The sequence below is a fragment of the Streptomyces sp. NBC_00258 genome, from assembly GCF_036182465.1.
In the GTDB taxonomy this organism is placed as follows: Bacteria; Actinomycetota; Actinomycetes; order Streptomycetales; family Streptomycetaceae; genus Streptomyces.
In genome coordinates this window covers 2,235,165-2,350,507 of sequence record NZ_CP108081.1, presented here as the reverse complement: position 1 = coordinate 2,350,507, position 115,343 = coordinate 2,235,165, and the positions used below count along the sequence as shown (strand labels likewise).

The window sequence follows — 115,343 nt, the reverse complement described above, 5'->3', positions numbered from 1 at the left end:
CGCGTTGCCGCTCGATCGCCCCGTCGTCCGTACGGGTGTCGCCGGCGTCGACGCTGCCGAGCCGGTCGATGGCGCCGGAGTCGAAGAGCAGCCGCTCGGTGAGGCTGGTCTTACCGGCGTCGACGTGCGCCAGGATGCCGATGTTCAGGGTGCGCGGGGTCTGCATGGGTGGTCGATTCCTCGAGAACTGTCGTCCGGTGGGGGCGCAGGGCTTCGAGGAATCGGCGCATTCGGTGCTCCTGGAGTCGGCGGTCGGTGCGCGGCCATCATGGCGCGTCGGCCGGATACGACCGCAACCGATTTTCCCGCCCGTGGACACGGCGGGCGATCGGCAGTACCGAATAGCAGTCATGCCGGGCGACAACACGAGCATGCACGTCCAGCTGATCCAGCCGGTCGCGATGGAGGAAGGGCTGAAATTCGCGATCAGGGAAGGCGGCAGGACGGTCGGCGCCGGTCAGGTCACCAAGATCCTCAGGTAGCGGCGCGCCGTCATAAGGACTCCGAGGCGGCCTCGGGCTGGCCGAGGGCCTCGTCCATGCTGGACAGCGGAGGCAGGACGTCGTCGAGCCCGGTCACACGCAGGATGCGCAGGGTCAGCGGGTGGGTGCAGACCAGCTGCAGCCGCCCGCCCCGGGCGAGGACCCGGCGTCGGGCGCGGTACAGCAGGCGCAGGCCCGAGCAGTCGAAGAACTCGATGTGCCGCAGGTCGAGCACGACCCGCGCGGCCGGGTGTCCCGTGGCCGCGTCCAGGGCCGGGACGATGTCCAGCGCCGCGATGATGTCGATCTCGCCGTGGAACTCCAGCACGGTGTGCCCGCGGTCCTGGTGGACACGCAGATGAGGAGTGAACGGCGCGGACTCGTTGCGCACGACGACATCACCTCCAACAGGGTCACCGGGGGGCCAGGGTGACGTCGTTCTGCGAGCGTAGACGCGACCGTGTGCGGCTGGAGGCCGCCCAACCGTCCCCCACTCAGCAAGTTACCCTCGTTGGGGTGAATTTCAGCATGTTCGATTGACATATGTCTTCGATTTAAAGGTCGTGTCGCCCGTCAGTTTCAGGACAGCGACTGCCACGCCTTCGACAGCGCCTGCCGGAACTGCTCCGTCTGGTGCGCCGTGAGATCCCGGACCATGCGCTCCTCCAGTTCCCGCACGGGCTCGGCGTGCCGGGCGAGCAGATCGCGGCCAGACTCGGTGAGGAGGATCAGCAGCTCGCGGCGGTTGCGGGGATTGCGCTCGCGTCGTACGAGGCCGCGGGTCTCCAGGCTCCGGATCACGTCGGCCACGGACTGCGCGGTCACGAACGAGTCGCGTGCCAGCTGCGCCGCGGACAGGCCGTCGTGCCGCTCCAGGACGGTGAGCGAGGTGTACTGCAGTGCGGTGATCCCCGTGGGCTTCAGCAACTCGTCGAGGCGGGACCGTACGACGAGCTCCACCTGCTTGACCATGTACAGGAGCGACGGGGGTGCCTTGGTGACGACCATGCGTTCAGCCTAGGGCATTGACAGGAAACCTGTCTGTAAAGAGACTGCGAACCAACAGGAATCCTGTTGGTTGAAATCTTGGCGATCGAGGCTGAGGAGTGGGCAATGACGACCACCTTCGAGAGCGGGCCCGGGCAGCTGTTCATCGGTGGACAGTGGCGCGAGGCGGCCGACGGAGCGCGTACGGACGTGTTCGATCCGTCCACCGGCCAGGTGGTCACGACGGTCGCGGAAGCCTCCGCCACCGACGTCGACACGGCGGTACGCGCCGCGCGGAAGGCGTTCGACAACGGACCGTGGGCCACGATGAGCGGTCGCGAGCGCGGCCGGGTGCTGCACCGCGTCGCCGAACTGATCCGCGAGAACGCGGACGAGATCGCGGCCCTGGAGAGCCAGGACGTCGGCAAGCCGATCACGCTGTGCCACGCCGTCGACGTGACGAACGCGGCCAACGACTACGAGTACTACGCCTCCCTCGCCTGGACCCTGGACGGCGCGACCCGGGACACCCCGCTCAACGGCCTCGCCTACACCAAGCCCGGCCCGATCGGTGTCGTCGCCGCGATCACGCCCTTCAACTTCCCGCTGATCCTCGCCGGCTCGAAGATCGCCCCGGCGCTCGCGGCCGGCAACACCGTCGTGCACAAGCCGGCCGAGGAGACCCCGCTCAGCGCCCTCTACATGGCCGGTCTGCTCCAGAGGGCGGGCGTCCCGGACGGCGTCTACAACGTCGTCACCGGCACGGGACCGGTCGCGGGCGAGGCGCTCCTGCGCAACCCCGGCGTCGACAAGATCGCCTTCACCGGGTCCACCGCGGTCGGCCGGCACGCGGCGAGCGTCGCAGGTGAGGGCCTGAAGTCGGTCACCATGGAGCTCGGCGGCAACGCGGCGCACATCGTCTTCGAGGACGCCGACGTCGAGAAGGCCATCGGCGCGGTCATCAAGGGCTTCGTCTTCAACACCGGCCAGTTCTGCATGGGCGGCCCGCGCCTCCTCGTTGCGCGCCCGCTCTACAACACCGTGGTCGGCATCCTCGCCGACGCCGTCCCCGGCGTACCGGTCGGCGACCCCCGGCAGCCCGAGACCGTCGTCGGGCCGATGGCGGGGGAGAGGCACCTGAAGAAGGTCGAGGAGTACGTAGAACTGGCGCGCAAGGAGGGCGGCCGCATCGTGTGCGGCGGTGAGCGCCTCGACCTGAACGGCGGCTTCTACTACAAGCCCACGGTCATCGCGGGCCTGTCGAACGACTCCCGGGTGGTCCAGGAGGAGATCTTCGGCCCGGTCCTGACCGTGCAGCCCTTCGACTCCGAGGACGAGGCCGTCGAGCTGGCCAACTCCACGCCGTACGGCCTGGCTTCGGGCCTGCAGACCACCGACCTCGCCCGCGCGCACCGCGTCGCCGACCGGCTCCAGGCGGGCATCGTGTGGGTCAACGACTGGGCGATGCTCGACCCCGCCGTGCCCTTCGGAGGCGTCAAGGCCTCCGGCTTCGGCCGCGAGTACGGGCCCGAGGCGCTCGCCTCCTACACCAAGGTCAAGTCCGTCGTCATCTCGTTCGACTGAACGCCCCCCGCAGCCAGGCTCACCCCTTCAACTCACCCTCACCCAAGGGAGTTCGCAGTATGTCCACCACCACTCGCGCAGCCGTGGTCGAGTCCGGGGGAGCGCCCTTCACCCTCGCCGACGTGGAACTCGACGAGCCCCGCGCCCATGAGGTCCTGGTCAAGATCGTGGCCGCGGGCCTGTGTCACACGGATCTCGGGGTCGCGAGCGGCGGCCTGCCGTTCCCGCTGCCCGGCGTACTGGGCCACGAGGGCGCAGGGATCGTCGAGGCCGTCGGCCCTGACGTCACGGGCGTCGAGCCCGGCGACCACGTCGTGCTGTCCTTCACCTCCTGCGGCTCCTGTCGCAACTGCCGCGACGGCCACCCGGCGTACTGCGCCGCCTGGCTGCCGCTGAACCTCCTCGGCGGCCGCCGCGCCGACGGCTCGGCCACCATCAGCCGCGACGGGGCCCCGCTCGGCGGCCACTTCTTCGGCCAGTCCTCCTTCGCCGAGCGGGCGTTGGTGGACGAGCGCAGCCTCGTCAAGGTCGACCGGGACATCCCGCTGGAGTCCCTCGCGCCACTGGGCTGCGGCGTACAGACAGGCGTGGGCGCGGTCTGGAACGTCCTTCAGCCCCGTACGGGCGACACGGTCGTGATCCTGGGCGCCGGTGCGGTCGGTCTGTCGGCGGTGATGGCCGCGGCACTGACGCCCGCCACCACGGTGATCGCCATCGACAAGGTCGTCGAACGGCTGGAACTGGCAAGGGAGTTGGGCGCCACCCACACCGTGAACGCCAACGAGGCGGACATCGTCGAGGCGGTCCAGCTGATCACGGGCGGGGCGGGAGCCGACGGGGTCGTCGAGACCACCGGCAACGTCATCGTCCTGCGCAAGGGCGTGGACGCGCTCGCCGCTCGCGGTACGGCGGTGATCGTCGGCGCCCCGCCCTTCGGTTCGGAGGTCGCCCTGGACGTCAACGGAATGCTCGGCGGCAAGCGACTGGTGGGCCTCACCCTCGGCGACCAGGAGACCCAGACCGCGATCCCCGCCCTGGTCAAGCTGGTCCGCAAGGGCCGGCTGCCGCTGGAGCGGCTGATCAGCACCTACGCGTTCGAGGACATCGGCCAGGCCGTCCAGGACATGAGCGCGGGCAAGACGATCAAGCCGGTACTCACGTTCGCCTAGGGCGCCCCGCACTCTTCCAGCGGACGCCCACCGCAGCGCCCCTTCAGGGGCGCGGGGAACTGCGCGACCAGCCACAACCGGCCCGCAGCTCAACACCACCTGTGGTACCCGCGCCCCACAAGGTGCTACCGAACCTGAAGAACAAGCTTCCCCACGGTCCGCCCGGTGTCCCCCAGCGCATGCGCCTTCGAGGCCTCGGCCAACGGAAACACCTCGGCAACCGTGGCGCGCAGCCGCCCCGCGGCGACAAGCTCGGCAATCGCCCGCATCCCGGCCTGATCGGCCTCCACGAGCAGTTCCACCGCCCGTACACCGAGCCCCTGCGCCTCCTCGGCGAGCGCCGGCGACCCGGACGGCAGGATCGACACCAGCAGCCCGCCCGGCCGCAGCGTCCTGAGCGACCGCGACCGGTAGTCACCGCCGATCGTGTCCAGCACGACATCGACATCCCGCACGACCTCGGCGAAGTCGGTCTCCCGATAGTCGACCGCCTCATCCACGCCCAGGCTCCGCAGGAACTCGTGCTTGCCCGCGCTGGCCGTACCGATCACATACGCCCCCCGCTCCTTGGCGATCTGCACGGCCAGATGCCCCACGCCGCCGGCCGCCGCATGGACCAGCACCCGCTGCCCCGGCCGGACGTCCGCCGTGTCGACCAGCGCCTGCCAGGCGGTCAGCGCGGCCAGCGGAATCGCGCCCGCCTGCGTGTGGTCGACCTCGGCCGGCTTGTGCGCGAAGGCGCGCGCGGGACCGGTGACGTACTCGGCGTGCGCCCCGACGCCGTACGGGTACGGCAGCATGCCGAAGACCTCGTCGCCCGGCTTGTGGAGGGTGACGCCGAGGCCGATCGCCTCGACGACCCCGGACACGTCCCAGCCGAGGACGAACGGCGGCTTCCCGAGGAAGTTGCCGTTCGCCCGGTGCTTCCAGTCGGTGGGGTTGAGACCCGCCGCGTGCACCCGGATCAGCACCTCGCTCGGCCCGGGCCTCGGGATCTCCAGCTCCACTTCCTTGAGGACCTCGGGACCGCCGAGGACGTCCTGACTGATCGCGCGCATTGTGTTCTCAGTGCTCATGCGCTCCAGCCTGCCGGGCCGCGAGAGCCGAGGAAATGGCAAGATTGCCATTGTTCGATAGGATCGTGCCATGTTGCTTCAGACGTCCTGCGGGGAGCGCCCCGACCCGACCGAGACCTCCCGGCACGGGGAGTACGACGGATCCGTGGAGCGGGTCGTCGTCCTGGCCCTGGACGGGGTCTACCCCTTCGAACTCGGCATCCCGAACCGGGTCTTCGGCTCGGCCGAGGGCCGGTACGAGATCCTGACCTGCACGGTCGACGGCCGGCCGGTGCGCAGCAGCTCGGACTTCTCGATCACCGTCGAACACGGCCCGGAAGTGCTGAGCACGGCCGACACGGTCGTCATCCCGCCGTTCGCGCTGTCGCAGATCAGCGCCGATCTCCCCGAGGCGGTGACCGCCGCGCTGAGGGCCATCCGGCCGGACGCCCGGATCGTGTCCATCTGCACGGGCGCCTTCGTCCTGGCGGCGGCGGGGATGCTCGCCGGACGCCGGGCGACGACGCACTGGCAGCTGGCCCCGCTGTTCCGGAAGATGTTCCCGGACGTGGACCTGGACGCCGACGTGCTGTTCGTCGACGAGGACTCACTCCTCACCTCGGCGGGAGCCGCGTCCGGCGTGGACGTCTGCCTGCACCTCGTGCGCAAGGACCACGGCAGCGAGCTGGCCAACCGCGTGGCCCGGTCCTGTGTGGTGCCGCCGTGGCGGGACGGCGGTCAGGCCCAGTACATCGAGCAGCCCGTGCCCGAACCCTCGACCGCGGGCACCGCGGCCACCCGGCAGTGGGCTCTGGACCGCCTCGGCGAACCGCTGACCCTGGCCGATCTGGCCGCCCACGCCCGGATGAGCCTGCGGACGTTCGCCCGCCGGTTCAACGACGAGGTCGGGATGAGCCCCGGCCGCTGGCTCATTCAGCAACGCGTCGTCCGCGCACGGCAGTTGCTCGAAGCCAGCGATCTGCCGGTGGACCAGGTCGCCGGCGAGGTCGGCTTCGCCACGGGCACATCGCTCCGGCAGCATCTGCACGCGGCGATCGGCGTCTCTCCGCAGGCCTACCGGCGTACGTTCCAGGCGGCCCGACAGGGCTGAAGGGCGACGAACCCCGACTGAACGTCCTGAGGGGCTCGTGCGTCGGAGGAGGGATACGGCGGCACTGCAGGCAGGGGGCGCTATGCGAGGGATCAAGGCGGGCGGACTGGCGGTGGCGGGAATCGCGACGGTCGCGACACTCGTGACAGTGCTGGTGGAGAGCGAGAAGGGGCACACCGACGGAGGGCTCCTCGACGGCGGACCCGCGTCGACCACGCCCTACGGCGGACCGCTGCGCGTGCCGCACAAGGAGTACGACGAGGACAGCCAGAGGGCGACCGAGGCCGAGTCGGGCGCGGCGGGGCTGGCCCTGGAGTGCGAGGGGGACATCCACTCCGGCGGGTTCGGGGGCAACTGGAGCAAGGGCGACGGCGGTTCGACCCCGGCGGAAGGGCTCAAGGCGTACTTCGACATCGAGCAGCCGAACGTCCCGAGGTCCGGCTATCGCGTCGAGCGCGACGACGGGGACCGCGTGCTGTTCTCGTACGACGTCGGTGGCGAGACCAAGGTCGCCGTCATCGTCGCCAAGGACCAGCCGAACCGGCCCGGTTGGGGCCCGGAGACGACCGCCTCGTGCGACCCGGCCGAGTTCCCCGAGAGCTTCACCGACGACCAGGGGTACGAGGTCTGGACCGACGCACGCGGCCGCCGGCTTCCGGTCACCACGATCAGCAGTTCCCAGGGCTCGGAGCACTGTGACTGGCAGTCGGCCCATTTCCTCGAACTCGGGCACGGCGCGAAGCGCGTGCTGTACGCCCGTGATCCCGAGGGCGTGCTGTCCGGGCTGCTCACAGCCCCGTACGACGGCGATGCCGCCCTGCCCGACGGCGCCCGCGACACCGGCTACCGACACGGTGAGCGGGAGCTGTGGCTGACGGCCGGCAAGAAGAAGGCGTACGTCCGCACGCCGGACGGGGTGGAGGCGTGGCCGGCGGTGAAGAAGGGGATGGGCTGCGACTGACGTCCTGTCCGGCGGCGGTTTACCGGCTTGCGTGCAGCGCCACGAGCAGGCGCCACACCTTGTGGGCGATCTCCTCAGGGGTGGCCTCGACGAGTCCGTGCAGCCAGTCGGCCAGGACGCCCGCGAAGGTCGCGGCGACGGCGGAGGCGATGAGGGGTGCCTCCGGCGCGCCGACGAGTTCTCGTTCGGCGAGGCTGCGGGCCCGCAGGTCCTGGTGGAGCACGCGCCCCAGCGGTCCGCCGCCGCCCGGGCTCAACAGGGCGCGGTAGAGCGGGGCATGAGGGGGCAGGCCCGCGAAGAACGTGAGCAGGGCGTCCGGCGCAGACCTGGGATCGGGCCTTCCCCGCCAGGCGTGCAGGGCGTCCACGGCGTCCCGTACGACATCGGCGCAGGCGTCGACGGCCAGCGCCTCCAGGTCGGCGTAGTGCAGATAGAACGTGGCCCGGCCGACCCCGGCCGCGCGCACCAGTGCGGCGACACCGACCTCCGCGAGCGGCCGCCGGGCGCACTCGTCGAGGAGGGCCCGGCGCAGTTTGGCCCGGGTGCGCTCGGCCCTGGGGTCGGAGGTCACCGGGCGAGGAGGACGGCGGCCAGGGCGAGCGCGCCGGGCAGGGCCTGCGCGAAGAGGATGCGACGGTTCGCGGTGACCGTGCCGTACACACCCGCGACGACTACGCACGCCAGGAAGAAGACCTGTACGCGGAAGCCCGTGGGGTCGTCGGCGATCAGTCCCCAGACGAGGCCGGCCGCGAGAAAGCCGTTGTAGAGCCCCTGGTTGGCGGCGAGCGCGGCGGTGGCCCGTGCCATCTCGGGATCGAACCCGTGCAGCCCGCGCCCCGGCTTCTTCTCCCACAGGAACATCTCCAGAACCAGGATGTACGCGTGGAGGGCGGCGACGAGGCCGACCAGCACGTTGGCGAGTGTCTGCATGGGGAGGTGGGCTCCTTCAAGGGGGAATTTCCTGGGATTTCCTGGACAGGTGTCCACTATACATGGACACCTGTCCAGAAAATCTCCTTGCGTTGGCGATCACTGCCCGGCACTGTCAGACCCGGCCGCTAACGTCCTGTCCCATGAGCGACCACCACGACCAGGCAGTCGTACGCCGGGCCCGCCCCGAGGACATCCCGGCGCTCGTCGCCTCCAGCGCGGCCCTGTTCGCCGAGGACGCGGGCACCCGGGACGCGACCGTCGACATCAACTGGCCCCTCGCGCAGGGCGCGGAGAGATTCGCCTCGGGCATCGACGATCCGGCCCGGCTGTCGCTCGTGGCCGAGCGCGACGAGGAGGTCATAGGTCACCTCGTGGGCACGGTCGCGGACGGCTCGGCCATGCGCCCGGTGAAGCTCGCCACCCTGCACAGCCTGTACGTGCGCCCGGCCCACCGCGGCACCCTGACCGGAGCACGGCTCGTGGCCGCCTTCCTCGACTGGGCGCGGGAACAGGGCGCCCAGCTGGCGGAGGTGACGGCGTACGCGGCCAACGCGGACGCGATCCGGTTCTACGAGCGCAACGGCTTCGGACCGCACACGCTCACCCTCGGCCGGTCGCTGTGACGCTCACCGTGCCCGCGCCGCCCTCCGGAGTTTGAGCGCCCGCAGCGCCAGCTGCATCTCGAACTGGGTGGTGGGGTCGTGGAGCCGGTCGCCGAACAACTCGTCGAGCTGACGCATGCGGTAGCGGACCGTCTGCGGATGGACTGCCAGACGGGCGGCCACCTCGCTCGCGTTGTGGCCGCACTCCAACCAGCTGAGAAGTGTCTCCGCGAGGCGCTCGCGCTGGGGCAGCCGGATGGTGTCCAGTGGACGCAGATGCCGGTCGGCCATCGCCTCCACCAGAGCCTCGTCGCGGAACAGCATCAGCGTGGCCAGATGGTCCCGGCAGCGCACCATCTGCGTGTCCGGCAGCACGCCCCGCCGGGCCAGATCGAGCGCCTCGGCCGCCCACCGCAGCGACCTCGCACCCTCCTGGAGCGCGACACTCGGCCCCATGACGGCCCGTAGGCCCTGCAACGCACCGACGACGGCACGCGCCCTTCCCGGGCCCTCCGGATCCGGCACCACCAGCACGGCCGGGCGCACGTCGAACCGCGCCAGGAACTCCGGCGGCACGATGGGCGGTTGGGCCGCCCCGGCCTGCGCCCCGTGATCGATGACGACCACGGCCAATGAGCGGGGCACGGGCCACTGCGCGGTGTGCGCGAGATCCGTGATGGCCTCGACCGACGCGGGCGGGTCCACGATCAGCAGATCGATCAGCCGCGTACGCCGCTGCTGCAGCTCACCGGCCGCGTGCAGCCGCGCCTCCGTGTACCCGGCCGTCGTCGCGGCCGCCATCTCGTCGAGGTGCAGGAACAGCGCCTCGCCGAACGCGGCCAGCACATGACGCGGCAGCAGGTCGGCGTCGACCAGCGCGTTGATCCGGCGCCACGTCACCCGCGCGCCGAGCCGCAGCGCCGACTGGAACGCGTCGAGACTGCGTCCCTCGTCCGCCTCGCCCCGGCCGATGCGCTGATACGTCGCCGTCACCGGCTCCCAGTCGGTGTCCGGCTTCGCCATCCGCTCCAGGAACCCCTGCAGCGCATGCTCCACGCCCTGGTGCACGACCTGCATGTACGTGTCGTCCGTCGGCCGCGCGTACTCCGGGATCTCGGTTCTGATCGCCCGTACGACCTCTTCCGTGATGTCGTCGAAGAAGGGTCTGAGATGGTCGTGCAGACCCGACGGGAACGCCTTGAACGGGCCATGGGCTTCCTCGGCCCTCGCTGTGGCGTTCGTGGCCTCGATCTTCTCCAGAATGCGGAATCCGGTCACGCAGCGGCTCCTTCTGCGCACGGGAAGTGGGGCACGGTGACGATACCCGCACGGATTCTGCCTAGCTTCATCGGCAACTGACAGACATGTACCAGGGGCTTGTCACTTCATGACAAGGGGAATCCTGCTCCTGCTCCTGCTCCGCGCCACCACCCGCCGATGACGCCCACGACGGCGCAGCGTCACCAGGGTCACGAACGCACCCGCGAGTACGCAGCACGCCGCCAGCCGGAGACCGAGGTCGTAGCCCTCCAGGAACGCGCCGCGCGGATCGGTGCCGGAACGCAGCTCGGAGCTTTCACGCCGGGTGAGGACCACGCCCACCAGGACCACCCCGAACACACCGGAGACCTCGCGTGCCGCGCTCACCAGACCGGTCGCCATCCCCATCCCGGTCTCCGGAACCCGGGCGAGACTGCGCACGGTCAGGGGAGTGGTGAAAGCTGAACCCCAGCCGATCAGCAGCAGCCCCGGCTGCAGATCCCAGAAGCCGGCCCGTGCACCGGCGCCCGAGACGTACAGCAGACCGACCGCCACCATGCAGAGGCCCGCCGCGATCGAGACATGCGCGCCCAGCGCACGGGCCGCCCGTTCGGCCACCGGCGTCCCCAGCAGCAGCGCGCCCGCCAGCGGCAGGAACGCCAGCCCCGCCCCCGTCGGCGAGAAGCCGAGCACCCGCTGGAGGTAGAGGGCGGTGAAGAAGAACACCCCGTTGACGCCGATGCCCCACAGCACCTGCGCGACGATCCCACCGGTGAGGAACCGGTCGCGCAGCAGCCCCAGTTCGACCAGCGGCCGCGCGGTCCGGGCCTCCACGACGACGAACACACAGGCGGCGACCGCCGAAACACACAGGCACAGCGGTACGGGCGCGGTGCCGAACCCGTGCTCCTGACCGCGCACGAGACCGTAGGTGAGCAGATAGAGCGCGAGCACGGACAGCAGCACACCGGGCAGATCCAGGCCACCGCGCCGAGGCGCGGACCGGCCGGGCACGGCCGGCATCAGCAGCAGCGCGATCAGCCCGAACGGGACGTTGAGCGCGAACACCCAGCCCCAGCCCCAGCGTTGGGTGACGAAGCCGCCCACCACGGGTCCCAGCGCCAGCGCCACGGCCAGTGCCGCCGTCCACAGGCCCACGGCCGTCGAGCGCAGCCGCGCGGGCAGGTCGACCGCGATGACGGCGAGCGACGCCGGAATGACCAGCGCGGCCCCGACCCCCTGCACCGTACGGGCCGCGATCAGCGTGCCCCCGCTGTCCGCGAGGGCGGCCGCCGCCGACGCCGCCGTGAAGACAAGGATCCCGGCGGCCAGCACGGATCTGCGCCCGAACAGATCGGTCAGCCGCCCGCCGGGCAGCAGCAGCGCGCCGAAACTGAGCACATAGCTGGCGGCCACCCATTCCAGGTCCGGCACCGTCAGGCCCAGTTCGCGCTGCACCGTCGGCAGGGCCACATTGATGACCGTGTTGTCGAGCGTCGTGATGAACCCGGTCAGTGTGAGCAGGGAGAACAGCGCGAACAGCCGTGCACGTCCCACGAGACGCTCCTTCCGCCGTCGCACGGAATTGTGGGCGGGAGAGCACCGACCGGGCTCTGGCCCACGGCATGGAATCGAAGGCACGCCTTTGTCAGCGAACTGACAGAAGGCGGAGGACGAACTGTCAGCACGTCGTCTAACCCGCCCCTCGCCCGGAGGCGGAACCTGGGGCACCGTCCCGAGCGGACGCACTCGTCCCTAGCTCTCACTCAACTCGCGCTGCCGCCGACCCAGTTGGAGCCCCCATGACCTCCCTCCGGCCCGCCGCCGAATCCGCCTCACTCACGGACCACCTGAGGCACTGGGCCAGACACCGGCCGCAGCAACGCGCCTTCAGCCATGTCGACTTCCCCGACAGCGCCCCCACCGGAGTGCACCGGGCCCTCGGGTGGCGTGCCCTCGATGCCCGGGCCAGAGCCGTCGCAGACCGACTCGTCCAGATCGCCTCCCCGGGCGAACGTGCCGCCCTCGTGATGCCCCAGGGGCTCGACTACGCGGCCGGCTTCCTCGGCTGTCTGTACGCGCGCGTCATCGCCGTCCCCCTCTTCGGCCCTCAAGTCCCCGGCCACGAAGGGAGGCTGGCAGCCGTCCTGGCCGACTGCGAACCGGCATGTCTGCTCAGCGACTCCTCAACGGCCCGCGCGATGGGCGAGTTCATCCGCGAACGGGGCCTGCCGGAGGTCCCCGTCGTACCCGTCGACCAACTCCCCGTCCAGCGCGGTGGGTTCATCGACTCGGGTGAACCGTCGGGCGCCTCCGAGCCGGACGACATCGCCTACCTCCAGTACACCTCCGGCTCCACCCGCAGTCCGGCCGGCGTGATGATCAGCCACGCCAACGTCGTCGCCAACGCCCGCCAGGCCATCGACGCGTTCATCGCCGACCCGGACGCCGCCACCACGGTCGGCTGGCTGCCCCTCTTCCACGACATGGGCCTCGTCCTCAGCATCGCCGCGCCCGTCGTGGGCGGCTTCCCGTCCGTCCTCATGGACCCCTCCGCGTTCCTCCAGGACCCCGCCCGCTGGCTGCGCCTCCTCGGCTCGTACGAGGGCACCGTCAGCGCCGCCCCGAACTTCGCCTACGACTACTGCGTGGCCCGCACCGACCCCGCGCTCGTCGACGAACTCCGTCTGGACCGCGTGCGGGTGCTCATCAACGGCAGTGAGCCGGTGCGCGCCGGGACGGTGGACCGCTTCCACGCGACATTCGCGCCCGCCGGGCTCGACCCGGCCGCGCACTGTCCGGCGTACGGCCTGGCGGAGGCCACCGTGTTCGTGACCGCGAGCTCCCGGGACGAACCGTCCTCGGCCGTCGCCTGCGACGCCGACGCGCTCACGGAGGGGCGGATCGAGGAGACGTCGGACGAGGCGGCGGACGAGGCGACGGCCGTGCTCGTCCCGTGCGGCGTGCCCGTCGGGCAGGAACTGCGGATCGTCGGCCGGAACGGCGCCGTGCTGCCGCAAGGGCGGGTCGGCGAGATCCAGTTGCGCGGACCCAACATCGGGCTCGGCTACTGGAAGCGCGCCGGGCTCACGGCCGAGACCTTCGGCTTCGGCGCGGCCGGGGACTGGCTGCGCACCGGTGACCTGGGCGCCCTGCACGAGGGGCGGCTTCTGGTCACCGGCCGTCTCAAGGACGTACTCATCGTGGACGGGCGCAACCACTACCCCCAGGACATCGAGGAGACCGTACAGACGGCCGTGCCCCTGATCCGCCGGGACCACCTCGCCGCGTTCGGAGTGACCCGGGCGGACGACGCGGGCGAGGACCTCATCGTGGTCGCGGAGCACCGGCGGGACACCCGTCCGACGCCGGAGGACACGCAGAACGCCGAACGCGTCGTGCGCGCCGCGATCTCCGCCCGTCACGGACTGCGCCTCGGCTCACTGCTGCTCGTACCGCCGGGCTCCGTCCCCCGCACGAGCAGCGGCAAGGTGTCCCGCGCGGCCGCCCGGGCGTGCTTCCTCGACGGCGGGTTCGGTACGCGATGAGCGTGTCGCGCAAGGAGATCCGAGCGCTGGTCGCGGGGCGCCTACAGGACTGGTACGGCGTCAGCTCGGGCCAACTCCCCGACGACAGGCCCCTGGCGGAGGCCGGACTCACCTCCCGGGACGCGGTGGCGCTGACGGCCGACCTGAGCGAACTGGCCGGAAGACGCCTGCCGGACACGCTGCTGTGGGAGGCACCGACAATCGACAGCCTGGTGAGACGACTTGGGGCAACCGCGCCCCCAAAGGGGCGCGGGGAACTGCGCGATCAGCCACGGCGGGCCGGCACCGACCAAACCGCACCGATCCCCGTCGCCGTCATCGGCGTCGGGGCTCGCTTCCCAGGGGGCGTCACGTCTCCCGCCACCTACTGGCAACTCCTCACCGAAGGCCGCGACGCGGTAGGCACACTTCCGCCCCGCCGCTGGGACCCCTTCGTACGGGACCCGGCACGCCTGCCGGACGACGTGACCCGGCACGGCGCCTTCCTCGGCGGTCTCGACGACATCGCCGGCTTCGACGCCGAGTTCTTCGGCATCCCCGCCCACGAGGCGACCGCCATGGACCCCCAGCACCGCATGCTCCTCGAAGTCACCCGGGAGGCCCTCGACCACGCGGCGCTCTGCGCGCCCGCGCTCGCGGGCACCCGCACCGGTGTCTTCGTGGGCATCAGCGGCAACGAGTACGCGCACCTCACGACCGCCGACCTGCACGCCGTGGACGCCTGGACGGCCACCGGCGCGTCCATGAGCATCGCCGCGGGCCGCCTGTCGTACGCCCTCGACCTGCGCGGCCCCAGCCTGTCCGTGGACACGGCCTGTTCGTCGTCGCTGGTCGCGGTGCACCACGCCGTACGCAGCCTGGTGACGGGCGAGAGCGACACGGCACTCGCCGCCGGCGTGAACCTGCTCCTGACCCCCGCCGTCACCCTCGGCTTCCAGCGCGCGGGCGCCCTCGCCCCGGACGGCCGCTGCAAGGCCTTCGACGCCTCGGCCGACGGGATCGTACGCGGCGAGGGCTGCGGAGTCGTCGTACTGAAACGGCTCGCGGACGCCGAACGCGACGGCGACCGCGTCCTGGCGGTGATCCACGCGACGGCCGTGAACTCCGACGGCCGCTCCAACGGGCTGACGGCCCCCAACACCGAGGCCCAGTGCGCCCTCCTCACCGAGGCGCACACCGCCCCGACGACCGTGGACTACGTGGAGGCGCACGGCACGGGAACCGCCCTCGGCGACCCCATCGAGGCGAGCGCCCTCGGCGCCGTACTCGGCCGCGACCGCCCCCTGGACCAGCCCCTCCTGATCGGCTCCGCCAAGACGAACCTCGGCCACCTGGAAGCGGCCGCCGGAATCGCGGGCCTGATCAAGACCGTGCTCGCCCTGCACCACGGCGAGATCCCCGCCCACCTGCACTTCACCCGCCCGGGCCCGCACGCCGACCTCGACGCGCTCGGCCTGCGCGTGGTCGGCTCGCCCGAACCCTGGCCCCGCTACTCGGGCACGGCGACCGCGGGTGTCTCGGCCTTCGGCTTCGGCGGTACGAACGCCCACGTCGTCCTCGCCGAACACCGCCCGGCCGCCCGGGCGAAGGGTCTCGCCGGGCGCCCCGCGCTGCTCCTGCTCGACGGGCCGACCAAGGAGCGTGTACGCGCCTACGCAGGTGAGCTGGCCGCCTGGCTGGACACCCCCGACAGCCGGCGCGTACGCGACGCCGACCTCGCCCGCACCCTCGCGGGGCGCACCGGCCGTGGCCGCCATCGCGCGGCTCTGGTGACCCGGGACCGCAGCGAGACCCTCACCGCACTCGGCCGCCTCGCGGTGGGCGACCCCTTCCCGCGGCTGGTCACGGGGGAAGGAAGGCCGGGCGGACCCGGACCGATGGTGTGGGTCTTCTCCGGCTACGGCTCGCAGTGGCCCGGCATGGGCAGCCGACTCCTCGCGACGGAACCGGTGTTCGCGGCCGCCGTCGACCGACTGGAAGCCATCGTGTGCTACCACGCGGGCCTCTCCCTGCGCGCCGGACTCCGACCCGACGCCGACCTCTCGACCCCCGCCACTGTCATGCCCGTGCTCTACGGCGTCCAGGTCGCCCTCGCCGAACTGTGGCGTTCGTACGGCCTCGAACCCGACGCCGTCATCGGCCACTCCCTGGGCGAGATCGCGGCGGCGGTCGTGTCGGGCGCGCTGGACGAGGCCACCGGCGCCCGGATCGTCGCCGTGCGCTCCCGGCTGCTGGACCGGATGACCGGCGGAGCCATGGCGGTCGTGGAACTACCGGCGGCCGAAATCCCCCTGCTGGCAAGGGAGTTCGGCACGCTGGAAGTGGCCGTGCACTCCTCGCCCACGCAGAGCGTGGTCACGGGCTCGGCCGAGGACGTGGCCGGGCTGGTCGCCCGGGTGACCGAGAACGGTGGCTTCGCCCGTTCTCTGGGCGTGTCGGGAGCGGGCCACTCGCCCGAAGTCGAGCCGCTGCTACCGGAGTTCGCGTGGGAGCTGGGCGAGGTCCGGCACTCCGCACCCCGTTGCCGCCGCTACTCCACCGCGCTCGGTGATCCCCGCGAGAGCGTGCCCTGTGACACGGAGTACTGGGCGGCCAACCTGCGCAACCCCGTCCGCTTCGCGGAGGCGGTGCGTGCCGCCGCCGAGGACGGACACCGAGTCTTCGTCGAAGTCGCACCGCACGCCACGCAGTTGCACCCACTGACAGACACCTTGCGCGACGCAGGCGCCGACGACGCGCTGATCGTGCCCACGCTGCGTCGCGACACCGATGACGCGCTCACCTTCCGAACCTCGCTGGCCACACTGCTCGTCCACGGCGTACGGGTGGCCCAGCCGCGGGAGGGCCTGCATCCCGAGGGCCGCATCGTGGACGTCCCACCGCCCCGCTGGCGGCACCGCCGCTTCTGGGCGGGGGAGGAGCCGGCCGGGGAACCGCCCCGGGCGGCGCCTCTCGACCCGGCCGCCGGTCCGCTCGAACGGCTTCGGCTGTGCGTGGCCGCAGTCATGGGCTACAGCCCCGAACGCCTCGACCCCGACACCCCGTTGACCGACCTCGGGCTGGACTCCCTCACGGCCGTGCGGATACGGGCCGCGGTGCAGCGGGAGTTCGACGTCGAGGTGGAGCCGGGGGTGCTGCTCAGGCGGGGGACGCTGAGGGGAGTGGCCGAGCTGCTGGAGATCCGGGGAGAAGCGGAGACGGCCGGCGACCCGGGACGGCAGGCGACGCCCCGCGATCCGAAAGAGCGGGGGGCGCCGGTGAGTTCGGCCGGCGACATGCTCGTACGAAGAGTGGCCGCGACTCGGCCGGACGCCCCGACCTCGCTCCGGGCGTTCCCAGGAACCGGCCCCGGCACCCCCCTCTTCCTGGCCCATGCCGCGGGCGGATCCGCCGATGTGTACGCCCGACTGGCCGAGCGCCTCGACGGCGACCGCCCGGTGCACGGCTTCGACCGGCAGACCGACCCCGACGACGTGCCGGGACGGGCCGAGGAGTTCGCCCGGAGAATACGGGAAGCGCAGCCCAAGGGGCCCTGGATGGTGGGCGGTTGGTCGTACGGCGGTCTGGTCGCCCAGGAGACGGTCCGGCTTCTCGCCCCGCACGGCAGAGTCCCCGCCCTGGTCCTGCTCGACTCGGTGCTTCCCCTGCCCACCCCCCTTGCCGCGACCGACCTGGCCCTGCGTCACTTCCGGGACTTCGCCGCGTACGTGGAGCGCACCTACGGAACCGCGCTCGACCTGCCGTACGACGAACTCGCCGGGCTCGACGACGCGGGACGGATCGACCTCGTCGTCAAGGTGCTGCAGGACACCGTCGACCTGCCGGATGCGGTCCTCGAACATCAGCGGACCTCCTACCTGGATCTGCGCAGCGGCGAGCGTCACCGGCCCGGCAGATACGCGGGCCGAACCCTGCTCTACCGGGCGAGCGAGACCGCCCCGCACACCGTCCACGACCCCCGTTACGAACGCGGCGACGCGACGCTCGGCTGGGACGCGCACTGCACCGACCTGACCGTCGTCCCGTTGCCCGGCCACCATCTGTCGCTCCTCGACCCCCCGGTCGTCGACACGCTGGCCGCACTGCTGACACGCGATCTGCGGGACTCCTGAAGGGACTTGCCCCATGACTCGTAAGCGGAGATGTGCCGCGCTCGCGGTGACGACGGCCCTGCTCGGCACGGGAGCAGTGCTCAACGCCCCACCCACGACGGCCGCTCCCGCCGCCGCGGTGGCTGCGGGCGCCACGGTCGTCGCCGAGAAGTGGCTCGACGCCCGGACCGTCGACCTCACGGTCGCCTCCCCGGCGGTGGGTGCGTCCCTGCCGGTACGGGTGGTCCTGCCGGCCAAGTACGCCGCACAGCCCGACCGCACCTGGCCCGTGCTCTACCTCCTCCAGGGCGCGCACGACGACTACACGTCCTGGACGAGGGAGACGGACGTCGTCGACTTCCTCGCCGGCCAGGACGTCATCACCGTGATGCCGTCGTCCGGCCCCACCGGCATCCCCACCGACTGGTGGAACTACGGAAGTGCCGGCGCGCCGGACTACGAGACGTTCCAGGTCGACGAGCTGATGGGGGTGCTGCAGCAGAAGTTCCGGGCGGGGACGAAACGTGCCGTCGCCGGTGTCTCCACCGGCGGTTACGGCGCCCTGGCCTTCGCCGCCCGGCACCCCGGGACCTTCACCGCTGCCGCCTCGTACAGCGGGATCCTCGACACCACGGCCTTCGGCATGCCCACCGTGCTCAACGCGATCGTCGCCCGGGAGCAGCTGCTGCCGCTGACCCTCTGGGGGAGCCCGCTGCTCAACCGGGACAACTGGAACCGGCACAACCCCTCCGCGCAGGCCGCCAAGCTCAAGGGCACCAAGCTGTACATCTCCCAGGGCAGCGGCCTGGCGGGCGGCGACTTCGACAACCTCGAAGGCGCGGTGCTCGAAGGCGCCCTCTGGTCCCAGGCGCACCGGTTCACCGAACGGCTGGACGCCCTGGGCATCCCGGCCCAGGTGCACTTCTACAACGGCGGAGCACACGCGTGGCCGTACTGGCGACAGGAGTTCAAGGCGTCGTGGCCCATGCTCGCGGCGGGCCTCGGCCTGAGCTGACCCCCTGTCCTGCCGTCACCCGAGCCGATCCCCCAAGGAGGAACCCCATGGATGCCCTGGCCGAGGCCGTCGTCGCGGGAGCCGCCCGCACCGAACTGGAGCACCTGCCCCCACCCGACCGCTTCACCGCCGCCCACCTGCGGGCGGAGGACGTCGACAGCTTCACCGGAGTCGCCGACAAGGACGTACGGAAATCCATCCACATCGGCGCCGTGCCGATGCCCGAACTCGCCCCGAACGAGGTGCTGGTGGCCGTCATGGCCAGCGGCATCAACTACAACACCGTCTGGTCGGCGATGTTCGAACCCATCCCGACCTTCAGCTTCCTGAAGCACTTCGGGCGGCAGGACCGCTGGGCGGCCCGGCACGACCAGCCCTTCCACGTCATCGGCTCGGACGCCTCGGGCGTCGTCGTGCGCGCGGGTTCGGGTGTGCGCAGATGGCGGGTCGGCGACCACGTCGTGGTGAGCCCCGTGTACGTCGACGAGGAGGATCCGGCGACCCACGCCGACGGCATGCTGGGCAACGGCATGCTGGCGTGGGGCTTCGAGACCAACTACGGAGGACTGGCCCACTACGCCGTGGCCCGTACCAGCCAACTCCTCCCGAAACCCGCCCACTTGACCTGGGAGGAGGCCGCCTCGAACCCGCTGTGCGCGGGCACGGCGTACCGCATGCTCGTCAGTGAGCGGGGTGCCCGGATGACCCAGGGCGACGTGGTGCTGATCTGGGGAGCGGCGGGCGGCCTCGGCGCGTACGCGGTCCAGCTCGTCCGCAACGGCGGGGGCATAGCCGTCGGCGTCGTCAGCAGCGAGCAGAAGGCGGAGTACGCGCGCCGGCTGGGCTGCCACCACGTGATCAACCGGGAGGAGATCGGGCTCAGCGGCAGCGAGCCGCCCGCCGATCCCGCCGTGGTCGGCAAACGGCTGGGCAAGCTGATCCGGGCCGCGACCGGGGAGGACCCGCACATCGTCTTCGAGCACGTCGGCCGGGCCACCTTCGGCGTCTCCGTCTTCGTCGTCCGCCGCGGCGGGGCGGTGGTGACGTGCGGCTCCAGCACCGGCTACCAGCACGAGTTCGACAACCGGTACCTCTGGATGCGTCTCAAGCGCGTCATCGGCAGCCACGGCTCCAACCTCCACGAACAGGCCGCCGTCGGCCGCCTCCTCGACCTCGGCCACCTCACCCCCGCCCTCACCGAGACCTACCCCCTCACCGACACGGCCGAGGCGGCCCGTCTGGTCCAGAACAACGCCCACCTGGGAAAGGTGGGGGTGCTCGCGCTGGCTCCCGGGCCCGGGCTGGGGGTCATGGACCCCGAGCGCCGGGAGCGGCTCACCGGGATGTGACCGTCATCAGGAGGGAGCGGGTTGCTCCTCGTGTTCCTGGGCCTTCGTCGGGACCCGCGGCTGCGGTGTCATCGAGAGCTTGTCGGGCTTGACCGTGACGATGGCCTGGGGGCGCGGGGGAGCGGACGTGAGGGTCAGCCGCCAGCGTTGGACGACGGTGGCCAGGACGATGAGGAGTTCGGTCCAGGCGAACTCCTCGCCGATGCACTTGCGCCGGCCGTCCCCGAAGGCGAGGAAGGAGGAGCGGTTGATGCTCTTGGCGCGCTCGGGTTCCCAGCGGCCCGGGTCGAAGGCCGCGGGGTCCGCATAGACCTCGGGGTCGTGCTGGTGGACGTACGGGCTGTATACGACGTCCGCGCCCTCGGGGATCGGGACTCCGTCGAGGACGACCGGGCGGGTGGTGGTCCGCGTGACGAGCCAGGCGGGCCCGTACATGCGCATGGCCTCCTTGAGGACACTGCGCATGTACGGCAGGGAGCCCAGGTCCTCCTGGCGCAGCGGACGATCGCCGCAGACGGCGTCGAGTTCGGCGTGCAGCTTCCGCTCGATCCCCGGGTTGCGGCTGATCTCGTACAGGGTCCACGCCAGGGTCGTCCCGGTGGTCTCGATCGCGCCCGTGAGGAGGGTGATCGCCTCGTCCTGGAGCTGTTGACGGGAGAGAGGGCCCGTCTCGGGGTCGTCGGCCGTGAGGAGAGTGGAGAAGAGGCCGGCCTGCGACGCGGCGCCCTCGGTCCGCGCGCCGTCCTGATGGGCGGGGCAGCCGGGCGGCGGCGCGGGCTGCTCCGCGGACGCCAGCTGGGCCCGGTGGTGGTCGATGGCCTGGTCGATGAGGGCCCGCAGCCGGGCCACCCGCCGCTCGTGCGCACGGTTCGCGGGCAGGGGCAGTTTCGTGACCCAACCGGGCAGGATGGTCTGCCGGATCGTGCCGCGCATGATCTCCGGCATGAGGCCCTGGAACTCCTGCTCGACATGTCCCGGCAGGCCGGAGCCGAAGAGCGCGACGAGGAACGTCGACAGGGTCAGGTCGTTCATGTCCTCGTACGTGTCACGCGCGACCCCCTCCGTCCAGGCCTCGGTCGCCGCCCGTACGTGGCTGATCATGACGTCGCCACGGGTGGCGATGTGTGACTTGTTGAACATCGGCTGCATCAGCCGCCGGTGCTTCATGTGCAGGTCGCCGTCGGCGATCGTGGCGAGGCCGTCGCCGAAGAACACCCGCAGCGCATCGATGATCTTGCCGCCCTTTGCGAAGGCGTCGACCTCCGTCACCAGCACCCGGCGGGTGACCGCCGGGTCGGTGACCACATAGGCGGCGGTGGGGCCTATCAGGATCTTCACGACGCTGCCCTGTTCGCGCAGCGCGTTCATGAACTCCAGGGGACGTCGGGCCAGTTGGTGTCCGTGTCCGATCAAGGGCAGGCGGCCGGGCGCGGTCGGGGCCGCGGCGGGAGAACCTGATACGCCGCTCATCGGTGAGTCTCCTCAAGATCAACTCGGTTGCTGTGATCATGACATGCATGCCCACGCGATCCGTGCCGTACCCGCCGTTTTCGTCACGGCGCCCTCCGGCCGCGCCGATGAGTAAAGGGATTTGTCGACTGATTCCGGCTGGTCGGAGGGTTCCCAAAGCTTCACAGAAGTGGGTCGGTGAGGTTGATCTGAGGTAGATCAAACCCGATAAGGTTCCCTGAGGCGCGGCGAGTTGACGCGACAGCAATCGGTTGTCGCTCGCTGTCCACGCATGCCCGCCGCGGGGTGGATCACCGCGCGGCGAGTGCTGCCCCGAGCTTCTCCCCCCTGTTCGATCGTGTTGCTTCGAAGGATGCAGATGGAACTTGCCACTCCGCCACCGGAGGCGCGGGCACCGGCCGCCTGGTACAGCTGGTGGCTGATGCCGCTGGCCTTAGGCGCTGGAACCGTCGCCGCCGCGGTCGCCGGACCCGACTCGACCCAGATACCCGCGATCGTCTCCGGGGTCGCGGCGACGGCTGCGAGCGCCATCTCCGTACGACTTCTCGTCCGCTCCCAGCTCCAGCTGCGCCGCAGCGCCGGCGAGTTCAGGAACGCGCAGGCCGAACACTCCCAGCAGTGGCAGCAGCACGTGGCCGGTCTGGAGCGCAAGTACGCCGCCGAACGCTCCACGTTCGACGCGCAGTTGGCCGAGCAGGCCAAGGCCTACGAGGCGCGGATCGCCGAGCAGACGCAGGCCTGGCAGGAGCAGCTCGACCGGCAGCTCGCGGCCGTCGCCCAGCTCGCCGACCAGCAACTGCCCCAGGCGCTGGAGCGGCTGCGGGCCGGTGACGCCATCGACGACGTCCTGCCCTCCGTCAACCAGTGCGCGGAGGTCGGCGCCGACCTGCAGGCCCAACTGCGCAAGGTGCTCAGGACGGCGCTCATCGGCGTGGAGCAGGAGTTCAACCGCTCCACCTCCGCCGAGCAGGCCGTCATCAGCATCGGCAGCCGTATCCACGTACTGACCAGCAAGCTGCGCGGCCGGCTCCACGAGATGCAGGGCGAACACGGCAGACTGCCCTCCGTCGCCCAGGGTCTTATGGAGCTCGACCAGCAGCTCGGCCCCGCCGACTCGCTGGCCGCGAGCATCGGCGTACTCGGCGGCTCGGACCGGCCCGGCCGCCAGTGGCAGGAGCCGCAGCGGCTGCTCAGTGTGGTGCGCGGCGGCATCGGCCGGATCAAGGACTTCGACCGCGTCCAGGTCCAGCACCTGCCCGAACTCGGCGTCGACGGCGGCATGGTGGATCACCTCACGCTGATCTTCGCCCACCTGCTGGACAACGCGGCGCGCTACTCGCCGCCCACCGAGCCGGTGATCGTCTCCGGCAAGGAGGTGCCCAACGGCGTCGGCATCGAGATCCAGGACTCCGGCAAGGGCCTGAACGAGGAGAAGAAGCAGGAGGCCCTCCAGTCGCTGGAGGGCGTCGCCCCCGGCCCAGGCCTCGGCGGGGTGTCCGAGGACGCCCACCTCGGTCTGCGCGTGGTGGGAGCCCTGGCTCGCCGGTACGGCATCAGGGTCACCTTCGCGGACTCGCCGTGGCTCGGCACCTCAGTGGTCATCGTGGTACCTCACAAGTACTTCAGCCAGTTGCCCGCCGCTGTCACGGCACCGGCTCCTGCCGCTGAGGTCTCCGCCGCGGCGGGCACCGGTTCGGCGCCGGCCGAGGAATCGGGTCAGGCCGAGGAGCCGGAGGAGACCGGGGACACCACGCCCGGCGGTCTGCCCAGGCGCCGCAGGCGAGCCGAGTCCGAGAGGCCCAAGTCGGTCGCACGGGAGGAAGAGTCCACCGCCACCGCCTCGCACGCGGTGCCCCCGGACGAGTCCTTCACCGGCCTTGCCGCCTTCGCCACGGCCGGACGTGAGCCGACCGCCGGGCGCGAGCCGGCTGCCGGACACGAGCCGACCGCCGGACGTGAGTCCACAGAGCACCGCACTGAAGAGAGCGACTAGTCCACATGACGCAACAGGGAACCGACGTGAGCTGGGCGCTCCGCGATCTGGTGGAGAGCATCCAGGAGATCCGCTTCGCCCTCGTGGCCTCCAGCGACGGCAAGGCCATCACCTCCTACGGCGCCGACGACCCCGACGACGTGGACCGTTTCGCCGCCGTGGTGGCGGGCCTGCAGGCACTGGCCCAGCCCGTGGCAGAGCAGTTCCCCAAGTACGCCGGGCAGCTTCGCCTCGCGATGATCGAGGTCGACGGCGGTCATCTCTTCGTGGTGCGCGCCGGCGTGGAGACGTACCTCGGAGTGCTCGCCAGGGAGGGGCTCGACCAGGGCCTGCTCGGCCACCAGATGAGGGACCTGGCCCGCAGGATGGGTGAGCTCCTCGGCACCACTCCGCGCCTGGAGGAGCACTCTGGATGAGTGGTCCCCGCCGACCTACGGACCCGTCCGGTCTCGAGCGCTACTACGTCCTCACGGGCGGTCGCAGCGGACCGGGCGGTTCGGCGTCGAGCCTTGACGTGGCGACCCTCATCACCTCCCGTGCCGCGGCCGTCCCCGGTCTGCAGCACGAGCACGAGGAGATCCTCCGGCGCTGCCGCGATCCGCTGTCGGTGGCCGAACTCGGCGCCCATCTCGGATTGCCCTTCAACATTCTCGCGGTGCTCTTGGCCGATCTGCTGGACGCAGGCCGCGTTGAAGCCCGTCACCCCATCCCGGCGTCAGGCGCCGGTCGCGGGCCCGACCTCGCGCTCCTTGAGGAGGTACTCAGTGGACTTGAAAGGCTTTGACCATCCCGACCGGTACTCGGCCGACGGCACCCTGCCGGCCGGCGCCCGCTCGGTGAAGGTGATGATCGCCGGCGGGTTCGGCACCGGTAAGACCACCATGGTCCGCTCGGTCAGCGACATCAAGCCGCTCACCACCGAGGAGACGCTGACCCAGGCCAGCGCCGACGTCGACAACCTGATCGGGGTGGCGGACAAGCAGGAGACCACCGTCAGCCTCGACTTCGGCAAGATCGGCATCAACGATCAGCTGGTGCTGTACCTGTTCGGCACTCCGGGCCAGGAGCGGTTCTGGTTCCTGTGGAACGGCCTGTTCAAGGGCGCGCTCGGGGCCGTGGTCCTGGTCGACACGCGTCGACTGGCCTCCAGCTTCCGGGCGATCGAGGAGATGGAGCGGCAGAACGTCCCGTTCGTGATCGCCCTGAACGTCTTCCCCGACTCCAAGGACCACCCGGTCGAGGAGATCCGCGACGCGCTGGACATCTCCCCGCACACCCCGATCGTGGCCTGCGACGCCCGCGACCGGGCCTCCAGCCGTGATGTGCTCATCGCGCTGATACGCCACCTCAAAGAACGCTCCGCAGTCGCTCTGGAGTCCCGATGACCGACCAGCCCTCAAACGGTCCCGACGCCCCGCGCGGCTGCCCGGTCGCGCACGGCGGGGGAGACGGGCTCACCCGTCTCTACGGGCCCGACGCGGCGACCGACCCGATCGGCATCTACTCGCGGCTGCGCAAGCAGCACGGGCCCGTCGCGCCGGTACTGCTGGAGGGCGACATCCCGGCGTGGCTGGTCCTCGGCTACCGGGAGAACCGGCGGGTGCTCGACAACCCCCGCCAGTTCAGCCGGGATTCGCGGATCTGGCGGGACTGGAAGGACGGGCGTGTCGAGAGCACCTCGCCGCTGATTCCGATGCTGGGGTGGCGGCCCGACTGTGTCTCCCAGGACGGCGAACCGCACCGCAGGCTGCGCGGCGCGGTGACGGACAACCTGCAGGCGGTCGCGAGCCGTGGTATCCGCCGCCATGTCACTCACTTCGCGAACAAACTGATCGACACGTTCGCCGGTGCGGGCAGTGCCGACCTGGTGGCCGAGTACGCCGAGTATCTGCCGATGCTCGTACTGACCAGGGTGTTCGGGCTCGCGGAGGGCGAGGGGCGGCAGCTCGCCGAGTCCTGCGCACAGGTGATGAAGGGCGGCCCGGACGCCCTCGTCCACAACGACCGCATCATGCAGATCCTCGGTGAACTCGCCGAGCGCAAGCGGGTGGAGCCGGGTTCCGACTTCACCACCGGGCTGCTGGAGCACCACGCCGACCTCGACGACGACGAGATACTCAACCATCTGCGTCTGGTGCTGATCACCGCCCACGCCACCACCAGCAATCTGCTGGCCCGGGTGCTTCAACTGGTGCTCACCGACGCCAACAGGCTCTCCGGTCTGGTCAGCGGGCAGCTGAACATCTCCGCCGTCGTGGAGGAGGTCATGTGGAACACCCCGCCGCTGGCCGTCCTGCCGGGGCGGTTCGCCGCGGCCGACCTCGAACTGGGCGGGCATCATATCCAGGAAGGTGACCTGCTCGTCCTCGGCCTGACCGCGGGCAACGTCGACCCGGAGATCCGGCCCGACGTGGGCATCTCCGTGCACGGCAACCAGTCGCACCTCGCGTTCAGCGGAGGGCCGCACGAGTGCCCCGGGCAGAACATCGGGCAGGCCATCATCGAGACGGCCGTCGATGTTCTGCTGCACCGGCTGCCGGGGCTGCGGCTCGCGGTGACGCCGGACGAGCTCACCTCCACGGCTTCCACCTGGGAGGCAAAGCTCAACGAGCTTCCGGTCGAGTTCGCGGCGTAGGCGCTCCGCCGGGTGGCAGTGGGGTGGTGGCTGTTGTTTGTCGGCTGCCGGTCGGTCGTGGCCTGTCGCGCAGTTCCCCGCGCCCCTTTCGGGGCGCGGGCTTCTGCTTTTCAGACTGCCAGTAGGTCGTCCAGTGAGCCCTTGCCCGCCAACTCGGCCTTGGCGGCCGGGGATTCCTTGTCCGCCGCGTAGCGGCCCGACGTGAGTGCCCACTCGTAGTTGCCGTTTATCCAGTGCTGGATGGCCTCGACGCCCATGCGGACCTTCGCGCGGTCGTCCTCGTCCAGGCCGAGTTCGTCGCACATCTGGGGTACCTGCGCCTCCAGTTCGAGGTACCCGGCAAGGCTGTCCGTGGTCATCCTGACCGCCTCGTCGGCGGCCTCCTGCCATCCGCAGTGGCGCTCGCGGTGCAGTACGGCTATCAGGTTGTGGCCGTCCCCTCGGCGTTTCTCGCGCTCGAAGGAGTGGATGTCGTTCATGAAGCCGATGGTGTCGGCGGCCAGGTCCCGCATTCTCTCCATCAGCGGATGCGCCTGCACCTCGGCGGGCACCTCGAAGCCGCGGCTGCGCTCACCGGCGTCGATGCTGTGGTGGATGCCGACCGTACGCCGGCGGAACTCTGCGTACTCCTGAAGGTCGAGCGTGCCGGCCAGGCCGCGGGCGGCCAGGTCGACCTCCTCGGTGTGCGCCACAAGAAAGCGGCCCCAGGAGGCCGCGAATCGCGTGCGCCATGTCAGAGACATGCCATCCGAAAGGTGGGCCCAGACCTCCGCCCACGCCATGGTGATCGGGCAGGCCACTCTGGGAGTGATGCCCGCCGGACGTAGAGGGGTGGCGATGAGTTCCCGCGCGACCTCCGCTATGCGATCGGCGCGATCCGGCCTACCTGAGTCGAACTGGTCGTCGAACAGGAAGGCCAGCGAGAACCAGTTCATCAGGACGACCATGTCGTTCGCGGAAGCGTGGGGATAGGTGCGGGCTGCCGCCTGGGGCAGATCCCAGGAGCGGTATTCCTCGAACCCGGCCTGGCTGCGCACCAGGCCCTTGTCCCATACCCAGCGCAGATGGCGGGCGCGGGCGTACTCGAGATGTTCGCTGACGGGGGTGGTGAAGGGGAGGTCGAACCTGACGTCCTGCGGCATTCGCGTCCTCTCTTGAGACGATGCACAGGGCCCCCCATCCCTGTGCGCGGAACGTCGAAATTGACGCCCGCTGGCTCGAACTGCGTTTCCCGAGACGAAAGTTGACTCGATTTACGCTACGAGGCTGCCCTGATCGTAAATGATCTATGCCGCGACCTCGGTGACTTGACCGTGACCTGCGTTACACCACTCCGTGACCTCGGCGATTCGTCGGTCTCCGTGGCCGAATGAGCGCGCTCGCCTCCGGCACCGAGGGGTGGTGGGCGCGTGGCCGACTGATTTCCGCAGGCGGGGTACCCGGTCGCCGTGGAGCCGTGGGCGGAGCGCCGCTCGTGGTCGGTCGGTGTTCGGAGGAGACATGGCACTGGTAGTGGCGGGCGTCGTGGTGTTGGACTGTGCCGAGCCCGAGAAGCTCGCCGCGTTCTACAAGGAGTTCCTCGACGCGGAGGAGACGGACGCCTCGGCGAACCGTGTGGAGATCAAGGGAGCCGACGGGTTCAGGATCGCGTTCAGGCGGGACGTGAACGCCACTCCGCCGAGCTGGCCGCGCCCCGAGAACTCGCTGCAGGCCCACATCGACTTCCACGTCGAGGACCTGGACGAGGCCGAACGCAAGGTCATCGGGCTCGGCGGCCGGCCGCTGGAGGCCAAGGACCCGTCCGGCCCGTTCGAGGAGCGGGGATACGCCGACCCGGCCGGCCACTCGTTCACCGTCCGCAGCAACCGGACCACCGCCCCCAAGCAGGGCTGAGAAGGCGGGCGGGGCCCGAAGGGCAGGGCTCGGCCGCGTTCGTTCAGCCGTCAGCCGTCAGCCGTCAGCCGTCAGCCGTCAGCCGTCAGCCGTTGTGCGTGCGCAGGGCCGCCAGGGCGCGGTCCGCGTGCGCGCTCATCTTGAACTCGCTGCGCACCACTTCCAGTATCTTCCGGTCCTCGGAGATCACGAAGGTGACCCGCTTCGTGGGCGCCATCGAGAAGCCCCGCTTCACACCGAACCGCTCGCGGATCAGGCCCTCCGGGTCGGACAGCAGCGGGAACCCGAGGGTGTGCTTCCCCGCGAACTCCTGCTGGCGCTCGACCGTGTCACCGCTGATCCCCACCGGGTGCGCCCCGGCGGCGGTGAACTCGGCGGCCAGATCGCGGAAGTGGCACGCCTCGGCGGTGCAGCCGGCGGTCATCGCCGCGGGATAGAAGAACAGCACGACCGGCCCCTCGCCCAGCAGCTCGGAGAGCTTGCGCGAGGTGCCGGTCTCGTCGAGAAGCTCGAAGTCCTCGACGGTGTCGCCGACCTCTGTCTGGTTCTTCACGATTGCTCCCCTGACTCCCCGGCCGGCTCCGGGCCGACTGCGTGGAGGCCAACCGTACTGGACGGTACGGGAGTCAGTCGCGGCCCCCCTTGTCGCCGGAGGGCCACACTCCGGTCGACCTCTCGATGGCCGTCGCCCCCGTACGGTCCACCGCGCTGCGGACGACCGCGAAGAGCGCGCCCTGGATGGCCGCGGCCAGCAGCACCTCGCCCCAGCCGCGGTCCTTGTCCAGCGCGTCGGGTGCGTCCTCCTCGTGGCGTATCGCCTTCCAGGTCGCCTGGAACGCCATACCGGCGAGGGCCCCGCTGGCCCAGCCGAGCACGAACCCGAGGGGTTTGTAGACGAGTGGCAGCTTCTTCTTCTGCACCTGGATCTCCTTCGGCTCGCATTCCGGCACTCACCATGGCGAGTGTCCAGTTCAGCGGCATATACGCAAAGACCCGGCGGATGCTCAGGGCCGGCCCGCCGCCGGTACCTCCTCGCCCTCGCGCACCGGCCCCGGCGGACTTCCGTCCCCGAAGGGGCGCCCGCCCAGCTCCTCGCGGCCGTGCGAGGCGAGCCAGCCGGACAGGTCCGGCCCGAGCGGCACGATGCCGGTCGGGTTGATGCCCGTGTGGACCTGGTAGTAGTGCCGCTTGATGTGGTCGAAGTCGACGGTGTCCCCGAATCCGGGCGTCTGGTAGAGGTCACGGGTGTACGCCCACAGAACCTGATCCTCCGTCAACTTCCAGCGGTTGCACTTGAAGTGGCCGTGATAGACGGCGTCGAAGCGGACCAGTGTGGTGAACAGCCGGATGTCCGCCTCGGTGATCGTGTCCCCGACGAGGTACCGCCTCCCCGCGAGCCGCTCCGACAGCAGCTCCAGCCGCCGGAACACGCCCTCGCAGGCCGCCGCGTACTCCTTCTGGCCGTTGGCGAACCCGGCCCGGTACACCCCGTTGTTGACGTCCTCGTACACCTCCGCCATGACCTCGTCGATCTCGTCGCGGAGGTCCGCCGGGTAGAGGTCGGGCGCGCCTTCGCGGTGCAGGGCCGTCCACTCGGTGGCGAGGTCCAGAGTGAGCCGCTGGTAGTCGTTGGTCACCAGACGGCCGGTCGGTACGTCCACGAGCGCGGGCACGCTGACACCGCCCGGAGCGCCCGGCTCCCGGGCCTCGTACGCCTCGCTGAGATACCGGATGCCGAGTACGGGGTCCCGGCCGTCGGGGTCCAGGGTGAACCGCCAGCTGCGGTCGTCCTGGATCGGGTCGGCGATCGCCATCGACAGGGCGTCCTCCAGCCCCAGCAGCCGTCGGGAGATCACGGCGCGGCTCGCCCAGGGGCACGCCCGGCTGACGACCAGGCGGTAGCGCCCCGCCTCGACGGGCCAGCCGTCCCGGCCGTCCGCCGTGACGCGGTCCGCGAAGTGGCTCTTGGACCGCTTGAAGGACTTCTTCCCGTACGCCCTGTTGCCCTCGGTGTCACTCATGCCTTGCTCCTCTCCGTGCGTGTGCCCTGGGGAGGGTTCCCCGAAATCCGGCCGTCGCCCCGTGTGAGGGCCGGTGGGAGGGGCATTCGGCGGAGATGAGTCACAAGCCCTCCACACCGTCCGATCGCAGGACCCGGGTCACCGTGCTGGTGGCGCTGGCCGCGAACCTCGTGATCGCCGTTGCCAAGGCCGTGGGCGGGCTGATCGCGGGATCCCCCGCGCTGCTCTCGGAGGCCGCGCACTCGGTGGCAGACAGCCTGAACGAGGTCTTCCTGCTCGCCGCCCTGCGCCGCAGCCGTCGCCCCGCCGACAGCCGGCACCCGTTCGGCTACGGAAAGGAACGCTTCTTCTGGTCGCTGCTCGCCGCCGTCGGGATCTTCGTGATGGGCGGCTGCTTCTCCTTCTACCAGGGCTTCGCTGCCCTCGGCAGTGGCAGCACGGAGAGCCACGACGGCTATGTGGTCGGACTGATCGTCCTCGTCGTCGCTCTGTTCGCCGAGGGCGCGTCCCTGCTACGGGCCCTCCACCAGGTGCGCAAACAGGGCGGCCTCGCCACCGGGGCCCGGGACCCGGCCCTGCGCACCGTCATCGCGGAGGACGGCACCGCCGTGCTCGGTGTGACTCTCGCGATCGCCGGGATGGCCCTTCACATGATCACCGGCCGGATCGTCTGGGAGGCGTCGGCGTCGCTCGCCATCGGGGCCCTGCTCGTGTACGTGGCGTACCGGCTGGGCCGTGACGCACGCGACCAGCTGATCGGCCAGGCCGCGGATCTGGAATCGAGCAGTCGTATCCGCGCGCTGCTGGACGCGCAGCCCGAGATCGACTCGGTGGAGTCCCTGCTGACCATGCAGCTCGGCCCCGACTCGACCCTCGTCGCCGCCCGGGTCGACCTGATCCCCGGCCTGGACAGTGAGGAGGTCGAGCTCGTCGCCGTGCGCATCAAGCGGTCCGTCGCCCACACGATCCCGGAGGCCGACCAGATCTTCCTCGACGTGACGGACGCCGCCACCGCGCGCCGCGCCGCACCGGCCGAGCACGCGGGTTCCAGCACCGGTGCACACGTCAGCGGCCCCGCCGCGACGGGGGAGCGCGGCGGGGCCTGAGCGTCGGGTGCCCGGCGGTCCGGGAATCATGCCAACCTTTTTCGAACGAATTCCGGGAGCCGCCGCGGAGCCCCTGTCGGGGGCGGAACGACGGGCCGTACCGGGTTGGTGCCCCGGTACGGCCCACGGTCATGTGCCCGCGCCGCTCACTCCCCGGCGGCCGGCTCCAGTACGAAGACCGGAATCTCACGGTCGGTCTTCTTCTGGTAGTCGGCGTACGCCGGATACGCCGCGACCGCCCGCTCCCACCACTGGGCCTTTTCCTCGCCGGTCACTTCCCTTGCCGTCATGTCCTGGCGCGTCCCGCCGTCCTGGAGTTCCACGTGGGGATCGGCGACGACGTTGTGGTACCAGACGGGGTGCTTGGGCGCGCCGCCCAGCGAGGCGACGGCCGCGTACGTGCCGTCGTGCTCCACGCGCATGAGCGGCGTCTTGCGGATCTTCCCGCTCTTGGCACCCAGGGTGGTCAGCACGATCACGGGCAACCCCGTGTCCATCAATGTCGTTCCCTCGGTTCCGTTCGAGCTCTCGTACAACTCGACCTGATCGCGTACCCACTTGGTGGGGCTGGGTTCGTACTCGCCCTTGAGAGGCATGACATCCATCCCATCGATCGTCGTTCGTGCGACTCGTGCCGACTCCCGATTCAACACGGCCGCCCAAGGGATTTCATCCCTCCCGCAGGTCCCTCCCGTACATCGCTCCCGCTCTTGCCGGAAGTCGGCCGGATCCTAGGCCCACGTGGCGCCCGCGGGCTCCTTGACGGTGGCGTTGAGGCGGTTGAAGAAGTTGGTCGTGGCGATCCACAGAACGAGTGAGGCGAGCTGCCGCTCGTCGTAGTGGTCGGCGACCTCGTCCCACAGTTCGTCCGGCACCGCGTCGCCGGAACGGTCGCCGAGCCGGGTCATCGCCTCGGCCAGCGCCAGGGCGGCGCGCTCGGCGTCCGAGTAGAAGGGCGCCTCGCGCCAGGCCGACACCGCCCAGAGACGCTCGTCGCTGAGCCCCGCCTTGTGGGCGCTGTGGCTGCCCCCGTAGACGCAGGCGCTGCACCCGTTGATCTGGCTGGCGCGCAGGTGCACGAGCTCCAGCGTCTCCTGGGGCACACCGCCCTTGCCGGCCGCCTTGATCAGCCCCTGGACGGCCTGCGCCGCGTCGGGAAGGACTGCCGCCGGGTTCTTCATCCGTGCCTGCATCAGGTGGCTCCTCATGAGTTCCGAAAGTGTCTGCCATCGCACTGACGGAGCGCGGCGCGGAAGTGTGACGGGCGGCCGGATATTTTCCGGGAGGCATGCGGTGCGGCCCGTCACGACGGCACCACGAGCATGCGTACGGCCAGGGCCAGGATCACGGCGCTGGACACCAGCGCCGTGAACAGCCGCCCCCGCCGGCCCGTCAGAGCCCGGCCCAGCAACGCGCCGCCGCCCGCGAGCAGCAGTTGCCAGACGGCCGAAGCGGCGAAGGCGGCGAGGACGAACACACCCTGTTCCAGGAGGCCGGCGGCCGTGCCGGCACTGCTCCCGAGGACCAGCGCCGCGAAGTACACGATGGTGGTGGGGTTCAGCATCGTGATGCCGAGCAGGGCCAGGTACGCGCGGCCGGGACTCACCGGCGTCCGGTCCGAGCGGGTGGCGAGCCGCTGCTCGCGGTACTGGCGGAGCGCGGTGACTCCGCCTCGTACGGCGAGGGCGACGAGCACGAGTCCCGAAGCCCAGCGCAGGGGGACCAGCACGGGCTGGAGGGCGGTGGCGAGTGCGGAGCCGCCGAGCGCGGCCACCAGGGCGTAGAGCCCGTCGGCCGTGGCCACGCCGAGCGCGGCGCACACGCCGATCCGCAGGGACGTACGGGCGGTGAGGGAGACGAGGTAGGTCGCGACCGCTCCGACGGGAATGGCGATGCCAAAGCCCGCGAGAAGCCCCGCGACGAGCGCGGCGGTCACGACCGCGGAGGTGAGAGCCTCCGCGGTCGGCCGGACTGCTGCTGGACCCGCACCGGACGAGCGGCGGCGAGGGTCGGCGGCAGAAGGGCTTCGGTCGTGGTCATGGGCAGATGGTGGCGTCGGGGCAGCCGCCGGGGCAACTGAATTGTCGCGCCCGGGAACGCGTCCCATACCGGGGTCGGGAAGGGCTGCGGCACACGCAAGGTGTGCCGCAGCCTGTGCGCCGCCGGATCCGGCGGACCGGCTAGAACGGGAAGTGCGCCTGCTGCGTCGCGAGCGTCACCCAGCGCGTGTTGCTGAACGCCTCGATGCCCCAGCGCCCGCCGAAGCGACCGTATCCGCTGGCCTTGAACCCGCCGAAGGGGGCGTTCGGCTCGTCGGCGACGGACTGGTCGTTGATGTGCACGATGCCGGTACGGATCCGGCGGGCGACCCTGAGCCCATGCGTACCGTTCTCGGTGATGATCCCGCAGGTCAGCCCGTGTTCCGTGGCATTGGCGAAAGCGATCGCCTCGTCGTCCGTGCCGAAGGTGCTGATCACGGCGAGCGGGCCGAACGCCTCCCCGTGGTAGAGGTCGGCGTCCTCGGGCAGGTCGGTCAGCACGGTCGCCGGATGTACGGCGCCCTCGAGGGTGGCGCCGCCGGTCAGCACGGTGGCGCCCTTGGCGACGGCGTCCTCGACGAGCGCGGCGACCCGGCGGGCGGCATCCGTCGTGACGAGCGGGCCGACGACGGTGTGCGGGTCGGCCGGATCACCGGACGCGAGAGACTCGGTCTTCGCGGTGAACTTGGCCTTGAACTCCTCGGCGAGGCTCTCGTGGACGAGGATCCGGTCGGCGGACATGCAGATCTGCCCGGAGTTCATGAAGACGGAGAAGACGGCGGCGTCGACCGCGTAGTCGACATCGGCGTCGTCGAGCACGATCACGGAGTTCTTGCCGCCGAGTTCCAGGACCGCGGGCTTCAGGTGCCGGGCCGCGTGCACACCGATGATCCGGCCGACGCCCGTGGACCCGGTGAAGTTGACGGCCCGTACGCGCTCGTCGGCGATCAGGGCCTCGGCGACGGCGGCCGCGTCCTCGGGAGCGTTCGTGATCACGTTCAGGACGCCGTCGGGCAGGCCCGCGTCGCGCAGGACGTCCGCGACGAAGAGCCCACAGGCGATGGGGGCGTCCTCGCTCGGCTTCATCACCACGGTGTTGCCCGCGGCGAGTGGCGCGGCGACCGCCCGGACACCCAGGATGACCGGGGCGTTCCACGGCGAGAAGGCGGCCACGACACCCACCGGCTCGCGGACCGCGAGCCCCAGCGCGCCCTCCTCCTGCGCGCTCAGCACCTCACCGCGCGGCGCGGTCACCGCGGCGGCGGCCTCGCGGAGGATGTTCGCGGCGAGACCGACGTTGAACATGGCCCAGGGCCGGGTCCCGCCGACCTCGCCCGCCATGATCCGTACGGCCTCGTCGGTGCGGGCCTCCAGCAGGTCGGCCGCGGCGAGGAAGATCTTCCGCCGCTGGGCGGGCCCGAGCGCGGCCCAGTCGGCGAACGCCGCGTCGGCGGCGTCCACGGCCCGGGTGACGTCCTCGACGCCGGCCGCGGCGACCGTGGCGTACACCTGTGAGCTGTAGGGATTCACGTCCTCGGCGGTGCGGCCGGAGGTCGCGGGCAGGTCCTTGCCGCCGATCAGCAGGTCACGATGGAGGGTCATGCGCGGCTCTTTCCGTCGTGCGAGGCAGTGCGCGGTGCTCCGAAACCGGAGCGCGTTCGCCTGGTGAACAATTCTCCGTTGAATCTTCAAATGGAGTCTGCAACTCGACGGGACGTCAGTCAATGGCCGACGGTCCCGTCGTATCCCTCCACCAGCATCCGGGCTGCCCGCCCGGCCTGCTCGGCGGGCTTCGAGCCGCTCTGTTCGATACCGGCGGTGACCATGGCGCCCTCCGCCAGCAGGTACACCTGTTCGGCCAGATCCGGGGGCAGTCCGGCGTCGCTCACGAGGGTGGCCAGGTAGTCCTTGAAGGCCCGCTTGTGGGTGCGGACCTGGTCGGTGACCCGCTCCGACGTCGCGCCGAGCTCCCCGTACGAGTTGATCCAGGCGCAGCCCCGGAAGGCGGGCTCGCGGAACCACTCGCCGAGCCAGTCGAAGACCGCGAGGACGCGCCGCCCCGGATCCTCGTGTCGTGCCACGTGGTCGGCCAGCCGCTGCCGCCAGCGGATGTCGCGCCGCTCCAGATAGGCCACGATCAGGTGCTCCTTGGCGGGAAACAGCTGGTAGAGCCGCTTGAGCGAGACCCCCGACGTGCCGCGGATGTCGTCCATGCCGACGGTCTGTATGCCCCGCCCGTAGAACAGGGTTTCCGCCGCGTCCAGGGCCTGTTCCCTGGCGATCGCGCTGTCCATGTACCGGCCCACTCCTTGACGTCTTGACGAGAGAACCATCGTTCTCTACGTTAGCAGGCACGCCGGAGAACGCACGTTCTCCAGCTCGTCGCACTGCCGTTGAGCTGCGTCGCCATCGAGTTGCGTCTGCATCGAGAGGAAGCCGTCATGACCGACCGCCCGCCCCTGCCGCCCTTCACCCGTGAGACCGCGGCCCGGAAGGTCCAGGCCGCCGAGGACGCCTGGAACACCCGCGATCCCCACAAGGTCTCGCTCGCCTACTCGCAGGACTCGGTCTGGCGCAACCGCGACACCTTCGTCACCGGCCGCGCCCAGATCGTGGAAATGCTCACCGACAAGTGGGGGCGCGAGCAGGAGTACGCCCTGCGCAAGGACCTCTGGGCCTTCGACGGGAACCGCATCGCCGTCCGCTTCCAGTACGAGTGCCGTGACGCCGACGGCCAGTGGTGGCGCTCCTACGGCAACGAGCTGTGGGAGTTCGACGAGCACGGCCTGATGACCCGGCGCGAGGCCAGCATCAACGACGTACCGATCGAGGAGAAGGAACGCCGGATCCACGGCCCGCGTCCGGACGCGGAGCGAGGGGAGTCCTTTCCCGTTCAGTAGGGTTCCCGGGTGACTGAACAGGCCGGGAAGCCCTTCCTCTACGTCGTCGTCTGCGCCGCCGGAGTCGCCGAGGGGGTCGAGGAGTTGATCACCCTGGCGCAGGATCGGAACTGGGAGGTCGGGGTCTTCGCGACCCCGATCGCGACCGGCTTCTTCGACACAGCGTCGGTCGAGTCGCGGACCGGCAGGCCGATCCGGTCCGCGTGGCGTTCCCCCGGCGACCCGCGCCCGTTCCCCGACCCGGACGCGGTCACCGTGGCGCCCGCGACCTTCAACACCATCAACAAATGGGCGGCCGGAATCTCCGACACCCTAGCCCTCGGCACGCTCTGCGAGGCATATGGGATGGGGGTGCCGATCTCCGTACTCCCCTGTGTGAGCGAGGCGTTGACGGCCCACCCCGCGTATCGGGACAGCCTGAAAAGGCTGCGCGGGATGGGAGTCCGGTTCGGCGAACACGCCTTCGGTGACCCGGCGGACCGGGGGTTCCGCTGGGAACAGGCCCTGGACCTCCTGGAGCGGTGACCCGGTCCCGGGCCGGGTGTCAGTGCCCCAGCTCCTCCCGCAACTCCGGCTGCAGCAGCTCCCGATGAGCCCGTACGAGTTCGTCGCACAGGTCCCAGATCCGCTCCACCGGAAGGGCCGCAGCCGTCGCGGGGTCGGCCATCGCGGCATGGCGGATGTGTCGCGGGTCTCCGTCCGTGGCCGCGCGGACGACCAGGTCGGTGACGGAGACGTACGCGCTGTTGAGCGCCGCGCACTGCGGGGGAAGTGACCCGACACGGGTCGGCTGGACGCCCAACGCGTCGGCCAGGCAGGGCACTTCGACCACGGAGTCGGCCGGCAGGTTGTCGATGAGCCCGCGGTTCGGGACGTTTCCGTAGATCGTGCGAGGGGTCCCCGTGACGACACTGTGGATGACCTGGGGCGCGTACTCCATCGTGCCCTCGACGGGCAGCGGAGCGTCCGCGAGCAGGGCCCGGCGGGTGCGCTCGTAGTCGGCCGTGTTCTCCTCGATGATCCCCAGGTACGCGCCCACCGGCAGCCGGAGACGTTCGATCTCGGTGTCGTGGTGCAGATACCAGGGGACGTACTCGGCGGAGTGCTCGCTCGTCTCGGTGGGGTAGTGGCCCAGCCTGCGGTACATGTCGACCCGTACGCGGCGCAGGAGCCCCGGATCCTTGGCGATCGCGGCGTCGAGGAGCGGGTGGAGGTCGCGGCCGTCGCGTTCGAAACGCAGCACCCAGGCCTGGTGGTTCACGCCGGCGGCCAGATAGGAGACCTCCTCGAAGGGGACGCCGACCAGCTGCGAGAGGTCGTGCATCGTCCAGTACACCGAGTGGCACAGGCCGGTCGCGCGCAGGGCCGGCGCGATCCGCGACAGGTACAGGACGTTCATGGCCATCGGGTTGGTGTAGTTCAACAGCTGCGCGTCCGGGCAGAGTTCGGCCATGTCCTCGGCGAGGCCGCGCAGTACGGGGAAGGTGCGCAGGGCGCGGAAGATACCGCCGATACCGAGCGTGTCGCCGATGGTCTGGCGCACTCCGTGGCGGGCCGGGACGCCGAAGTCCGTGCGGGTGGCCTCGTTCATGCCGACCTGGACGGTGTTGACGACGAAGTCGGCACCTTCGAGGGCCGCGCGTCGGTCGAGGTGGGCGGTGATCGTCGGTTTGGCGCCGCGCTCGTCCGCGATGTGACGGGCGGCCCCCTCCGCCGTGGCCAGCCGTTCCTCGTCGATGTCGTGCAGGGCGATCCGGGCGTGCCCCAGCTCGGGGAACGCGAACAGGTCGGCCAGGAGCCCCTGCGTGAACACCACGCTGCCGGCTCCCACGAAGGCGATCTTTACGTCGGTCATGTGCGGCTCTCCAGGTCGGTGTGGGCGCAGGCCTCGTGCCACGTCGGCTGCGCGGCCGTACCGCCGTGGCCGCGGGTCGAGAGCGAACCGCAGACCGCGGCCAGCGCAAGAGACGAGCGCAGGTCAAGACCGTGCAGGGTCGCCGCGACGAAACCGGCGTCGAAGCTGTCCCCGGCGCCCACGGTGTCGACCGGTTCCACCGGCACGGCTGGTACGCGACGGACCCGTTCTCCGTCGTGGGCGAGCGCGCCCTCGGAGCCGTCCTTGACGACGACCAGCGGGACGATTCCCGTCAACGCCGCTGCTGCCGCCTCCGGTTGGCTCTCGCCGGTGAGCGCACGGGCCTCGGCGGCGTTCGGCAGCAGGATGTCGGTGAACTCCAGTACGGGGTCGAGCAGTTCGCGGTCCCAGCTGCTGTCGGGATCGTCGTTGGTGTCGAGCGAGGTACTCGCTCCCTGGGACTTGGCCGTGGCGAACACGGCTGCCAGGGAACGTGCCAGACGGGGCATCAGGAAGAAGGACGCCGCGTGCACGTGCCGGGCCTCCGCCAGCAGCGCTTCGGGCACGTCCCGCGCGCTTGTCGCCGTCAGACAGCCGGGCGAGGTGAGGATGGCACGGTCGCCGTCCTTGTCGTTGAGCACCACCGTCAGGGGCGTGGGCAGGTGAGGGTCGGTGGCCAGGTGAGTGACGTCGACGCCGCGATCGGTGAGCGCCCCGCGGACGAACGCGCCCGCGGGATCGTCCCCCACGCGCCCGGCGAAGGCCACCCGCAGCCCCAGCCGTGCGGCGCCGCACGCCATGATCGCCGCCGAGCCGCCGAGGACCAGCCCGCCCCGCTCGACGAGTTGTTCACGCTGGCCGAAGGCCATCGCGCGGAGCACCGGACCCACCACGACATCGGGATTGACGTCACCGATCACCAGGAGATCGAAGGAACGGGACAAGGCGGCTACCCCTTCAGTCCGCTGGACGTGAGCGACTGGACGAACGTCTTCTGCGCCAGCAGGAACGCCACCAGCACCGGCAGCACCGTGATGACGTTGCCCGCCATCACCGCGGACCAGCGTGCGTGGTGCTGTCCCTGGAAGGTCGTCAGGCCCAGCTGGAGCGTGTACTGCGTGTCGTGGTTGATCGCGATGAGCGGCCAGGACAGGTCGTTCCACGTGGTCAGGAAAGTCAGCACCGCGACCGTCGCGAGAGCAGGCCGGGCCAGCGGCATGACGATCGAGAAGAGCACGCGCAGCCGCGAACACCCGTCGATCCAGGCGGCCTCCTCGATCTCCCTCGGCAGCGTCAGGAAGAACTGCCGGAACAGGAACACGGCGAAGGGCGTCACCAGCGACGGCACGATCAGCGCACCCAGCGTGTCGATCAGACCGAGCCACTTCATCACCAGGAAGGTCGGGATCATCGTCAGCTGGAACGGGATGACCATGGTCGCCAGCATCAGCCCGAGCAGCACCCGCGACCCCGCGAACCGCATCCGCGCGAACGCGTAGCCGCCGAGCGACCCGAGCAGCAGATTCGACACGACGGCGACCGACGCGACGATCAGCGAGTTCGCGAACCAGCGCGGGAACATCGCGTTGCCGAGCACATACCGGTAGCCGCCCAGATCGATGCCGTCGGGCCACAGCGCCGGCGGAAACCGGTTGATCTCCGCGTTCGTCATCACCGAACTCAGCAGCAGCCACACCAGCGGCAGCGCGAACGCCAGCGCCAGCGGGGCGAGCAGCAGATGCCAGGGGCTCACCCTGCGCGGACTCGCCCCGCGGGGACTCGTGCCGCGCGCGCTCACCTTGAGCGCGTTCATCGGACGGGTGCTCATCGGAGGGCTCCTTCCACGACGCGCCCCTGTCGGCGCCGGACGACACGCAGGGCCACCCCCGCGACCAGCAGGGCCAGCGCGAGGACGTACGCGGCCGCGGCCCCGTATCCGGCCGTGAACATCTGGAACGCCTGCTGCCAGACGAAGTACACGATCACGGTCGTCGACCCGAGCGGGCCGCCCTTCGTGGTCACGTACACGAGGTCGAAGACCTGGAGCGCGGTGATCAGCTGCCACAGCAGGAGGAAGACCGTCACGGGAGTGAGGGCGGGGAGGGTGATGTGCCGCAGTACGCGCCATCGGCCGGCCCCGTCGATGCGGGCGGCCTCGACGAGTTCGCGCGGTACGTCCTGCAGCGCGGCGAGATAGACGACCACGCAGAAGCCGACACCGCTCCACAGCGAGATCAGGACCAGCAGGTAGATGGCCTGGTCGGGGTCGGTCAGGAAGCCCTGCGGCGAGACGCCGAACGTGTGCAGCAGCGAGTTGGCCGCGCCGAACTCCGGATCGAGGATGAAGGAGAACAGCACGCCCTGCGCGGCCGCGGACACCACGAACGGAATGAAGAGCAGGGTCCGGTAGAGGCCGATGAACCGGATTCGCCGGTTCAGGGCGAGCGCGAGCGCCAGACCGCCGAGCAGGCTCAGCGGCACGAACAGCGCCGCGTACAGCAGCGTATTGCCCACCGCCGTATGGAAGTTGGGGTCCTGGGCCAGCGCCCGGTAGTTGTCGATGCCCACCCAGCGGCCCGGCGTGACCAGGTCGTCGGCGCGGAACGACAGCAGCAGCGACCAGACCACCGGGACGATGCCGAGGCCCAGGATGACGAGAACCGACGGGGCGATGAACGCCCAGGCCGTGGCCTTCTCCCGGCGGGCGCGCCGCCGTGCGCCGCGGCGTGAGACGGCCGGTGCCCGCGGCTGGGACTGCGGCGCGAGGGTGATGGCGCGGGGCAGTGATGTCATGCGGCCTTCCTCCCTTGGTACAGCGCGGGATCAGCACAGGTCGAGCGAGGGATCCGTGAGCGGTCCGGATCCATGAGGAGTCAGCGCGGAATGAGCAGTGCCGCGTCGGCCTTGTCGGCGCACCGGCGCAGCGCCTTGTCGGGGGAGTCCCTGCCGAGCAGGACCGAGACGATCGCCTCGCCGAGCGCCTGGGAGATCTGCGGGTACGCGGCATGGACGGGCCGGACCCGGGCGGAGTCCAGCGCGTCGGTGAACACCGCGAGTCCCGTCGTCTCCTGGGAGTGCTTCCGCCACCGCGGGCGCCGCTCCGTCGCGGAACCCAGCGGCAGGCTCCCGGCCCGGATGTCCCACCGGGCGTCCTGCTCCGGCCGCATCATCCACTGGACGAACTCCACGGCGGCCCGCGAGCGCGCGGAGCCGTTGTCGAAGACGGTCCAGGTGTCGGGGCCCGAGATGGTCACCGGCCGCCCTGTGTAGGACGGCAGCGGTACGACGTCGTAGTCCACCTCGGCGTCCATGATGTCCGGCAGCTGCCAGGGCCCGGTCGCGACCATCGCCATCCGGCCGCCCAGGAACACCTGGTACATCTGCTCGCCGCCGGGCTTCGGATCGACGTACACGCTCTTGTCCTCGACGAGTCGCCGCAGGGTGTCGAGCGCCCGGACCCCCTGGCCGGCGAAGCCGATGCTCCGGCCGTCGTCGGAGACGACGTCCCCGCCCAGGTCCCAGATCATCGGCCACAGCCGCCAGACAGTGTCCTCGTCACCGGTGCCTGGCCAGCCCGTTCCGAAAACGCCACGGCCGGAGTCGGTCAACTTCCGTGCCGTGTCGGTGAATTCCTCCCAGGTCCAGCCCGCTTCGGGGAAGGGGACGCCGGCCTGCCGGAACAGTTTCCTGTTGTAGACGACGGCCAGCGAGTCGAGCAGCGCGGGAGCGGCCCGCACCTTGCCGTTGACGGTGACCGCCTCGCGCACAGGCGCCCAGAAGCTGTTCCAGGCCGTGGGGCCGCCGCGCATCGCGTCGGTCAGGTCGACGACCCGGGGGCTGCGGGCGATGCTGGCGAGGTCGGAGCCGAAGACGTACGCGATGTCCGGGTACGAGCCGGCGGCCAGCGCTGCCGTCACCTTCTGCAGCATCGCGTCGGAGACGACCCCGCCGCCACCGGCGTCGACCCGGATCCTCGGATGCGTCCGGTTGAACTCCGTGACCAGCGCCTGTATGGCGTCCTTGGCGATGTCGACCTGGCCGTGCCACAGCTCCACGGTCACCTTCCCGTCGGCGCCCACGCCGTCGGACGCGCCTTGTGAACAGGCGCCCAGCAGTGGCGCTGCGGCGATCGCGGCAGCTCCTTTGAGCAGGCCGCGGCGCTCAACAGGGCACAGCACACCTCGGGTTCGAGTCATCGGGAGCCTCCGTCAGCGGGTCTTGCGGACGTAGTCGGCGCTGTCCGGCGTCGACACCAGCACGTCCCGGCGCACGATGCTCAGCCGGTCGCCGAAGCCCGAACGGGCCTTCCTGAAACCGTTGTCGGTGTACTCGATCACCACGACACGGTCGTCGAACGCCTCGGCGTACTCACCGCACTCGTCGTACTCGCCGCATTCCTCCGCCACCGCGAAGTCGAGCCCCGTACGGCCTCGTTGACCTGCCAGCTCCACGGTGTTCTTCTGCCCGATGGCCAGGCCCCGGGCGTGCGCACGGTCCGAGAGGAGCTTGATGAAGGCGGTGGCGTCGTCCCCGCTCAGCAGACCGCCGGAGCGGGTGAAGCTGTCGAAGTTGTCGGGCTCGACCGCGTCGTAGCCCTTGTCCGCGCAGCCGTCGATCCACTCGTTGATCCGGGCCGCGACGCGCTCGCGCTTGGCGGGTGTGCCGATGTCGAGCAGGGCCTCGTCCCAGTCGCCGTCGACGACGACCTTGCCCTTCTTGTCGCGCAGCAGCAGATCGGCGGGCCAGTCGTCCCGTTCGTCCGGCTGGGCCTGGAACGCGTTGACGTAACAGATGTTGTAGAGACCGCGCGCGGGTTCGGCCTTGCGGTCGCGGGCGACGATACGGACGCCGGCGGGCGGCTGATAGGCGCCGCCGATCTGGTAGTCGAAACCCGCGTGCACGGGGGGCAGCCGAACGGCCTTCGGGCTCGGCCTCGTGGATTTGTCCGGGCCCTTGTCGTCCGGATCCGACGTACAGGAAGCCAGTGCGGCGAGGACGACCAGGGCGGCGGCCGCCCTGAGCACTCCCACGCGGGCGCCACGCTTGACGGGCATGTCCGCTCCATCAATCGCGAGTACGTCCCCGCCTCGGACCCCGTGCCGGTCCTGGCGACTTTGGCCGGACTGAGAACCTTGTCCGATACCGGCTGGGCGTACCTCTGCGTGCCGGGCTGCGGGCCTGGGCACGCCTGGGATCAAACCGTGCGAATTCCTGTGCGTCAAGTCCGCGTTCGGCTCCGCTGGGGGCGCCGGTGTGTCGTCTGCGGGTGGGTGGGGGGCTGGTCGCGCAGTTCCCCGCGCCCCCAAGAAGCCGGTGGCTCACGCCAGTTGTCGGCTGCTGGTTGTCCTGGGTTGCTCGCGCAGTTCCCCGCGCCCCCACCCACCCGCACCCGACGACGACAGGGCCGGCCACCCCGCAGGAGTGTCGGCCCGAGCGGGCGTTCTAGTGTTTGATCATGATCCGAGAACACGTCACCCTCGCCGTCCACGACCACGGCGGCGAGGGCGCACCGCTCCTGCTGCTGCACGGCGCCGGCCGTACTCTCGCGGACTGGGCCGCCGTCGCCCCGCTCCTCGCCCGCCACCACCGGGTGCTGGCCGTGGACCTGAGGGGCCACGGGTTCTCGCCGGACGGGACGTGGAGCATCCCCGAGGTGCTCGTGGACATCGAGGCGGTTCTGGACACGCACGGCATACCCGGGGCGCTCCCCGTCGGCCACTCGCTCGGCGGGATGCTCGCCGTCCGGTACGCCCTCGACCACCCGGGGGTCACTCCGGGCGCGGTGAACCTGGACGGATACGGGTGGGGGAGGCCCGGCCAGTACGTTGGCCTCGATCCGGCGCATGCCGAGGAACGGCTCGCCCAGGTCCGGGAGTTGGCCGCGACGGTCGCGGGCCAGGTCGTTCCCCGGGGCGGCCTCAAGGACCTGCTCGCCCAGCAGAGGACGATGTCCGCGCAACTGGGTATCCCGTACGAGCTGCTGGAGGCGGGGGTCCGGCGTTCTGTCCACGAACGCGCCGACGGCCAGCTGGAGTTGCGGCCCGGGCGGGAGCACGCCCTGGAGATGCTCGCCGAGATCGACTCGCTCGACCTCTTCGCGCTCTTCCGCCGCATGGACCGGCCCCTGCTGCTCGGCCGCGCGTTGCGGCCTGTCCCGTCGATCCCGGGCTTGGACTGGTTCGACGAACTGATGGCGGCCCACGCGAAGGGACTCGCCCGGGATCTCGCCGAACTGGCCCACAGCCGTGCCGAGGTCACCGTCGCCGACATCGACGGCACCCACGCGATGCTGCTGGAGAACCCGCGCCCGGTCGCCGACGCGATCCTGGGATTCGCAGCGGGGCTCTCCGCCGACTGACCGAGAAGCCTCACCTCATGAGCGGTGGCTGTCCGGCCCCCTGAACACGAGGGGAGAGCCCGGCGACACGGGCGGCGAGCCCCAGGCCATGCTGCCGAGCCGCGAGCGCCGGGCTACCGTTTCGTGAGGCCGACGCCCGTTCCTGTACAGGCACGACGTCTCGTACTGGCACGACTTGCCGTGCGGGCACGACCTCTCGTACGGGCATGAGGAGAACCGTGACGGATGCAAGGAGAGCCGTGAGCACCCCGCACAAGCCGCTCGTGATCCTGCAAGCCGACCCGCACCCCAAGGAACGCATCTTCACCCCGGACGCGCTGGCCCGGTTCCACGACCGCTTCACCGTCGTGGAACCGGACACCGGGGAGGCCTTCGACAAGGCATTGCCCGACGCGTTCGCCGTCGTCGGCCAGCCCGATCTGCCGGCCGAACGTCTGGCCCGGGCAGGGGAGTTGAGGGCCCTGCTCAACGTCGAGGGCAACTTCTTCCCGAACGTCGACTACGACGTGTGCTTCCGGCGCGGCATCCACGTCCTGGGCTGCGGACCGGCCTACGCCCAGGCCGTCGCCGAGTACGCCCTCGGGCTCGCGCTCGACCTCGCGCGCGGCATCAGCCGTGAGGACCGCGCCTTCCGTGCCGGACGCGAACGGTACGTGTCCGACGGCAACGCCGACGCCGTACTCCTGCGCGGCGCGGACGTCGGCCTGATCGGATTCGGGAACCTCGGCCGTAGCCTCCACCCGCTTCTGGCGCCCTTCCGCCCCACCCTCCGCGTCTACGACCCCTGGCTGCCGGCGGCCGTCCTGCGCGAGCAGGGACTCGTCCCGGCAACCCTCGACGAGACCCTGACCCGCAGCCGGTTCGTCTTCGTCCTCGCGACCGTCACGGACGACAGCCGTCATCTGCTCGGCGAGCGTGAGCTGGGACTGCTGCCCGACGGCGCCCGGCTCGTACTGGTCAGCAGAGCGCCCGTCGTGGACTTCCCCGCGCTGCTCGCACGGGTCGCCGAGGGCAGGCTGCTCGCGGGCATCGACGTCTGGCCCGACGAACCCGTCGCCGCCGACGACCCGGCCCGCGAACTGGAGGGACTGGTCCTCTCCGCCCATCGCGCGGGCGGCATCCCGGAGGCCTTCCAGACCATCGGCGACATGGTCGTGGACGACCTGACCCTGCTGGCCCAGGGGCTGCCGCCCGCCCGGATGCAGACCGCCGCGCGCGAACTCGTCGGCCGCTACCGCAACCGTCCCGTCACCTGAAGGGCCCGGCCAATGCTGTGTCTTCCCGGAGGCCGCCCCGCCCCCGGGAAAGCAGGTCGGCCGACGTGCCCGGAACCCGCCCTGTGAGGTGCATTTCAGTGAACATCCCCTGCGAGAGCCTCCTGTTCGACAACGACGGCGTGCTGGTCGACTCCGACCTGGGCGTCGACCAGGCATGGAGCCGGTGGGCCCGCGCTCGCGGTCTGGCCGCCGACCGGGTCACCGTGATGGTGCACGGCCGGCGCTCCGCCGACACCGTCGCGTTGCTCGTGCCCGACTCCGAGGACCGGCCCGCCGCCCTCGCCGAGATCGACCGTCTGGAGATCGAGGCGGCGGCCACCACGACCGCACTGCCCGGTGCCCTCGACCTGCTCACGAGCCTGCCGCAGGGCAGCTGGGCCGTGGTGACCTCCGGAGTGAACGCCCTCGCCCGGGCCCGAATCGCCGCCGCGGGCCTGCCCCTGCCGCCCGTGCTCATCACCGCGGACGACGTCAGCCACGGCAAGCCCGCCCCCGACGGCTACCTGGCGGCCGCCGCGAAGCTGGGCACGGACCCGGCACGCACGGTCGTCTTCGAGGACAGCGCGGCCGGCGCCACGGCGGGGGCGGCGGCCGGGGCGTACGTCATCGGCGTCGGGCCGCGCGGCCTGGACACCGACGCCTCCGTCGTCGTACGGGATCTGCGTGGGCTGACCTGGCACGACGGCGCACTCGACCTGGGCGCGGCGGAGTTGCTGCGTTCCTGACCCGCGGGAATCCGACGGTGTCAGTGCGGGCCCGCCGGTTCGAACTCCGTGCCGCACGGGCCCGCGCCCTCGCTCTCCCGCAGGGGGACGGGCTCCCCGCCCATCGAAAGGGTGGGGTAGAAGCGGCCGATGCGCTCGGCGGAGCGGCCGACGTAGTGGCCGATGTACGAGCGGCGGAAGCGGTCGGTGCTGCGGTTGGGCTGGGAGCCGTGCACCAGGCTGCCGTTGAAGAACAGGACGTCACCGGGCTCCATGTCGACCGGAACGGGAGCCAGTCCGGGCGGCGGCGGGACGTACTCGCGGGCGAACGACACTCCCTCGTCGGCCTCTTCGGGGCAGAACACGTCCATGCGGTGGGTGCCCGGGACCACTTCGAGGCCGCCGTTCTCCCGGTCGATCACATCGCAGGCGATCCAGGCGGCCACACAGGTGCCCGGCTCCACCCGCAGATAGAAGTTGTCCTGGTGCAGGGCCTGGCCACGGGCGCCCGGCGGCTTGAAGTAGAACATGCTCTGCGCGGCCAACACCTCCTCGCCCAGCAGCAGTTCGAGGACGTTCCGCAGCCGGGGTTCGAGGAGGTGGCGCAGCGCCAGGTCGTTGATGCGGTGCGGGTTCATGACCCGCGGGTAGACGTGCAGCGGATCCGCGGGACCCGCGGACCCGGCCGAGCGGGGCTCGAAGTGTCCGGGGACCGGTCCGCGGGCGTGCAGTGCCGCGAACTCGGCGCACAGCGCGTCGATCTCGGCCGGGGCGAACAGCCCGCGCGCCACGGTGAAGCCGTCCTCCTCGAAGCGCCGCACGACGTCCCCGCCCGCGCCCCCGCTCGGGTCCGTGTTCGTGACCCTGTCCGTGACTGTCATACGTTCGTCCCTTCGCGTCGGTGTCCTGCATGCCCCACGCTAGGCAGAAGCGCCTTCCGGGAGGATGCCTGTGCGTGCTGACCAGTTGCCCGAGCCTGCTGTCCCGTCCCCGCCGCCCGGCCTGGTGACGGTCGGCCGCTTCGACCAGCGCCCCGGCTACAGCATCAGCAGGCCGGGCGGCGCCGACAGCTGGCTCTTCGTCTGGACCACCGGCGGTGCGGGCCGACTCGCTCAGGGCGCAGCGGAGACGGGGGCAGGCGCGGGGGACCTCGTCGTCCTCGGCCCGGACCTGCCCCACCACTACGCCGTCGCACCGGGCGCGAGGCACTGGGCGTTCTGGTGGGTGCACTGCCAGGCGCGGCCGACCTGGACGGACTGGCTGCGGCCGTACGCGCTCGGGGACCGGCTGTACGCCGTCACCCCGGTACCGGACGGCGTGCGGGGACGACTGAATTCGGCGTTCCGGCGGATGCTCGCGGACGCGCGGTGGACCGGGGCGGGGGCTCCACCCGAGGGAAGGCCCCAGGCGGAGCTCGACAGGGAGCCCGAGGACGGCCGGGTCGCCGTGGCCCACGGAACCGCCGCCCGCGAGCTCGCCCTCTGCTCCCTGGAGTCCGTCGTCCTGCTCGCCACCGCCACGGCTCGTGGGGAACCGGACCGCTCCGGCCTCGACGTACGGATCCGGCAGGCCGAGGCGCTCATCGCGGCCGACCCGGGCGCCCCGCACACCGTGGAGTCACTGGCGGCGGGGGTCTCGCTCTCGGCATCCCGCTTCGCGCACCTCTTCACCCAGCAGCTCGGCCTGTCCCCGATGCGGGCACTGCTGGCCGCCCGGCTGCTGCACGCCGCCCGGCTGCTTGAAGCCACCGACCTGCCGGTGGAACGGGTCGCCACGGCCTCCGGCTTCAGCAGCCCGTTCCACTTCAACCGCGTCTTCCGGCAGCGCTACGGAGCCCCGCCCGGCGCGTACCGGGCAGGACTCCGACGCTGACGAGTGCCGCTGCCTATTCGCGCGTCGAACGGCGCTCGGCGGCGAAGGCCGCCAGCCAGGCCAGCGGGGCGTTCCAGTTGACCGTCACCTCGTTGGTGGAATACGAGCCGATGTCGTCGATGTAGCAGGCCGCGGGGGAGCAGCCGGCCAGGTGCTCCTGTGCCACGGGATCCTGCAGCCCGCTGTTGGGACCGCCCGCGAGGGAGCCCGCCGGCGGGTTCGGCAGCGAGGCGTCGTACTGGTTCGCCCAGAACCGGTGGTGCTGGTTGCGGGCGTACGTGTCGCCGTAACCGGTGATGTAGGAGAGGTCGAGGGTGTTGCGGCCCAGCAGGTAGTCCATCGACTCCAGCACCCCGGCCCGGTACCGCTGTTGACCCGTCAGCGCGTAGGCCGTGGCCATGACGATCGCGTTGTTGGTGACCTGGCTGTTGGAGCCCCACACGTACCCGTTCGCGGGGATGGGCACCGCGTAGCCCTGGCCCGCCATCATGGCGAGGTGTCCGTCGGCCGCGGCGGTCACGGACGCGCGCACGCGCCTGATGTCGGAGGCGGGCAGCCCGTTCGGCACGGTCGCCAGGGTCAGCCGGCCGAGCGCCGCGGTGTCGGCCCAGTTGAAGCCGGTCGGTGTGAGCGCCCCGGACGAGGTGTGCCAGGGCGAGGAGGTGACCGCGTCCCGGTAGGCGCGCTCCCCGGTCGCCGCGTACAGCTCGGTCGCCGCCCAGTAGAAGTCGTCGGTGACCTGGGTGTCGTTGTAGGGGCCGCCGCCGGTGCTGTCCGACTCCGGGGCGTAGATCGCGGGGTTGGCCTTCGCCGCGGTCCACGCCGTGCGGGCCACGCTCAGGCACCGCTTCGCGTACGTGGAGTCGTACGGCTTGAAGACACGCGCGCACTGGGCCGCCGTGGCGGCGAGGTTGAGCGTGGCCGCGGTGGAGGGGCGGTGCAACTCGCGCGGCTGGGCGTCGAGTTCGGGGCGGGTCGGGATGCCCGTCCAGGCCGCGTCGTGGATCTTGTGGAAGGCCATGCCGGCGTACTGCTTGCCGTCCGGCACCTGCATCCGCATCAGGAAGTCGAGCTCCCAGCGGGCCTCGTCCAGCACGTCCGGGACGCCGTTGCCGCGCTCGGGTATCCGCAGGGTCGAGTCGCCGAGCGCGGACGCGTTGCCCGCCCGCTTGGCCCGCGCGAAGGAGTCGACCAGCGTCCAGGCGGAGATCCCTCCGTTGACGACGTACTTGCCGTGGTCGCCCGCGTCGTACCAGCCGCCCCGCACGTCCTGGGTGTAGTCGCACACCCCGGCCTGACAGGGCACGTTCGTGTCGCCCTGGTTCGGTGCGACTCCGATGTGCGCGGCCGGGCGCGCGTAGGAGGGACCCACCAGTGAGGCCTCGATGGGCGTGCCGCTGCGCTGGTGGTAGAAGAACGCCATCGCGTCCGAACGCAGGCCGTCGTAGAGATCCGCGCGGATGTCGAAGGCCGCGCTGTTCTGCCCGTCGACCACCAGGACGAACCCCGAGCCGGCCTTCCGGTACGCGGAGAAGTCCGCGGTGTGGGTCGCCTCGCCCGAGGCCGTGTCCGTGCCGTGTACGACGGTTCGGCCGGAGGCTGCCACGGCGCCCGACGCGTTGCGCAGCTGCCAGGTCAGCGGCTGGGTGGCGGAGTTGACCACCGTGGCGCGCTTGGGGCCGTCCGGCAGGTAGCCGGCCTGGTTGACGCGTACGGGCGTCGTCGCGGTCGCGGACGGGTCGGCGGCGGACGGCGACGCGGCCGACGGTGACGCGGCGGACGGCAGCCCGGTCGCGCCGGGCGCGAGTGCCGTGCCGCCGGAGAGCAGGGCCGCCGTCAGCAGGGCGGCAGTCGTGCGTTTTCTCGTACGGCGTCTTGTGGGGCGGCGGTGCACGTGCGGAAACGTGAGCATGGAGCGCCTCCCGGTGCCTGGACTGGGTCCACGGATGCCGTCTGACGGGGACGACAGGATTATGGGAGCGCTCCCAAAACGGAGCATTGCATGGCCATGTCACAGCGTCAATGCTCCGCGCACGACCTGGCGGGGGAGTGACGGCCGACCTGGGCGAGGTGAGCCAGGGGCCCTGTGCGTCTCAGGCTCCGAACACGCGCAGGGAGAGCCAGAGGGCCACCACGGCCGGGATGAGGGTGGCGGGCACGGTGATGAGACCGAGGCGCGTGAACTCGCCGAGCTCGACGTCGTGCTCGTGCTGATGCACGATGCGCCGCCACAGCAGCGTGGCCAGCGATCCGGCGTAGGTGAGGTTGGGCCCGATGTTCACCCCGAGCAGTACGGCGAGCACCGGGCCCGGTCCCGCCACGGCCGCCAGGGGCAGCAGCACCAGGACCGCGGGCAGGTTGTTGATGAGGTTCGCCAGGACGGCGGCGAGCGCCGCGATGCCGAGCAGCGCCAACAGGCTCGACGAGTCGGGGACCAGATGGCCGAGCACGTCCGCGAGGCCGTTGTCGACCACGGCACGCACCACGATCCCCAGTGCCAGGACGAAGGCGAGGAAGGCCGGTGAGGTGGCGCGCAGGACGGCGAGCGGTGTCGTGCGCCCGCGGACCAGCGCCCGGCCGGCCAGAACCAGCGCCCCGGCCAGTGCGGCCCAGGCCGGTTCGATACCGAGCGCGGACGCCACGGCGAAGCCCACGAGCGTACAGGCGACCGTGACCAGCGCGAACACGGGCAGCTCGACGGGGTCGACCGTGGTCGGCACCGGGGCGTCGCCCTTGAGGTCGTCGGCGAAGAAGCGCCGGAAGGCCAGGTACTCGGCGGCGATGGCGACGGCCCACGCGGGTCCCATCAGCACGGCGAACCGGGTGAAGCTCAGACCGCTGGCCGTGAACGCCAGCAGATTGGTGAGGTTGGAGACGGGCAGCAGCAGCGACGCCGTGTTCGACAGATGGGCGGTGGCGTACACATGGGGCTTCGGGCGGGCGCCGAGCCGGGCCACGGTCGCGAACACCACCGGAGTGAGCAGGACGACGGTGGCGTCCAGGCTCAGCACGGCCGTGATGACCGAGGCGAGCAGGAAGTTGGCGGCCAGCAGTCGTTGCGGCCGTCCCTTGGACGTACGGGCCAGCCAGGCGCCGCACGCCTGGAAGAGCCCCTCGTCGTCGCAGAGTTTGGCGAGCACGAGCACCGCGGCCAGGAAGCCCACCACGGGTCCGAGCAGCTCGGCCTCGGCGCGTGCGTGGTCGAGCGTGATCGCGCCGGCCGCGATCACCACACCGGCGGCCGGGACCGCCACGGTGGCCTCCGGCAGGCCGAAGGGACGGATCACGGCACAGGCCAGTACCGCCACGAGGAGAGCGGCGGAAAGGGCTGTGGCGAGTGTGGAACTCAGGGTTCGTCCTTCGGGAGTGATTGTCGGTTTCGTTTAATCGAATCAGACGGCCTGTTGCGGAAGCGAACGGGGGTGTGTCCAGGACCCCGCCGCCGAGCTCCTTCCCTGCGTTCTTGGGTTGCATATTCCAACGAATTACCGGCAGCGGTCCCCTTCTCTTCCGATGCCAAATCGGTACTTACTTCGGGTAACTTGAGAGTACGTCATTCCGAATCACATTGCTTCGGGCTTCTGTTGACACTTTGTCTCCGTCAAAGACGCTGGGGAAATGGGGGATTGAGAGCGTTCTCTTGTTCCGGGGCGGTGCGTTGTGCAAAGGTGCACCCGTAAGCGTGCAGGAAAAATTCCGTACCCCTTGGTATGGACTATTTCTGCGGGGGCAATGGAGGAAAGTGCACGTGAGCGACGCGACCCCGTCGAATTCACCTACGACCGGAAGCCTGTTCGATGCGACGGACGAACGGCTCACGGCAGACCTGAAGAGGGGCTCGGGCAAGACACCCGCCCAGTATCCCTCCGGGGAACTGCTCGCCCGGCACTGGGTGCCGGTCTTCTCGTACGCCCGACTGTGCACGAACGGTGCGCAGTACGCCGGAATGCTCACCACCGCAGCATTCACCCGGCTCTTCGGGGAGTCGGTGCGCCACACCGGTCCGAAGGCCGCATGGCGACCGCAACTGCTGGTGACCGTGCGCCGAATAGCGGGCGAATGGGACGCGGACAAACGCCGGGAGCTGCTCCGTCCCGAGCTGCGGTCCGACCCGAACGACAAGGACCGTGCCGCGGACCGGCTTCTCCCGCCGGAGAACAGGCGCCTCGTGTCGCGCGCGTTCCATCGGCTGCCGGAGTCCGCCCGCTGTGTTCTGTGGCATGCGGAGGTGGAGGCCGAGGATCTCGCGGTACCGGCCCGCCTGCTCGGAATCTCCGTCGAGGACGTTTCCGTCGCACTGGACCGGGCGCGGGAACTGCTGCGCCAGAACTGCCTGGAGAACCATCGCGAACTCGCCCCCGACCAGGAGTGCCGCCGCTACAGCCGGCTGCTCGACGTATCGCTCCGGCCCGGCGGCAGGATCTGCCCCGATCTGCAGGAGCACATGGCCGGCTGCGCGCACTGCCAGTCCACGGCCGGTCAGCTGGACCAGTCGGGCGGCCGCCTCGCCGGCCTCCTGGCCGAAGGGGTGCTCGGGTGGGCGGCCCAGCAGTATCTCCACTCCAGGCCGGGACGCCGGGTCCGGGCGGAGGAGACGCAGGCCGGTCCCGTGGTGTCGGTGGCTCCGGGCATGGACCCTCACCCGGGTGTGGGCTCCTACCCGGCTGCGGGATCACAGCCGGGTACCGGAACCGGGTCCGTTCCGGGGTCCGTCCCTCAGCCGGGTGCCGGACATCCCTCGGCGGCCGATCACTACGCGGACACCGATTCCGTCTGGGGGCCCAGTCCTCGGCAGGCTCCTGGTCCCTCCGGCACCGGCTCCCGCTCGGATCTCGCTCCTCACCCGGGAGCCGGCGTCCACGCGGGAGACGGCCCGAGCGCCGATGCCGATCCGGGGACCGGGTCCCACCGGGGTGCCGTTTCCCAAACGGGTACGGTCAACGCCACGGGTACCGGCGCCCACCGGGACACCGGTCGCCGGCCGGGCGCCGCCCTCCACGGCGCGGGTCCGCGCCACGCCGTACGGCTTCCCCCGCATGCGGACTCCCGCCCGGGCGAGCCCGGCAGGCGCTCCCCGCGCCGACGCAACGTCGCGCTGGCCGTGCTCGCCGTCAGCGGCTGTGTACTCGTGCCACTGGCCCTGTGGTCCGGCGGGGACAACACGGGGCAGCCCTCCTCCTCGGATGCCGGAACGGCGTCGCAGGAACCCGACGCCAGGCCGACCAGGGTCGGCACCGGCGGCACGGAGACCGGCACCCTGAGCGGGCGGCTCCGCAACGTCGCGAGCGACGACTGCGTCGGGATAGCCGACGGCAAGGCCGTCGCGGGCGTGGAAGCCGTCGTCGCCACCTGCAGTTCCTCGGAGCGGCAGCAGTGGGCGTACGAGAGCGACGGCCTGCTGCGCAGCCTGGCCGACAAGGACCTGTGCCTCGACTCCCGGCTCCCTTCCTCCGTCAGGCTGGGTGCGTGCGACGGCGACAAGGACGAGGTGGCCGTCCGCTACGACCTCACCCTTGAGGGAAACCTGGTGCCCCTCGGGCGGCCGAAGCTCGCGCTGGCACCCGTCTCGGGGGACGAGGAGACGGGCCTGGTCCTCAAGAGCCGTAACCAGGGCGAGGCCCAGCGCTGGGAGATCGACGCCTCGGTCGACTCGCTCCAGATGGAGTGGATCACGTCGTACACGAACAGCGACACGGCGAAGCCGACGCGCAATCCGAGCCCTGAGCCCACCCGCACGCCGCGCCCGTCGCCCCCGAAGCCCGCGCCTTCCCAGACACCCCCGCCGCCCCCGCCCTCGACGCCCGCACCCGCTCCGAGCTGGGTGTGCTACGGCTACTACTGCTGGTACGACGGCGCGTCCGGCGGTGGCTACGGAGGCGGTGGCGGATACGGCGGCGGCTATGGAGGCGGCGGATACGGCGGCGGATACGGGTACGGCGGGGGCGGTTACGGAGGAGGCGGGTACGGCGGCCGGTGAGCCGACGGTGCGTCGGGAATGGCGCGTCCGGGTGCTGCTCCGGGCGCATCATTCCTCGCCGAGTGTCAGCTCCGCCCAGATCGTCTTGCCCTCGGGGGTGTGGCGGCTGCCCCAGCGCTGGGTGAGCTGGGCGACGAGGAGCAGACCGCGGCCGCCCTCGTCGAAGATCTTGGCGCGACGCAGATGCGGGGCGGTGTGGCTGGAGTCCGACACCTCCACGATCAGCGTGGTGGCGTCGTGGATCAGCCGCAGCCGGATGGGGCGCTCGCCGTACCGGATGGCGTTGGTGACGAGTTCGCTCACGACGAGCTCGGTCGTGAAGCCCTCCTCGCTCAGGTCCCAGGTCTCCAGTTGCTGGACGACCTGCTTGCGGATCGGGGCGACGAGGGCGGGATCGGCGGGGATGTCCCAGGTTGCCACCTGCGAGGTCGGCAGCCCCTTCGTCCGGGCGAGCAGCAGGGCCACGTCGTCGGAGGCGCCGGTCGACGGGAGCAGCGACTGGAGGATGTCGTGGCAGGTCTCGTCGAGGGAGCCCGAACTCCGCGCCAGCGCCCGGCACAGCACCGAGCGGCTCTCGTCCAGGTCACGGTCGCGGCTCTCGACCAGACCGTCGGTGTAGAGGGCGAGCACGGTGCCCTCGGGCAGTCTGAGCTCGACCGACTCGAACGGCAGCCCGCCCAGGCCCAGCGGAGGCCCCGGCGGTACGTCGATCTCCTCGGGCGAGCCGTTCGGCCGGAGCATCAGGGGTGGCGGGTGGCCCGCCCGGGCGAGTGTGCAGACGCGGGTGACCGGGTCGTACACGGCGTACAGACAGGTGGCGCCCACCTCGCCGGTGGTTCCCTCGCCGCCGGCCTCCTCGGAGAGCCGGACGACCAGGTCGTCGAGGTGGGTCAGCAGCTCGTCCGGTGCCAGGTCGATGTCGGCGAGCGTGCGCACGGCGGTCCGTAGCCGCCCCATCGTGGCGGAAGCCTGGACCCCATGGCCGACGACGTCTCCGACGACCATGGCGACGCGCATCCCCGACAGCGGGATCACGTCGAACCAGTCGCCGCCGACCCCCGCCCGGGCCGCGGGCAGATAGCGCGAGGCCGCCTCGACGGCGGCCGTCCGAGGGAGCGTCCGGGGCAGCAGACTGCGCTGCAGGGCGATGGCGGTCTCGCGCTCCCGGGAGAAACGCCGGGCGTTGTCGATGCAGACGGCCGCCCGGGCCGTGACCTCCTCGGCCAGCAGGACGTCGTCGGCCGTGAAGGGGTCGGGGCGCCGGAACCGGGTGAAGACGGCGACGCCCAGCGTCGCACCACGGGCCTGGATCGGAACGGACATCGTCGTGTGGATGCCGAGTTCCCTGACGCGCTCGCCGCGCGCCGGATCCCAGGCGAGCCAGTCCGCCAGTGTGCTCATGGGATCCGTGGCCACGATGGGCCGACCGGCCACCAGGGAGTCGGCCTGGGGCGAGGGGGCGGGGTAGACGTCGATCTGGCCCAGCTTGACCACGGCCTCCGGATTGCCGGGGTTCACCGACCGGTGGGCGGCGCGGCGCAGGCTCACGGGCGCGGAGATCGGCCCGGTGTACGGCTCGCCGTCGTGTTCCGGCGGGTCCACGAGGTCGATGCTGACGAAGTCGGCGAGCGCGGGCACGCAGACGTCGGCCAGCTCCTGGGCCGTACGGGTGACGTCGAGGGTGGAGCCGATGTGGATGCTCGCCTCGTTCACGATCTGCAGGCGCTCCCGGGCGAGGTACTGGTCGGTGAAGTCGTGGGCGGAGAGACAGACGCCGACCACCCGGCCCTCGGCTCCGGTCAGCGGCGCCATCCGTGCCAGCCAGGCCAGCGCGCCGTCCGTGTTGCCGGTGCCCAGGGTCTGTACGTCCTTGCGCTGCCCGGTCAGGAGCACCTGGAGCATGGCTGCCTCAAGCTCCTCGTTCTGCGGTCTGCCGCCGATCTCGGGGATGCGCAGCCCGCGGATGCGTTCCTCCGGGAGGCCTATCGACTCGGCCATCACCGCGTTGACACGTCGAAGCCGCAGCCGCTCGTCGAAGAGGGCGGTGGCGCAGGGTGACTGCTCCAGGAACATCGCGGAGAGGGAGTCGGCCTCCGTCGGCGGCCCGCCGTTCTCCAGCGGGGTGACGACGAGCCAGTCGCTGCGGTCGCCGAGTTCGGGGCTGCGCCGGTGCGCGAGCAGCCATACGTTCAGGGTCCGGCCGTCCCGGTGGCGCAGCGCGAGGGTGTCGTTCCAGCGGTGGTCGGCCGATGGGCGGTGCAGGGCTCCGGCGTCCGGGGCCAGCAGATTCGCGGCGGGCAGGCCCACGACCTCGGCCGGGGCATGGCCGAGCAGGCGCCGGGCACCCTCGTTCCACTCGACGAGGATGCCGTCGCCGTCGATGACGGCCCGCGCCGTGGCGGTCTCGTCGAACGGGTACCCCGGGCTGTCGTCCGAGGATTCGTTGTGGCTCCTCATCGCCGCCACTCCATTGCGCACACTCACAGTGAACAGGTGCGTCACTTGTGTTCCAGCCTAGTGCGTCCGGGTCTTCCGCACATGGCACACCGGCTTGCGCATCTGCCCGCTGCCGGGCCCTTCAGCCACCGTGGGATTCAGGCCGATGTGACACCAGCGACGGGAAGCGCTTACCGGAGTCTTGACGGTCACACGTGTCGGACTGTCAGAATCTGTTTGTTCGCGAGCAGTTGTGAGCAAATGTGGGCCCTTACGAAGGGAAAACCCCGTGACGGTGACTCGCAGGTCCGTACTGATCGCCGGCACGGCGGCTCCCGTGGCCCTCGCGGGCACCTCTGACGCATGGGCCGCCGAGGAAACCGCTCTCCGTTCCCGGCCCACCGCCGGAGGGCGGACCGTCCCCCTCCGCGACGGCTGGCGCTTCGCCCTCGTCGATCCGGCCGGCCTCACCGACCCCACCGGCGCGTACGCACGGGCCGCGGAGCCCGACTACGACGACTCGGCGTGGCGGCGGATCGCCGTACCGCACGACTGGAGCATCGAGCTCAGCCCCACCACGGAACACGGCACGACCAGCGGCACCGGCTTCTTCCCCGGCGGCCTCGGCTGGTACCGCATCGCCTTCACCCTCCCGAAGGCGTACGCGGACAAGCGGGTCTCCGTCGAGTTCGACGGCGTCTACATGGACTCGTCCGTCCACTGCAACGGGCAGCTCGTCGGCCAACACCCCTACGGCTACACGGGGTTCGCCCTCGATCTCACCGACCTGCTGCACACGGACGGCACCACCGCGAACGTCATCGCGGTCGAGGTCCGGAACCGGCTGCCCAGCAGCCGCTGGTACTCGGGCAGCGGGATCCACCGCGAGGCCCGTCTCGTCGTCACCGACCCGGTGCACGTCCAGCGGTGGGGCACACAGGTGACGACACCGGAGTTCGGCAAGGACCGCGCGCTCGTACGGGCGCGGACGAGTGTCGTGAACGCGTCGGGCGACGCGAGACGGGCCGAGGTGCGATCGGCGGTCGTCGACCCGGACGGCCGTACGGTGGCTCGCGGGACGTCCACGGTCACGGTCGGCGCGGACCCCGCGACCGTCACGCACGACCTCCCGGTCCGAGGCCCGCGGATGTGGGACATCGACACACCCGCGCTCCACACCTTGAAGACCGAACTCCGTGTCGACGGCCGCACGGTCGACACCTACGAAACCCTCTTCGGTATCCGCCACTTCACCGTCGACGCCGACAACGGCCTGACCCTGAACGGCCGTTACCTCAAACTTCGCGGCGTCAACCTCCACCACGACCTGGGCGCCCTCGGCGCGGTCGTCGACGCGGACGCCGTGGAACGCCAGCTGAAGATCATGAAGAGCATGGGTGTCAACGCCCTGCGCACCTCGCACAACCCGCCCGCCCCCGAAGTGATCGCGGCCTGTGAGCGGCTCGGCATCGTGATGATGGTGGAGGCCTTCGACTGCTGGCGACGCGGGAAGAACCGGTACGACTACGGGCGCTTCTTCGACGCGCACAGCGACGCCGACATCGCCGAGATGGTCCTGGCCGCCCGCAACTCGCCCGCCGTCATCATGTGGTCCATCGGCAACGAGATTCCCGACTCGACCTCGACGGCCGGTCTTGCCATGGCCGACCGGCTCATCGACGACGTACGGCGACTCGATCCGACCCGGCCCATCGTGATCGGCTCCGACAAGTACCGCAGCCTGCCCGCTGTCGGCTCGCCGGCCGATCTGATGCTCGCCAAGATCGACGGACTGGGCCTCAACTACAACACCGCCGCCTCGGTCGATGCCCTGCACGCCCGCTATCCGCGCCTCTTCCTCTTCGAGTCGGAGTCCTCGTCCGAGACCTCCACCCGTGGGGAGTACCAGGAACCGGAGCGCCTCAACACGGGCGAGAACCAGACCCCCGGCAGGCGCGCGACCTCCTCGTACGACAACAACCTCGCCTCCTGGACGATGAGCGGCGAGTACGGGCTGAAGAAGGACCGGGACCGGAAGTGGTTCACGGGCGAGTTCCTGTGGTCGGGGATCGACTACATCGGCGAGCCGACGCCGTACGACGTCTTCCCGGTCAAGGCGTCCTTCTTCGGCGCGGTCGACACGGCAGGCTTCCCGAAGGACATGTACTACCTCTTCAAGAGTCAGTGGACCGAAAAGCCGATGGTCCATCTGCTCCCGATGAACTGGACCGACCACCGCCCGGGTGATGTGGTGGACGTCTGGGCGTACTCGAACGCGGACACCGTCGAGTTGTTCCTCGACGGAAAGTCCCTCGGCGTCAGGAAGTTCGACGAGAAGAAGACCACCGACGGGCGTACGTACCTGGAGACCACCGAGGCGACGGGCGACGACAAGACCGTCACCGGCGGTCCCTGGCCCGGGAGTTACACCAGCCCGAACGGCAGCGCGGGCAAGCTCCACCTCACCTGGAAGGTGCCGTTCGTGCCGGGCGAGCTGAAGGCGGTGGCCCGGCGGAACGGCAGGACCGTGGCCACCGATGTCCTGCGCACCGCCGGGGAACCGCACGCGCTGCGCCTCACCTCCGACCGCAAGTCCCTTGCCGCCGACGGCAGTTCACTGTGCTTCGTGACCGCCGAGGTGGTCGACGCCCGTGGCGTGGTGGTGCCCGGCGCAGACAACTCCATCGCCTTCGACGTCGACGGCGGATCGCTGGCCGGCGTCGACAACGGGCGCGAGGAGAGTGCCGAGCGGTACCGGGCGAGCACCCGAACGGCCTTCCACGGCAAGGCCCTGGCGATCGTCCGCTCAGGCACCGAGGAGGGAAGGCTCAGGCTTCGGGCACGCTCGGCGGGACTGCGGACGGCGACCGTGACCGTACGCGCCACGGCCGCGCGCCCGAAAGTCCTCACTCCGGTGGCCGACTTCGCCCCCGACCCCGGACCGGGCGCGCCCAACTACCCGCTGGCGGACGCGAGTTACTCGGGCCGTCCGGACACCCTGCCCGCCGCGATGCTCGACGGCGCCCCGGCCACCGGCTGGTCCAACGGGTTCCTCAAGGCGGCCACGGCCCTGCTGCCCGCCTTCGACGGCGCCCGCGAGGAGGACTGGGTGTCCGTCGAGTGGGGCCGCGCCCGCTCCTTCGACCGGATCGAGGTCTCCTTCACCGTCGACGCCACACACTCCCTGCCCGCTTCGGTGGACGTCGCCGCCTGGGACGGACGCCGCTACCGACCCGTGCGGGGAGTCGACGTCGACTGGGCCACCGCGTCCGACACGCCGACGGTGATCACCTTCGACGGAGTACGCGGCAGCCGGCTCCGGCTCACCATGACGAGCCGTCACCCGGGCGAGGCCCGGGGCGCCCTGCGGATCAGCCGTCTGGAGGTCCCGCCTCGCTGACCTGACGCCCACTCACCCGGCGTTCGTCCACCGGGCGCTCACTTATCTGATGCTCACTCACCTGCCGTTCGCCTGGCCGTTGTTCGACGGCCTCGTGCTCGCCGGGCCGGTGGGCCTCCCGGTACTCCTCCGCCGTCGGCTTCGCCACCTGGGTGCCCTCGCCGTACAGCGCGCGCGAGAGCCGGGCCCGCAGGCGCGGGATCGGCGCCCGGCGGTTCGGACTCGGCACGCCGTTCGCGTCCTCGGCCGGGCCGAGTTCGAGCGGCCGGGGCTGCTCGTGCTGGGTGAGGGTGTGCAGCTCGGCGGGGGAGAGGGGCCGGTGCAGTTCGACGTACTCGCCGTGCGGGAGCCGTTTGATCACGCCGGTCTCGTGGCCGTGCAACACCAGCTCTCTGTCCCTGCGTTGGAGGGCCAGACAGATGCGCCGGGTCGCGACGAAGACGATCACCGGGACGGCGAAGAGCGCGATCCTGACGGCCCAGGTGACCGTGTTGATCGACAGATGGAAGCGGGTGGCCACGATGTCGTTGCCGCCGCCCGCGAGCAGGATCAGATAGACGCTGATCCATGCCGTGCCGATGGACGTACGGATCGGCCGGTTGCGCGGACGGTCCAGGAGATGGTGCTCGCGTTTGTCACCGGTGATCCAGGACTCCAGGAACGGATAGGCCCCGATGAAGATGAGCAGGAGGGGGAAGACGACGATCGGGATCAGCACGCCGAGTACCAGCGTGTGCCCGGCCACGTTGATCTCCCAGCCGGGCATGATGCGCACCAGGCCCTCCGCGAAGCCCAGATACCAGTCCGGCTGGGCCCCCGTGGACACCTGGTCGGCGCGGTAGGGACCGTACGACCAGACCGGGTTGATCGACGCGATCGCCGAGATGAACGCGATCACCCCGAACACCAGGAAGAAGAAGCCGCCCGCCTTCGCCATGTAGACCGGCATGAACGGCGCGCCCACCACGTTCCGTTCGGTCTTCCCGGGCCCCGGGAACTGGGTGTGCTTGTGGTAGACGACGAGGATCAGATGCGCGACCACCAGGGCCGCCATGATCCCGGGAATCACCAGAATGTGCAGCGAGTAGAAGCGCGCGATGATGTCGTGCCCGGGGAACTCGCCGCCGAACAGGAAGAACGACAGATACGTTCCGACGATCGGCACGGACAGGATCGCGCCGTCCACGAACCGCATTCCGGTGCCGGACAGCAGGTCGTCCGGCAGCGAGTAGCCGAAGAGGCCCTCGAAGAGTCCGAGGAACAACAGGGTCCATCCGAACAGCCAGTTGACCTCCCGGGGCCTGCGGAACGAGCCCGTGAAGAAGTGCCGCATCATGTGCATGAGCATCCCGGCGATGAAGATCAGCGCCGCCCAGTGGTGGATCTGCCGGATCAGCAGACCGCCCCGCACGTCGAAGCTGATGTCCAGCGTCGAGGCGTACGCCTCCGACATCCGGACGCCGTTCAGCGGGACGTAACTGCCGTGGTAGGTCACCTCGTTCATCGACGGATGGAAGAACAGCGTCAGATAGACGCCGGTCAGGATCAGGATGACGAAGCTGTAGAGGCAGATCTCCCCGAGCAGGAACGACCAGTGGTCCGGGAAGACCTTGCGCAGGTACTTCCTGCCGAGGCTGTGGGTGCCGAGGCGGCCGTCGAACCAGCCGGCGACGCGCTGACCGGAGGACTCCTTCGCCGCCTGCCGTTCGGTGGTGGTCACGCGGTCCCCTCCTTCTCGTCCTGCGGGCGGCGGGCGTGCACGTGCCGGCGAACCGCCGCCGGGCTGCGGTCGACGACCTCGGCGATCCCGGTGTGGGCGTGGCCGAACACCTCGCCCGGGACGAACACCGCCCGCTCCCGCGGGGACGGCGACTCCGGGACGACGGGCATCGCCGTCGACACGGAGTACGTCACGCGTCGGCGGCTGATCACGGCCCGTCGCTTCGACGCGTGGTTCAACGCTGTTCGCACGAGGTACGCGTGCGGGTTGTCGATCTTCCGGAGCGGTGACCGGCCGCGGATGCCGGACCAGGACAGCCAGGTGTCCTGCGGTACGTCCTCGGTGTCCGCGACACCGCCGAGCATGTTGTAGTCGATCGCGAGCGACAGCTCGCGGGGGTGGATGAACAGCGGGGTCGCCGTGTTCAGTGCCTCGTCGGTCTCCGGTGCCGGGCTTTCGGACATGCGTGTACCTCCCGTAGCGCGCTCACCCATGCGAGGCCCGCGGGGTCCGGAATGTGACAGCCGACGGGTGAGTTGTGAGGCACGTCTCAGAGGGGTCGTGCCGGAACCTCGGAGGGCCACGGTCGGTCGGTACCGTTGTGTATGGCACTTGACCTGCATGTATTTACGAGTAAGTACCCGCGCGGTACCGTGAGGGCATGCCTGCTCTCAACGTGGAATTCAGCGAGCGCGAGCTCGAGGATCTGCGGCAGATCGCCAAGGAGCGCGGTACGTCGATGAAGGCCCTGGTTCGTGAGGCGGCCGCGGCCGACATCGTGCGGCACCGAGCGCTGCAGGAAGGCGCGGACGTCTTCCGCCGGTTCTTCGCGGCGCACGCGGACGAGTTCGCCGCGGCCTTCCCCGACGACGAACCACCCACCAGGGGCGAGGGGCGGGCCGCCTGACTCATGGCACCCGTCATCCACATCGACGTGCCCTGGCTGCTCCAGCGCCATGAAGAGGTGCTGCCCGACCAGCCGACCGTCAACGACTTCTCGGTGCTCGTGGCCGCCGTGGCCCGGCACAGAGTGGACCCGCCCCGGCTCGGGGTGGACTCGGACCCGGCCTGGCGCGCCGCCGCGCTGCTGCACACCCTGGCCCTGCTGAAGCCGCTGCCTTCCGCCAACGCCCGGTTCGCCTGCGCGACGGCGGTCTCGTACATGTTCGTGAGCGGTGTCGGGATCGATCCGCCGTACGGCGCACTCGTGGACCTCGCCCGCGACCTGATCTCCGGCAAGGTGGACGTCTTCGCGGCGGCCGACCGTCTGCGGTCCTGGCAGATCTGAGCGACCCGCCCTCGGGGCCGCCGACCGAGGGCGGGAGGATCGGGGTCGGCGGCCTGTTTCGCGCGGGAGAGCCGCCGTCCCGTGCGGGGCCTCCGAGAAGGGCCGGTACCAGTGGACTACGCACTATCGCGCGCGGGGAGCGTGCGAGAGGCACCGGCGTGGGCGCACGGTTCACACGGGGCGCATGGCAACGATTGCCATTTCGAAATGAGGTACGGCCGAGGCGAGTTGCCCTGGGTGGGACTGACTTTCCTTCAATGCGCGGATGTTGCTGAAGTAGCTCAAGTGCCTTGTTGGGTGTGAGAGTTTTGTGCAAGGGTGAACTTCCTCGCACATGGCCAATGGTCAGGTCTGATTCGCTGCTCGGGATTTCATCGTGCCGCCGGGCCCAAAAGGCTCGCGGCCGACGGACGTCGAGTGGTCGACATCCCGGCCGCTTTCCGTGCGTCGAGCCAAAAAGGTATGCACCAATCAGGAGCTCCTTTTCGGCGGTCACGACTTCTGTGTGCCACCTTGTGCCTTGGAAGGAACCCGCTCAGTGCACACCCCCCACCCGCCTCGTCCTCCTTATCCGCCGGGCTCCGGAGCCGCTCCCGGGGAATCCGACGAGAGCCTCGCCGCCCTACTCAGAGCGCAGCCGGAGGGTGAGCTCACCCACTCCGTCGCGCTGCTGCTCGCGCGACACTGGCAGCCGACGCACGACTACGCGGTCATCTGCCTCGCTTCCTCGGCGAACGTCGCCTCCATGGTCACCGCGGCCGCGTTCCAACAGGTGCTGGAACGCCTGCGGCGCGCCGGGTCCGCCGTCGCCCTGCGCCCACAGCTCCTGGTGGCCGTGCGGGACATCATCAAGGCCTGGTCCGCGGAGGACCGGATATCCGCGGTGCTGCCGGATCTCCGGAAACCCGCCGGGGGTCGCGGTATGCGCGCGACGAAGTCCATGACGCCGGAAAATCGCAAGCTCGCCGAGCGTTCTTTCCAGTCCCTCCCGGGACTCGCCCAGTGCGTGCTGTGGCACACCGAGGTCGAGGCCGAGCCCATATCCGTACCCGCCGGTCTGCTGGGTATGGATACCGACACCGCGTCGGCGGCCCTGGAACAGGCACGGGAGAAATTCCGCGAGGGTTGTGTTCGGGCCCATCGTGAACTCGCGCCGAACAAAGACTGCCGCTACTACAACCGTCTCCTGGACGTCCCGATTCGGCGCGGCGGCGGACTGCTCCCCGATGTGCAGCAGCATCTCCTGGAGTGCCGCTTCTGCCGTTACGCGGCCGAGCAACTCAGCCATTTCGAGGGCGGGTTGGGCGGTCTGCTCGCCGAGTCGATGCTCGGCTGGGGCGCCCGCCGCTACCTCGAGTCGCGGCCCAGCCGCGGCCACTCGGGTGCCCGTCCGGGCCGCAACAGCGGCAGACGCCCGGGCGGCGGCGACCGCCCCCGTCTGCTGGCCCAGTTCTCTCCCAGGCCGTCCCGGCAGGGGCGCCACTCCTCGCCGGGCCCCCGGCACTCGAAGGCGCTCCTCACCGGAGCGGGACTGGTTTCGGTGGCTCTGCTCGCCTCCGTCCTGGTCGCCAGCCTGTGGTCGTCGGACGACGGCGACGCGGATCCCTCGGCCTCCGCCGGCGCGTCCAGCAGCATCGTTCCGGGGGCCGACGGACAGACCCCGCCCGCCAGGTCCTCGTCCCCGCCCAACTCGGCGGGCCTGCCGACACCCCCCGGACAGACCCGGCTGCGCAACCTCGCCGCGGACCTCTGCCTCGACATAAAGGACGGCAGGGCCAAGACCGGTGTCGGCACCAAGCTGGAGACGTGCTCCGCGGCCAGGACGCAGCAGTGGTCGTACGAGGAGGACGGACTCCTGCGCAGCGTCGCCGACCCCGAGTTGTGCCTGGACTCCCACGTGGACGCGGGCGTCGTCGTCCTGGGCCGCTGCGCGGCCGCGTCGGCCAAGCGCGGCGACGACGTGCGCTACGACCTCACCGTCCAGGGCGAGTTGCTGCCCCGCTGGCAGGAGGGGCTCGCCGTCGCGCCCTCCTCGAGCGACCCGGACGCGGAGGTCGTGGTGAAGATCCGCGACAGGTCGGACGAACAGCGCTGGCTGACCGATGCCACGACGGCCAGCCCCGAGTCGCTGTCGATCGCCGGAACGGGCGCGCCGTCGTCCGGCCGTCCGGAGGCCGACCCGACGTCCGCCGAGTCGGACTCCGGCTCCGACTCGGACTCCGACTGTGCCGAGTCCCCGTGCGAGGTGGAGCCGTCGGCCGCGGAGAAGGACGCGGAGCCTGAGCCGACCACCACCGTGTCCGGGCCCTACGCGGAGCGCCGCGCCGTGACCGTCGACGACTCCGCCCCGCGGCCCGTCGCGCCGGTGCCCCTTCTGCTGGCGCGGACGGTCTCGAACCTCGGTCTCTGACGCGGCCCTGGTCCGACCGAGTCCTGTTTCAACCCGGTCCTGCTCCGGCCGGTTTCCAGGAGACGACGTCCCGGGGCGGTTCACCCGACAGGAACCCGGTGACGTTCTGGACGGCGGCCAGCGCGATCCGTACGAGGGTCTCGCGGGTGACGCCGGCGACGTGCGGCGAGAGCACCACGTTCGGGGCCTTGAGCAGCCGCAGGGCCGGTGTGGGCGGTTCGGGGTCGAAGACGTCGATGCCCGCCCCGGCCAGGGCCCCCGACTCCAGCGCGTCCGCGAGGGCGTCCTGGTCGATCAGCGCGCCCCGCGCGGTGTTGACGACGAACGCGGTCGGTTTGAGCAGCGCGAGCCTGCCGGCGTCGAGGAGATGCCGGGTCGTGTCGTTGAGCGGCGCGTGCAGCGTGACGTAGTCCGACGCGCGCAGCAGCTCGTCGAGGCCCACGTGGCGGGCGCCGCCGAGCCGCGCTTCGGTCTCGGGGCCGAGGGACCGCGGCCCGGCGTACAGGACGGTCATGTCGAAGGCGACCGCGCGGCGGGCGACCTCCTGGCCGATGTGGCCGAGTCCGATCACGCCGAGGGTCTTGCCGGACAGTTCGGTGATGGACCGCTGGAGCCGCGGCAGTGCCCAGTCCGCGTCGACGAGCGCGGTGTGCGCCGGGATCAACTGCTTGGCGAGGGCGAGCATCAGGGCGAAGGTCTGCTCGGCGACGTTCTGCTTCTCGGCGCCGCTGGAGCCGATGGTGCACACGGGGATGTCCCGGGCGCGGGCCGCTTCGAGGTCCACGTAGTCGAAGCCGTGGCTCGCGCACTGGATCAGTTCCAACTCCGGTGCCGAGGCCAGGTGTTGGGCGGTGACGGGGGCGAGCCCGGTGATGATGACGTGCGCCTCGCACAGCGCGGCCGGGTCCTCGTCGGCCGACTCCACGACGGTGACGCGGGCCTCCTTCGGGAACAGCGTGGCGAGCCCGGCTCCGCCCGAACGGCCGCCCACGTGGGGCGAGACGACGGCGAGGACGTTCTTGGCGGCGGCGGGGGCAGTGGCAGGAGCGGGAGTGGAGGAGTCGTCGCTCATGCGGTCTCCTCGGCCAGGTCGTCGGTGCTGAGGGTCGACGGGCCCGCGTGACCGGAGAGCGCGAGGGTGAGGTCGAGTTCGGCGAGCAGACAGCGGATGACGTACTCCACTCCCGCCTGGCCGTCGAGGCCGAGACCGTACGCGTACGGACGCCCGACGAGCACCGCCTCGGCGCCCAGCGCAAGCGCCTTGAAGATGTCGTCGCCCGTGCGGATCCCGCCGTCGAAGAGGACGGTCAGCCGGTCACCGGCCGCCTCGACCACCCGGGGCAGCGCGTCGGCGGCACCGACGGAGCCGGCCACCTGGCGGCCGCCGTGGTTGGAGACGACCACCCCGTCCATCCCGGCGGTGACGGCCCGGCGGGCGTCGTCCGGGTGCAGGATGCCCTTGAGGACGATGGGTCCCTCCCAGTTCTCGCGCAGGAACTCCAGATCGGGCCAGGTCTTCGCGGGGTCCGCGAACATCCCGACGAAGTGCATGACCGCCGCGTTCGGGTCCTCGTCCACCGGCTTGGCCAGACCCGCCTGGAACGCGGGGTCCGAGAAGTAGTTGGCCGTGCCGATCCCGTGCAGGAACGGCAGATACGCCTGGTCCAGGTCGCGCGGCCGCCAGGCGAGCAGCGGTGTGTCCAGCGTGACGAACAGCGTGGTGAATCCGGCCGCCTTCGCCCGGTTCAGAAAGCTCTTCGTGACCTCGCGGTCCTTCGCCCAGTACAGCTGGAACCAGCGCTCCGCGTCGCCCATCGCCTCCGCGACCTGCTCCATCGGTGTGCTGGACGCCGACGACAGGATGTACGGCACGCCCTGCGCCGCGGCGGCCCGGGCGGCGGCCGACTCGGCGTCCGGGTGCATGATCGACAGCACGCCGACCGGTGCGAGGGCGAGGGGAGCGGGCAGCGGGCGCCCCAACACCTCGACGGACAGATCGCGTTCGTGCACATCGCGCAGCATGCGCGGCACGATCCGGCGCCGTTCGAGCGCGGCCCGGTTCGCCCGCGCCGTACTGCCGTTGCCCGCGCTGCCCGCCACATAGCCGACCGGACCGGGTTCGAGCCGCTGTTCGGCCAGCTCCTCCAGCCGGGTGAGATCGGTGGGCAGTCGGGGCACCGCACCCGTCATGCCGTTGAGATAGATCTCGTACTGGAAGTCCGCCCAGTGCTTCGTCATCCGTACGTCCCGCCTCTCGCCCTTGGTCTCGCCGTTGAGACCGTGCCGTTCGCGCTGGAGACCGTGCCCCGTTCCCGCCGGACACCACGCCGGTCCTGCGACGATCCTGACGAGCGGGACAAGATCCGTCCACCGTCGACGCGAAGATCGCCGGGCCGGTCGGGCTCAGCTCGGGAACGACACCCGTACGGCGACCAGTTCGCCGGCCGGGCCGAGCTCCGCCGAGACGGGGAACCAGCCGTCGCCCTGACCGGTCATGGTGCACAGCACGCGCGCGCCGCCGACCTCGACGGTTCCGGACTCGACCGCGGAGGCACGGACCTCACGCATGACCTGCCAGTGGTGGGAGTGCGGGCGGAAGTCCACCATCAGCCGACGCCCGGGGGCTGCGTCCTTCCAGTCGAAGAGGGCACCGGCCCGGCGCATCGCCTCCGGCACCGTCAGCCCCGTCCAGCCCCTGACCCCGTCCTCGCCCACCTCACCGAGCGCGGGAGCCCCGAACTCGGCGGCTGCCTCCTCCTCCGCGGCGCCCCAGAAGGCGACGTCGGCCTGCCCGTCCACGGGTTCGTCGTGCTGCCAGGAGTTCAGCGCGTCGGCGTCCCCGAAGAGCAGCCGGGCCCAGTCGACGCGGATGTCGCCGAGCTCGACGCGCTTGGCGGCGGGGGCCGGGTCCACCCGGATCACGATGCCGGCGCCGGACGCCAGCACCGGGAGGGCCCGGTCGCGGGGCAGACCGCCGAGCGCCACGACCGGCACCCCGTGCATCAGGAAGCAGCCGCCGCCCCGTGCCGCGCACCGCCGGACCCGCTCCCGGTGCGGCACCCGCTCGCAGGCCTCCAGCCGGGCGTCGAAGCCGTGCTCCAGGCAGTGCGCGTCGAAGAGTTCACGCAGCCGCGCCGCTCCGGACGCCGGGATGTCGTGGAGCATCCGGCCGGGCTGCCGGTCGAAGGAGTGGGCCGCGGTGTCGGCGTCGGGGCCGGTGATCGTGAAGTCGGTCGCTCCGCTCACATCGGCGGCGACCTCCGGATCCTGGACGCCGAACGCACCCGGGTCCACCTCCGCCGGCGACCGCTCCCCGCTCCACATGCCCAGGTGGCCACCGTCGAGGACCACCAACTCGCCGGACGGACACGTGATCGCGCCCAGCTCGTAGATCTCTTCCATGGCGCGGCAGTCTACGAAGGCCCCGCCCCCGGACGGCCCCGTGCCGAGCGGGCTGTCCGGTTTTCGCCCTCCGAAGTGGTCAGAAGCCTTCAGAAGTCGTCATGAGCCCTCGGTGGCCAGTACCGGTCGGTCTTCGTCGGCCTCGCTGCCCGGTCCGGTGATCGGGGGTACCGGTGCATCGACGGTACGGACCAGGCGAGGGCCCTCCGGTCCGTACGCCGCCCGCGGTTCGGGGAAGAACCACAGCAGCGACAGGAACAGCACGGCGGAGACCGCCAGGGAGATCGGCAGGCCGATGTCGACCCCGCCGGCCAGGTCACCGAGCGGGCCCACGAACTGGCCGGGGATGTTCGTGAAGAGGACGCCGATGACGGCGGAGATCCACCAGGCGGTCATCCCACGCCAGTTCCAGCCGTGCGTGAACCAGTAACGGCCGCCCCGCTGGCGCCGGTTGAAGACCTGGAGCGCGTCCGGGTCGTACCAGCCGCGCCGGGTGAAGAAGCCCAGCATCATCACGACCATCCACGGCGTCGTGCACGTGATGATCATCGTGGCGAACGTCGAGATGCTCTGTACGAGGTCGAAGCCGAAGCGCCCGACGAAGATGAACGCGATGGACAGCACGCCCACCAGCACCGTCGCCTGCACCCGGGACAACCGGGGGAACACGGACGAGAAGTCGAGCCCGGTCCCGTACAGCGCGGTCGTGCCCGTCGCCATGCCACCGATCAGCGCGAGCAGACACACCGGCAGGAAGAACCAGCTCGGCGAGATGGCCAGCAGCCCGCCCACGAAGTCCGGGGCCGCGGGGTCGACGTAGTCCGGTGCCTTTGCCGCGATGATGCTCGCGGTCGCCAGGCCGAAAACGAACGGCAGCAGGGTCGCGATCTGCGACAGGAACGCGGCGCCGATCACTCTGCGCCGCGGAGTGCTCGCCGGGATGTAGCGCGACCAGTCGCCGAGGAACGCGCCGAAGGACACCGGGTTCGACAGCACGATCAGCGCGGAGCCGATGAACGACGGCCAGAACAGATCCTGCGTCGCCGCGTCGGCGGACGCCGTGAAGATCCCCGCGTACGAGGGGTCGAAGTCCCCGGCGAAGGCCACCGCGCCGAGCAGGAACAGCAGGGTCGCCGAGGTCACCGCGACCTTGTTGACGAACAGCATGAAGCGGAACCCGTACACGCACACCGCGAGCACCAGCACGGCGAACAGCGCGTACGCGACGACGTACGACAGGTCGCTGCGGCTCTGGCCGAAGAGCCGGTGCGCACCGCCGACCAGGGCGTCGCCCGAGCTCCACACCGAGATGGAGAAGAACGCGACCGCGGTGAGCAGCGAAAGGAACGAACCGACGACCCGGCCGTGCACACCCAGGTGGGCCGAGGAGGAGACGGCGTTGTTCGTGCCGTTGACCGGCCCGAAGACCGCCATCGGGCACAGGATCAGCGCGCCCGCGATCACTCCGAGGAGCGTCGCCGCGAGCCCCTGCCAGAACGAGAGGCCGAAGAGGATCGGGAAGGCCCCGAGTACGCAGGTGGAGAAGGTGTTGGCTCCGCCGAAGGCGAGCCGGAAGAGGTCGAGCGGGCTCGCGGAGCGATCGGCGTCGGGGATCCGCTCGACGCCGTAGGGCTCGACCTCGGTGAGGGACGGGGGCTGCGTGGCGGGGGAGTTCAGGGACAAGGAGGGGCTCCAGCGAAGGACCGACACCCCGAGGGGCGGCAGGGCGGGGGAGCGCGTGGTGACGCGGCTGGCCGGACGGCGTGTCGCTGTCGCTGGGGTGCGCGGAGCGCGGGGAAGCCGTCCCTTGGTGCGGTGATCTGCCGAAGCTAAGGGGCGGACCGGGCACCGCACCAGTGGACGGACCGTCCATCTTCGCGGTCGTCAGTGGATGAATCGCACGGTCTGACGGCTGGTGATGGTCCTCAGGCGAGCATGGCCGTCACGGGCCGTTGCTCACGGGCGCCAGAGCCGCGAACCCGCAGGCGAGCAGCACGAGCACGGTCAGCCGTGCTCGGAGGCTGTTGACCGCTTTGCGCATGAAGTCCTCCCGTTGAAGTCGTTTTCCGGATCGGCTCAGGTGTCAGCCGTCGGTCGGAGTGTCCTCGGGGCCCGCGTCCTCGGCAATGGGTCCCGGCGCGTCGGGCCCCTGCGCGCGAACCCGCTGCACGTGCTCCAGGGAGTCCCGCAACTCCGTGAGCCAGTCGTCCGCATGGCGCTCGACGAGGCGGACGCACCAGGCGAGCGCGTCGCTGCGGCTGCGGGCGACGCCGGCGGCGATCAGGGTGTCGAGGACCTGTCGCTGGGGCTGTCGCAGCCGGGTCATCACGGGTGCCGCGACATGTGTGAACAGGGCGCGCTCACCGCCGCACTCCACACCCCACGAGACCTTCTTGCCGAAACGGTGCTCGGCCTCGCGGGCCACGGCGACCCGGGCGTCGCGGGTGCGCTCGCGGAACTCCTGGATCCGGGAGCCGACGGCCGCCTCCCGCTCGGCGTCCGAGGCGCTCTCGGTGAGCCGGGGTTCGGGGATGCGGCCGATGACGGTGATCTCCTCGCGGTCGACCGTGACCTCACCGAGGCTCTCGAAGAGGTCGTCGGGCAGACGGCCGGCGAACCAGCCGCGCAATTTCTCGTGCTGTTCGGCTGTAATCATGTAATGACGATTACTCGCCTGCGGCCCGGGCGCAAGAGGCAAGCGCTCAGCTGGAAGCGGAATGTTTCAGGCCTATTGCTGAGCAGTGCATATCCGGCCAGCGTGTCCGTCCGGTGACGCAGGGTCCGCTCAACTCCGGGGTCGGCGTGTTCGAATTCCGTAACTTCGCGCCACTGATTCAATACGCAAGGTTACTGAAACGCGTGGGGTCGACGTGTGTTTCCGTCGCGGACTCGGCAGACTCGCGCTCGCCGCACCGGCACTCGACCGAGCCGGCGGCAACCAACCGAGCGGAAGGATGCACACAATGCCGAACACCGCGCGCTGGGCAGCGACGATCACGCTGACGGCCACAGCCGTATGCGGACCCCTCACCGGGACCGCCCTCGCCGCCGCCCCCTCGCCGAACTCCCTCTACGCCCCCTCCTCCCTGGTGCTCACCGTGGGCCACGGCGAGATCAAGGCCGACGCCGCTCCCGAACGCGCGGTCACCCTGACCTGTGCGCCGACCGCCTCGGGAACCCACCCGGCCGCGGCGTCGGCCTGCGCCGAACTCCGGGCGTCCGGAGGGGACTTCAGTACCCTGCCAGGCAGAGCCGACGCCATGTGCACCCGCGAATACGATCCCGTCGTCGTCACGGTCGACGGCGTCTGGCAGGGCAAGCGGGTGTCCTATGAACGCACCTTCTCCAACGAGTGCGTGAAGAACGCCTACGGGGCGAGCGTCTTCACGTTCTAAAGAGACCGGGATCGCGCGGTTCGCCGATGTGCGTCGACGGAGGCCCGCGGATGCGGATGGGGAGTGCGGGTCCCCTCGCGGAGTGCCATGCGATCTCGCAACAGGGGCCGGCGGAGACGGAGTGGGGCCGTCTCCGCCGGCCCCGGCGTCATTCCCGGGACGGCCCCGGCGTCAATCCGGAGCCGGGCTCGGCGTCATGCCGAAGCGGTGATGCTCCAGGAACCCACTTCGCGGTAGTCGGAGTCGGAGACGGCCGCCCCGTCGCCGGGCTTCAGCTCGTAGTGCTGGAGGTTCCCTCCCCAGTAGCGCAGGATCCGCCCCAGCTCCCGCGCGGCGTTCCCCTCCCAGGCGGTGTCGCCCATGTCGACTTCGAGTACGAACTTCATGGCGAGGCTCTCCTCTTCCTGGTCCTGTTTTCCCGGTCCGGTTCCGGTGTGCTCTCCTTCAATCGTTTCATTGAAGTGCTTCTTGAGACTTGCCCCGAGTTCGTGCCAGTTCAGGCCCATGGCCTACTCTGTAACCCTCAAATCATGGTGAAGCGGCAGGCTGAGGAGACCGGGTGGGCGACCGACTGCGGGCCGTCGACCTCGCGCGTGAGGCCGGTATCTCGACGCAGCAGGTCCGCAACTACGTGGAGACGGGCATCCTGCCGCCCGTCGAGCGCACGGACAGTGGCTACCGCGTGTTCACGACCGCACACGCCGAAGCGCTCAGGGCCGGCCGTGCGCTGGCCGTCGGGCACGGCTGGCCGACGACCGGCGCGATCATGCGTGCCGTGCACGGCGGCGACCTGGAGACCGCACTCGCCGTACTCGACGAGAGCCACGCCGAGCTGCACCGGGAGCGCACCGAACTCGCCGAGGTCATCAGGGCCCTGGACACGCTGATCACCCACGAGACCGAGCCGCCGGACCGGGACCGTGGCGGGATGCGCATCGGTGAGGTGGCCGACGCCATCGGGGTGCAGACACCCGTACTGCGCCTGTGGGAGACGCGCGGCCTGTTGCGGCCCACGCGGGAGAAGGTCACCGGATACCGCCGCTACTCCGCGTCCGAAGCGCGGCTGGCCCAGATCGTGGCGCTGCTGAGGCGCGGTCACCACCCGTTCTCCACCATCGAGTCGGTCCTGGCCGAACTGCGCACCACCGGCAGCCCCGAGCGCGTACGGGCAGAACTGGCGGGCAGGGAGCGCGAGTTGCACCTGCGGAGCCGGAGCCGCCTGGAGGGCTCGGCCGCTCTCCACGCATACCTCCAGCGGCTCACACGACAGCCCACGAAAACGTTTTAAGCGATCTCCGCAGGTCGGCGGGCCGCCCGCACCAAGGCCAACTACCGGTCTGTGTCAGAAGTGTTGACCCCGCATTGGAAACGTTTTAATTTCCCCTCACCCAACAGCCAGAGGCGAGGAGGTTCCGTGGCCGCGGTGGTGCGGGAGCGTGCAGGTACGGAGGCGGTGACCCCACCCCGCCGCCGTCCGACCGGTGCGTTCAGGAGGAGAAAAGGTTTTCAGAGCCGCAGAAGCGGGAGCCGGAGGAACCGGGCCCTGTTCCTGCTGATGCTCCCCGGGCTCGGCTACTTCCTGCTGTTCCACTACGGCGCCCTGGCCGGCAACGTCATCGCGTTCAAGGACTACGTACCGTTCGACGGCATCTGGGGCAGTCCATGGGTGGGCCTCGGCAACTTCCAACGGATGTTCCAGGACGCCGAGTTCTGGGACGCGGTCCTCAACACCCTCTGGATCGCGGTCCTCCAGATCGTCTTCTACTTCCCCGTACCGCTCGCCCTCGCCCTGCTCCTGCACACCCTGACCTGGACCACCGTCCGTCGCTTCGTGCAGTCGGTGGCGTATCTGCCGCACTTCATCTCATGGGTGATCGTGGTCGCCCTGTTCCAGCAGGTCCTCGGCGACACGGGGCTGGTGAACGGCTACCTCGGCGACGCGGGCCTGAGCACCGTCGACATCATCGGCAACCCCGACGCCTTCAGACCGCTCACCGTCGCCCAGGTGATCTGGAAGGACGCCGGCTGGGGCACGATCATCTTCCTCGCCGCGCTCTCCCAGGTCGACGAGCAGCAGTACGAGGCCGCCGCCATCGACGGCGCAGGACCCTGGCGGCGCTTCTGGCACGTCACCCTGCCCGCGATCCGCCCGGTGATCGTCCTGCTGCTCATCATGCGGCTCGGCGACATCCTCTCCGTCGGGTTCGAGCAGATGCTGCTCCAGCGCGACGCGGTCGGCCCCGAGGCCGCCGAGATCATCGACACCTTCGTCTACTACCAGGGCATGGTCGGCGGCGACTACGGATTCGCCGCCGCCGCGGGCCTGTTCAAGGGCGTGATCGGCGCCCTGCTCGTCTACGCGGCCAACAAGGTCGCCCACCGCCTCGGCGAACAGGGGGTCTACAAGTGAGTGCCCATGCCCGTCCCGCCTGGATGGAGAAACCCCGGCCCCTGACCCAGGCGGCGAAGGCCGTCGCGCTCGTGGCCGTCGTCCTCCTGGTCTGCGTGCCGTTCCTGGTGATCCTCTCGACCTCGCTCGCCTCGCCCGAGGAGGTCGTCGACAACGGCGGCTGGGTGCTGTGGCCGACCGAGCCGACCCTCAAGGCGTACCGCGACATCCTCGACGGCGGCATCGTCACCCATGCGCTAGGCGTCAGCGCGGGCGTGACCGTCGTCGGCACCCTGTTCAGCCTCTTCTGCACGGTCACGCTCGCCTATGCCCTGTCGCGCCCCGGCGTCTTCGGCGGCCGGCCCGTGCTGCTCCTCGTCCTGTTCACGTTCCTCTTCCCGCCCGGCATGATCCCCAGCTTCCTGCTGGTCAAGGAGCTGGGGCTGCTGGACTCGTACGGCTCGCTGATCTTCCCCGTGCTGATCAACGTGTTCAACCTCGTGGTCCTGCGCGGCTTCTTCCAGTCGATACCCGAGGAGTTGTACGAGGCCTCACGGCTGGACGGCGCGGGGGACTGGCGGGTGCTGTGGTCCGTGGTGCTGCCGCTGTCCAAGGCCGCGCTCGCCGTCGTCGGTCTCTTCTACGCGGTGGCGTACTGGAACTCGTGGTTCTACGCCTCGCTGTACCTGGAGAGCGACCACTGGCCGCTTCAACAGGTGCTGCGCACGTATGTGGTTGCCGGGTCGGGGCTCACGGACACCGCGACCAGTGAGGGCGCCGTCAATGCTCCGCAGACCGTGCAGATGGCTGTGCTGGTGATGGCCACGGTGCCGATTCTCTTGATCTACCCGTTCCTGCAGAAGTACTTCACCAAGGGCGTGCTCACCGGGGCCATCAAGAGTTGAGCGCCTTGCTGGTGCGGCGCTCCTTGTGCGGTATGCCGGCTGCCGGCCGGTGAGGGCTGGTCGCGCCCACGCGGCGGAGCCGCACATCGACACAGCCCCGCGCCCCTGAAGGGACGCGCCGGTCCCACCCATTCCTCCAGAGCTGGGAGAGAACACGTATGTCCAGTACACCGCTGTCCCGTCGTGCCCTGATGCGTACCGCTGCCGTGGGTGCCGTTGCGCTTGCGGCTCCGGCCGGGCTGACCGGCTGTTCCACGGAGTCCGGGGGTGACGGGGTGTCCAACGCGGGCAAGAAGCTTGCCCCCTGGCCCGCGTACAAGGCCTTCGCGGGTCCGAAGCCGGATCTTGCGCCCACCGCGGAGGGGGTCCAGCCCGGTTACGTCTCCTACCCGGCGGACCTGGCGCGGTCGGTGTCCCGCACCCCGGGAGACGGCTCCACCGTCAAGGTGATGTCGGTGTCGTTCGGTACGCCGCCGAAGCCCGCCTCGGCCAACAAGTTCTGGCAGGCCGTGGAGAAGGCGCTCGGCGTGAAGATCGAGTACACGGTCATCTCGCAGACCGACTACCAGAAGAAGATGGCCACCGTGATGGCGGGCGATCCGGGTGAACTCCCGGACATCATCAACATCTTCTCCGGGTTCGCGCTGCCCCGCGAGGCCCAGTTCGTGCAGCGGCGTGCCGAGGACCTCACGCCGTTCCTCTCCGGGGACGCGGTCGAGGACTACCCGAACCTCGCGAACATCCCGACGCACGCGTGGCGCGACATGGGCCGGATCGGCGGCCGTATATACGGCATCCCCCTGGAACGACCGCTGCCCGGCTCCACCCTCTGGCTGAACGAGGAGTACTTCGAGGACGCCGGGATGAAGGACGGCTGGACCGACCAGGACTTCGCGGCGGTCGCCAAGAGGGGCACCGGCGGGAAGAAGTACGCCCTGGGGGCCGCGGTCGGATCCGTGTTCGGGGACGGGTTCCACTCGGCGGCGCACGGTGTGCACGCCCGGGGCTGGTCGGTGAAGGACGACGGTACGTTCCTGCCGGTCGTGGCCGACGAGCGGTACAAGCAGATGCTCGACTTCCAGCTCGGACTGCGCAAGGCGGGCTCGTACCACCCCGACGCGACGTCCATCTCCCAGATCGACATGATCGCCCTCTACTACAACGGCACGGTCGGCTCGCTGCAGGACGGGTTCGGCGGCTACCTCCCCAAGTTCTTGGAGAAGGGCCGCAAATACACCCCCGCGCCCGCTCTGCCGTACAGCGTGGGCGGTACGCCCGGCGGGATCGTCGGGGCACGCCGCTCGTTCGGCTACACCGTCGTCAAGAAGGCCAAGAAGGAGCGCGTGCAGCTGCTGCTGCGCATCCTCGACTACCTCGCGGCTCCGTTCGGCAGCAAGGAGTGGGAACTCGTCCACTACGGCGTGGAGGGCACCCACTTCACCCGGGCCAAGGACGGTTCGCCCGAGCCCAACGCACTCGGGCAGGTCGAGAACAACACCAACCTGCCGCTGAAGTACCTCGCCGAAGGACCCCAGGCTCTGTTCGTGCCCGGTATGCCCGACGCCGTGAAGGCACTGCACGCATGGCAGGTGAAGACGGTTCCGCACGCCATCCGCAACGCCTCGTACGGGCTCCAGTCCCGGACGTACACCGCCCAGGGCACCACACTCGAAACGCTCCTCAAGGACACCGCCACCGGGATCATCGCGGGGCGGACACCGCTGTCCGAATGGGACGCCACCGTCAAGACCTGGCGGCAGCGGGGTGGCGACAGAATGGCCGAGGAGTACGCCAAGGACTACGCCGCCAACAACTGACGCGGCAGGCCGGGCGGTTGTGAGGGGAGACACGGGGAGATGGGCAACGACATGGCAGAGGCGGAGCCGACGGCGAAGCGACGCGTCACCATTCGCGAGGTCGCCGAGCGGGCAGGCGTGTCCATGGCCACCGTCTCGCGTGTACTCAGCGGCAACCACCCCGTGCCCGCGTCGACCCGGGCCCGTGTGCTGCGCGCCTCCCGCGACCTCGACTACGTGGCCAACGCGCACGCCCGCGCCCTGGTCGGCGGCGGCCGAAAGATGGTCGCCGTCGTCCTGCGGCAGGTCACCAGCCCCTTCTACGCGCAGGTCGCCGAGGGCGTCGAGGCCGAGGCGGCCTCGCGCGGCTGGCTGTGCCTGGTCGGCACCACCGGCGGGGACCCGCAACGCGAGCTGGAATTCGTGCAGTTGATGCGCGAGGAGGGCGCCCGGCTGGTCATCCTCGTCGGCGGGGTCGTCGAGGACGACGCCTACCGGGAGCGCGTCGCGCACTACGCGCAGGCCCTCGACTCGGCCGGCGCGCGCCTCGTGCTGTGCGGACGGCCCGCGCCCGACCCCGACATCCCCGCGCTCGTCGTCGAGTTCGACAACGAGGCCGGCGCCCACGCCATCACCGGTCATCTCCTCTCGGCGGGCCACCGAGGGATCGTGTTCCTCGGCGGACTGCCCGGCAACACGGCCCTCGACGCGCGCGTCGCCGGATACCGAGCGGCGCTCGCCGAGCACGGCCTGCCGCCCGCGGCCGCCCATGTCGTCGACTGCGGCCTCGGCCGGGCGGCGGGCCACCGCGCGATGACCCAACTCCTCAAGGAGACACCGGACTTCACCGCCGTCTTCGCCGGGGACGACATGGTCGCCGCCGGAGCCCTGCGGGCCATCGCCGACGCCGGGCTGCGCGTGCCCGACGACATCTCCGTCGTCGGCTACAACGACATCCCGCTCGCCGAGGACTTCAACCCGCCGCTCACCACGGTGCGCACCCCCGCCGAGGAACTCGGCCGGGCCGCCGTACGCATCGCCCTGCGCGACCCCGAGCACGCCGCGGGCGCCCACCATCTGCTCGGCACCCACATCGTCGTGCGCGACAGCGTCCAGCCGCCCCCGCAGGCGCCGCGCGACGCAGCGCCCGACAGCCCTCACTGACGGAGGACCCACCCCCGTATGACCGCGCCGCACGTGTCGCTCACCGACCCGACGCACTCGTCCTTCCTGCCGCCCCCCGACCTCGTACGCTCACCCGTCACCGGCTGGACCCGCGCACACTGGGAGGCGATGGCCGACCAGCTCCTGGACGGCCTGCTCCCTTATGCCTCAATGGAGTTGGCCCAGTACCGGCTGCCCGGCCGGCCCGGCCACGCCGGGTCCTGGTCCGACGGCCTTGAGGGGTACGCCCGCTCGTTCCTGCTCGCCGCCTGTCGCATCGCGGGCTCCGGCGGGCGTGTCCCGCCGGGGCTGATCGAGCGGTACGCGGCCGGACTCGCCGCCGGTACCGACCCGGAGGGCGCCGACCGCTGGCCGCCCATCGCCGACCGGGCCCAGCCCATGGTCGAGGCCGCCTCGATCGCGATCGCCCTGCACGAGACCAGACCGTGGATCTGGGACCGGCTCGACGACGGGGTACGACAGCGGGTCGCCGCGTGGCTCGGCGGGTTCGTGGGCGCCCGGGCCAACGACTCCAACTGGCGGCTCTTCCAGGTCGTCACGGAGGAGTTCCTCGCCTCCGTGGGCGCCCCGCACAGCCGCGCCGAGATCGACGGCGGCCTGGCGCGGCTGGAGGACTGGTACCGGGGCGACGGCTGGTACACCGACGGCGACGGCCGCAAGTTCGACTACTACAACGGCTGGGCCCTGCACCTTTACCCGATCCTGTGGGCCCGCATCGCCGGCCCCCGCGCGGACACCGCAGTGACGGAGGTCCACCGGGCCCGTCTGCGCGCGTTCCTCGACACGCACCAGTACTTCTTCGGCTCGGACGGCGCACCCGTGCACCAGGGCCGCTCCCTCACCTACCGCTACGCGACGGCCGCCCCGCTGTGGGCCGGAGCGCTCGCCGACGCGACCCCGCTGCCGCCCGGCCTCACCCGCCGTCTGGCATCGGGCGCCCTCAAGCACTTCACCGAGCGCGGGGTGCCCGACGAACGGGGACTGCTGAGCATGGGCTGGTACCGGCCCTTTCTCCCGGTCACCCAGCGGTACTCGGGCCCAGCCTCGCCGTACTGGGCGAGCAAGGCGTTCCTCGGCCTGCTGCTCCCCGCCGGCCATCCCGTCTGGACGGCTCCCGAGGAACCGGGTCCGGTGGACACGGCGGACGCGTATCTGGCGCTGCCCGCCCCCGGCTGGCTGCTCCACTCGACCGCCGCCGACGGGATCGTACGACTCGTCAACCACGGCAGCGACCGTCTGCCACCGCCTCCGGCCGAGGCCGAGGACAGCCCGCACTACGCGAAGTTCGCGTACTCCAGCGCCACGGCTCCCGACACCCCGGCGGACGGTTCCGCGACCGGACCCGACAGCCACATCGCCCTGCTCACGGTGGACGGTACGGCCTCCGGACGTGGCCGGATCCATCCCCTCGGCGTGGAGGGCCGCCGTGCGGCGTCCTGGCACCGGGCGGTCCTGCCGGGCTCCGACGAGGGCCACCGCATCGAGACGAGCAGCGTGGTCCACGGCCCCTGGGAGGTGCGGGTCCACCGTGTCGAAGGTCCGCCGGGGGCCGTCGTACGCGAAGGGGGATGGGCCCTGGCCGACGACAGCGGGCCGTTGACCGAGGCCGCGGGGCCCGGTTGGGCGCTGGCGCGCCGCCGGTCGGACGGCCTCACGAGCGCGGTCGTGGCGTTGTACGGGTGGGACGAGCCCGGAGCCGACGGCCCGGCGCACGGCACCGTCGCACAGGTCGGTGGCGCCAACGCCTACGGCGAGTACTCCGCCACACCCTGTCTGCGGCTGCCCGCCCACCCGGGTCGCCCGCATCTCCTGGTCACGCTCGTCGTACTGAGCGCCGACCCGGCGCGGCCCTGCGACCCCGAGGCGCTGCGGGCGCGGGCCGGTACACGTGTCACCGCGGCGGGAGCGGTGGTGGTGCGCTTCCCGGACGGGACGGAGGAGGAAGTGCCGGCAGGGGCGGGAAGCGCCTGAGGAGCCCGGAGGCGCGTAACAGCCGGTGGATGCGGGGCTGGTCGGAGACGAGGCGGAGGGAGCCGCCCCGCTCCTTCGCCCTGCGGTCGGCCCTGCACAGCACCCGCAGCCCGGAGCAGTCGAAGAAGGTGACCCGGCGGAGGTCGACCAGGACCTGGGGCGCCCGACCCGCGGTCACCGCGTCCAGGTGCTCGGCCAGGGCGTCGGCCGTCGCCATGTCGATCTCGCCCAGCACCTCGACCACGGTGAACCCGCCGCTGGGGTAGCTGTGGGCGTACGGATTCGCCGCGGGGACTCCGTACGCCGCCGTGCCGCACTCGGGCAGCCCGGGGGCCTGGTCTTGGGATTCCGGCGACATGTCGGCTCCACCTCTGCAGGGGAGGGCGTATTCGATCTCGGTAGCTACCCCGCCCGCGGCGGAACCATCCATGCCGCACCGTCCACAAGATCTAGTTCACTCGACCCAGTGAATTTCAGCTGCAACGGTTGACTTTTGGTCTTTGTGTTTACTCAACATGCCCTGTGCAAGGGGGTGTTGCGGACGTAGGGTCGCCGTGCTGTCCCAGTCGCGGGCCGCAACTCTGCCCGTTGTCTGCACGATCGTCCACGAGCCGTGTTCGTATGACTGACCATGAACTGTCTGACCAAGGAGGGTTGGCGGTGGGAACGCCGGTACGTACTCCGTCGGGCGGACCGCCCCTGCTGACCGAATGCGGGCTCATGGAGCCGGTGCAGGAGATGGAGTTCACCGCCCATTTCTCCCGTGCGGACGGGGAGTTCGCCGCCGAGGCGGCCGCCGTGGCGGTGACGGGGGTGATCGACGCCCCGCTGTCCTTCGTCACTCCGGTCCTCGACGCCGGCCGCTCCGCGAGCAAGTGCCTGCTGGCGCGCAGCGCCGCCGACACCTGCCGGATCGTGCTCACCGCGGACCCCATGGGCATCACCGTGGCGGCCACCGACGACGTCAAGGTCTCGCTGGACTCCTGTGACCAGGCCGGCGCCAAGAACCTGCCGCTTCTCGCCGTCGTCGACGGGCTGAAGGTGCACCACGGGCCGGACGGCCATGTCTGGGTCGTGTGGAGGGGCTCATGGTGGCGGGTGGACGCGACCTCCGACGGGCACGGCGGCCGCACCCCGGACGGACCCGCCCAGCCTTAATGCATATGATGTGCAGGTGCGTGACTACTGCATAAGAACTGCGACGCCCGACGACCTCGACGGCGCGCGGTCCGTGATGCTCGACACCGTCTACCGGGACTTCGGCACCGGGTACGTACCGCGCTGGCACCGCGACATCATCGACCTGGACTCCTTCTACCTCGCACCCGGCCGGCACACCCTGCTGGTGGCGGTCGACGAGCGGGACGGCACGGTGGCCGCGACCGCCGCGCTCGACTCCCGGGGCCCGGCCCATCCGCCCAACCCGCGCGACCTCGCCGAGCGCTACCCCTCCGGGGAGACCGCCCAACTTCGCCGCGTGTACACGCGCGCCGATCACCGGCGACAGGGCCTGGCCCGGCGGCTGGTCGGCGAACTCCTCGACTTCGCGGCGGCGGACGGCGGCTACCGCGCCGTCTATCTGCACACCGACCCGGCGGTACCCGGCGCCGAGGCGTTCTGGCGGTCCCTCGGCAAAGTGGTCCACGACGAGCGCGATGAGCCAGGCGGCGGGCAGCGGATCGTGCACTTCGAAGTCCCCCTGCCCTGACGGTCCCGTTGCCCTGACCGGCCCATTGCGCGTCGCCCGCACATCTCGTACAGCACGCACGCCCCGCACCGCGCGAAGAAACCATTCCCCACAAGTCACGAATCGCTCCCCCCCCCACGAAGAAAGAGACCATGCGCTCCCTGCCGCGCCGTCGCCGGTTCGTCGCCGGCCTGCTGCTCGCCCCCCTGCTCACCGGCTGCTTCGCCTCCGAGGGCGGGGAGGAGTCCTCCGACAGCGCGAACGGCTCCCGGCTGAGGGTCGCGCTGGCCTTCCCGCCCGCCGAGAACTTCAACCCGTACGGTGCCGACGCCACGCTCCTCAGCCGGCTCGGCGTGGCCGAGGGCCTGACCCGCCTCGACGCCAACGGCGCCGCCGCCCCCGCGCTCGCCGAGTCGTGGAGCCGCGAGAACGACCGCAGCTGGCTGTTCACCCTGCGGGACGCCGCCTTCCAGGACGGCACCGAGGTCACCCCGAAGGCCGTCGCCACGGCCCTCACACGCGCCGCGGGCGCCGAGCCCGTCACCGCCGCCCTGTCCGGCGTCGACCTCACCGCCGAGGCCGCGGGGGATCGACGCGTACGGGTGAGCACCGCCGAGCCCGACCCGGCACTGCCGTTGCGGCTGTCCAGCCCCGGCCTGGTGGTCCTCTCCGCCGAGGCGTACGCGGAGAAGGACGCCGTCAGCCCGGTCGGCACCGCCACCGGCCCCTTCGAACTCACCAAGGTCACCGGGACCACCGCGGCCACCCTGGACCGCTTCGAGGACTACTGGGGCGGCCGCGCCCAGGCCTCGGGCGTCGACGCGAGGTTCATAGCCGACGGCACGGCCCGTACCAACGCGCTGCGCACCGGCGGCGCCGACATCGCCGAGGCCGTGCCGGTCTCGCAGGCGACCTCTCTCGACGAGGTGACCCGCCGCGAGACGGCCACCACCCGCACCACGAGCCTGCTGCTCAACACCGAGAAGGGCGCGTTCAAGGACCCGAAGGCACGGGCCGCCGCCCGCGAGGCGATCAGCACCTCCGAACTCGCCAGGGGCGTCTACGAAGGGCACGCCGACCCCGGCGTCGGCATCTACGGACCCGCGCTGACCTGGGCGGCCGACAAGCGCGTCAAGCCGGCCGGGAGGGCCGGGGCGGCAGCCGCCGACGGCACGCCGGTCACCGTGGCCACGTACGACAACCGGCCCGAACTGCCCGAGGTCGCCCAGGTGCTCAAGCAGCAGCTGGAGAAGGCCGGGTTCAAGGTGAAGCTGGAGGTGCGCGAGTACTCGCGGCTCGAAAGCGACGCGCTGGCCGGAAAGTTCGACGCGTTCGTGTCCGCGCGCAACACCATGCTCGACACCGGCGACCCCGTCTCCATCCTCGCCAGCGACTACACCTGCAAGGGCAGTTACAACCTGGCGCTGCTGTGCGACAAGAAGGTCGACAAGGCAGTCGCCGAGGCCGAGACGGTCACCGACACCGCGAAGCGGCAGGACGCGGCGATGACCGCCGAGGCGGCGATCCTCGGCACGGACGCCGTCGTGCCGCTGGTCCACCAGCGGATCATCACCGGCGTCGGCGCAGCGGTCAGCGGAGCGCTGCTCGACCCGTACGAGCGCAGCCTCGTCGGCGTCGGCACGCGGCGCTGACGGGCGGCGGCGTACGTGCTCAAGGCCGTCGTACGCGGCGCAGCGCCGGTGCTGCTCTGGCGCGCCGCCCTCGTCGCCGCCCTCCTGTGCGGCGTTGGGCTGCTGCCCTGGCTGTCGCGAACGGACCCGGCGCTCACCGTGCTCAAGGCGCGGTCCGCCGAACGCGCCCCGACGCCTGAGGTGCTTGACGCGATCCGCGCCCAACTCGGCCTGGACGCCGGGCCATCGAAGCTGCTCGGCGACTGGCTCGGCGGGCTGCTGCACGGTGACGCGGGCCGGTCGTGGATCTCCGGTGCGGAGGTCACTCCGTCGGTGCTCCAGGCGCTCGGGGTCTCGCTCCTGCTGATGGGCGGCTCGCTGGCCGTCGCGGTGCTCACGGCGGGGGCGGTGTGCGCCCGTACGCTGCGGCTCGGCGCGGGGCGGCGGCCCGACGGCCCGCGCTCGGCGGGCACCGGATCGGCGCTCCTGTCCACGCTGCCCGACTTCCTGACCGCCTCGGTGCTCGCCGCCGTCGTCGGGGTGCAGCTCGGCTGGCTGCCCGCGCTCGGCTGGTACGGGCCCCAGTGGATGGTGCTGCCCGCGCTCTCGCTCGGCCTGCCCGCGGGCGCGCTGCTCGGGCGGATGCTCGACGACCTGCTGCCGGGCGCGTACGCCGAGCAGTGGGCGCTGGCGGCCGCCGCGCGCGGAGTCCCGGGCCGGAGCATCGCCCGGCAGGCACTGCGCCGCTGCGTGCCCGGACTGCTGCCGAACTTCGGGCTGTTCGTCGTCGGTCTGACCGGCGGCGCGGTCGCCGTGGAGCAGGTCTTCGACATCCCCGGGCTGGGACGGCTGACCCTGCAGGCCGCGGTGGCGCAGGACCTGCCCGTCCTCCAGGCGGGCACCCTCGCCCTCGTCCTGCTGGCGGCGGTCGCGGGAGGCCTCACCCGGCTCACGGCGAGGCTCCTGATCGGCCCGGCCCTGCGCGACGGCGCGCTCTCCTCGCTGCACCGCCCGACACCGCCCCGGCCCACCACGCTGCCCCTGCTGTACGGCGGGCTGCTGCTCGCGGTCGTCGCGCTGGGCCTCGCCCGGGATCCGCTGCGCCTTGACACCACCGCGCGGCTCCAATCCCCTTCCTGGGCCCACCCGTTCGGCACGGACGGGCTCGGGCGCGATGTGCTGGCCCGGGTCGGCCACGGGGCGCTGAGCACCCTGGCCCTGGCCCTCGCCGTGAGCGCGGCCGCGCTCGTACTCGGTGTTCTGCTGGGGCTGCTGCCACGGTTCTCCGGGCCGCTCGTCGACACGGTCAACGCCGTACCGCCGGTCCTGGCGGCCCTCCTCGTCACGGGCGTCGCGGGCAGCGGTCCCTCGACCCCGGCCCTCGCGGTGACCGCCGTCGCCTGGGCACCGCTCGCGGCCCACACCTCGGCACTGCTCCAACAGGAGCGCGCCACCACACACTTGACGGCGACCAGGGGCCTGGGCGCGGGCCCGTTCCAACTGCTCCGCCACGAACTCCTTCCGGCCGTCCTGCCTCCGGTCCTGCGCCACGCACTGCTCCGCCTGCCGGGCGTCGCCCTGGCCCTCGCGGCCCTGGGCTTCCTCGGCCTCGGCGCGCAACCGCCGTCCCCGGAGTGGGGCCTGCTCCTGTCCGAGAACCAGCCGTACGGGGAACGGGCCCCGTGGGCGGTACTGGCCCCCGCAGCCGCACTCGCCCTGCTGGGGGCGGTGGCCGTCACGGGCGGGGGAGGGGTGAGGTGGCCCGGGCGGCCGCGTCGCGCACGCCGCCCCGACACCCGCTGGATCGAGACGGCTGCGCGTCCCGGGCCACCGGACCGCGCCCGGCCGATCCGAGCGGAAGGCATGACGTCCGATGTCTGAGCAATCGCCTCCGCGAGCCTCCTCCGACGGTCGTACGCAGACCGGCCGCCCTCGGCGCAGAATCCTTTCCTCGCTGCGGACCTTCGCCGCGCTGCCGCCGCTGCTCCGGCTCCTGATCCTCACTCAGCTCGCCTTCAACATCGGGTTCTACGTGGTGCTGCCGTTCCTCGCGGAGCACCTCGGCACGGCTGTCGGCATGGCGGGCTGGATGGTCGGGCTGGTGCTGGGGCTGCGGACCTTCAGCCAGCAGGGGCTGTTCGTGGTGGGCGGGGCGCTGGCCGACCGGTACGGCGTACGGCCGGTGGTGCTCGCCGGCTGCGCGCTGCGGATCGCCGGATTCGGCTGGCTCGGTTTCGCGGAGGCGAGCTGGGCGGTCGTCGGAGCCGTCCTCCTGATCGGCTTCGCCGCCGCGCTGTTCTCGCCGGCCGTCGAGTCGGAGGTGGCCCGGCAGGCGGTGTGCCGGGAGGAGGCCGGGGAGGGCCCGCGCACCCATGTGCTCGCCCTGTTCACCGTGGCGGGTCAGGCGGGCGCGTTCCTCGGCCCGTTCATCGGCGCGCTGCTGCTGGCCGTGGACTTCCGCGCGGTCTGTCTCGCCGGTGCCGGAGTCTTCGTACTCGTCCTGGCCGGGCACGCGTGGCTGCTGCCGCAGCACATCCCCGGGCGGGTCCGCGTGCAGAGCCGCGGTGGCGTCCGGCGACTGGTGCGCAACCGTGGCTTCCTCGCGCTGTGCTGCGCGTACGGCGCCTATCTGCTGGCGTACAACCAGCTGTACCAGCTCCTGCCCGTCGAGGTGGAGCGCGCGGCGGGCTCGCAGGCGCCGCTGGCCTGGCTGTTCGCGCTCTCCTCGCTGCTGGTGGTGACAACCCAACTGCCTCTCACGCGCTGGGCGGGGGACCGGCTCGACCTGCGCCGGTCCATGGCGGCGGGGCTGCTGCTCATCGCGGCCGGTTTCGTGGTCGCCGTGGCCAGGCCCGCCGCGTGGACGGGAACCGTGGGGCTCCTGCCCGCGGCCGGTTACGTCGTCCTGCTCACCCTCGGCCAGATGCTCGTCGCGCCCGCCGCCCGGGCCTGGGTGCCCGACCTCGCCGACGGCGACAGGCTCGGCCTCTACACCGGCGCGCTGTCCTCGGTCTCCGGCCTGATCGTCCTGGTCGGCAGCGCGGCCACCGGCTCTCTTCTGGACACGGATCTGCCCCCGGCACTGCCCTGGCTGGTGCTGGCCGCGCTCCCCGTGGCGGCGGTCGCCCTGCTGCCCCGGCACCGACGCGCCGAGCCGAGGAAATGAGACGCGGCGGACCGCCGACCTGAACGGCCGACACGAAAGAGGGGCCGCCGTCTCCCTGCAGACGGCGGCCCCTCGGCTTTCGGTGGGTCACATGTGGACGACAGGCGCGGCTTCCGCGTCCTGCTCGGGAACCCCGCGGCGGTAGAGGAGGAAGGCGATCGCCGCGCCCACCGCGAAGAAGCCCGCCGACCACCAGAAGGCGGTGGTGTAGCTCTCGATCGTCGACTGGGCCTGGACCAGCTTGTCGGTCGCGTCCTTGCCGGACAGGTAGCCGGTCGCGGCGCTCGCGGCGAGCGTGTTGAGGAGGGCGGTACCGATGGAACCGCCGACCTGCTGCATGGCGTTGACCGTCGCGGAGGCGACACCGGCGTCCTCCGGCGCGATCCCGCTCGTGGCCAGGGCCATCGCGGGCGGCATCACGATGCCGAGTCCCGCGCCGATCAGGAGCAGCTGCGGCAGCACGTCGGTCGAGTAACTGGAGTCGACCCCGATGCCGGTCAGCCAGGCCATGCCGACCGCGGCGATCGCGAAGCCCGCCGGGATGACGACCTTCGGCCCGATGCGCGGCACCAGCTTCGTCGTGGAGACCTGGGCCATGACCATCAGGGCCGCCATCATCGGCAGGAAGGCCACACCGGTCTTCGTCGGGCTGAAGCCCAGGTTCAGCTGCAGGTAGTAGGTGAGGAAGAGGAAGACACCGAACATGCCCGCACCGGTCACGAGCACGGCGAGGAACGAGGCCCCGCGGCTGCGGTCGAGCAGGACGCGCATCGGCAGCAGCGGGTGCGCGGCACGGGTCTGCCACCAGGCGAACACCGTCAGGAGCAGCCCGCCCGCGATCAGGAAGCCCCAGGTCTGGGGTGAACTCCAGTCGTGCGTCTCGGCGTTGGAGAAGCCGTAGACGAGGGCGAAGAGCCCGGAGGAGACCAGCAGCGCGCCCGGCAGGTCCAGCTTGGAGCTCGCGGCGTCACGGTGGTTGCTCAGCAGCATCCAGCCGCCGACCAGGGCGATCACGGCGAAGATGATGTTGACGTACAGGGTCCAGCGCCAGTCCAGCGCGTCCGTCAGCACACCACCGAGCAGCAGTCCGAGCGCACCGCCCGCGCCGGCGATGGCGCCGTACACGCTGAACGCCTTGGCGCGCTCCTTGGCGTCGGTGAAGGTCGTGTTCAGGAGCGAGAGCGCGGCGGGTGCGAGGAGTGCGGCGAAGACTCCCTGGAGGGCGCGCGCGGTGACCAGCATTCCGAAGCTGTTCGCCGCGCCGCCGAGCACGGAGGCCCCGGCGAATCCCGCGACACCGATGAGGAAGACGGGCTTTCGCCCGAAGAGGTCGGCCAGCCGGCCGCCCAGCAGAAGCAGTGAGGCGAAGGCCAGCGCGTACGCGGTGACGATCCACTGGCGGTTGCCGTCGGAGAAGCCGAGGTCCGCCTGCGCCGACGGCAGGGCGATGTTCACGATGGTCGCGTCCAGCACCACCATCAGCTGGGCGATCGCGATGATCGAGAGGATCCACCACCGCTTCGCCGCCGACGGTGCGTCCGCCGTATCGGGTGTGCCCTTACGGGCACCTTCGGAAAGAGTCTCAGTCTGGGACATCGGAGCACCACTCCAGGGAAGGTTCGCTCGGCATGACGGATACGTAAACGAAACCGTTTCGTACGCCTTGAGGCTAGACCACTTTTATCGAAACGGCAAAGTTTCGCTACTGAGAGAGGGCTCACATGCGCGGGGGCGCCTTTCGAGGTCGACGGCGCCGGGCTGCACTGCGAGGTGCGCGGCGAGGGTCCGCACTGCTGCGCGGAAGCCTGCCGGTGTTCCTGGGGCCATTTATTCCTTGACGGGCATATAACTGCGGGGTCATATTGGAACCATGTCCGACGCCTCCCTCTGGGCCGCACTCGCCGACCCGCACCGACGGGCCATCGTGGCGCTCCTCCTGGAGCGGCCGCGGTCCGTCGGTGAGATCGTCGAGACGTGCGGTCTGAGCCAGCCGAGCACGTCCAAGCACCTGAAGGTGCTGCGGGACGCCGGGCTGGTGCGCGTACGACAGGACGCGCAGCGCCGCGTCTACGCGCTCGACCCGGCGCCGATCGCGGAGCTCGATGCCTGGCTGGCCCCGTACCGCAAGCTCTGGAGCACAAGCCTGGACGCGCTGGGCCGACGCCTGGACGAGACGGCGACAGCGGCAGCGCGGAAGACGGCCCCGGAGACCTCGACGGCGGGGGAGTCGTCGGACGAAGACACCTCAACCCCCTCCCCGAAGGACTGAGCCACCATGTCCACGGAACCCACCGGTACCTACCTGACCCTGGACGACGGCCGCCCCGCCGTCCGCTTCACCCGCACCTACGACCACCCCGTCGGCCGTGTCTGGGAGTTCGTCACCGAACCCGGGGAGCTGGCCCACTGGTTCCCGTCCCGCGTCGAGATCGAGCTGCGTGAGGGCGGCACGATCAGGTTCGGCAGCGACCCGAACATGGATGACTCCACCGGGCGCGTCCTCGCGGTCGACGCGCCCAGGCACCTCTCCTTCAGCTGGGGCGGCGACGAACTGCACTTCGATCTGGAGGAGTTGGACGAGAAGCGCACCCGTTTCACCCTCACCAACGTCCTGGAGGCCGAGAACACGGCAGCCCGCAACGGCGCCGGCTGGGAGGTGTGCCTCTCCGCCCTCGACGCGCACGCCGGGGGAGTCTCCTTCGGCGGCCCGCACGCGGGTGCCGGTGCGCCCTGGCAGGAGGTCTACCGGGCGTACGTCGAGGCCGGCGTCCCTTCCGGAGCCCCGATCCCGGGACAGGACGCCTGACGCCGGCACCCGCCGCGTCCGGCTACTGCATCTGCCGCCGCACCAGCTCGTGCAGCCGCCCGCCCGTGTCCGCCAACAGCTGGGCGGGCGGGCCCTGTTGGGCGACCCGGCCGTCCTCCATCACGATGACGCGGTCCGCGTCCATGACGGTGGACAGGCGGTGCGCGATCACCACGCGCGTGGCGTTGAGAGCGCGGGTGCTCTCGATGACCGTGCGCTGGGTCTCGTTGTCCAGGGCGCTGGTCGCCTCGTCGAAGAAGAGGATGCGAGGCCGCCGGATCAGCGCCTGGGCGATCATCAGACGCTGGCGCTGGCCGCCGGACACGGCGCCGCTGCCCGAGACGATCGTGTGCAGGCCCATCGGCATGCGCTTGATGTCCTCGGCGAGACCGGCCATCTCGGCGGCCGCCATCGCCTCCTCGGGCGTGTAGGGCTCGGTGCCGCAGATGACGTCCAGGATCGACCCGGTGAAGGGCTGCGCGTGCTGGAGCACCACACCGCACTGACGGCGTACGGCCGACTGGTCGAGGGCCGCCAGGTCCTGGCCGTCGTACAGGACGCTCCCCGAGACCGGCTTGTCGAAGCCGATGAGCAGCCGCAGCAGGGTGGACTTGCCGCAGCCGCTGGGGCCGACGACCGCCACGAACTCGCCCGGCCGGATGGCGAAGGACACGTCGTCGAGGACGAGCGGACCGTCGTCGGTGTACCGGAAGGTGAGCTTCTTCGCCTCAAGGGCTCCGGACAGCTCGGCGGGGCGTGTGCTCGCCACCCGCACCTCGGGCGTCGCGTCGAGGACCGGCCGGATCTCCGCGAACATCGGCAGCGCGGAGACCATCGACACAAAGGCGCCCGTCACCTGGGTGACCGAGGTCAGCAGCATCGTCATCGAGGTGTTGAACGTCAGGAAGGCGGCGGCCGACAGCGAACCGCGCGCTGGGCCCGCCAGCAACATGAACATGATGAGTGAGCAGAGCGGCAGGTACACCGCGCCCAGCACCGTCGTGAGGTTCTTGATCCGGCCCACGCGCTGCTGGAGCTCACGGCTGCGGGCGAACTCGCCCGCCCAGGCCGCGTACGCGTAGTTCTCGGCAGCCGCTACCCGCAGCTTGGGCAGGCCGCGCAGGGTCTGGAAGGCCTGGTTGTTGAGCTTGTTGCTGAGGACGACCAGTCGGCGCTGCCAGCGCACCTGCCACAGACCGAGCCCGAGGAAGACCCCGGCGATGACGACGAGCATGCCGATCGCGGCGAGTGCCATCGGGACGCTGTACCAGAAGAGCAGCGCGAGGTTCATCGCGCCGACCGTCACCGACTGGACCACCACCGGGCCGACGCCCGCCATCAGCCGGCGGATGGCGCTGATGCCCATGGCGGCGCTGGCCAGTTCACCGGTGGAGCGCGAGGTGAAGAACTTCGTCGGCAGCCGCAGCAGCCTGTCCCACACGGCCGGTTGGAGCGTGGCCTCGATACGGCCCTCCAGCCGCAGCATGGTGAGGTTCTGCATCAGCATGAAGGCCGCCGACACCACACTGGCGATCATGATGGCCAGGCAGAACTGGACGATCAGGCTCTCCTGGGCCTTCGGCACGAACTCGCCGAGCACCTTGCCGGTCGCGATCGGCACCAGCGCACCGAGGGCCACCGTCACCAGACCGCTGAGCGCGAGGTAGCGCATGTCCCCGCCGGTGCCCCGGAGACTGAACCGCAGCAGCCGCAGAGGGCTCAGCCGGCGCTCGGGCAGCGGCCGGTAGAACATGACGGCCCGCGGTTCGAACTCCGCCGCGTTGGCCTTCTCGACCGGCGTCTCACGACCGCTCGACGGATGCACCGCCACATATCCGCCGCGCCTCCACAGCAGCGCGGCCGGGGCGCCGGAAGCGACCCGGTGTCCGACAAGGGGCCCGATGTTGTCGCGCCACCAGCGCCCGTCGAGGCGTACGGCACGCACCCGGACCCGGGAGGCCAGCGCGATCTGTTCGACGGGGTCGAGGCGGTCGCTCTCCGCGCCGCCCTGCGCCGGGTCCGCGAGCGTGATCCCGGCAGCGCGGGCGACGAGCCTGCAGGCGGCGTACGTGGCATCGGCGTCCGCCGCGCCCGGACCCGAGCCCGAACGCTTGGACATGGAGGCGATCAGCGTCCGGTCGGCCTGCGCGCGGACCGCCTCGCCGGCCTTGATGCCCGCGGCCGTGCGGGTCTCGTGCGTGCGCTCCAGCTGCTCGATCCAGCGGTCGAGGGTGGCCAGCAGCCGGTACTGCTGGTCGACCATCGCCTGCCACATCGCGGGGTCCACCAGCAGGTCCGCCGCGGCCTCGGCCCCGTACATGGAGCCGTACTGCACACTGCCCGGCGGCACCTGCATCCACAGCACGTCGTCGTCCGTGAGGACCGCGTCCCGCTCGGTCGCCAGAGGCGCCTCGAAGAGGATGGCGAGGCCCCGGCCGGCGCCGAGCGAGAGGGCGTACTCCAGAGGGCTGGTGGCCGGCGGGACGTACTGGGGATTGCCGTACGCGTCGTACGTCCAGGTCTCGGTCTGCGGGGGCTGGTACAGCTCGCGCAGCGCGATCCGGCGCAGTACGCACTCGCGCAGCGGCCTGCCGACCAGGGTGTGCTGGGGTCCCGCGACCGGGCCGAGCAGCAGGGAGCCCGCTTCGAGGCGTCCGAGGTGGTGCCAGTGGCCCTGCTGGGCGGCGTCGACCGCGAACAGGTCCATGGCGCCGGACACGACCAGCCACAGCACGTGCGGCCCTTCGAGGTCCAGGCGGGTGAGGCCGGAGCCGTCGACCGGGGTGCCCATGGCGCCGAGCGCGGCCAGTACGTAGTCGCCCTCGGTGGCGGGCTGTTGGGGCTGCTCGGCCGGTTGATACTGCTGCTGGTTCTGCTGGTTCTGCTGGTTCTGCTGGTTCTGTGGGTACGCGGACGTCATCTCATCGCTCCCTGACCAGCTCGGCGTACGCGCCGCCGGCCGCCACCAGGGCGTCGTGACGCCCGCGTTCCACGATCGTGCCGTGCTGGAGGACCACGATCTCGTCGCTGTCGCGCACGGTACTGAGCCGGTGCGCGATCACCACGCAGGCACAGCCGCGCTTGCGCAGGTTGTCCATGACGAGCTGCTCGGTCTCCGCGTCCAGGGCGCTCGTCACCTCGTCGAGCACGAGGATGCTGGGCCTGCGCACCAACGCCCGCGCGATCTCCAGGCGTTGACGCTGGCCGCCGGAGAAGTTCCGCCCGTCCTGCTCGACCCGGCTCTGGATACCGCCCGGGCGGCGCATCACCACGTCGTACAGGGCCGCGTCCTCCAGCGCCGCGACCACGGCCTCGTCCGGGACCGACGGGTCCCACAGCGCGATGTTGTCGCGGACCGAGCCCTCGAAGAGGAACACGTCCTGGTCGACGAAGGAGACGGAGGCCGCGAGCGCGCCGCGCGGGATGTCCTCCAGACGCTGGTCGTCGATACGGATCACGCCCTCCCAGGGCGCGTACAACCCCGAGATCAGCCTGGACACCGTCGACTTGCCGCTGCCCGAGCCACCGACCAGGGCGACCTGCTGGCCCGGGCCGACCGTCAGTGAGAAGCCGGACAGCAGCGGCTTGTCGAGCGGGCTGTAGCCGAACGTGATGTTCTCCAGCTCCACATGGCCGTGCAGCCTGCGGGTGCTGTCGCCCCCGCCGCGGCGCGAGTACAGGGGGTCGGCCGCGAAGTTCTCGACGTCCTTGAGGCGGGCCACGTCGGCTGCGAAGTCCTGGATGCGGCCCGCGACGCCGTTGAGCCGGGTGATCGGCGCGGTGAAGCGGGTCACCAGCGCCTGGAACGCGACCAGCAGACCGACGGATATGTGCCCCTCCACGGCCCGCATACCGCCGATCCACAGGATGAGCGCGCTGTTGAGCGTCGCAAGGGTCGGCGCGACGACACCCAGCCAGGCACTCGGCACACCGAGCCGCTGCTGCTCCTCCAGCGTGGTGGCGTGCTGCCCGGCCCACTTGCGGAAGTAGCCCTCCTCGCCGCCGGTCGCCTTCATCGTCTCGATCAACTGGAGGCCCGTGTACGCCGTGTTGGTCAGCCGCGCGCTGTCGGCGCGCAGCTTGGCCGTACGCGTCGCACGCAGCCGGATCACCACCCGCATCGCCACGATGTTGAGCAGCGCGACCCCGATGCCCACGGCCGTGAGCTGCGGGTCGTAGGTGTAGAGCAGCACGGCGTAGAGGACGACGACCACCGCGTCCACGCCCGCCGCGGCCAGGTCCCGGGCCAGCGTCTCGGCCACCGCGTCGTTCGACTGGAGGCGCTGCACCAGGTCGGCCGGGCTGCGCTGGGAGAAGAAGGTGACCGGCAGCCGCATCAGATGCCGTAGGAACTTCGCGCTGCTGAGCGTGGACGAGATGATGCGGCCGCGCAGCAGGTTCGTCTGCTGCAGCCAGGTCAGCACGACCGTCAGCAGCACCGTCGCGCCCATCGACGAGAACAGCACCCCGAGCAGCGAGGTCTGCCCGCCGATCAGGAACATGTCGATGTACGTACGGCTGAGCGCGGGCACCGCCGCCCCGACCGCGACCAGCAGCAGGCTCGCCAGGACGGCGGCGGGCATCGTGCCCGACGTACCGCGCAGCCGGGCCGGCATGGCACCCATGACGCCGGGCTTGCGGCCGCCCTTCTCGAAGTCGGGACCCGGCTCCAGGACCAGCACGACACCGGTGAAGCTGGTGTCGAAGTCCTCCATGGGCACGAAGCGGCGGCCCTTGCCGGGGTCGTTGATGTGCACGCCGCGCCGGCCGAAGCGGCGCCCCATGCCGTCGTAGACGACGTAGTGGTTGAACTCCCAGAACAGGATCGCCGGAGCGCGCACCTCGGCGAGTGCGACCGTGTCCATCTGCATACCCTTGGCGGTGAGGCCGTAACTCCGCGCCGCCTTCAGCAGGTTGCTGGCCCGGGAGCCGTCGCGCGAGACACCGCAGGCGATGCGCAGCTCCTCCAGCGGGATGTGCCGTCCGTAGTGCCCGAGCACCATCGCGAGCGAGGCGGCGCCGCACTCCACGGCCTCCATCTGGAGGACGGTGGGTGTACGGACGGTCCTGACCCGGCCCTTGGGGACGGTGCGCTTGGGCGGGGTGGCGCGGCGGCGGCCCCGTACGGGCGGCGGCAGTTGTGACTCCCGGCCGGCCGCGTCTGTGGTCTCGTCGGTCGCGCTCACGGCAGCAGCCAATCGATCGGGCGCTGGTCATCCAGGCGGATCGAGCCGGAGGCCACGGTCATGGAGCTCAGCCGGAACGGCGGCCCGTCCGCGGACGACCACTTGTAGCCGGACTTTGTGCCCGACGAACGGTCGAGCCGGACGAGGACGGCCACCGGCCTGCCCTTCTTCGTGAACTGCTCGCCCAGCTGGCTGTCACCGAGGAAGGCGGCGATCTGCTGCTCCGACTGGGCGGCCCGGTCGACCGACTTCACATGGCCGCGCAGCACCCCGTACTGCTGGGTCGGCGCGGACTGGACGGTGAGGTCGACGGCAGCGTCCGAGGGAATCGTGGCGGCGTTCTCGGCGGGCACGTACACCGTCGCGTACAGCGGGTCGTCGGCGTCGGCGACCTTCTCCACGGCGGCCACGTTCGTACCCGTGCTGATGATCGCGCCGATGGTGGCGGCGAGCCCGGTGACGCGGCCCGCGGCGACACTGCGTACTACCGTCTCGCCCTTCGCCGTACGGACCTTGAGTACGGGGGCGTTCGCGGCGATCCGTCGGCCCTGCTCGGCGACGACGGCGGTGACCTGGCCGGAGACGGGGCTCTGCAGGAGGTAACTGCCCTGCCCGTGCGTGAGGATGGCGGGCGCGCTCACCGTGGACGCCACGGAGCCCGTCACGGCCCAGACCGACGCGGCCGCCATGACGACGACCGTCACGAACAGCACGAGCCAGCCCTGGGGGCGGGCGAAGCGCACCGGGAGGTCGAGCTCCTCCGGCGACTGCAGCTTGGCGAGGGCCTGTTGGCGGAACTGCACGGTCTTCCCTCACCTGCGAGAAATGAGATCCGAACTACGACATCCGTAAGTCCCGGAACCGGGAAGCGGTTCCGGGACTCACGGCACGCTATGCGATCACAGAGTGATCAGATGCCGGCGACCAGGCCGGTGACCGGGGCGGTGTTCAGGCCGGTCGCGCCCTCAACGGTGCCCACGACGGTGTCGACCAGGCCGGAAACCGGGGCGATGCCGTCGACGACGCCCGTGACGGTGCCGAGCGCGTTGACCGAGAGGCCACCGGAGACGTTGTCGAGCTCAGCGTCGGAGATCTCGACGGTGGCAACCTGGGGGGTGGAGTTCATGATGGAACTTCCCTTCCTATTGATATTCACAAGGGGGGAGCGGCCCCCTCTGGGGACAGATGGACGGCCGCGACCGCGGGCGTCCGGAACCCGGAACCGGGAACCGTCGAAACGACCCCCGCGGTGCAATGGATCAAAGCACGGGGCCGTGCCACGCATCCAATCAACGACCCATGTGATCAGGGCATTTGAGCGCCGGATCGACTCAACGGTGCAGGCGTGCGCACGTCTCGGTGGCGACTTCTTCACATGCCCCCGGGGTGATTCACATTTCGGCAACGGAGGGTGTGGGTCGGAATCGGGCACACCTCGCCAAAGACGCGGCACGCGACGATCCACTGTGTGGATTCGCCGCGTGCCGTGACCCGGGTGCGTATTCGATGTGCAGATTTGCTGAAGCCGGGATTCCGCTCTCTCGCTCGAACGGGCTGTTACCGCGTGGTGGCGGAGTGCAAGACGATGGCCTCTGTTGCGGGAGTGGCGTCAGCCGAGCTTCTTCAGGAGCTCGGCGGCGAGCGGCGCGGAGGAGGCGGGGTTCTGGCCCGTGACGAGGTTGCGGTCGACGACCACGTACGGCGCCCACGGCTCGCTCTCCTGGAAATCGGCGCCGATCTCCACCAGCCGGTCCTGGAGCAGCCACTTGGCCTTGTCGGCGAAACCGGCCTGGGTCTCCTCGGTGTTGGTGAAGCCGGTCAGCCGGTAGCCCGCGAAGGCGTTGCCGCCGTCCTCCTTGGTGGCGGCCAGCAGCGCGGCCGGGGCGTGGCAGACGACACCGAGCGGCTTGCCGGACTCCAGGGCGAGGGTGAGGAGCCGCCCCGAGTCGGCGTTGACGGCGAGGTCCTCCATGGGGCCGTGGCCGCCGGGGTAGAAGACGGCCACGTACTCGTCGAGGTCCACGTCCTCCACGCGGATGGGGTGCTGCAGCTCGGCGAACGAGCCGAGCGCGGCGGCGACCTTGGCGGCGCCCTCCTCGCCGCCGTTGAGCTCGGGAGCCAGGCTGCCCTGGTCCACGGTCGGCACGACGCCGCCCGGGGTGGCCACGACGACCTCGTGCCCCGCCGCCTTGAACGCCTCGTACGGGGCGACGGCCTCCTCGGCCCAGAAGCCGGTCGGGTGCTTGGTGCCGTCGGCGAGAGTCCAGAAGTCGGTACCGGTCACTACGAAAAGAATCTTTGCCATGCCTCGAAGGTAGGCCGACGGGACACGGAGATCCAATAGGGGATCCATTGGAGGGCATCGGATTTCCAATGGCATCACGGGAATAGACCCGAATGGCCGTCGGTGCGCCCGAATGTCGTCCTTTCGTCGCCCGCAACTGAAATGGGCAACGGATCCCGGCCGGGGAACGGATCCGGGCCCGGCAACGGACCGCGAATCAGCCGAGCAGCGCGTACACCGCACTCGCGCGGGCCGCGATCTCCTCCGTGCCCTCAGCGGTCATCGTGAGGTCGGCGAACGCCATCCGACGGCCCAGTTTCGTCACGACCGCCTCGATCAGGACGTCCGCGTCCATGACCGCACGCTGGAACGTCGTGGACTGCTGGACCGTGGTCATCGGCCCGTACGCGCCGCGCGCCGCCGACACCGCGATCACCGTCGCCGTGTCCGCCGCGGCCATCAGGGCCTGCCCCGACATCGAACCGCCCTCCCGCGCGAGCCGATCGGACCAGGGCAGCCGCAGTACCGCCCGACGGTCGCCCAATTCCTCGACCGACAGATTGAGTTCGAGGACCCAGGGGGCGAAGTTGGCCGAGAGGATCTTGTCCGCATCAGTGGTGGTCAGCGTCATGCGGGCATTGTTCCCCGGCATCCGCGACGGGTCACCGGCGACACCGGATTCGTGCTTTCGCAAAGGAAGTTGAGAAAAGCCGTTGAACGCCACACGCACCGCTTGCGTACCTACAGCCATCCAGGCGCCCGCAGTCAGCTGCCAGACGGCGGCTCGGACCCCCCAGTCCCCAGGAGGTCAAGAAGTTGAGTCACAAGCGGATACCCAAGCGCAAGGCCGTCATAGCCGCAGGAAGCGTGGTGGCGCTCGGCGCGGCGGCACTCATCCTGCCCAACGCGATGGCGTCCCAGACCGATGCGACGGAAGGTGCCGCCCCCAGAACGGTGAAGGCCGCGGAGGCGTCGGACCTTGCCTCGCAGCTGTCCGAACTGCTCGGTGAAGCCTATGCCGGTGCGTACTACGACTCGGGCAAGCAGCAGCTCATCATCAACGTCGCGGGCGACGACAACAACATCATCGTCCAGGCGGAGGAGGCCGGCGCTGTCGTCCAGCAGGTCGACAACAGCACGAAGGAGCTCACGGCGGCCTCGCAGACGCTGAAGAGCGACGCGACCATCCCCGGCACCTCGTGGGCCGTCGACCCCAGGACGAACAAGATCCAGGTCACCGCCGACAGCACCGTTACGGGCGCAAACTGGGACCAGCTCGAGTCGACCGTCAAGAGCCTCGGCTCGGGCATGGCGACCATCAAGAAGTCCGCCGGCACGTTCAAGACGTTCGTCGAGGGCGGCGACGCCATCTTCGGCGGCGGCGCACGCTGCTCGCTCGGTTTCAACGTCGTCGCCGACGACGGCGCCCCGGCCTTCCTGACGGCGGGCCACTGCGGTGTCGCCGCGGCCGAGTGGTCGGACTCCGAGGCCGGCGCGCCGATCGGCACGGTCGAGGCGGCCACGTTCCCCGGTGACGGCGACTTCGCCCTCGTCAAGTACGACGACCCGGCGACCGAGGCGCCCAGCACGGTGAACACCGGCCAGCAGTCGGTGGAGATCACCCAGGCCGCGGAGGCCGCGGTCGGCCAGGCCGTCATCCGGATGGGCAGCACCACCGGTCTGAACGACGGTGAGGTCACCGGCCTCAATGCCACCGTGAACTACCCGGAGGGCACGGTCACCGGCCTCATCCAGACCAACGTCTGCGCCGAGCCCGGCGACAGCGGCGGCTCCCTGTTCACCGCGGACGGCAGCGCGATCGGCCTGACCTCGGGCGGCAGCGGCGACTGCACCGTCGGCGGCGAGACCTTCTTCCAGCCGGTGACCACCGCGCTGGCCGCGGTCGGCGCGACGCTCGGTGCGGGCGACGCGGGTGCCGGTGCCGGTGAAGAGGCCGGCGCCGGTGAGGAAGCCGGTGCTGGTGAAGAGGCCGGTGCCGGTGAGGAAGCCGGTGCCGGTGGCGACGCGGTCGGCGGCGAAGAGGTCGGCGGCGAGGAGCAGGTCGGCGGCGTCAACGACCAGAACGGTGACGGTGTGGACGACGAGTCGGGGCTCACGAACAACCAGTGACCTGGACGTACGTCGTGACGGTGCCTAGTTGATGTGGAGCGGCCCGGTTCTCCTGTGGGGGAGCCGGGCCGCTCTGCACGTATGGGATGTACGGGGGCTTTGGGTGGTGCGTCGTCCGCGGGTCGGTGGGGGCTGGTCGCGCAGTTCCCCGCGCCCCTTCAGGGCGCGGGGCGGGCGCGGAGCAGTAGGAGTGCCACGTCGTCCACCCGTTCCTCTGCCGTTCCGCTGTGTTCCACGAGGGAGTCGGCCACCTCGTCGAGGGGGCGGTCGCCGATCTCGGTGAGCCGTTGCGCGAGGCCGGCCAGTGCGTCCTCGATGTCGACGCCGGGGGACTCGATCAGCCCGTCGGTGTAGAGGGCGAGCAGTGACCCGGGCGGCAGCGCGACGTCGGTGGTCGGGTAGGTGGCGGCCGGGTCGATGCCGAGCAGCGGTCCGCCGGCCAGGTCGAGGACCCGTACCTTGCCGTCCGGCTTTCTCAGCAGGGGCGGCGGATGCCCTGCCCGGGCCATCACGAGCTGCCCGTGCGCCGGGTCCAGGCGCAGATAGACACAGCTCGCGAAGAGTTCCGTACCAAGGTCGATCATCAGCCGGTTGGTGCTGCTCATGACCTCCCCCGGCGGCTGGCCGACGGTCGTGTACGCACGTACGGCGGTACGGATCTGCCCCATCAGGCCGGCCGCGGTGACGTTGTGGCCCTGTACGTCCCCGATCACCGCCGCGGCCTGGCCGCCCGACGCGCCCTCGCCGCCCGTCGGCACCAGGTCGTAGAAGTCCCCGCCGATCTCCATGCCCTGAGTCGCGGGCAGATAGCGGGCGGCCGCCTCGATGCCGGGCAGGGACGGCAGCGAGTGCGGCAGCAGCGCGGCCTGCAGACCGTGCGCCAGCTGGTGCTTGGCGTCGTAGAGGCGGGCCCGGTCCAGCGCCTGCGCGATCAGTCCGCTCAGGCTGGTCAGCACGGCACGCTCGTCGGCCGGGAAGGGATGCGGGTCGGCGTACGCCAGGACACAGGTGCCCACCGGCCGCCCGGACGCGATGAGCGGCAGAAACGCCCAGGCCGCCATGCCGTCGGGCGTGGAGTTCCGGGCCGGGTAGAGGCGCTCCAGCTGCTGACGGGAGTCGAAGAAGGCGGGCACACCGCTCCTCAGGGCGTGCGCCCCGGGAGTCTGCTCGGTCAGCGGCATCCCGTCGAAGCGCTCGACGACATGCGGATCCGGATAGCCGCGGTGCCCGAGGACGTGCAGCCGGCCCGCCTGGGAGCCGAGGAGCACCAGCGCCTGACTGCCGACGGCGGGCGCGATCTCGTCCGCGACCAGCTGCACCACGTCCTGCACCCCCACCGCCTCGGTGAGTGCCCCGGCAAGGCTCAGCACCTGCGAGATGGTCACGAGGCGCGTGCCGGTGTCCGCGTGCCGGAACCCCGCAGAGCCCTCCCGCGCCACGGCCCGCGCCCGGGTGATGCGCAGGCTCAGCCCGTTCGTACTGGGATGGAGCCGGAACGACAGCCAGTCCGAGGGCGGCCGGAGCGCCACGAACGACGTCGTCTGCTGGCTGAGCAGCGCGGCCCGGTAGCGGTCCTCGTAGACCGGATCGTTGAGCCACGGCACGGTCGCCCACAGCTGGGTGCCCAGCAGCCCGCTGACCGGCAGGCCGAGCAGGTCGGCCGCCGCCGCGTTGGCGAAGCTGATCCGGCCGTGCAGATCGAGCGCGCACAGCCCGTACGGCAGCCGCGCCACCATCCGCGCCGCCTCCACCGTGCCGAGTGTTCCGGCCACCGTCGCCACCGACGCCGGGGCGATCAGATCGGGCTCCGGATGGATCGCCCGGCCCTCCTCGACGGCCCGCTCCAGACGTAGCGCGAGCCGGTCGCAGGCGGCGGTGAGATGGTCCCGCTCCCGGTCGGACAGCTCCGCGGGGTGCGAGCCCGGCCAGGTCACGAAGACCGCCCCGTAGGTGGCCCGGTCGGTCGCCACCGGCAGCGCGGCCAGCGCGAACGGGTACGGCAGGACGACGGCGATCCGCGGATAGCTGCGGGCCATCTCCTCCTCGCCGCCCACCCACACGAGCCGCCGGTCGCGGGCCGCCTCCGCCACCGGGATCGGCGCGCTCAGGCCCACCCGCTCCCAGGGCGCCGCGAACGCCCTGGGCAGCCCGGCCATCACCGCCATCTCCAGTACCGGCTCGCCGGGGGTCAGCAGGTACACCGCGCCCGAGTGCGCGTGGACGTCGTCCATGAGCGCGGCGAGCGTCAGCGACAGCAGCGGCCGGCCGACCGGCGGCGGGGCGGCGTCCCGTTCCTGCCCGGACATCTGCCAGTCGGACACGCCGACCACCTCCTCCCACGGACACGCGAAGGAGCCCAGGGCACAAGGCTCCCCCGGGAGGGCGGTTCCCGCACGGCGAGGGGGCCCGGGGAGCCACGGCCACCGGCCTTGACGTCACCGTCACCGACCCCGGCGCCCCGGTGGCCGACCATGGCCGGTTCTTCACGCCCGGGACAGGAGAGAAGTGGGACACGCCTGTCATTGGGCACACGCGCAGAGCACGACGCAATCGACAGGCGGAGGGCGGAAGGGACGGACGTGATCCGGGTGCTTCTGGTGCACGACGCGTTTCTGGTGCGGTCGGTCCTGGCGGAGTGGCTGCGCCGGGAATCCGACTTGACGGTGTTCGACACCGAGTGGGGTGGTGCGCCCGGGAGCGCCCGATCGCTGCGGCCCGACGTCTGCGCGGCGGATCTCGAACGCGTCGACTCCTACGAGATGCCGCCGCTCGGTGACCTGTGCGGGCGGGGCACCACGGACCCCCGCCTGCTCGTGCTGGCCACGGCGCGAAGACCCGGCCTCCTGCGCCGCGCGTTCGACGCCGGGGCGCTCGGCTACGTGGACAAGGAGGGCTCGCCGGAACGGCTGGTCTCCGCGATACGGCGGGTCGCCGCGGGCGAACGCTGCGTCGACGACTCGCTCGGGTTCGGCTTCCTCAGAGCCGCCCGGATGCCGCTGACCAGCCGGGAGCTGAGCGTGCTCTCACTGGCCGCCGAAGGCTCCTCCGTCGCGGAGATCGCCGGAAGCCTCCATCTGTCCCACGGGACCGTACGCAACTACATGGCGGCGATCACGCGGAAGACCGGGGCCCGCAACCGCGTCGACGCCATCCGGATCTCGCAGGGGGAGGGCTGGCTGTGATGTCTCCGGCCGGTGCGCGGCCGGGACGGTCGCGGCTCCACCGGCCGGCGACCAGGCGCCGACCAGATCGCGATAGAGCGGGGAGCGGTCCAACAGGTCGTCGTGGCTGCCATACGCGGTCCGTCGGCCGTCCATGACCAGCACCCGGTCGGCGCGGAGGGCGGAGCTGATGCGGTGCGCCACGACCACGAGCGTGCCGCCCCGCCGGACGAAGGCGCGCTCCACACGCTCCTCGGCCGCCGGGTCCAGGTGACAGGTCGCCTCGTCCAGCAGGGCGAGGGGGGCATGGGCGAGGTAGGCGCGGGTCAGCGCGATGAGCTGGCGCTCGCCCGAGGACAGGGACGCGGGGTCGACCTCGGCCGTCGGCCCGCCCAGCGTGTCGAGCAGCGCGCTCAGCCCGAGGGCCTCGGCCGCGGCCAGCAGCTCCAGCTCGGGCACGGGGGCCGGCCGCAGCTGGCCGAGGTTCTCGGCGAGCGTGCCGGTGAAGACGTACGCCTCCTGCGGGATCAGTACGCGGGTGGGGTGCGCGGAGCGGCCGGGCGCAGGACGGTCGTCGAGCGCCGGGCATACGTCGACGGAGCCCCCGGTCGGTGCGAGGAGACCGGCCATGAGTGCGGTGAGCGTGGACTTGCCGATGCCGCTGGGGCCCACGATCGCCAGGTGGGTGCCGTGGGGGACGGACAGGTGGAGGTTGTCGATCACCGGCTCGCTGGCGGGGCCGTAGGCGAAGGTGACGGAGGAGAGTGTGACGGCGGCGGGAGGGCCGGGCGGCGCGGAGCCCGGTGCGGGTGCCGTGTCCGGTGCGAGGGCGGGGGCGTTCGTGGGTGCCGGAGTGTCCGGCGCGATCCTGCGCAGGACGACCGCCAGCCGGGAGCCGCTCGTGCCCAGGCCGTGGATCAGGTTCTGGAGGGCCGGGAGCAGGGACTGCGTGACATAGGCGAGGGCACCCACCAGTGCGCCGGGTGTGACCCCGTGGGCGAGGAGCCAGGGCGCGGTCGCGAGCAGGAGGACGATCGGGAGCTGTCCGCCGATCGCCAGGGCCACTACCCTCAGGACGCCCCAGCGGGCCAGGGACCTCGCGGCGCACTGCTCGACCGCGATACGTACCCCCGTCTCGGCGGCGATCCGGTCCTCGGCACCGGCGGCCGTGATGTCCCGCAACCCCGGGCAGACCGAGCCGAGTCGGCCGGCGAGGTCCTCGTCGGCGACGAGGAAGGCCTCCTGGCGGCGGGTCAGTGGCCGCAGTGTCAGGGCGAACAGGCCCACGCCGGCGGCGAGCGGCGGCGCCACCACGAGCAGCAGTGGCGGCGCGAGCGAGAACAGACCGATCAGGGCGCCGGCGGCGGTGAACACGAACGAGCGCGACACCATCACCAGTCCGGCGAAGGTGTCCCGGGCGATCTCCACCTGCTGGGTGAGCCGGGACAGCGCGCCCCGGTCCGCTTCCCGCACCCCGCGCTCGACCACGTGCCGCACGAGCCGGTCCCGCAACGGCTCGACCAGCGCGGCCACGGCCCCGTAGACCCGCCCGGTTCCGTACGCCCCGACGACCACGGCGACGGCGGCCGCCGCGAGCCAGCCCAGCCCGACGTCCACCCGACCGGCCAGGAACCCGGCGTCGAGGGCCCGCGCCAGCGCGTACCCGGTGAGGAAGGTCTGCGCCGTCTCCAGCACGGACCATGCGGCGAGCCGTCCGACCACGCGCCGCCTGGCCCACAGGAAGCGGAGCCCGCGCCGGTGGACGCTGTTGTGCCTGTCCGAAGCCGTGGCGCCGGCGCGCCGGGCACCATGGGGCGGCTCGCTCTTGGGGCGCCCGTCGCTCGGCGGGTCCCCGCTCACGGACTCCCTCCGTTCCGCTCGCCGCCAGGAAGCGTGGCGTCGCCGTACACGGCCTCGTCACTCGCGTACACGGCCGCATCGCTGCCGAACACGGCCCGGTACTCGGCCTGCGCCCACAACTCCGCGTGCCGGCCGACGGCACGCACCCGCCCTCCCTCCAGCCACGCCACCGAGTCCGCCCGGGCCGCCGTCGATGCCCGGTGGGCGACGACCAGGCGGCCGCATCCCGGTGTGTGCCGGAAGAGCGCCTCCGTGACGTGGTGTTCCGTCACCGTGTCGAGGCTCGACAGCGCGTCGTCCAGGATCAGCAGCCGCCCGCCACGGGCGAACGCCCTTGCCAGCCCGAGGCGTTGGGCCTCGCCGCCGGAGAGCGGGGCCGCTGCGCAGGGTGTCGCGTAACCGTGGGGCAGACGGCGTACGAAGTCGTCGGCGCGGGCGGTGCGGGCGGCCTCCCGGACCCGGTCCGGGGGCGGTGGCGGGTGACCGAAGCCGATCGTGTCCTCGACGGTCTCGCCGAGCAGGGCGGGGCGTTCGAAGGCGTAACCGATCGCGCGCCGCAGCGTGTGTCGGTCCAGTTCGCGCAGCGGCACTCCGTCGAGGAGCACCTCGCCGGAGTCCGGGTCGGCCAGTCGACCGGCGAGCGCGGCGAGCAGTGACTTGCCCGCGCCCGAGCGTCCGACCACGGCCAGTGTGGTTCCGCCGGGCACGACGAGGTCGACACCGTCCAGCACGGTACGGCCGCCGCGGTTCCGTGCGGTCACCGCGCGCAGCTCCAACTGCCCCTGTCCCGGCGGGAGACGGCGCGTCCCGTACGTAGTCCCAGGCTCCTCCAGCACCTCGCCGAGTCGGCGTGCCGAAGCCCGGGCCTCGACCAGCCCACCGAGGCGGCCGACGAGCACGCCGACGCCGGTCGCCAGTACGGCGTACCGGGAGGCGGCGAGGAACTCGCCGACGGAGAGCCGGTGTTGGGTGAGCAGCAGGCCCGCCGTGGCCAGCACCGCGATCTGCAGCAGCGGCGCCACCCCGACGGCCTGTGCGGCGGCGCGCCCCTGGACGCGCCACATCCGGTGGCCCTCGCGGGACAGTTCGGGCAGCGGTCGCAGGATCCGTGCGACCTCCTTGTCGGCGGTCCCGCCCGCCGCGATGGTGCGCGCGCCGCCGAGCGCCTCCGCCAGCGCGCCCGCGATCCGCCCCTGCGCGTCCTGGTAACGCGCCACGCACCGCGAGGAGTTGCGTGCGAAGGCCCGGAGGACCGCCACGACGACGGGCACCCCGCCCAGGAACACGAGTGCCAGCCGGGGATCGATCAGCCAGAGCGCCACGACCGCCCCGAGCGGAGCGGCCAGTGCGGCGAAGAGGCCGGCCAGCGTTGCGGGGGCCGTTCCGGCCTGCGCGGCGTTGCCGACGAGACGTGCGACGAGCTCACCCGGTCCGAACCGGTGTCCGGCCCGCGGCCCGACGCCCAGCACATGGCCCGTGAGCCGCTCGCGCAGCCACGCGGTGGCCCGGGCGTTCGTGGTCGCGCCCAGTACCGTCTCGCACGCGTCGAGCACGGCGAGCACCAGCACCAGGGCCGTGCAGTAGAGCACCCAGTTCGTGGCCCGGGAGGGGTTCGCCAGCAGGACGTCGAGCGCCCGCCCCAGCGCGGCCGGCAGCAGCAGACCCGCCGCCGTCCCGGCCAGGGACAGGACGGCGAGGATCGCGCAGCGGACGCCACTGTGCCGGGTCGCCGCACGCAACAGCTCAACGCCGTGCGAGGCCCCGGGCGGCCCCTCCCCACTGGGGATCGGGAACCGCCCGGAGCCGTGGGAACGCGGTGATGTCAGAGACACAGGGTGACGCTGGCCGCGCTGATGCACGAGAGCAGGCTGAGGGTGCTGTTCGCGCCGCCGTCCGTCTGCTCGTCGGATTCCATCGTCTGCAGGTCGAGAAGTGCCATGGTGATGTCCTTTTCTCTCTGTGAAGTCGCCCTGTGGGGACGGGGTTTGGTGTCACGACTCCGCCGGACGGCGGAACCGCGTATCAGGGCCGCCGTCGAGGCGGCGGCAGGAACGGCAGATGGGCGGGGGCCTCACCGTCGAGGGCGGCGCCGAGCGCCAGGAGACACCCTGCCGTTCCGGTGCCCAGGTCCATGGAGAGGCGCATCATCTGGTGCCCGGGGAAGGCCAGTTGGCCCTGGTAGGGCATCGCGAACCAGCCGAGCCCGGCGATCTGCGCGGCGAGCTGCCCGGGGTCCGCGCCGGTCCGGCTCAGGTGCAGGATCATGCCCGCCCGGCCCTGGAACAGCCCGGGCTGCGCGTAGAAGCGTGAGGTGGCGGCGGTCAGGATCTGCGAGCGGACTCGCTCGAACTGGTCCCGGCCGTACGCGTCTTGGCCGTAGGCGTCCTGGCCGTTCGCGCGCATGTCGTGCTCGCCCCGGTCGTGCTCGTCTCCGCTCTCCTCGCTCCGGCCGCCGCCGTCGGCGTGTGCGAGGTAGTCGTCGATGACCAGGCCGATCCCGGCGCTGCCGTCGCCGAGGTAGGGCAGGGTGCGCCGGCCCTCGTCGACCTCCAGGCCGCCGCCCCGCTGGACGACGCAGCACTCCAGGTCCCGCCGCAGCGCCTCGGCGGCCGACGTCAGCAGCTCGGGGTCACCGGTCGACTCGTACCGGCGCAGCAGGAACAGCGCGGGTCCGCTCGCGCCGCGGAGGAGTCCGGCACGGCGCTTCCTCGGCTCGGGCCGCGGTTCGGCCAGCCGCTCCCGGAGGATTTGTGCCACCTCCGCGGCCCGCAGGTCCAGTTCAGGCTCCCCGGTCGTACGCGCCAGCCGGTCGAGCACCAGGCCGAGCCCGGCGAGCCCGCTCTTCAGGTCGGAGGACAGCTTCCGCCACTTCTCCTTGAGCACGGTGTCCACGAGGTCCAGCGCCCGCTGCCGGTGCCCCAGCAGATCGAGGACGTACGCCACGCCCGCCAGACCGTCGTACAGGCCGAGCGGCGTTCCCGTCGGCACCGGGTCGGTGTGGTCCAGCAGCCAGCGCTCGCCCTCCTCGTACCGGTCCGCGCCGGTCTCCGCCAGGGCGTACAGCACGCCCGCGGCCCCGTACGCGAGCCCGAGTCCACCGCCGTCGGAGAACTGGGCGATGTCGCCCGGGAACAGCCGGTCGTCGCGCTCCGGGGTGGCCGAGGCGAGGATCGCCTTGACCATCGAGTCGCGGCTGTACGGCCAGTCACCGGGCTCGGCGAGTGCGGCGTACGGCGTGGTGGTCGCGGGGGACGGCAGGACGGCCGCGGAGGACGGCGAGGCGGCGGCGGGGGAGGGCGGTGTCGCGGCGGCGGTGGACTGCGAAGCGGCCGTGCGGGATACGGAGTCCCGGGTGATCTCGGCGACCGCCTCGGCCAGGAACTCCTTTGGTACGTCCGGGAATTGGTCCGTGATGACCTCGGCGAGGTGCGCCGCCTTCGCGCGGTCCACCACGAACAGCGTGGTGACCGGCATGAACATCGCGAGCCGCAGACACGCCAGCGCGTACCGGTCCACGTCCGCGCCCGTCCGGTCCGGTGGTGCGAAGAACCCCGGGTGGGCGACGATCTGGCGGCCGCCGTCCTCGATCGGCGCCGCCGCCTCGAAGTCGAGGAGTGCGACCGACCGTTCGTCGGGGGCGACCATGATGTTGAACATGTGCAGGTCGTTGAAGGCGATGCCACGCGCGTGCACTGCCTCGACCGCGTCCTCCACCAGCCCGTGGATGCGCAGCGCCCAGGCCGTGTAGTCGGCGACGGCGGCGGGATCCGGGTCGGCGGTGAGCAGCGGATGGCGTTCGGCGAAGAAGGAGTTGAGCGGCCGGCCCTCCAGGAAGTCCATGACGAGGAAGCGGTGGTCGCCGAGCATGAACCAGTCGCGGACCCCGGGCACCACACCGAGACCGGACACCCGCTCCAGGGCGTACTTCTCCCGTGCGAGCCGGGCGACGGCGTCCGCCCCGTCGGCGGCGAGCCCCGCGTGCGGACGGCCCTCCTTGAGGACGACCCTGCTGCCGTCGCGGGTGTCGACGCCCGCGTACACGCCACCGCCGTTGGAGAAGTGCAGCGCCTTCTCGATGCGGTACGGCAGATCGCCGACCGTCGTCGTGTTGCGCGCGGCGAGCTGCGGTTCCAGGAACGCGGGCAGGGTCACCCATTCCGGGACCTGGAAGGAGGGCGCCCGCCGGTCCGGCACGAGCCGGCCCTCGCCGTCCGTCACCGCGGGCACCAGCGTGCCGCGCTCGTCGACGACGAAGGACCGTGCGAAGGCCCCGTAGCGCACGTACAGCGGACCGTCGTTCCAGCGCAGGTCGGTGAGGATGTACGGCCCTTCGAGACCCTCCAGCAGCGCCCCCAACTCCTCCAGTACGACCTGGAGTTGGGCCTCGTCCGCCGGATAGACGGTGACGAACTTGCCGCTCGTGTCGCGGGCGGCGTACTTGACGTTCCGCAGATGCAGCAGATGCGGACCCGGCACGAACTTGAAGGGGATCAGCCGGGGCACGCAGTAGTCCCACACGGCCGCCGCGATCCGCTCCGCGTTCTCCCGCGTGGCCGAGGCGTGGATCTTCCACCCCTGGACCGGGCCGGACCGTGGCCGGCCCTCCCCGTCGACGGGGGTCATCGTCAGCCAGTCCCCGATCCGGGACGCCCGCCAGCCCTCGGGCACCGCACGCCGGGCCGTCTCGTAGCCGGGCGCCTCGCCGCGCCCCTCCCCGGTCAGCCGGTCCGGCGTCTCGTAGAAGTACCTGTCGGCCAGCGCGTAGACCTCGTACCGCTCGTCCATCGCATTCCCCTCGACGGCTGCCGAGCCTTCCACCCCACCGGGGGCCGGGACAGTCACGGCTGTCACGAGGTGACCGTGAGGAATGCACGGGTCGAGTCGCGTCCGGTCTCACGGGCCGACGATCGCCTCGGTGGGCGAGGGCACCCTGCGCCTGTGGGACGCACGGTCGGGACGCTCCCTGGCGGTCCTCGGCAACCACGCCGGCATGACGTTCGACGTCGCCCGTGCCCCGGACGGCCGCACCCTGCTCACGGACAACAACGACGGGACGGTCCAGGTCCGGGCCGGACGTCCCCTTCCACGTGCCGTGCTCCTGGACACGCCGTGCCCTGGATCCTGGCGTACTTCCAGACATACGACGACATACGGGCCGGAGGGGCCGCCCGGAGCCCCGGTTCCGGGTTCCGCCCGACCCATGACCTGCCTCCGAACGGTCACAGGGGCTGCGCCGCCGTCCCGGAAGCGCTGTAATTGCGGACGTGGTCAGTGAGGGCGCTGCGGAACGCAGAACGAGAACGCTGCGTACCGAACTTGCCCTCAAGACGCTGCACGCGGACCTCGGGGCCCCCGAACGACTACGGAGCGTGCTCGAACAGGCACTCGTGTTCGGTGGCGCGACGCTCGCCACCGTCTACGCGCCGGGCGACAGCGGTGACCAACTGTGTCTGATCGAAGCGGCGGGCGTGCCCCGGTCCCTGTACGGGCTGCGCGACAGCTACCCGCTCGCCGGCGGCTCGCCCGCGGCGGACGCCTACCGGCTCGGCCGGCCCCTGTGGCTCACCCCCGAGGAGCTCGCCGTACGCCCCGGCGCCCGCCCGATGCCCGCGGGGGACTTCTGGCTGGCCGCCCTGCCACTGCCCCCGGACCCGCGCGGCGGCGGCTGCCTGGTCGCCGTGAACGAGAACCCGGGCGGCTTCGACACCGAGGACCGCGTCTGCCTCGAACTGCTCGCCGAGGCAGTCTCCTTCCCGCCCTCCACCGGAGCCGGGCCCGAGGACTCCGGCGACCTGCCCAGCAGCTCGTTCAGCCTGGCCATGGACACAGGGCGCGTCGAGGTCGACGACGAGATGCTGGAGCTGTTCGGGCTCGCCCCCGACGAGTTCGACGGCAAGGTCGAGACCCTGCTGGGCATGACCGTGCCGGAGGACCTGCCCTCGCTGATGTCCGTGGTGGAGTCCGACCACATGTCCATCGGCGAGCGCGAGCTGGAGTTCCGCATCCTCCAGCCCTCGGGCGACCAGAGGTGGCTCAGGCTGCGCGCGCGACTGCTGCCGGCCGCCGACGGACGCCCGTCCCGGCTGGTGGGCACCGTCGCCGACGCCTCGAAACTGCGCTCCGGCGGCAACGAGGTGGCCCGCGTCCAGCGCCTCGCCGCGGCCCTAGCCACCGCGGGCACCGTCCACGACGTCAGCCAAGCCGTCGTCACCGCCCTGCGCCGGCCCTTGAAGGCCGACCGGATCGCCCTGGCCGAGCTGGAGGGCGACCGCCTCGTCGTCACCGTCCTGGACCCGCCCGAGCCGGAGGCCTGGCCCGAGGTCTGGCGCTCGGAGTGGCGCTCGGAGTGGCCCGACGCACCCGTACGCACCATGCCGACCCTGGCGGCCGCCCTGCGCGACGGCCGCGCGGCCATCTGGCCGGCCGGCACCCCGTTGGAGGCCACGCTCGCCGAGGTCGGCCCCGGCGGCCTCGCCATCCTGCCGCTGCCGGCCGGCAGCGGCAGGATGGCCGGCGCCTGCCTCATCGGCTGGGACACCCCGCACGACTTCGGACCCGACGAGCGTGCCCTGCTCACCGCCTCCGCCGGTCTCGCGGGCCAGGCCCTGATGCGCGCCCACGCCTTCGACGCCGAACACGAACTCGTCGGCATGCTCCAGCGCACCCTCCTCCCGCGCAGACTGCCGCCCCTGCCGGGCGCGGAAGCCGTGGCCCGCTATCTGCCCACCACCGCGGGTCTGGAGGTCGGCGGCGACTGGTACGACGTGATTCCGCTGCCCGACAGCCATGTCGCCCTCGTCATCGGCGACGTCCAGGGGCACAACGCCCAGGCCGCCACCCTCATGGGCCAGATGCGCACCGCGCTACGCGCGTACGCCGTCGAGGGCCACCCGCCGGACGTGGTCGTCTCGCACGCCAACCGGCTGCTCATGGACATGGAGACCGACCTCTTCGCCACCTGCTGCTACGTCGACGTCGACATGGCGGAGGGCACGGCCTGGTGCGTACGCGCCGGGCACCTGCCGCCCGTCCTGCGCCATCCGGACGGCACCACCGAGATCGTCGTCACCGAGGGCGGACCACCGCTCGGCGTCATCACCCAGGCCGACTTCCCGATGAGCCCCCTGCCGCTCCGGCCCGGCACGATCGTGGCCCTCACCACCGACGGCCTGGTCGAGTCCTCCGAGCTGGACATGGAGGACGGTCTGAACCGGCTGTGCGACGAACTGTCCGCCGCCGACCCCGCCCACCTCGGACTCGTCGCCGACGCCCTGCTCGCCGGCGCCAACCGCAGCGACGACGTGGCCCTGCTCCTCATGCGCTACGACGGCCTCGACCTGCGGCCGCTGCGCGAGAGCTGGACGGTGTGGCGCGTACCCGAGGCCGTCCGCCACGCCCGCCGCTTCACCCGGCGCACCCTGCGCGTCTGGGGCGTCATGGAGGAGTCCGACGCCATCCTCCTGGTCGTCTCCGAACTCGTCACGAACGCCCTCGTGCACACCGACGGCCAGGTCCGTCTCGACCTCACCCTCATCAACGACCGCCTGCGCATCGCCGTCGCCGACGTCTCTCCGCGTACGCCCATCAAGCCCACCAGCATCGGCTGGGAGGCGACCGGCGGCCGCGGCATCCTCCTCGTCGAGGCCCTTTCCGCGGCCTGGGGAACGGTCCCGGTCAGTGGCGGCAAGCAGGTGTGGGCCGAGATCGCCGTGACCGAACCGCCCCTCACCGAACCGCCCGTCCTAGGCTGATCGCGTGCGCCTCCTCCTCATGTCCGACACCCACCTCCCCAAGCGCGCCAAGGAACTCCCCGCGCCGCTGCTCGCCGAACTCCCGCGCGCGGACGTCGTCATCCACGCCGGCGACTGGGTGGACACCGCCACCCTCGACCTTCTGGAGAGCCGCTCGAACCGGTTCATCGGCGTGTACGGCAACAACGACGGCCCCGAGCTGAGGGCCCGCCTCCCCGAGATCGCCCGGGCCGACCTGGGCGGCCTGCGCGTCGGAGTCGTCCACGAGACCGGCGCCGCTCAAGGCCGCGAAGCGCGCTGCGCCGCCCGTTTCCCGGACCTCGACGTCCTGGTCTTCGGCCACAGCCACATCCCCTGGGACACCACGGCCCCGACCGGCCTGCGCCTCCTCAACCCGGGCTCACCCACCGACCGCCGACGCCAGCCGCACTGCACGTACATGACGGCGGCAGTGAAGGACGGTGAGCTCACAGACGTGCAACTGCACCGGCTGCCACCCCGAAAGTCGGCGGACGGCTGACGGTCCGGCAGAAAATCAGTGGACGGTGAATGTTCCGGCGGATGGGATGGGTCGGCCGCTTCCCGGTCCGCACCCAGGAGTTGACCCTTGTCATCCGGTGACCCGCACGCCCACGACGACGTGACCATCGACACCGATCTGGTCCGCCGCCTGCTCGCAGTCCAGTTCCCCCAGTGGGCCGAACTCCCGATCTCACCGGTTCCCCGCTCAGGGATGGACAACGCGACCTTCCGGCTCGGCAACGTCCTGTCCGTACGGCTGCCCCGATACCCGCGCTGGGTCGGGCAGGTGGAGCGGGAGCACCGCTGGCTGCCGCTGCTCGCCCCGCATCTGCCGCTGACGGTGTCCGAACCGCTCGCGGCGGGGAAGCCGGGGGAGGGCTACCCCTTCCCCTGGTCGGTCTACCGTTGGCTTGAGGGCGAGACGGCGACCACCGAGGGGCTCGCCGATCCGGTGCGGGCGGCCGGACAACTGGCCGAGTTCATCACGGCGTTGCGGAAGATCGACGCCACCGACGGTCCTGGACCGCAGTGGAGCAACGCGTTCCGCGGGGTGCCGATGGGCGACGAACGCGACTCGCTGGCCGCCGACTCCGTGGTCCGGCCGAAGATCGCCAAGCTGAAGGGCATGGCCGACACCGACGCGGTGACGGCCGTGTGGGAGGCGGCGCTCACGGCACCCGCCTGGGACGGACCGCCGGTCTGGTTCCACGGCGACCTCGCGACCGGCAACCTGCTGTCCGTCGACGGCCACCTCAGCGCGGTCATCGACTTCGGCACGCTGGGCGTCGGCGACCCCGCCGTCGACGTGCTGCCCGCGTGGAAGTTCCTGCCCGACGCGGCGCGCGGCACCTTCCGCGAGGCGCTCGGCGACGACGACGCCACCTGGGCACGCGGACGCGGCTGGGCGCTCGCCGGATCCCTGCCCGTACTCGACGACCCCTTCTTCCAGGAGGACCCGGCCCGCGTGACCACCGCCCTGCGCCACCTCGAAGCGATCATCGCCGACCACCGCGACGAGACCTGACACGACCACGTCCGAGGCGCAGGACGACCAGCGACGTCGCGACGGCAGCGGCTCGTCACTGCTCCCGCGGGTGGATCTCCCCGGCCGTCGCCGTCAGCGGGGCGCCGCTGCCGCCCCAGCGCAGCGCGACGATCTCGGCGGCGACGGACACGGCCACCTCCTCGGGCGTGCGCGCTCCGAGGTCGAGGCCGACCGGCGAGCGCAGCCGGGCAAGCTCGGCCTCGCCGAGCCCGCCGTCCCGCAGCCGCTTCATCCGGTCGTCGTGCGTACGCCGACTGCCCATGGCCCCGATGTACGCGGCCGGCCGGCGCAGCGCCTCCTCCAGGAGCGGCACGTCGAACTTGGGGTCGTGGGTGAGGACGCAGATCACGGTGCGTTCGTCGGTCGGGGTGGCGTGCAGATAGCGGTGCGGCCACTCGACGACGACCTCCACACCCGCCGGGAAGCGTTTCGGGGTGGCGAAGACGGGCCGGGCGTCGCACACGGTGACCCGGTAGCCGAGGAAGGCGCCGATGCGGGCCACGGCAGCCGCGTAGTCGATCGCCCCGAAGACCAGCATGCGCGGCGGGGGAGCGAAGGAGTGCAGGAAGACCGTCACGGCGTCCTCGCGTCGCTCGCCGCGCGGGCCGTAGTGCCGCTGCCCCGTGGCGCCCAGGGCCAGTTCGCCCCGCGCGTCGGCGGTCACCGCCACATCCAGGCCCGTCGTGCCGAGCGTGCCCGACACCTCGTCCTCCCAGACGGCGAGGGTCGCGCCGCGACGGGCCGGGCCGTCGATCACCGTCGCCACGGTCACCGGGCGGCCCGCGGCCACCGACTCCGCGACCGCCCCGAAGGACGGATCGAGGGCGGCCGTGACAGGCCGTACGAGGAGGGTGATCTCACCGCCGCAGGTCAGACCGACGGCGAACGCGTCCTCGTCGCTGTACCCGAAGGTCTCCAGCCGGGCCTCGCCGGACTCCACCACGTCCTGGGCCAGCTCGAACACCGCCCCCTCGACACAGCCGCCGGACACGCTGCCCACGACCTCGTCACCGGGACCGACGGCCATGGAGGCGCCCGGATCCCGCGGTGCGCTCCGGCTGACGGCGACGACCGTGGCGAGACCGAAGGGAGTGCCCTCCGCGTACCACCGGCCGAGCGCCGGGAGGATCTCACGCATCGCCCGCTCCTCTCACCACCGCCGCCAGACGTTCCAGCGCGGCCAGGCTGTGTCCCTCGACGAATGAGTCAACGCTCGGCAGCGCCGCCGCCATACCGGCAGCCAGGGGCGCGTAGCCGGGACGGGCCTTGCGCGGATTGGCCCAGATCACCCGGTGCGCCAGCCGGTGCAAGCGTCGCATCTGGGCCGCGAGCAGATCGGGATCGCCACGCTCCCAGCCGTCCGACAGCACGACGACCACCGCGCCACGTGCCATACCCCGCTGCCCCCACCGGTCGAGGAAGCCCCGCAGCAGTTCGCCGAGCCGGGTGCCGCCCCGCCAGTCCGGCACGGCCGCCGCGACCGCGGCCAGCGCGGTGTCGGGGTCGCGGTGCGTCAGCTCACGGGTCACCCGGGTCAGCCGCGTACCGATCGTGAACACCTCCGTCCGCG

96 protein-coding genes and 2 pseudogenes (2 of these 98 cut by a window edge) are annotated in these 115,343 nt (G+C 71.2%); 47 read left to right on the top strand and 51 right to left on the bottom strand.

What is annotated here, in order from left to right; all coding sequences use genetic code 11:
- On the bottom strand, positions 1-166 hold the 5' portion of the coding sequence (gene otr(A) / locus OG718_RS10820; protein ID WP_328844021.1) for a tetracycline resistance ribosomal protection protein Otr(A). 1,772 nt of this gene lie to the left of the window's left edge; only the first 166 of its 1,938 coding nucleotides appear in the window; its start codon is at positions 164-166; its stop codon lies beyond the left edge, outside the window.
- Between the two features lie 178 nt (positions 167-344).
- Between otr(A) and OG718_RS10815 the strand changes: the two are divergent.
- Positions 345-482, top strand: a pseudogene (locus OG718_RS10815) (elongation factor Tu); the annotation flags it as partial.
- Between the two features lie 10 nt (positions 483-492).
- Here the strand turns inward: OG718_RS10815 and OG718_RS10810 are convergent.
- Both OG718_RS10810 and OG718_RS10805 read right to left on the bottom strand, forming a co-directional pair.
- Positions 493-873, bottom strand: a complete 381-nt coding sequence (locus OG718_RS10810; RefSeq protein WP_143634876.1) for an anti-sigma factor antagonist — start codon at positions 871-873, stop codon at positions 493-495.
- A gap of 188 nt (positions 874-1,061) precedes the next feature.
- On the bottom strand, positions 1,062-1,490 hold the full coding sequence (locus tag OG718_RS10805; RefSeq protein ID WP_143634878.1) for a MarR family winged helix-turn-helix transcriptional regulator: 429 nt from the start codon (positions 1,488-1,490) through the stop codon (positions 1,062-1,064).
- 105 nt (positions 1,491-1,595) lie between these two features.
- Between OG718_RS10805 and OG718_RS10800 the strand changes: the two genes are divergently transcribed.
- Complete coding sequence (locus OG718_RS10800) at positions 1,596-3,053, top strand: aldehyde dehydrogenase family protein (protein ID WP_328844020.1); 1,458 nt, start codon at positions 1,596-1,598, stop codon at positions 3,051-3,053.
- 59 nt (positions 3,054-3,112) lie between these two features.
- Positions 3,113-4,222, top strand: coding sequence for an NAD(P)-dependent alcohol dehydrogenase (locus OG718_RS10795; protein ID WP_328844019.1), 1,110 nt, complete (start codon positions 3,113-3,115; stop codon positions 4,220-4,222).
- Positions 4,223-4,347: 125 nt separating this feature from the next.
- Here OG718_RS10795 and OG718_RS10790 read toward each other — a convergent pair whose 3' ends face one another.
- Positions 4,348-5,298: an NADP-dependent oxidoreductase gene (locus tag OG718_RS10790; protein WP_143634884.1), complete on the bottom strand. Its 951-nt coding sequence runs from the start codon at positions 5,296-5,298 to the stop codon at positions 4,348-4,350.
- A gap of 73 nt (positions 5,299-5,371) precedes the next feature.
- On the opposite strand from OG718_RS10790, the gene OG718_RS10785 reads away from it, so the two are divergent.
- Both OG718_RS10785 and OG718_RS10780 read left to right on the top strand, forming a co-directional pair.
- On the top strand, positions 5,372-6,388 hold the full coding sequence (locus OG718_RS10785) for a GlxA family transcriptional regulator (protein ID WP_443055333.1): 1,017 nt from the start codon (positions 5,372-5,374) through the stop codon (positions 6,386-6,388).
- An 82-nt stretch (positions 6,389-6,470) separates the two neighbouring features.
- The gene (locus tag OG718_RS10780) at positions 6,471-7,349 is read left to right on the top strand and encodes a hypothetical protein (protein ID WP_260694968.1); all 879 of its coding nucleotides are present in this window, start codon (positions 6,471-6,473) and stop codon (positions 7,347-7,349) included.
- 19 nt (positions 7,350-7,368) lie between these two features.
- On the opposite strand, the gene OG718_RS10775 is transcribed toward OG718_RS10780, so the two are convergent.
- Both OG718_RS10775 and OG718_RS10770 read right to left on the bottom strand, forming a co-directional pair.
- Complete coding sequence (locus OG718_RS10775) at positions 7,369-7,920, bottom strand: TetR/AcrR family transcriptional regulator (RefSeq protein WP_143634888.1); 552 nt, start codon at positions 7,918-7,920, stop codon at positions 7,369-7,371.
- On the bottom strand, positions 7,917-8,279 hold the full coding sequence (locus OG718_RS10770; protein WP_143634890.1) for a DUF1304 domain-containing protein: 363 nt from the start codon (positions 8,277-8,279) through the stop codon (positions 7,917-7,919). The genes OG718_RS10775 and OG718_RS10770 overlap by 4 nt, the downstream gene beginning before the upstream one ends.
- A 143-nt stretch (positions 8,280-8,422) precedes the next feature.
- Between OG718_RS10770 and OG718_RS10765 the strand changes: the two genes are divergently transcribed.
- Positions 8,423-8,905 (top strand): GNAT family N-acetyltransferase, encoded by a 483-nt coding sequence (locus tag OG718_RS10765; protein WP_143634892.1) that lies wholly within the window; start codon positions 8,423-8,425, stop codon positions 8,903-8,905.
- A 3-nt stretch (positions 8,906-8,908) separates the two neighbouring features.
- On the opposite strand, the gene OG718_RS10760 is transcribed toward OG718_RS10765, so the two are convergent.
- Together OG718_RS10760 and OG718_RS10755 are read right to left on the bottom strand one after the other, a co-directional pair.
- A complete protein-coding gene (locus OG718_RS10760) occupies positions 8,909-10,162 on the bottom strand; it encodes a PucR family transcriptional regulator (RefSeq protein WP_328844017.1) in 1,254 nt (417 codons plus the stop codon).
- A 102-nt stretch (positions 10,163-10,264) separates the two neighbouring features.
- Positions 10,265-11,701 (bottom strand): MFS transporter, encoded by a 1,437-nt coding sequence (locus tag OG718_RS10755; protein WP_328844016.1) that lies wholly within the window; start codon positions 11,699-11,701, stop codon positions 10,265-10,267.
- Between the two features lie 245 nt (positions 11,702-11,946).
- Between OG718_RS10755 and OG718_RS10750 the strand changes: the two genes are divergently transcribed.
- Genes OG718_RS10750 through ccrA form a run of 4 tightly spaced genes read left to right on the top strand, consistent with a single transcriptional unit; the run spans position 11,947 to position 20,147 of the window.
- Complete coding sequence (locus tag OG718_RS10750; RefSeq protein ID WP_306936186.1) at positions 11,947-13,692, top strand: fatty acyl-AMP ligase; 1,746 nt, start codon at positions 11,947-11,949, stop codon at positions 13,690-13,692.
- Positions 13,689-17,804 (top strand): beta-ketoacyl synthase N-terminal-like domain-containing protein, encoded by a 4,116-nt coding sequence (locus OG718_RS10745; RefSeq protein ID WP_328844015.1) that lies wholly within the window; start codon positions 13,689-13,691, stop codon positions 17,802-17,804. The genes OG718_RS10750 and OG718_RS10745 overlap by 4 nt, the downstream gene beginning before the upstream one ends.
- A gap of 13 nt (positions 17,805-17,817) precedes the next feature.
- Positions 17,818-18,798 (top strand): alpha/beta hydrolase, encoded by a 981-nt coding sequence (locus OG718_RS10740; protein ID WP_143634899.1) that lies wholly within the window; start codon positions 17,818-17,820, stop codon positions 18,796-18,798.
- A gap of 47 nt (positions 18,799-18,845) precedes the next feature.
- Entirely contained in the window at positions 18,846-20,147 is a 1,302-nt protein-coding gene (gene ccrA, locus OG718_RS10735) for a crotonyl-CoA carboxylase/reductase (protein ID WP_328844014.1), read from the top strand.
- A gap of 6 nt (positions 20,148-20,153) precedes the next feature.
- On the opposite strand, the gene OG718_RS10730 is transcribed toward ccrA, so the two are convergent.
- The gene (locus OG718_RS10730) at positions 20,154-21,617 is read right to left on the bottom strand and encodes a cytochrome P450 (RefSeq protein WP_328844013.1); all 1,464 of its coding nucleotides are present in this window, start codon (positions 21,615-21,617) and stop codon (positions 20,154-20,156) included.
- 358 nt (positions 21,618-21,975) lie between these two features.
- Between OG718_RS10730 and OG718_RS10725 the strand changes: the two genes are divergently transcribed.
- The 5 genes from OG718_RS10725 to OG718_RS10705 are packed head-to-tail and all read left to right on the top strand — an operon-like array spanning position 21,976 to position 26,245.
- Positions 21,976-23,610 (top strand): ATP-binding protein, encoded by a 1,635-nt coding sequence (locus OG718_RS10725; protein ID WP_143634905.1) that lies wholly within the window; start codon positions 21,976-21,978, stop codon positions 23,608-23,610.
- Between the two features lie 5 nt (positions 23,611-23,615).
- Positions 23,616-24,026, top strand: coding sequence for a roadblock/LC7 domain-containing protein (locus OG718_RS10720; RefSeq protein WP_055611716.1), 411 nt, complete (start codon positions 23,616-23,618; stop codon positions 24,024-24,026).
- On the top strand, positions 24,023-24,394 hold the full coding sequence (locus OG718_RS10715) for a DUF742 domain-containing protein (RefSeq protein WP_143634907.1): 372 nt from the start codon (positions 24,023-24,025) through the stop codon (positions 24,392-24,394). The genes OG718_RS10720 and OG718_RS10715 overlap by 4 nt, the downstream gene beginning before the upstream one ends.
- Positions 24,375-24,995 (top strand): GTP-binding protein, encoded by a 621-nt coding sequence (locus OG718_RS10710; RefSeq protein ID WP_055611718.1) that lies wholly within the window; start codon positions 24,375-24,377, stop codon positions 24,993-24,995. Before OG718_RS10715 ends, OG718_RS10710 begins: the two co-directional genes overlap by 20 nt.
- Positions 24,992-26,245 (top strand): cytochrome P450, encoded by a 1,254-nt coding sequence (locus OG718_RS10705; RefSeq protein ID WP_328844012.1) that lies wholly within the window; start codon positions 24,992-24,994, stop codon positions 26,243-26,245. Before OG718_RS10710 ends, OG718_RS10705 begins: the two co-directional genes overlap by 4 nt.
- A 110-nt stretch (positions 26,246-26,355) precedes the next feature.
- Here OG718_RS10705 and OG718_RS10700 read toward each other — a convergent pair whose 3' ends face one another.
- Entirely contained in the window at positions 26,356-27,387 is a 1,032-nt protein-coding gene (locus tag OG718_RS10700; RefSeq protein ID WP_328844011.1) for a 7-epi-alpha-eudesmol synthase, read from the bottom strand.
- A 358-nt stretch (positions 27,388-27,745) separates the two neighbouring features.
- Between OG718_RS10700 and OG718_RS10695 the strand changes: the two genes are divergently transcribed.
- Positions 27,746-28,138, top strand: coding sequence for a VOC family protein (locus OG718_RS10695; RefSeq protein WP_143634914.1), 393 nt, complete (start codon positions 27,746-27,748; stop codon positions 28,136-28,138).
- Positions 28,139-28,223: 85 nt separating this feature from the next.
- Here OG718_RS10695 and OG718_RS10690 read toward each other — a convergent pair whose 3' ends face one another.
- From OG718_RS10690 to OG718_RS10680, 3 genes are all read right to left on the bottom strand, one after another.
- The gene (locus OG718_RS10690; protein ID WP_328844010.1) at positions 28,224-28,691 is read right to left on the bottom strand and encodes a peroxiredoxin; all 468 of its coding nucleotides are present in this window, start codon (positions 28,689-28,691) and stop codon (positions 28,224-28,226) included.
- A 73-nt stretch (positions 28,692-28,764) separates the two neighbouring features.
- A complete protein-coding gene (locus OG718_RS10685) occupies positions 28,765-29,058 on the bottom strand; it encodes a DUF4235 domain-containing protein (RefSeq protein ID WP_359840653.1) in 294 nt (97 codons plus the stop codon).
- Positions 29,059-29,142: 84 nt separating this feature from the next.
- Positions 29,143-30,159 (bottom strand): glutathione S-transferase family protein, encoded by a 1,017-nt coding sequence (locus tag OG718_RS10680; RefSeq protein ID WP_143634918.1) that lies wholly within the window; start codon positions 30,157-30,159, stop codon positions 29,143-29,145.
- 95 nt (positions 30,160-30,254) lie between these two features.
- Between OG718_RS10680 and OG718_RS10675 the strand changes: the two genes are divergently transcribed.
- The gene (locus OG718_RS10675) at positions 30,255-31,265 is read left to right on the top strand and encodes a cation diffusion facilitator family transporter (RefSeq protein WP_328844009.1); all 1,011 of its coding nucleotides are present in this window, start codon (positions 30,255-30,257) and stop codon (positions 31,263-31,265) included.
- A gap of 146 nt (positions 31,266-31,411) precedes the next feature.
- Here the strand turns inward: OG718_RS10675 and OG718_RS10670 are convergent, their stop codons facing one another.
- From OG718_RS10670 to OG718_RS10650, 5 genes are all read right to left on the bottom strand, one after another.
- Positions 31,412-31,861: a nitroreductase family deazaflavin-dependent oxidoreductase gene (locus OG718_RS10670; protein ID WP_143635147.1), complete on the bottom strand. Its 450-nt coding sequence runs from the start codon at positions 31,859-31,861 to the stop codon at positions 31,412-31,414.
- Between the two features lie 135 nt (positions 31,862-31,996).
- Positions 31,997-32,458 carry a carboxymuconolactone decarboxylase family protein gene (locus OG718_RS10665; protein WP_143634922.1) on the bottom strand — a complete coding sequence of 154 codons (462 nt, stop codon included), beginning with the start codon at positions 32,456-32,458 and terminating at the stop codon, positions 31,997-31,999.
- Positions 32,459-32,568: 110 nt separating this feature from the next.
- Positions 32,569-33,201: a LysE/ArgO family amino acid transporter gene (locus OG718_RS10660; RefSeq protein WP_328844008.1), complete on the bottom strand. Its 633-nt coding sequence runs from the start codon at positions 33,199-33,201 to the stop codon at positions 32,569-32,571.
- Between the two features lie 244 nt (positions 33,202-33,445).
- The gene (locus OG718_RS10655) at positions 33,446-34,906 is read right to left on the bottom strand and encodes an aldehyde dehydrogenase family protein (protein ID WP_328844007.1); all 1,461 of its coding nucleotides are present in this window, start codon (positions 34,904-34,906) and stop codon (positions 33,446-33,448) included.
- Positions 34,907-35,025: 119 nt separating this feature from the next.
- Positions 35,026-35,598, bottom strand: coding sequence for a TetR/AcrR family transcriptional regulator (locus OG718_RS10650; protein WP_328844006.1), 573 nt, complete (start codon positions 35,596-35,598; stop codon positions 35,026-35,028).
- Between the two features lie 147 nt (positions 35,599-35,745).
- On the opposite strand from OG718_RS10650, the gene OG718_RS10645 reads away from it, so the two are divergent.
- Together OG718_RS10645 and OG718_RS10640 are read left to right on the top strand one after the other, a co-directional pair.
- Positions 35,746-36,204 carry a nuclear transport factor 2 family protein gene (locus OG718_RS10645; protein ID WP_328844005.1) on the top strand — a complete coding sequence of 153 codons (459 nt, stop codon included), beginning with the start codon at positions 35,746-35,748 and terminating at the stop codon, positions 36,202-36,204.
- A 9-nt stretch (positions 36,205-36,213) separates the two neighbouring features.
- Entirely contained in the window at positions 36,214-36,729 is a 516-nt protein-coding gene (locus OG718_RS10640) for a flavoprotein (protein WP_143634931.1), read from the top strand.
- A 19-nt stretch (positions 36,730-36,748) separates the two neighbouring features.
- Here OG718_RS10640 and OG718_RS10635 read toward each other — a convergent pair whose 3' ends face one another.
- The 6 genes from OG718_RS10635 to OG718_RS10610 form a co-directional block, all read right to left on the bottom strand.
- Positions 36,749-38,059, bottom strand: coding sequence for an alpha-glucosidase/alpha-galactosidase (locus tag OG718_RS10635; protein WP_143634933.1), 1,311 nt, complete (start codon positions 38,057-38,059; stop codon positions 36,749-36,751).
- Positions 38,056-39,003, bottom strand: a complete 948-nt coding sequence (locus tag OG718_RS10630) for a carbohydrate kinase family protein (RefSeq protein ID WP_328844004.1) — start codon at positions 39,001-39,003, stop codon at positions 38,056-38,058. Before OG718_RS10630 ends, OG718_RS10635 begins: the two co-directional genes overlap by 4 nt.
- 5 nt (positions 39,004-39,008) lie before the next feature.
- Positions 39,009-39,872, bottom strand: a complete 864-nt coding sequence (locus tag OG718_RS10625; protein ID WP_398936505.1) for a carbohydrate ABC transporter permease — start codon at positions 39,870-39,872, stop codon at positions 39,009-39,011.
- A gap of 11 nt (positions 39,873-39,883) precedes the next feature.
- Positions 39,884-40,852, bottom strand: a complete 969-nt coding sequence (locus tag OG718_RS10620; RefSeq protein ID WP_306936173.1) for a carbohydrate ABC transporter permease — start codon at positions 40,850-40,852, stop codon at positions 39,884-39,886.
- Positions 40,853-40,932: 80 nt separating this feature from the next.
- The gene (locus OG718_RS10615) at positions 40,933-42,255 is read right to left on the bottom strand and encodes an ABC transporter substrate-binding protein (RefSeq protein ID WP_328844003.1); all 1,323 of its coding nucleotides are present in this window, start codon (positions 42,253-42,255) and stop codon (positions 40,933-40,935) included.
- Between the two features lie 12 nt (positions 42,256-42,267).
- Positions 42,268-43,113, bottom strand: coding sequence for an endo alpha-1,4 polygalactosaminidase (locus OG718_RS10610; protein WP_143634942.1), 846 nt, complete (start codon positions 43,111-43,113; stop codon positions 42,268-42,270).
- A gap of 401 nt (positions 43,114-43,514) precedes the next feature.
- Here OG718_RS10610 and OG718_RS10605 point away from each other — a divergent pair, with 401 nt between their 5' ends.
- The 3 genes from OG718_RS10605 (at position 43,515) to OG718_RS10595 (ending at position 46,419) form a co-directional block, all read left to right on the top strand.
- Positions 43,515-44,417 carry an alpha/beta fold hydrolase gene (locus tag OG718_RS10605; protein WP_328844002.1) on the top strand — a complete coding sequence of 301 codons (903 nt, stop codon included), beginning with the start codon at positions 43,515-43,517 and terminating at the stop codon, positions 44,415-44,417.
- A 239-nt stretch (positions 44,418-44,656) separates the two neighbouring features.
- Positions 44,657-45,673, top strand: coding sequence for an NAD(P)-dependent oxidoreductase (locus OG718_RS10600; protein ID WP_223064912.1), 1,017 nt, complete (start codon positions 44,657-44,659; stop codon positions 45,671-45,673).
- Positions 45,674-45,771: 98 nt separating this feature from the next.
- Entirely contained in the window at positions 45,772-46,419 is a 648-nt protein-coding gene (locus tag OG718_RS10595) for an HAD-IA family hydrolase (protein ID WP_328844001.1), read from the top strand.
- Between the two features lie 20 nt (positions 46,420-46,439).
- Here the strand turns inward: OG718_RS10595 and OG718_RS10590 are convergent, their stop codons facing one another.
- Positions 46,440-47,279: a phytanoyl-CoA dioxygenase family protein gene (locus OG718_RS10590; RefSeq protein WP_143634950.1), complete on the bottom strand. Its 840-nt coding sequence runs from the start codon at positions 47,277-47,279 to the stop codon at positions 46,440-46,442.
- 64 nt (positions 47,280-47,343) lie between these two features.
- On the opposite strand from OG718_RS10590, the gene OG718_RS10585 reads away from it, so the two are divergent.
- Positions 47,344-48,270 carry a helix-turn-helix domain-containing protein gene (locus OG718_RS10585; protein WP_328844000.1) on the top strand — a complete coding sequence of 309 codons (927 nt, stop codon included), beginning with the start codon at positions 47,344-47,346 and terminating at the stop codon, positions 48,268-48,270.
- A 13-nt stretch (positions 48,271-48,283) separates the two neighbouring features.
- On the opposite strand, the gene OG718_RS10580 is transcribed toward OG718_RS10585, so the two are convergent.
- Positions 48,284-50,182, bottom strand: a complete 1,899-nt coding sequence (locus tag OG718_RS10580; protein ID WP_328843999.1) for a glycoside hydrolase family 9 protein — start codon at positions 50,180-50,182, stop codon at positions 48,284-48,286.
- Between the two features lie 181 nt (positions 50,183-50,363).
- The gene (locus OG718_RS10575) at positions 50,364-51,641 is read right to left on the bottom strand and encodes an SLC13 family permease (protein ID WP_443055332.1); all 1,278 of its coding nucleotides are present in this window, start codon (positions 51,639-51,641) and stop codon (positions 50,364-50,366) included.
- 377 nt (positions 51,642-52,018) lie between these two features.
- Between OG718_RS10575 and OG718_RS10570 the strand changes: the two genes are divergently transcribed.
- Entirely contained in the window at positions 52,019-54,247 is a 2,229-nt protein-coding gene (locus OG718_RS10570) for a ricin-type beta-trefoil lectin domain protein (protein ID WP_328843998.1), read from the top strand.
- A gap of 48 nt (positions 54,248-54,295) precedes the next feature.
- On the opposite strand, the gene OG718_RS10565 is transcribed toward OG718_RS10570, so the two are convergent.
- Positions 54,296-56,704 carry an ATP-binding SpoIIE family protein phosphatase gene (locus OG718_RS10565; RefSeq protein WP_328843997.1) on the bottom strand — a complete coding sequence of 803 codons (2,409 nt, stop codon included), beginning with the start codon at positions 56,702-56,704 and terminating at the stop codon, positions 54,296-54,298.
- Between the two features lie 268 nt (positions 56,705-56,972).
- On the opposite strand from OG718_RS10565, the gene OG718_RS10560 reads away from it, so the two are divergent.
- Entirely contained in the window at positions 56,973-60,083 is a 3,111-nt protein-coding gene (locus OG718_RS10560) for a glycoside hydrolase family 2 TIM barrel-domain containing protein (protein WP_328843996.1), read from the top strand.
- On the opposite strand, the gene qcrB is transcribed toward OG718_RS10560, so the two are convergent.
- Entirely contained in the window at positions 60,055-61,803 is a 1,749-nt protein-coding gene (gene qcrB, locus OG718_RS10555; protein WP_328843995.1) for a cytochrome bc1 complex cytochrome b subunit, read from the bottom strand. The genes OG718_RS10560 and qcrB overlap by 29 nt on opposite strands.
- The gene (locus OG718_RS10550; RefSeq protein ID WP_328843994.1) at positions 61,800-62,267 is read right to left on the bottom strand and encodes a hypothetical protein; all 468 of its coding nucleotides are present in this window, start codon (positions 62,265-62,267) and stop codon (positions 61,800-61,802) included. Before OG718_RS10550 ends, qcrB begins: the two co-directional genes overlap by 4 nt.
- A 197-nt stretch (positions 62,268-62,464) precedes the next feature.
- On the opposite strand from OG718_RS10550, the gene OG718_RS10545 reads away from it, so the two are divergent.
- The 3 genes from OG718_RS10545 (at position 62,465) to OG718_RS10535 (ending at position 65,501) form a co-directional block, all read left to right on the top strand.
- On the top strand, positions 62,465-62,710 hold the full coding sequence (locus tag OG718_RS10545; RefSeq protein WP_143634966.1) for a hypothetical protein: 246 nt from the start codon (positions 62,465-62,467) through the stop codon (positions 62,708-62,710).
- Between the two features lie 3 nt (positions 62,711-62,713).
- A complete protein-coding gene (locus tag OG718_RS10540) occupies positions 62,714-63,091 on the top strand; it encodes a hypothetical protein (RefSeq protein WP_055617647.1) in 378 nt (125 codons plus the stop codon).
- 538 nt (positions 63,092-63,629) lie between these two features.
- On the top strand, positions 63,630-65,501 hold the full coding sequence (locus OG718_RS10535) for an RICIN domain-containing protein (protein WP_143634968.1): 1,872 nt from the start codon (positions 63,630-63,632) through the stop codon (positions 65,499-65,501).
- A gap of 28 nt (positions 65,502-65,529) precedes the next feature.
- On the opposite strand, the gene OG718_RS10530 is transcribed toward OG718_RS10535, so the two are convergent.
- From OG718_RS10530 to OG718_RS10510, 5 genes are all read right to left on the bottom strand, one after another.
- Positions 65,530-66,573 (bottom strand): 2-hydroxyacid dehydrogenase, encoded by a 1,044-nt coding sequence (locus OG718_RS10530; RefSeq protein WP_328843992.1) that lies wholly within the window; start codon positions 66,571-66,573, stop codon positions 65,530-65,532.
- Positions 66,570-67,739: a lactate 2-monooxygenase gene (locus OG718_RS10525; protein WP_328843991.1), complete on the bottom strand. Its 1,170-nt coding sequence runs from the start codon at positions 67,737-67,739 to the stop codon at positions 66,570-66,572. Before OG718_RS10525 ends, OG718_RS10530 begins: the two co-directional genes overlap by 4 nt.
- A gap of 165 nt (positions 67,740-67,904) precedes the next feature.
- On the bottom strand, positions 67,905-68,903 hold the full coding sequence (locus OG718_RS10520) for a hypothetical protein (RefSeq protein ID WP_143634974.1): 999 nt from the start codon (positions 68,901-68,903) through the stop codon (positions 67,905-67,907).
- Positions 68,904-69,002: 99 nt separating this feature from the next.
- Positions 69,003-70,586, bottom strand: coding sequence for a purine-cytosine permease family protein (locus tag OG718_RS10515; RefSeq protein ID WP_328843990.1), 1,584 nt, complete (start codon positions 70,584-70,586; stop codon positions 69,003-69,005).
- A 400-nt stretch (positions 70,587-70,986) separates the two neighbouring features.
- Positions 70,987-71,559, bottom strand: coding sequence for a hypothetical protein (locus OG718_RS10510; RefSeq protein WP_143634979.1), 573 nt, complete (start codon positions 71,557-71,559; stop codon positions 70,987-70,989).
- Positions 71,560-71,866: 307 nt separating this feature from the next.
- Here OG718_RS10510 and OG718_RS10505 point away from each other — a divergent pair, with 307 nt between their 5' ends.
- Entirely contained in the window at positions 71,867-72,298 is a 432-nt protein-coding gene (locus tag OG718_RS10505) for a protease inhibitor (protein WP_306936155.1), read from the top strand.
- A 194-nt stretch (positions 72,299-72,492) separates the two neighbouring features.
- Here OG718_RS10505 and OG718_RS10500 read toward each other — a convergent pair whose 3' ends face one another.
- Positions 72,493-72,804, bottom strand: coding sequence for a hypothetical protein (locus OG718_RS10500; RefSeq protein WP_328843989.1), 312 nt, complete (start codon positions 72,802-72,804; stop codon positions 72,493-72,495).
- A 53-nt stretch (positions 72,805-72,857) separates the two neighbouring features.
- On the opposite strand from OG718_RS10500, the gene OG718_RS10495 reads away from it, so the two are divergent.
- From OG718_RS10495 to OG718_RS10470, 6 genes are all read left to right on the top strand, one after another.
- Positions 72,858-73,586: a MerR family transcriptional regulator gene (locus tag OG718_RS10495; RefSeq protein ID WP_328843988.1), complete on the top strand. Its 729-nt coding sequence runs from the start codon at positions 72,858-72,860 to the stop codon at positions 73,584-73,586.
- A 267-nt stretch (positions 73,587-73,853) separates the two neighbouring features.
- The gene (locus tag OG718_RS10490; protein WP_143634985.1) at positions 73,854-74,708 is read left to right on the top strand and encodes an ABC transporter permease; all 855 of its coding nucleotides are present in this window, start codon (positions 73,854-73,856) and stop codon (positions 74,706-74,708) included.
- Complete coding sequence (locus OG718_RS10485) at positions 74,705-75,592, top strand: carbohydrate ABC transporter permease (protein ID WP_328843986.1); 888 nt, start codon at positions 74,705-74,707, stop codon at positions 75,590-75,592. The genes OG718_RS10490 and OG718_RS10485 overlap by 4 nt, the downstream gene beginning before the upstream one ends.
- 158 nt (positions 75,593-75,750) lie before the next feature.
- Positions 75,751-77,409: an extracellular solute-binding protein gene (locus OG718_RS10480; RefSeq protein ID WP_143634989.1), complete on the top strand. Its 1,659-nt coding sequence runs from the start codon at positions 75,751-75,753 to the stop codon at positions 77,407-77,409.
- 39 nt (positions 77,410-77,448) lie between these two features.
- Positions 77,449-78,552 carry a LacI family DNA-binding transcriptional regulator gene (locus OG718_RS10475; RefSeq protein WP_143634991.1) on the top strand — a complete coding sequence of 368 codons (1,104 nt, stop codon included), beginning with the start codon at positions 77,449-77,451 and terminating at the stop codon, positions 78,550-78,552.
- A gap of 18 nt (positions 78,553-78,570) precedes the next feature.
- Positions 78,571-80,544, top strand: coding sequence for a DUF2264 domain-containing protein (locus OG718_RS10470; RefSeq protein WP_328843985.1), 1,974 nt, complete (start codon positions 78,571-78,573; stop codon positions 80,542-80,544).
- Here OG718_RS10470 and OG718_RS10465 read toward each other — a convergent pair.
- Complete coding sequence (locus tag OG718_RS10465) at positions 80,465-80,902, bottom strand: STAS domain-containing protein (RefSeq protein WP_143634995.1); 438 nt, start codon at positions 80,900-80,902, stop codon at positions 80,465-80,467. The two genes, OG718_RS10470 and OG718_RS10465, sit on opposite strands and share 80 nt — an antisense overlap.
- Before the next feature lie 302 nt (positions 80,903-81,204).
- Between OG718_RS10465 and OG718_RS10460 the strand changes: the two genes are divergently transcribed.
- The 5 genes from OG718_RS10460 (at position 81,205) to OG718_RS10440 (ending at position 87,028) form a co-directional block, all read left to right on the top strand.
- A complete protein-coding gene (locus OG718_RS10460) occupies positions 81,205-81,702 on the top strand; it encodes a hypothetical protein (protein WP_328843984.1) in 498 nt (165 codons plus the stop codon).
- Positions 81,703-81,718: 16 nt separating this feature from the next.
- Positions 81,719-82,252: a GNAT family N-acetyltransferase gene (locus OG718_RS10455; protein ID WP_328843983.1), complete on the top strand. Its 534-nt coding sequence runs from the start codon at positions 81,719-81,721 to the stop codon at positions 82,250-82,252.
- Between the two features lie 131 nt (positions 82,253-82,383).
- Positions 82,384-83,883 carry an ABC transporter substrate-binding protein gene (locus tag OG718_RS10450; protein ID WP_328843982.1) on the top strand — a complete coding sequence of 500 codons (1,500 nt, stop codon included), beginning with the start codon at positions 82,384-82,386 and terminating at the stop codon, positions 83,881-83,883.
- Between the two features lie 15 nt (positions 83,884-83,898).
- Positions 83,899-85,743 (top strand): ABC transporter permease subunit, encoded by a 1,845-nt coding sequence (locus OG718_RS10445; RefSeq protein WP_443054980.1) that lies wholly within the window; start codon positions 83,899-83,901, stop codon positions 85,741-85,743.
- Positions 85,736-87,028, top strand: a complete 1,293-nt coding sequence (locus tag OG718_RS10440; RefSeq protein ID WP_328843981.1) for an MDR family MFS transporter — start codon at positions 85,736-85,738, stop codon at positions 87,026-87,028. Before OG718_RS10445 ends, OG718_RS10440 begins: the two co-directional genes overlap by 8 nt.
- Before the next feature lie 87 nt (positions 87,029-87,115).
- On the opposite strand, the gene OG718_RS10435 is transcribed toward OG718_RS10440, so the two are convergent.
- A complete protein-coding gene (locus OG718_RS10435; protein ID WP_143635006.1) occupies positions 87,116-88,624 on the bottom strand; it encodes an MFS transporter in 1,509 nt (502 codons plus the stop codon).
- Between the two features lie 274 nt (positions 88,625-88,898).
- Here OG718_RS10435 and OG718_RS10430 point away from each other — a divergent pair, with 274 nt between their 5' ends.
- Together OG718_RS10430 and OG718_RS10425 are read left to right on the top strand one after the other, a co-directional pair.
- Positions 88,899-89,297 carry an ArsR/SmtB family transcription factor gene (locus tag OG718_RS10430; protein ID WP_260694973.1) on the top strand — a complete coding sequence of 133 codons (399 nt, stop codon included), beginning with the start codon at positions 88,899-88,901 and terminating at the stop codon, positions 89,295-89,297.
- A gap of 6 nt (positions 89,298-89,303) precedes the next feature.
- Entirely contained in the window at positions 89,304-89,834 is a 531-nt protein-coding gene (locus tag OG718_RS10425) for an SRPBCC family protein (RefSeq protein WP_143635008.1), read from the top strand.
- 22 nt (positions 89,835-89,856) lie between these two features.
- On the opposite strand, the gene OG718_RS10420 is transcribed toward OG718_RS10425, so the two are convergent.
- The 6 genes from OG718_RS10420 to OG718_RS10395 form a co-directional block, all read right to left on the bottom strand.
- Complete coding sequence (locus OG718_RS10420; protein WP_328847727.1) at positions 89,857-92,625, bottom strand: NHLP bacteriocin export ABC transporter permease/ATPase subunit; 2,769 nt, start codon at positions 92,623-92,625, stop codon at positions 89,857-89,859.
- A gap of 130 nt (positions 92,626-92,755) precedes the next feature.
- On the bottom strand, positions 92,756-94,972 hold the full coding sequence (locus OG718_RS10415) for an NHLP family bacteriocin export ABC transporter peptidase/permease/ATPase subunit (RefSeq protein ID WP_306943117.1): 2,217 nt from the start codon (positions 94,970-94,972) through the stop codon (positions 92,756-92,758).
- Between the two features lie 44 nt (positions 94,973-95,016).
- Positions 95,017-95,823, bottom strand: coding sequence for an HlyD family efflux transporter periplasmic adaptor subunit (locus OG718_RS10410; RefSeq protein ID WP_143635012.1), 807 nt, complete (start codon positions 95,821-95,823; stop codon positions 95,017-95,019).
- Positions 95,824-95,930: 107 nt separating this feature from the next.
- The gene (locus OG718_RS10405) at positions 95,931-96,146 is read right to left on the bottom strand and encodes a hypothetical protein (RefSeq protein WP_055617627.1); all 216 of its coding nucleotides are present in this window, start codon (positions 96,144-96,146) and stop codon (positions 95,931-95,933) included.
- A gap of 483 nt (positions 96,147-96,629) precedes the next feature.
- Entirely contained in the window at positions 96,630-97,325 is a 696-nt protein-coding gene (locus OG718_RS10400; protein ID WP_328843980.1) for a type 1 glutamine amidotransferase domain-containing protein, read from the bottom strand.
- 196 nt (positions 97,326-97,521) lie between these two features.
- Positions 97,522-97,935: a PaaI family thioesterase gene (locus tag OG718_RS10395; RefSeq protein ID WP_328843979.1), complete on the bottom strand. Its 414-nt coding sequence runs from the start codon at positions 97,933-97,935 to the stop codon at positions 97,522-97,524.
- Between the two features lie 185 nt (positions 97,936-98,120).
- On the opposite strand from OG718_RS10395, the gene OG718_RS10390 reads away from it, so the two are divergent.
- A complete protein-coding gene (locus OG718_RS10390; protein ID WP_328843978.1) occupies positions 98,121-99,434 on the top strand; it encodes a S1 family peptidase in 1,314 nt (437 codons plus the stop codon).
- Between the two features lie 158 nt (positions 99,435-99,592).
- Here the strand turns inward: OG718_RS10390 and OG718_RS10385 are convergent, their stop codons facing one another.
- Positions 99,593-101,764: a SpoIIE family protein phosphatase gene (locus tag OG718_RS10385; protein WP_443054978.1), complete on the bottom strand. Its 2,172-nt coding sequence runs from the start codon at positions 101,762-101,764 to the stop codon at positions 99,593-99,595.
- Positions 101,765-101,905: 141 nt separating this feature from the next.
- Between OG718_RS10385 and OG718_RS10380 the strand changes: the two are divergent.
- Positions 101,906-102,532: pseudogene (locus OG718_RS10380) on the top strand (LuxR C-terminal-related transcriptional regulator); the annotation flags it as partial.
- Here the strand turns inward: OG718_RS10380 and OG718_RS54400 are convergent.
- The 4 genes from OG718_RS54400 to lanKC all read right to left on the bottom strand — a co-directional run bounded on the left by OG718_RS54400 (position 102,458) and on the right by lanKC (position 109,240).
- Positions 102,458-104,335, bottom strand: coding sequence for an ATP-binding cassette domain-containing protein (locus OG718_RS54400; protein ID WP_443055331.1), 1,878 nt, complete (start codon positions 104,333-104,335; stop codon positions 102,458-102,460). The pseudogene OG718_RS10380 and the gene OG718_RS54400 overlap by 75 nt on opposite strands.
- Positions 104,336-104,451: 116 nt before the next feature.
- Positions 104,452-106,242 (bottom strand): ABC transporter ATP-binding protein, encoded by a 1,791-nt coding sequence (locus tag OG718_RS10370; protein WP_443055330.1) that lies wholly within the window; start codon positions 106,240-106,242, stop codon positions 104,452-104,454.
- A gap of 35 nt (positions 106,243-106,277) precedes the next feature.
- Positions 106,278-106,394 (bottom strand): SapB/AmfS family lanthipeptide, encoded by a 117-nt coding sequence (locus OG718_RS10365; protein ID WP_055617622.1) that lies wholly within the window; start codon positions 106,392-106,394, stop codon positions 106,278-106,280.
- A gap of 83 nt (positions 106,395-106,477) precedes the next feature.
- Positions 106,478-109,240 carry a class III lanthionine synthetase LanKC gene (lanKC, locus tag OG718_RS10360; RefSeq protein WP_328847724.1) on the bottom strand — a complete coding sequence of 921 codons (2,763 nt, stop codon included), beginning with the start codon at positions 109,238-109,240 and terminating at the stop codon, positions 106,478-106,480.
- A 470-nt stretch (positions 109,241-109,710) separates the two neighbouring features.
- Here lanKC and OG718_RS10355 point away from each other — a divergent pair, with 470 nt between their 5' ends.
- From OG718_RS10355 to OG718_RS10345, 3 genes are all read left to right on the top strand, one after another.
- Positions 109,711-112,206, top strand: a complete 2,496-nt coding sequence (locus OG718_RS10355; RefSeq protein ID WP_306943112.1) for a SpoIIE family protein phosphatase — start codon at positions 109,711-109,713, stop codon at positions 112,204-112,206.
- Between the two features lie 4 nt (positions 112,207-112,210).
- Positions 112,211-112,726: a metallophosphoesterase family protein gene (locus OG718_RS10350; RefSeq protein WP_143635022.1), complete on the top strand. Its 516-nt coding sequence runs from the start codon at positions 112,211-112,213 to the stop codon at positions 112,724-112,726.
- 87 nt (positions 112,727-112,813) lie between these two features.
- On the top strand, positions 112,814-113,752 hold the full coding sequence (locus OG718_RS10345; protein ID WP_260694975.1) for an aminoglycoside phosphotransferase family protein: 939 nt from the start codon (positions 112,814-112,816) through the stop codon (positions 113,750-113,752).
- 55 nt (positions 113,753-113,807) lie between these two features.
- On the opposite strand, the gene OG718_RS10340 is transcribed toward OG718_RS10345, so the two are convergent.
- Positions 113,808-114,911 (bottom strand): XdhC family protein, encoded by a 1,104-nt coding sequence (locus OG718_RS10340; RefSeq protein ID WP_143635026.1) that lies wholly within the window; start codon positions 114,909-114,911, stop codon positions 113,808-113,810.
- Positions 114,904-115,343, bottom strand: partial view of a vWA domain-containing protein gene (locus tag OG718_RS10335; RefSeq protein ID WP_443054976.1) — the 3' portion only. The gene runs 739 nt beyond the window's last position; only the last 440 of its 1,179 coding nucleotides appear in the window; its start codon lies off the right edge, out of view; the stop codon is at positions 114,904-114,906. The genes OG718_RS10340 and OG718_RS10335 overlap by 8 nt, the downstream gene beginning before the upstream one ends.

Excerpts from the sequence above, each read along its gene's own strand:
- OG718_RS10805 (WP_143634878.1), bottom strand. The coding sequence starts at position 1,490 with ATGGTCGTCACCAAGGCACCCCCGTCGCTCCTGTACATGGTCAAGCAG.
- OG718_RS10800 (WP_328844020.1), top strand. The coding sequence starts at position 1,596 with ATGACGACCACCTTCGAGAGCGGGCCCGGGCAGCTGTTCATCGGTGGA.
- OG718_RS10795 (WP_328844019.1), top strand. The coding sequence starts at position 3,113 with ATGTCCACCACCACTCGCGCAGCCGTGGTCGAGTCCGGGGGAGCGCCC.
- OG718_RS10790 (WP_143634884.1), bottom strand. The coding sequence starts at position 5,298 with ATGAGCACTGAGAACACAATGCGCGCGATCAGTCAGGACGTCCTCGGC.
- OG718_RS10780 (WP_260694968.1), top strand. The coding sequence starts at position 6,471 with ATGCGAGGGATCAAGGCGGGCGGACTGGCGGTGGCGGGAATCGCGACG.
- OG718_RS10770 (WP_143634890.1), bottom strand. The coding sequence starts at position 8,279 with ATGCAGACACTCGCCAACGTGCTGGTCGGCCTCGTCGCCGCCCTCCAC.
- OG718_RS10765 (WP_143634892.1), top strand. The coding sequence starts at position 8,423 with ATGAGCGACCACCACGACCAGGCAGTCGTACGCCGGGCCCGCCCCGAG.
- OG718_RS10750 (WP_306936186.1), top strand. The coding sequence starts at position 11,947 with ATGACCTCCCTCCGGCCCGCCGCCGAATCCGCCTCACTCACGGACCAC.
- OG718_RS10745 (WP_328844015.1), top strand. The coding sequence starts at position 13,689 with ATGAGCGTGTCGCGCAAGGAGATCCGAGCGCTGGTCGCGGGGCGCCTA.
- OG718_RS10740 (WP_143634899.1), top strand. The coding sequence starts at position 17,818 with ATGACTCGTAAGCGGAGATGTGCCGCGCTCGCGGTGACGACGGCCCTG.
- ccrA (WP_328844014.1), top strand. The coding sequence starts at position 18,846 with ATGGATGCCCTGGCCGAGGCCGTCGTCGCGGGAGCCGCCCGCACCGAA.
- OG718_RS10730 (WP_328844013.1), bottom strand. The coding sequence starts at position 21,617 with ATGAGCGGCGTATCAGGTTCTCCCGCCGCGGCCCCGACCGCGCCCGGC.
- OG718_RS10725 (WP_143634905.1), top strand. The coding sequence starts at position 21,976 with ATGGAACTTGCCACTCCGCCACCGGAGGCGCGGGCACCGGCCGCCTGG.
- OG718_RS10720 (WP_055611716.1), top strand. The coding sequence starts at position 23,616 with ATGACGCAACAGGGAACCGACGTGAGCTGGGCGCTCCGCGATCTGGTG.
- OG718_RS10715 (WP_143634907.1), top strand. The coding sequence starts at position 24,023 with ATGAGTGGTCCCCGCCGACCTACGGACCCGTCCGGTCTCGAGCGCTAC.
- OG718_RS10705 (WP_328844012.1), top strand. The coding sequence starts at position 24,992 with ATGACCGACCAGCCCTCAAACGGTCCCGACGCCCCGCGCGGCTGCCCG.
- OG718_RS10700 (WP_328844011.1), bottom strand. The coding sequence starts at position 27,387 with ATGCCGCAGGACGTCAGGTTCGACCTCCCCTTCACCACCCCCGTCAGC.
- OG718_RS10695 (WP_143634914.1), top strand. The coding sequence starts at position 27,746 with ATGGCACTGGTAGTGGCGGGCGTCGTGGTGTTGGACTGTGCCGAGCCC.
- OG718_RS10680 (WP_143634918.1), bottom strand. The coding sequence starts at position 30,159 with ATGAGTGACACCGAGGGCAACAGGGCGTACGGGAAGAAGTCCTTCAAG.
- OG718_RS10675 (WP_328844009.1), top strand. The coding sequence starts at position 30,255 with ATGAGTCACAAGCCCTCCACACCGTCCGATCGCAGGACCCGGGTCACC.
- OG718_RS10670 (WP_143635147.1), bottom strand. The coding sequence starts at position 31,861 with ATGCCTCTCAAGGGCGAGTACGAACCCAGCCCCACCAAGTGGGTACGC.
- OG718_RS10665 (WP_143634922.1), bottom strand. The coding sequence starts at position 32,458 with ATGCAGGCACGGATGAAGAACCCGGCGGCAGTCCTTCCCGACGCGGCG.
- OG718_RS10655 (WP_328844007.1), bottom strand. The coding sequence starts at position 34,906 with ATGACCCTCCATCGTGACCTGCTGATCGGCGGCAAGGACCTGCCCGCG.
- OG718_RS10650 (WP_328844006.1), bottom strand. The coding sequence starts at position 35,598 with ATGGACAGCGCGATCGCCAGGGAACAGGCCCTGGACGCGGCGGAAACC.
- OG718_RS10645 (WP_328844005.1), top strand. The coding sequence starts at position 35,746 with ATGACCGACCGCCCGCCCCTGCCGCCCTTCACCCGTGAGACCGCGGCC.
- OG718_RS10635 (WP_143634933.1), bottom strand. The coding sequence starts at position 38,059 with ATGACCGACGTAAAGATCGCCTTCGTGGGAGCCGGCAGCGTGGTGTTC.
- OG718_RS10625 (WP_398936505.1), bottom strand. The coding sequence starts at position 39,872 with ATGAACGCGCTCAAGGTGAGCGCGCGCGGCACGAGTCCCCGCGGGGCG.
- OG718_RS10620 (WP_306936173.1), bottom strand. The coding sequence starts at position 40,852 with ATGACATCACTGCCCCGCGCCATCACCCTCGCGCCGCAGTCCCAGCCG.
- OG718_RS10615 (WP_328844003.1), bottom strand. The coding sequence starts at position 42,255 with ATGACTCGAACCCGAGGTGTGCTGTGCCCTGTTGAGCGCCGCGGCCTG.
- OG718_RS10610 (WP_143634942.1), bottom strand. The coding sequence starts at position 43,113 with ATGCCCGTCAAGCGTGGCGCCCGCGTGGGAGTGCTCAGGGCGGCCGCC.
- OG718_RS10605 (WP_328844002.1), top strand. The coding sequence starts at position 43,515 with ATGATCCGAGAACACGTCACCCTCGCCGTCCACGACCACGGCGGCGAG.
- OG718_RS10590 (WP_143634950.1), bottom strand. The coding sequence starts at position 47,279 with ATGACAGTCACGGACAGGGTCACGAACACGGACCCGAGCGGGGGCGCG.
- OG718_RS10585 (WP_328844000.1), top strand. The coding sequence starts at position 47,344 with ATGCCTGTGCGTGCTGACCAGTTGCCCGAGCCTGCTGTCCCGTCCCCG.
- OG718_RS10580 (WP_328843999.1), bottom strand. The coding sequence starts at position 50,182 with ATGCTCACGTTTCCGCACGTGCACCGCCGCCCCACAAGACGCCGTACG.
- OG718_RS10565 (WP_328843997.1), bottom strand. The coding sequence starts at position 56,704 with ATGAGGAGCCACAACGAATCCTCGGACGACAGCCCGGGGTACCCGTTC.
- OG718_RS10550 (WP_328843994.1), bottom strand. The coding sequence starts at position 62,267 with ATGTCCGAAAGCCCGGCACCGGAGACCGACGAGGCACTGAACACGGCG.
- OG718_RS10545 (WP_143634966.1), top strand. The coding sequence starts at position 62,465 with ATGCCTGCTCTCAACGTGGAATTCAGCGAGCGCGAGCTCGAGGATCTG.
- OG718_RS10540 (WP_055617647.1), top strand. The coding sequence starts at position 62,714 with ATGGCACCCGTCATCCACATCGACGTGCCCTGGCTGCTCCAGCGCCAT.
- OG718_RS10530 (WP_328843992.1), bottom strand. The coding sequence starts at position 66,573 with ATGAGCGACGACTCCTCCACTCCCGCTCCTGCCACTGCCCCCGCCGCC.
- OG718_RS10525 (WP_328843991.1), bottom strand. The coding sequence starts at position 67,739 with ATGACGAAGCACTGGGCGGACTTCCAGTACGAGATCTATCTCAACGGC.
- OG718_RS10520 (WP_143634974.1), bottom strand. The coding sequence starts at position 68,903 with ATGGAAGAGATCTACGAGCTGGGCGCGATCACGTGTCCGTCCGGCGAG.
- OG718_RS10510 (WP_143634979.1), bottom strand. The coding sequence starts at position 71,559 with ATGATTACAGCCGAACAGCACGAGAAATTGCGCGGCTGGTTCGCCGGC.
- OG718_RS10505 (WP_306936155.1), top strand. The coding sequence starts at position 71,867 with ATGCCGAACACCGCGCGCTGGGCAGCGACGATCACGCTGACGGCCACA.
- OG718_RS10500 (WP_328843989.1), bottom strand. The coding sequence starts at position 72,804 with ATGGGCCTGAACTGGCACGAACTCGGGGCAAGTCTCAAGAAGCACTTC.
- OG718_RS10490 (WP_143634985.1), top strand. The coding sequence starts at position 73,854 with ATGCTCCCCGGGCTCGGCTACTTCCTGCTGTTCCACTACGGCGCCCTG.
- OG718_RS10480 (WP_143634989.1), top strand. The coding sequence starts at position 75,751 with ATGTCCAGTACACCGCTGTCCCGTCGTGCCCTGATGCGTACCGCTGCC.
- OG718_RS10475 (WP_143634991.1), top strand. The coding sequence starts at position 77,449 with ATGGGCAACGACATGGCAGAGGCGGAGCCGACGGCGAAGCGACGCGTC.
- OG718_RS10470 (WP_328843985.1), top strand. The coding sequence starts at position 78,571 with ATGACCGCGCCGCACGTGTCGCTCACCGACCCGACGCACTCGTCCTTC.
- OG718_RS10465 (WP_143634995.1), bottom strand. The coding sequence starts at position 80,902 with ATGTCGCCGGAATCCCAAGACCAGGCCCCCGGGCTGCCCGAGTGCGGC.
- OG718_RS10450 (WP_328843982.1), top strand. The coding sequence starts at position 82,384 with ATGCGCTCCCTGCCGCGCCGTCGCCGGTTCGTCGCCGGCCTGCTGCTC.
- OG718_RS10440 (WP_328843981.1), top strand. The coding sequence starts at position 85,736 with ATGTCTGAGCAATCGCCTCCGCGAGCCTCCTCCGACGGTCGTACGCAG.
- OG718_RS10435 (WP_143635006.1), bottom strand. The coding sequence starts at position 88,624 with ATGTCCCAGACTGAGACTCTTTCCGAAGGTGCCCGTAAGGGCACACCC.
- OG718_RS10430 (WP_260694973.1), top strand. The coding sequence starts at position 88,899 with ATGTCCGACGCCTCCCTCTGGGCCGCACTCGCCGACCCGCACCGACGG.
- OG718_RS10425 (WP_143635008.1), top strand. The coding sequence starts at position 89,304 with ATGTCCACGGAACCCACCGGTACCTACCTGACCCTGGACGACGGCCGC.
- OG718_RS10420 (WP_328847727.1), bottom strand. The coding sequence starts at position 92,625 with ATGGGCACCCCGGTCGACGGCTCCGGCCTCACCCGCCTGGACCTCGAA.
- OG718_RS10405 (WP_055617627.1), bottom strand. The coding sequence starts at position 96,146 with ATGAACTCCACCCCCCAGGTTGCCACCGTCGAGATCTCCGACGCTGAG.
- OG718_RS10400 (WP_328843980.1), bottom strand. The coding sequence starts at position 97,325 with ATGGCAAAGATTCTTTTCGTAGTGACCGGTACCGACTTCTGGACTCTC.
- OG718_RS10395 (WP_328843979.1), bottom strand. The coding sequence starts at position 97,935 with ATGACGCTGACCACCACTGATGCGGACAAGATCCTCTCGGCCAACTTC.
- OG718_RS10365 (WP_055617622.1), bottom strand. The coding sequence starts at position 106,394 with ATGGCACTTCTCGACCTGCAGACGATGGAATCCGACGAGCAGACGGAC.
- lanKC (WP_328847724.1), bottom strand. The coding sequence starts at position 109,240 with ATGGACGAGCGGTACGAGGTCTACGCGCTGGCCGACAGGTACTTCTAC.
- OG718_RS10340 (WP_143635026.1), bottom strand. The coding sequence starts at position 114,911 with ATGCGTGAGATCCTCCCGGCGCTCGGCCGGTGGTACGCGGAGGGCACT.